The organism is Desulforamulus hydrothermalis Lam5 = DSM 18033, from assembly GCF_000315365.1.
Taxonomy (GTDB): Bacteria; Bacillota; Desulfotomaculia; order Desulfotomaculales; family Desulfotomaculaceae; genus Desulfotomaculum; species Desulfotomaculum hydrothermale.
The window spans coordinates 115344-229385 of the sequence record NZ_CAOS01000011.1; the positions used below are offsets into that span (position 1 = coordinate 115344).

Sequence of the window (114042 nt, forward strand, 5' to 3'; positions counted from 1 at the left end):
CAGCAGGCCCGGCGGAGAATCCAGGCCAATGCCAATACACGTTTAACCTTGGAGGTTTTAATGTTGAAAATACACTCCTATGGAGGAAATCTCAATGGCAGTAACAGTAGTTGGAGTTCGCTTTAAAAAAGCGGGCAAGGTGTATTATTTTGACCCGGCTGACCTTGCGTTGGACAAGGGTGACCATGTGGTGGTGGAAACCACCCGGGGTATTGAGTACGGCGAAGTGGTGGTGGCGCCGCGGCAGGTGCCGGATGACGAGGTGGTGGCTCCCTTAAAGCAGGTGCTGCGCAAGGCCACCGAGGAAGATAACAGGCAGGTGGAGGCTAACCGGGAAAAAGAAAAAAAAGCCTTTCTGGTGGCCCTGGAAAAAATTGCCCACCATCAATTGCCCATGAAATTAATCAACGTGGAGCAAACCTTTGACGGCAGCAAAATTATCTTTTATTTTACCGCCGACGGCCGCATCGACTTCCGGGAGCTGGTGAAAGATTTGGCGGCGGTTTTCCGCACCCGCATTGAATTGCGCCAAATCGGGGTGCGGGATGAGGCTAAAATGGTAGGGGGGTTGGGTTGCTGCGGCCGTGAGTTATGTTGTGCTTCCTGGCTGGCGGACTTTGCGCCGGTTTCCATCCGGATGGCCAAAGAACAAAATTTATCCCTTAACCCCACCAAGATATCCGGCATTTGCGGCCGGTTGATGTGCTGCCTCAAATATGAGAACGATGTTTATGAAGAAGCCAAAGCAGGTTACCCGGAGGTAGGCACCCAGGTTGTGGCGCCCGAGGGAGATGGGAAGATTATCGCCATCAACATTTTCCGGCAAACCGTAAGTGTGGAGCTGCAGGAGAGCAAAGCAGTCCGGGAGTATTCTTTAAAAGAATTAAAAATCAAGAAAGGCCGAGGTGAATGCAACTGTGGCTGCCCTGCCCGGCAGGATTAACCGTTTGGAACAGGCCCTGCGTCAGATTTGTGACGAAGTGGATCGACTAAAGCAAGAAGTAAAAGCATTGGAAGACGAAAATGCCCGGCTGCGGCAGGAGGTGGCGGGTCTTTATTTGGCTGAGGGGGAAGACAGCGGGGCAAACCGGCCCGGTGCCAGAAACTTGTGGAACTTGTACGATAAAGGGTTTCATATTTGCAACCTGTACTTTGGCAAAGGGCGAGACGGTGAGTGCATCTTTTGCTATGCCCTGATGAACCGGGGAGAACCGTCAGATGGAGCGTAAATTGCCGGGGGTTTTATACCTTTGCGCCACCCCCATCGGCAACCTGGAAGACATTACCCTGCGGGCCCTGCGGGTATTAAAAGAAGCGGATTGCATTGCTGCCGAAGATACCCGCCATACCAGAAAATTATTAAGTCATTACGAAATCCATACCCCCCTGGTCAGTTACCACTCCCACAGCAGCCAAAGCAAAGCGGATCACCTGATACAACGGCTGTTGCAGGGAGAAAACATTGCTCTGGTGGCGGATGCCGGCACGCCGGGCATTTCAGACCCCGGCGCCGAATTGGTGTGCCAGGCTCTGCAGCATGATATTGCAGTGGTGCCGGTACCCGGGCCGGTGGCTGCTATCGCTGCCCTGACGGCAGCCGGTTTGCCTACCCATAAATTTGTGTTTGAGGGTTTTCTTTCTAACCAACCGAAAACCCGCCGAAAACAGCTGCAGGCCCTGCAGGGAGAACAGCGCACCATGGTGTTTTACGAATCTCCCCACCGGCTGGCCGACACCCTGCGGGACATGCTGGCCATCTGGGGCGACCGGCCCTGTGCAGTGGCCCGGGAACTGACCAAACTGCACGAAGAATTCAAACGTGGTACCCTTGCCCGGCTGGCAGATTACTACCGGCAAAACCCGCCCCGGGGTGAAATCACCCTGATAGTGGGGGGGCTGCCCCCGGCAGAGGCTGCCGCCCGGCAGCAGGAGACCTGGGCGGAGCTTTCTTTGGCCGAGCATGTGGCATCCCTGGTAGACCAGGGGATTGCGCAGAAGGAAGCCATTAAGCAGGTGGCCCGGCTGCGGGGCCTGGCCAAAAGAGAGGTTTACGCCGCTGTCCATGGTGATGAAGGCCGTAAAGGATGAGCAAAGTAAAAGCGAGAGACACAGCCGGTCTCTCGCTTGCTACCTTTCTAACTCTAACCAACTTCTTTAGCGATGTTTTCTGCCATAGCGGCGGCGCATTCGCGGCAAACCATTTTGCCTCTGTAATGTTGTACGTCCGAAGCGTTACCGCAGAAAACACAAGCCGGTTCATACTTGCGCAAAATAATTTTCTCATTGTCCACATAAATTTCCAGGGCGTCTTTCTCGTCTATGCCCAGTGTGCGGCGCAGCTCAATGGGAATCACTACCCGACCCAGCTCGTCCACCTTGCGAACAATACCTGTGGATTTCATTCCGCTTCCCTCCCCATATTAGGCTTCGACAATATACCAAAATTTACTACAACTAATCATACCAGTGATACCCGTTACAGTCAATATTTTACTTTTAATTTTTGTAATAAAATGGTATAAATTACACTAAAACGGGAAAACTTGACATGGCAGTTTTTGTTGGTTACAATCGAAGTGATTAAAGCGATGATGGGGATGAGTAAACCGGGGTCGCCTTACAGAGAGCGGGGAAAGGTGGAAGCCCGCAGGAAAAGCCGGTTGAACATGGCCCCGGAGTTGCCGGTTCGAAGGATGTCAGTAGGGCCGGCCGGTGAAGCACCGTTAACTGCTGTGCCGTGCTGTTTAAGCACGCTGAGACTGCCGCCGCAAGGCGGTAGTGAATCAGGGTGGTACCGCGGGTTATCTGGCCTCGCCCCTGCCAGGGGGCGGGGTTTATTTTTGGCCAGGGGGAATTTTAAACTTAATTTGCCAGGCCCATTCATTTATTAATTAAATTAATTCAGGAAGGACGGATATACTTTGACAAAAGCCGGTTTTTATATTACCACACCCATTTATTACCCCAGCGACAACCTGCATATCGGACATGCTTATACTACGGTGGCGGCGGATGCCATAGCCCGCTACAAGCGGCTTACCGGCCATGAAGTCTGGTTCCTCACCGGTTCGGACGAACACGGACAAAAAATTGAACGGGCGGCCAAGGCCAAAAACCAAACCCCCAAGGAATATGTGGATCATATTGTTGAGGGATTTAAAAGGCTGTGGCAGCGCCTGGATGTCAGTTACAATGATTTTATCCGTACCACTGATGAACGGCACCGCAAAGTAGTACAGCAGTTTTTCCGGCAGCTATATGACCAGGGCGACATTTACAAATCGGCATACGAAGGGTGGTACTGCACACCCTGTGAGACCTTTTTCACCGAATACCAGCTGGCGGAGGGCAAATGCCTTGATTGCGGGCGGGAGGTAGAAAAAGTGCGGGAGGAAAGCTATTTCTTCCGGATGTCTAAATACGCCGACCGCTGGCTCAAGTTTATAGAAGAAAACCCGGACTTTATTCAGCCGGTTTCCCGCCGCAACGAGATGGTCAGCTTTGTTAAACAGGGTTTGGAAGACCTGTGTGTATCCAGAACTACCTTTGATTGGGGCATACCGGTACCCTTTGACCATAAACACGTAGTGTATGTGTGGGTAGATGCTTTAACCAACTATATTTCGGCCCTGGGCTATGGTACGCAGGATGACAGCCTTTACCGCAAATTCTGGCCGGCGGATATTCACCTGGTAGGAAAAGATATCGTACGTTTTCATACCGTTATTTGGCCCATTATGCTGATGGCTCTGGGTTTGCCCCTGCCTAAAAAGGTAATCGGCCATGGCTGGCTGCTGCTGGACAGCGGCAAGATGTCAAAATCCAAAGGCAATGTGGTGGATCCCCATGTGCTGGTGGATAAATACGGGGTGGATGCGGTGCGCTATTTCCTGCTGCGGGAACTGCCCTTTGGCTCGGACGGCCTGTATTCCGAGGAGGCTCTGGTGAAGCGTATTAATATGGATTTGGCCAACGACTACGGCAACTTGCTGTCCCGTACGGCCACCATGGTGGAAAAATACCTGCAGGGCGTTCTGCAGCCGCCTGCTGCTCCGGCAGGGCCGGATGCCGAACTGATTGAACTGGCCACCGCAACTCCCCGACTGGTGGCAGAATACATGGATAAATTTGAGCTGGCCAACGCCCTGGCCGCCATCTGGCAAATGATCGGCCGGGCCAACAAGTATTTGGAAGAAACCGCCCCCTGGACACTGGCTAAAAACGGTGAGACCGAACGGCTGCAGACGGTATTATACAACGTGGCGGAAGTTATTCGTTTTGCCACTGTTATGGCGTCACCCTTTATGCCCCACCTGCCCGCCCGCGTGTGGAACCAACTGGGCATAGCCGATCAACCGGCGCTGCACACCTTGGAAAGCCTGCGCTGGGGCAAACTGCCCGCCGGCACCGCGGTAAAACGAGGGGAGGTTTTGTTCCCCCGCATCGACCTAAAAACGCTGGAGCAGCAGGCCTGATCAGGCGGGCCGGGACGAGGCTGCAAAATTACTTGATACGTGAGGGAAATGGGGAGAACAGGAGGGTTTATTATGTTGATTGACTCCCATGCCCACCTGGATAACGAACGTTTTAACCAGGATCGCCCGGAGGTGATGACCCGCTGCAGCCGGGAGCTGACTGCGCTCATCAATGTGGGCTATGACCTGGCGTCGTCTCGCCGGTCTATTGCCCTGGCGGAAAAATATCCCTTTATTTATGCGGCTGTAGGCGTGCATCCCCATGATGCCAAGGACGCACCGGCGGATTACCGGCAGCAGTTAACGGAGCTGGCGGCTCATCCCAAGGTGGTGGCGGTGGGTGAAATCGGTCTGGATTATTATTATGACTTATCCCCCCGGGAAGTTCAGCAAAAAATATTTCGTGAACAATTGCAGTTGGCCAAGGAACTGCAGCTGCCCTTTATTATTCACGACCGGGACGCCCACGGCGATATTTTGCAAATCCTGCAGCAAGCCGCCCCGTACCCGGCCGGCGGGGTTATGCATTGTTTTTCGGGCAGCTGGGAGGTGGCCCAGGCCTGCCTGAAACTGGGTCTGTATATTTCCCTGGCCGGGCCGGTTACTTTTGCCAATGCCGGCAAGCTGCAGGAGATTGCCCGGCGGGTTCCCCTGGAGCGGCTGCTGGTGGAAACCGATTGCCCTTATCTAACCCCTGTACCGCACCGGGGCAAGCGTAACGAACCGGCCTATGTACGCCATGTGGTGGAGTACATTGCCCGGCTGCGGCAGATGCCGCCGGAGGAGCTGGCATGCATTACTGCCGGTAATACGGTTAATTTATTTAAATTACCCGTCAGCCAAGGCGGCCGGCCGGCGAATTTTCAAGGCCGGTAGAAACCTTGCAGGGGGGATTGGGTGTGTCGGAAAAGGGTTTGGTTTTGGTATTTACCGGGGACGGCAAGGGTAAAACCACCGCTGCCCTGGGGTTGGCCCTGCGGGCCTGGGGGCATAACCGGCAGGTTTTAATGCTGCAGTTTATTAAGGGGCGGATTTGTGGCGAGCACCTGGCGGCCCGGCGCCTGCAGCCGGGTTTGCAAATTAAGCCCCTGGGGCAGGGGTTTGTTAACTTAAAAGACCCGCTTGCAACAGCCCGGCAGCGCCAGGCAGCCACACAGGCGCTGCAGCAGGCCGCCGAGGCAATCCGGTCCGGCCGCTATCAACTGGTAATTCTGGACGAAATTCTGTATGCCCTTAAATACGGGCTGGTTGCTGCGGATGATGTGCTGGAACTGCTGGATAACAGGCCGGACAGCCTGCACTTGGTGCTTACAGGCCGGGATGCGCCGCCGGAGATTATCCAAAGGGCTCACCTGGTGACTGAGATGAAGGAAATTAAACACCCCTACCGGCAGGGCATACCGGCCCAGGAGGGGATAGAATATTAAGGGGAGGAACCTTTTTGGGTTTCTCGGTGCGTAGGCCGGAGCTAAAGGGGATCATAAACCACCGCAGTTTTTGTCATAACTTTGAGAGGAGGAACTTTAAAAAGGTTCCTCCTCTCGTAGTTTCTTCCGTTAACTGCCTCCTGCCTGGCCGAAGGACAGATCGTCAATCAGGACAGCGCAAGTATTCCAGGGCTGCGGCGTAAAGGTAAAGCTCACTGTGGCGGCGGCGGTACCTGCCGGTGCGGTGCCGTTAACCCTGAACTGCCGGTAGGTATCATTAAGCTGCTCGGATGTAATGGTTTGCTGGGCAGTACCGGTAGGGTTGCCGGCGGCATCCAGAAACTGGATTTGGGCGGTTAAAGTAAAGTGGCAGGGATCCCGGGGCACTTCTACAGAACGGGCCCAGAAGGTTAATTCATAGGCGGCCCCGGGCAGCACATCCGGTATCGTACGGGACATGGCGGCCGGCAGGGTAGGACAGCAGCCCGGCTGAGCAGCCTGGCCGGTGCGTCCGTAGGGGCTGGGGCAAACGTTGACGCATTGCCACAAGACCGGGCAGTTGCCGAGCCACTCCTCAAAGGCTTCGTCCTGAATGCCAAGGGTGGCGGCAGGTGCACAGCCGTTGGGGAAAACAGAGACATACAACTGGGTTTGTTCAACTATTTTTAAGGTGAAGGATACATCCACCACCTGCTGGATGCGGGAGGGTCGGGGTAAATCGAAGCTGACGTTAACATCCACGTTGCGGAAAGATATTTCTACGTTCTGTGGTTCCAGCACAATAAGGGGCGGCGACAGGGTGACGGATTTGGTAAAATCAATATCCTCACTCAGATGACGGACATCATCATGTTTATCTACATAAAAAATTTGTTTATGAACGGTACCGTGAATGTTTATTTTGCGGATTTCCCGGGGTTGATTGCCGCATTGGGGATCACCAAAGTGCACCGTAGCCTTCGGGCTGTTGCACACCCCGTCTTTGGTGGGGGCAGTAAATACCGGGTCAGCTGCCAGATCCCGCACCACCACATCAATATGATCTACTTTTTTAACTGTTTCCGGAGGGCAGGTTACGTTATCAACCGATACCGACCCCACCGTTTCTCCCACTACCACCGGCAGTTTCACCAGCTGGCAGACAGTGCCGTTGGGCATATGCCAATACCTCCTCATCATTGTTTATCCTTGTGGTCAAGCTCGGCGGGCAAGCATGACCGGCTGCTATATTATATTCACTGACCGGCCAAACAAGGCGTGTCCCCTTAATAAACAGAGCCGCTTTTTGTGAAAAGAGGTATGGCTGCCGGCGGCCGGCATATACATGATGGTAAGAAGTTGAAAGCGGAGGGGGGAACTACCATCGCCAGGAAATTTTGCGTAATTTGGCAGGACAAGGGATGTCGGCTTCTCCTGGGGTTATTGTTTGGTTTTGCGGCAATGCTTTTAATTTGCCTGACCTGGGGCAAACACCTGGTAATTGTAGTTGACGGGCGAGCCATGCCGCTGCTGCAGTTCCGGGGCACGGTGGCAGATGCTCTGGTCAGGGCAGGAGTAACCTTGGGAGAAGCCGATATAGCAGAACCCGGGCCGGCCTGCCGGGTGTTCAACCAGCAGGTTATCAGAGTCTACCGGGTAACCGGCGAAGAACTGGTTGAACCGCAGCTGGTGCCTTTCCGGGTGGAGCGAAAAATTGACCGGTCACTGGCACCCGGCCGGCAAAAAGTTTTGCACTACGGCAGTTACGGGTTAGCGCATCATTATATCCGGGTTACTTACCGGGACGGCCGGGAGGTAAAACGGCAAACGGTGAGCAAAAGGGTGATCAGGCAGCCGCAACCCATGGTGGTGGCCTATGGGCCTAATTACACCGTTTCCCGGGGCAGTTTGCCCGGCGGGGCGGTGCGCGCCAAGTTTAACCCGGAAAAAGGCAGCCGGGTGCTGACTGCCGTGTCCACCGCTTACACCCACACCGGTCACCGCACCGCCACCGGCATTTATCCCTACGAAGGGGTAGTTTCAGTGGATCCCCGGGTGATACCTCTGGGCACCAGGTTGTATGTCGAAAATTACGGTTATGCGGTGGCGGCGGATACAGGGGGCAGCATTAAAGGCAACCGTGTCGACGTATTTTTTAACACTTACCAACAGGCTATCAACTGGGGCAGGCGGACAGTTAAGATTCATATCCTGGATTGACCGGCCGCCGGCACCGAAAATTCTGCCGTATTCTGCCAGGCCTGCATGGAATTTGTATGAATTTTTGGGAAGGTTTACCATACAAAAGGGACGAATATGATTGGCATAAGCAATTTGTCCCCGAGAGGAGGTAAACCTAATGAATTGGTGTCCGGTGGAATGGCCTACCCGCAGCCCCGGCCGCACGGCACCCAAAATACAGGCCGGACAGGCCGGCCGCCAAGCGGCCAGAGCAGGTCTTTTAGGAATCCTGGTGTTAATTTTATTGGCGGCAGCGGTGGTGGGTTATGCCCGGTGGTCGGGCCGACTTGCCTGGCCGGCTCCCTTACGGCAGGCCGGAAACTTTTTAAAAGAAACAGTAACCGGTGAAGTCCCGGTTACCTTAACTGTGGACGGCCACACCAAAGCGGTGCGAACCACGGCCCGCAGTGTGCAGGAAGTGCTGGCCCGGCAGGGTGTTGTACTGCAGCCGGATGATCTGGTGACGCCCGCCCAGACCGTATTGTTAAAAAAAGATATGGCCATTAAGGTGACCCGGGTGACAGTGAAAACCATCACCCAGGAAACGGCCGTGCCGTATATAACAGAACGGATTGCCAATCCTGAATTGCCCGGCGGGTTTACCCGGCTGGTAAAAAAGGGTCAGCCGGGCAGGCAGAGAGAAACCTGGCGTATTCGCTATGAAGACGGCCGGGAGGTATCCCGTACCTGTGTGGACAAAGAAATTATCCAGGAACCTGTCAACGGCCTGCTGCAATACGGTACCGGCAGCAACGTCAGCCGGGGCGGCCAGTGGTTGCGGGTCAGCCGATCGCTGGACATGCTGGCTACCGGCTATACCTATACCGGCAACCACACTGCCACCGGCAGTATACCGGGGCCGGGCGTAGCAGCGGTAGATCCCAACGTTATCCCCCTGGGCAGCAGTTTATATGTGGAAGGGTATGGCAGGGCCACTGCTCTGGATACCGGGGGCGATATTAAAGGAAACCGTATTGATTTATTTTATGATACTAAAGAAGCGGCTCTCCGTTGGGGTGTCAGAAAAACCCGGGTATATGTACTGGAATAACAGGGGGAAAAGCCTCCTTTTTGTTTGTGTAATTTTATGGAAAGAAAAACATGTTGCATTTTGGGAAAAATAATGTATGATAGGAATAACTTCATAACACGCCACAGGGGAGCGAAAGCTGAGAAAGGTTAAGACCTGACCCTCAATACCTGATCTGGGTAATACCAGCGAAGGGAGTGATGCAAGACAGAGTTGTAAAGGTGTGCTTTCCTATGGTTGTGAAAGCGCGCCTTTTTTGTTTGTGCAGCCACCCCGGCAGGCAGTTGTCAAAGCGCCCGGGGAGGTGGTGGCTGCTTAAAAATCATTTTCCAGGAGAGAAGCCATGAAACATGTGTTAACTGTTGCCGGTTCTGATTCCTGCGGCGGCGCGGGGATCCAGGCCGACCTGAAAACCTTCAGTGCCCTGGGTACTTACGGCATGAGCGCCGTTACGGCAGTTACGGCCCAAAATACCACCGGGGTTTTGATGGTGCAGGAAATGCCGGCAGATCTGGTGGCGGCCCAAATCAACTGTTTGTTTGACGATATAACGGTAGATGCGGTAAAAATCGGCATGGTATCCAGCAGCGAAATCATTGCCACCGTGGCCGGCTGCTTAGCGGCTAAAGGGGCACGCCATATTGTAGCAGACCCGGTGATGGTATCAAAAAGCGGCCATCAATTGCTGCAGCCCGCCGCCTGTGCAACATTGATTGAGTTGCTGCTGCCCCTGGCGGATGTGGTTACCCCTAACATACCGGAGGCAGAGGTGCTTATTAACGGAAGCATTAACACCCTGGCCGATATGAAACAGGCGGCGCGGGAAATTTACCGGCTGGGGCCCAAGCATGTGGTGATTAAAGGGGGGCACCTGGCAGGGGAGGCGGTGGATGTGCTGTATGACGGCCGGCAGGTGGAATTGTTTGCCGGGCCGCGCTTAGCCACCCGCCATACCCACGGTACAGGTTGTACTTTTGCAGCCGCCATAGCGGCCTATTTGGCCCGTGGCTTTACGGTTAAGGAGGCGGTGAGGGCGGCCAAGGCATACGTTACCACAGCCATTGCCCACGGGCTGCCCCTGGGCCGGGGCCACGGACCGACGCACCATTTTTATGCCTTATATAAACAGGCCGGTGTTTTGCCCGAGTGACCCGGCCGGGCGGGTTAAATAACTGTACGGGGGTGAAGCAAATGAAGATTTTTTTAAACGGAAAGGAACTGGCGGTAGAACCGGGCAGCACCGTTGCCTGCTTGCTAAACCGGCGGGGGCTGCGGCCGGACAGCATCATTGTGGAATACAATTACCGGCTGGTTAAGCAGGATGAGTGGGCAACCATCATCTTGCAGGAAGGCGACAATATCGAAGTCTTGCGCTTTGTGGGAGGAGGATAAGCATGGATCTTTTTCGCATTGGCGGTCGGGAGTTAAGCAGCCGCTTGTTCTTAGGCACCGGCAAGTATGCGTCCCGGCTGATTCCCGAGATTATGGAAGCGGCAGCGGCCCAGGTGCTGACGGTGGCCATGCGGCGGGTGGATACAGCAGGAGAGGAGGAAAATATTTTACGCTATGTACCCGACGGTTGTATTATCATGCCCAATACTTCAGGGGCCAGAAACGCCCGGGAAGCGGTGCGCATAGCCCGGCTGGCCAAGGCGGCAGGCTGTGGCAACTGGGTCAAGGTTGAAGTAATTGCCGACAACCGGTACCTGCTGCCGGACAACTACGAAACCATTAAGGCCACAGAAATCCTGGCTGCCGAGGGGTTTCAGGTATTCCCTTATATGAGCCCGGATTTGATGGTGGCCAAAGAATTGGCCCGGGCCGGGGCGGCGGCTGTCATGCCGCTGGGAGCCCCCATTGGCAGTAACCGGGGGCTGAAAACCAAAGAGCTGATCCGTATTCTCATCGAGGAAATTCCTTTGCCTATCATTGTGGATGCAGGCATCGGCAAACCGTCGGAAGCTGCCGCAGCCATGGAGATGGGCGCAGCGGCGGTACTTGTTAATACTGCGGTGGCCACCGCCGGGGATCCCGTTATGATGGCACGGGCTTTCGGCCTGGCTGTGCAGGGGGGACGGGCCGCATACCTGGCGGGCCCGGGGGAAAGCCGCCGGTTGGCCAGTCCTTCTTCGCCGTTGACAGGGTTTTTAAGAGAAAATTAAGGGGTTGGGGGCAGTGAGTTTTTACCGGACCTATTTGTCTTACAGCAAACTTGATTTTGAGGCTTTTTTTCGCCGCGTAACACCTGACCGGGTTGCCGGCATTCTTCATAAACAGCGGCTGTCACCGTTGGATTACCTGACTCTGCTGTCACCGGCGGCCGAGGATTTTTTAGAAGACATGGCGCAGCGGGCATACCGGCTGACAGTTCAGCATTTTGGCCGGACGGTTCTTTTATATACCCCCATGTACCTGGCTAATTACTGCACCAACCGCTGTGTCTACTGCGGCTTTGCCGCCCATAACCAAATTAAGCGGGAAAAAATGACCCTGGCAGAAGTGGCGGCGGAAGCCCGGCTAATTGCTGCCGGCGGCCTCAGGCACATCTTAATCCTCACCGGGGAGTCCCGGCAACATACGCCGGTATCGTATATCCGGGATTGTGTGCAGCTGCTCAAAAAATTCTTTACCTCCATCAGTATTGAAATATATCCTCTGGCACAAGAAGAATACCGGGAGCTAATTGCGGCCGGGGTGGATGGCTTAACTATCTACCAGGAAGTTTACAACCCGGAGGTATACCGGCAACTGCACCTGGCCGGCCCCAAGCGGGATTATCTTTGGCGCCTGGATGCCCCGGAGCGGGCCTGCCGGGCCGGCATGCGCAGTGTTAACGTGGGGGCCCTGCTGGGACTGCATGACTGGCGTTCGGAAGCCTTTTTCAGCGGCCTGCATGCCAATTACCTGCAGAGCTGTTTCCCGGCGGCGGAGGTCAGCATATCGCCGCCCCGCCTGCGTCCCCATGTGGGGGGAATGCTGCCCCGGGTGGAGGTCAGCGACCGCAATCTGGTGCAATATATCCTGGCCTTTCGTTTGTTCATGCCCCGGGGCGGCATTACCCTGTCTACCCGGGAACCGGCCCTGCTGCGGGATCGCTTGTTGCCCCTGGGGATAACCAGGATGTCTGCCGGCTCCTGCACAGCGGTGGGGGGACGGGTAAAAGAAACCGTTTCAGAAGGGCAGTTTGCCATTGCAGACCACCGGGATGTTCAATCCATTGTCAGCATGTTGTACCGGCAGGGCTACCAGCCGGTTTTTAAAGACTGGCAGTGGTTGGAATGAGGGGTGTGCCGTGAACAGGTTCGTTAAAGCGCTGGGCAACTTCTGGTCGCCGGCTCAGCTGGCCAGGCTTCAACAAATCAAGATAGGTATTGCCGGGGCCGGGGGATTGGGCTCTAACGTTGCCCAGTTCCTGGCCCGCAGCGGCTGCCGGCACTTGAAAATAGTTGATTTTGACCGGGTGAGTTATAGCAACCTGAACCGGCAGTTTTTCTTTTACAGGCAGGTTGGCGAGGCTAAAGTAACGGCTCTGCAAAACAACCTGCGGCAAATTAACCCGGATATTAAAACAGAAGTACTGCAGCTGGCCGTTAGCCAGGATAATGTGAAGACGCTGTTTGCAGATTGCCATGCGGTGGTGGAGGCACTGGATCAGCCGGCCTTTAAAAAGCTGGTGGTGGAAGCATATTTAGACACCGGTAAGCTGCTGGTGGCGGCTTCCGGGTTGGCCGGCTGGGGCAACACAGATGGCATCCGGGTGCACCGTATTAAAGATAACTTTTTCCTGGTGGGCGATTTGGTTTCCGAAGTGCAGCCCCACCGGCCGGCGCTGGCCCCGGGGGTGGTTATCACCGCTGCTAAACAGGCGGATGTGGTCATAAGCTACTTTTTAGGGGAAGGCGGGGGCAAGCAAGATGATTAAACGTGGGTTAGCCGAGTTTCTAAAACCGGGTCTTTATGGCATTACCGCCGAGGCCCATGCCCGGGGCAGGGATAATATCCGGGTGGTGCAGGATATGCTGGCGGCCGGCATTAAAATTATCCAGTACCGGGAAAAAGAAAAAAGTGCCCGGGAAAAATACCTGCAGTGCCTTCGCATCAGAGAACTGACCCGCCAGGCCGGGGCGGTTTTTATTGTCAATGATCACGTGGACCTGGCTTTACTGGTGGATGCTGACGGAGTGCACATCGGGCAGGATGATCTGCCGCCCGACCAAGTGCGTAAATTGGTGGGGCAAGAGCGGCTGATCGGCTTGTCCACCCACTCGCCCGCCCAGGCCAGAGCCGCCCGGGGGGCCGGGGTGGATTATATCGGGGTAGGCCCTCTGTTTGCCACCCGCACCAAAAAAGATGTTTGTGACCCGGTGGGCCTCTCCTACCTGGATTATGTGGTGAAAAATATAGATTTGCCCTTTGTGGCCATCGGCGGTATTAAGGAGCATAATATCGGACAGGTAACCGCCCGGGGTGCCCGCTGCGTTGCCCTGGTTACAGAAATTGTGGCCGCACCGGACATTCCGGCTAAGGTGGCTGCCTTGCGCCAGGCCATGGCAATTAACAATGATCTAACGACAATTTAATTAGTAACGGGATTGACATACAGGATATAATAAAAATATAGAATAAACTATCAGGAAGGATCGGAACCTACATTGCGGGAATTAACTTCGCCCTCCGCCGTCAGGGAAATCATCCGGGCCCACGGTTTTAAGGTGCGCAAGGCCCTGGGGCAGAATTTTTTACTGGATGCCAACATTATTGAAAAAATTGTGCAGGCTGCAGAACTTTCCCGGGAAGACTTGGTGTTTGAAATCGGTCCCGGCCTGGGTACTTTAACCCGCCGGTTGGCCCGGTCAGCCGGACAGGTTATTGCAGTGGAATTGGATACCAACCTGTTGCCCATTTTGGCAGAAACACTGGCCGATTTTCCCAACACCCGGGTGGTGCACGGGGATGCCTTGCAGGCGGATTTTGACAAACTGGCCGGTGAATATGCGGGCGGCATTTTCGGGCAACCGGGCCGGGGTTACAAGCTGGTGGCCAATCTGCCCTATTATATTACCACGCCCCTGCTGATGCACCTGTTGACGGGCGGTTTTAACCTGCAGTGCCTGGTGGTAATGATGCAAAAGGAGGTAGCGGACCGCTTGCTGGCTCCCCCGGGTGGTAAGGACTATGGCAGCCTTAGCGTGGCAGTGCAGTATTATACTGTGCCGGAGGTAGTGGCCAGAGTGCCCAAAACCGTCTTTTTTCCGGCACCCGAGGTAGACTCAGCGGTGGTTCGTTTAACCCGCCGGGCGGTGCCGCCGGTGCAGGTGACCAGCGAAGCGTTGTTTTTTAAAGTGGTGAGGGCCGCCTTTGGCCAACGGCGCAAGACCCTGCTTAACTCTTTAACGGGTTCCGGCCTGGCTGCCCGGGAGAACTGGCTGCAAGTGCTGGCAGCGGCGGGTATTGACCCGGCCCGGCGGGGCGAAACTTTGACCATGCAGGAATTTGCCGCATTGGCCAATGCCTTTCAGCAGCACCTAGGGGCTTAAGTTAGTGCCGGTTGGACGGGTAATACATATTTAACCTTTATACCCAATAGCTTATATGCCGGAGGCAGTTATGATGTTTATCAGCCCTTCCAAAGGTAAATTAAGTTTTGAAGAGATGATGGAGGATATTTTAACCTATATTAAGGGCCTCCCGTGCTCTTCGTATAAAATTATTGTGGGCACCGATTCGCAGGTACGAGGTGAAACCTGTTTTGTCACGGCTGTAATTGTGCATCGCAAAGGGAAGGGCGCCCGGTTTTATTACCGGAAAAACATCCAGCGCAAAATTAAAAGTCTCAGGCAAAAAATTTTTTACGAAACCAGCATGAGCCTGGAAATGGGCGCGAAAATTACTTCTTTTCTGGCCCGGGGCGGTGCGGCGGGCATCCATGTGGAAATTCATATTGATGTAGGCCATCATGGCGAAACTAAGGATTTAATCCGGGAAGTGGTGGGTATGGTAACCGGCAGCGGCTTTGAAGCTAAAATAAAGCCGGATTCCTTTGCCGCTTCCAGTGTAGCAGACCGGTACACCAAATAAAGCGATGCTAAAACCCCTCAAAGCAAACCCCGTCCGACGGGGTTTGCAGAGTGGCGACAAATCTTATCGGTGGTTTATGATCCCCTTTGGCTCCGGTCTACACCGACAGCACTATGATTCGCTTCGGTGGCCCTTGGGGTCGCCTCAAACGGGCCCTCCTGGCCCGGTTCGACTGGCGCCCACGTCCTGTGGGCGCCACCCCAAGGGCTCCTTCGCTCATCAAGTGCTGTTGCCGGTGCTTCGACAAGCCGCCGGCAGGGGATCATAAAACCACCTTGACATTGTTTTGCAGCCTTTGTCTACAGTCTGAAACCCCGTCCGACGGGGTTTTTCTTTTTCTGCCCGGTTTTGCCCGGATGCACAAACCTTCCAGTGGTTACATAAGATGGAGCAAAAGAAAGGGGGGAACACAGTGTCCAAAATACAGGAGGGTGACATTGTAGCCCGTAAATCTTACGGCAATGATGTATTTTTTAAAGTCACCGGCATTTTCCGGGGGGATGACGGCAAGGACTATGCTGTTCTCAAAGGACTTGATATCAGGTTATTTGCCAGCTCGTTAGTTGATGATCTGATCAAGATAGATCCTAAAGATGTAGCCCAATATTGGACGAAAACCTTGAAAAATAATGCCGAAGTAATGGATCGGGTAATGAAAAGGCGCCTGGCCGAAAGAAAACATCGGCTGCAAAGATGTACCGACGGTTTATGCCTGGCGGGCCGGTCAAAGGACAGCGACCGGACCGGGGGGAGTGAAATCGAGGGTTTTGATGTGCCCGGTTCAGTACTGCACCTGGACGGAGATAAAGATTACCTGGATTTATGCATGACCACTTACCGCAACCTGTCCATCCCGGCCTTTGGCTATGCGGTGGAAGAAAAGGAGCAGCCCAAAAAAGTACTGGCGCTGCTGGAGAAACACTACCCGGATATCCTGGTACTGACCGGGCACGACGGTATAAAAAAGGGAGCCAAAGATTATAAGGATGTTAATAACTACCATAACAGCAAGTATTTTATTGAGGCAGTAAAAATTGCCCGCTCCTTTGAAAAAAGCAGGGATGACCTGGTGATTTTTGCCGGTGCCTGCCAATCATGCTATGAGGCCATTTTGAGCGCCGGGGCCAATTTTGCCAGTTCGCCCAAAAGAGTTTTAATTCATGCTTTTGACCCGGTATTTGTGGTAGAAAAAATTTCTTACACCTCCATCCACGACCCCATTGCCATCCGGGACATTATCAAAAGCACCATTACCGGCTTTGACGGCATTGGCGGCATTGAAACCCGGGGCAAGCACCGCCTGGGTGTGCCCCGAACAGAATTTTAAACGGCAGTACCCCTTCCTAAGAACCCGCATATGATGATTTAGGACATTTTAGGGAGGGGTTTCCTTTATGGATAAGTTTTTTAAAACACTGGAAAAGGCCCGGTGGCGTTTGCTGGGTATGAAAAACGTGGTAGGGGTAGGTGTGGGCCATAAATATGTAGATATGCAGCGCACCGAACAGCCGGCCATCATTATTTTTGTCAAAAAGAAAGAAGAGCCGCAAAACCTGAGCCGGGAACATCTGGTACCCTATCAGATTAACGGTTTGACCACTGATGTAATCGAGGTGGGCGAGGTACGCCTGCTGGATGAAGAAAGAACCAAACACGTCAGGCCGGCCCAGCCGGGTCTCAGCATTGGCCATTACCGCGTAACAGCGGGAACCTTTGGGGCGGTGGTGCGGGATCGCCAAACCGGTGAGCGGCTCATTTTATCCAATAATCATATCCTGGCCAACGCTACCAACGGTAAGGACGGCCGTGCCGCCATCGGCGACCCCATTCTGCAGCCGGGAGAGTATGACGGCGGTACCCGGGAAGACCGGATTGCGACCCTGTTACGCTACATTCCGCTACAAAAGGGAGAAGCCCCCGCCACCTGCCCGGTGGCCAACGGTGCAGCCCGGTTTTTAAATATTTTTGTGCATACCGTCCGGCCCAATTACGACCTGAGATTTATCAAACGGGGCGGCACGCCTAACATAGTGGATTGCGCGGTGGCGCGCCCCGTCCGGCCCGAGTTGATAACGGATGATATTTTGGGCATTGGCAAAGTGCAGGGAGTGGAGCGGGCCAAACCAGGCATGCAGGTGGTTAAAAGCGGCCGCACCACCGGGATTACCCGGGGAACCGTGACGGCGGTGGGAGCAACCATGGAAGTAAAGCTGGATGATGAGAACACCGCTTATTTTGCCGACCAGGTGGTTACAGATATGAAATCCCAGGGGGGCGACAGCGGTTCCCTGGTGCTTAATCAAGAAAACCGGGCGGTGGGGTTGCTGTTTGCCGGTTCGGATAAGGTGACGGTGTGCAACCATATTCAAAACGTGCTGGATCAATTAAATGTCGAGTTTTAAGGCAGTGCGGTTGATAATCCTGGGGTAATTGATGCACCCCCGCCAAGTGACCGGCAGGGGTGCATCAATTACCGTTGGGCAACCACAACAAATTTCTGGCAATAGCTGGTATCCATAAAAAAATGTAAGACATTAGCCGGCAAAACCATTCTTCACTTAATCAGTTATTTTATTCAATAAATGTCAGGTATTACGGCTTTTGTAATAACAGACATTTTTTTGTATATTTAGGACAGGCATAGCCGGTTATGCCAGAAAACACAAAAAATGCCGAATCCATACGGTACGGAGGAACCAATTTGGGGGTGAATCCTGCTTGCCAGGTAGGGATTTCCTTGCCCGAACCCGTCAGCTAACTCCGGAGGCAACAAGGAAAGGAGACAACCAATGCAGTACCGACTTAAAAAGATGTCCGTATTTTTAGTTTCTATGTTGTTATTGACCCTGTTGTTACCTTTTGCTGCTCCGCAGGCAGCTTTAGCAGCTGCCGGCGATGACCAGGATATGGTGGAACTGGTTAACCAGGCAAGGATTAAGGCCGGACTGGCGCCCCTTGTATATGATTACCAATTATCTGTGCAAGCTGCCAATAACCTGGATTATTACCAGCAAACAGGGAAAATTCCCGGTTCCTCTATGTTGCTGCAGCAAGCTAAAAAAGGCGGCTACACCCTGCTGGGACAGACCGTTGTACGGGGCAGCAATGTTAAAGAAATGGTTGATAAGCAGTTAAAATACTATGGCAGCCGCTCTGTTTTAAATAACAAATATAACCGCATCGGTTTGGTAATTGCCGACACCGAGGCCGGCCAGCTATGTGTGCAGCTGCTGGCCAAAGCACCGGAGGAGCAAAACCGGCAGCCGTCTATGCCTTCACCCACTCCGGCAGAAACACCGCAACAGCCTCAACAGCCGCAAGAGCAGCCCCGGCAGCAGCCTGCCGAACAGCCCCAAGCAAATGCCTCCTTTATGAATGAACTGCAGCAGCAGGTGGTGGAACTGGTAAACAGCGAACGGGCTAAGTACGGCTTGCAGCCCCTGCAGGCTAAACAGGACCTTACCGAAGTGGCTATGTTAAAGGCCCAGGATATGTATAAAAACAAATACTTCTCCCATACATCTCCCACTTACGGATCTCCCTTTGACATGATGAAGAAGTACGGCATTCATTATACCGCTGCCGGCGAAAACATTGCCATGGGCCAGAGAACGGCCGCCCAGGTGATGCAGGATTGGATGAACAGCCCCGGCCACCGGGCCAACATTCTGAACAGCAACTACAATGAGATTGGCGTAGGTGTCTACCAGAGTTATACCGGTTACGGTTATATCTGGGTGCAGGAATTTGCCCGGCGTTGATTACAGCCGGGACAAACCTGCAGCCTGTACAAACAAACAGCCATAAAAAGGAAACAGGAGGAAAAATTTCCTCCTGTTTTTTTGCTTTTTCTTAAGGATTGACCACATTTTCAGCACATTTCTCCAGACAATCCAATATATATATATAAGGAGATATCTTGAAAGGAGGCTCGATTAATGGCCACGAAGAAAGGGCCCAAGCCAAAATTCCGCCGTTCCCTTGATAACGATAACAATAATAACAACAATAACAACAACGCCGCACTGGAAACAGAAAGATTTAGTTTGGAAGAGGTAGTGGGTGAAAATACAGAGCAGACCATCGTTCGTGGCACAATTTCTGTGCCCCAGGCAAAGCCGGAAGTGGAAGAAATACTGTCCACAGACACCTCCACCAAGCTGCGCAAGGTAGAAATCATTCCCAACAAGGTCATTGTAGAAGGAACCCTGAAGCTGGAAGTTATGTATACTGCCTTTAAAGTGGATCAGGCGGTGCACACCTTCCATGCAGAGTTGGATTTTACCGACTTTATCGAAGTTGAAGGAGCCCGGCCGGGCATGAATGTGGAAGTTGACATCGTGGTAGAGGATGTGAGCCTGACCAGAGATGCAAAGTGCGCCGAAGACTGGGATGTGGCGGCAGTTTTAAAAGTAACCGCCAGGGTTACGGAAACCCGGGATGTCAATGTTCTCACCGAGTGTCCCCAGGGATATAATTGCGAAACCGAACGGATGAACCTGCAGCACACCGTTGGCACCGGTACCAAGCAAGTACTTATTGATGACGAGTTTGAGGTGCCCGACGGCAAACCGGATGTAGAAAAATTTATCAAATGCATGTGTGATGTGGAGATTACCGACACCAAAATTATTAAAAACAAGGTGCTGATCGAGGGCGAAGTTGATCTGGAATGCATTTACACAGCCATGAAGGAAGATCAATCGGTTCACACACTGCATGAAACTTTTAAGTTTAACACCTTTATTGAAGTGGTAGGCGCTGAGCAGGGAATGAATGTTCAGGTGGATGCCATGGTGGAATCCTGCGATGTGGAAGTGGCGGAAACCAATGCCTGCAAGCTGTCTCCCACCATCGTATTGCGCCTGCGGGCCAGGGTGACCGAAGACCGGGAAGTAGATGTGATTACTGATATTGAGGATGCTGATGTGGATACCGTCACCCTGGATATGAAGAGCCTGGTGGGCGAAGGCTGCAAGCAGGTGGTGGTGCGGGATGCCCAGGAGCCGCCGTCAGAAAAGCCTGCCATTGACAAAATAAAAGAAGTTACTGCCGGCGATGTAGTTATTAAAGATACCGATGTAATCCGGGATAAGGTACTGGTAAAAGGGACCGTCGAGTTTCAGGTGCTGTATACGGCCATGAAAGCTGACCAGTCAGTTCATATGATCCATCGAAAAGTGGCCTTTAAGACCTTTATCGATGTGCCCGGCGCCCGCCCGGACAACGATGTGGACATTGACGTGGAAGTGGAATGGGCCAATGCCAAGACGGATGGCTGCGACCTGGTGCTGGAAGCCGTGCTTAATGTGTGCGCCCGGGTTACCGAAACGGTGGAACGGGAAGTAGTTACCGGCTTTCGCCCCAGACCTACCCCCACACCCACACCGACACCCACTGCGGCGCCTGAAGTATGCGTACCCGGCACCACCTTCAACTATGTGGTGCAAAGGGGCGATACCTTAAGCAAACTGGCCCAGCGCTACGGCACCACTGTGCAGGCCATCCTGGCAGTGAACCCGCAGATTACCAATCCCAACTTGATTACCGTCGGCCAGACCATCAAGATTCCTTGTGTTGCCAAGGGTTAAGAATAATTAATTTTAAGGAGGTAAAACAATGCCTAACGGTAACAACCAAAACGCCATCTTGCCAACCGCCAGGTGCGTACTGGTAAAACTGCCCATTGTACTGGCGGATGTCCGGGACTCGGTAACCGTAGACAATGTCAGCTGCCCCCCGGAGCCGGCCAAAAAAATTGACCACATTGACGTGGTGGTGCGGGATCTGGAAGCCGACCCGGTATTCAGCGGCCCGGTCATGAGCGGCCATGCTCCTTGCAACAGCCCCAAGGCCACCGTACATTTTGGTGACCCGGTTTGCGGCCCCCGGGAACTCCGCAGCATAACGGTGCACGGTACCCTGCACAAACAGGTGTACTATGTTAATAAAGAGGACGATGTCAGGCATTTTGGCGAGGATGTGCCTTTTACCAAAAGCATTAAATTAAGTCCCCCCCTGCCGGTCAGCAATCCCGGCAACATCGATATTGAATTCCGGGATGTAGACGTGGATGTAGACTTTGAACTGCCCCGTCCCACCCGGGTACAGCAAGTGGCAAACATTACCTTTACATTAAAAATAACCGAGGATCAGCAAATCTTTATCCAAACCTGCATACCGGATCAGGATTTGGTCGGAAGCCAGGTGCTGGCCAATACCGGATTTGAAGCCTTCGCAGGATGTGTGCTGGCAGTCTGGCAGCAGTCCAACGCAGCCCCGGGGCAGCAGGGGCGCAACGGCGGCTTTGCCGTTGGCCTGGGCGGACCTCCCGCCGGTTTCCTGCCGCCCGGCAGCTGCACGGCCAACCCGTCCCAACCGGCTTCCATAAGTCAAACCATACCTGCCGATGTAATCCGCCCCGGTCTCAGGTATGAATTCTGCTTCTATATCTCTGAAGCAGTTCCGCCGGGATCAGTGGCAGACTATACCGTTGAAGCCCGGGTAGCCTTCTTTGACGCAGCAGGCAATACCATTAATTCTGCCGCTGTACAGACCTTCACCGAAGAACAGATTAACGGCACCTGGGTGCAAAAGTGTGTCACCGCCACCGCACCGGCCGGAGCGGTTTCCGGCCTGGTATCCCTGGTCTTTACGCCGGAAGCAGGCAACGGGGCTTATGTGCTGGTGGATGACGCAACCTTAACCATTCGCGCTTAGCAAATACGGCAAAGCCGCCTGCCTTGGGGCGGCTTTCCTTTTTATACCAGGCTACAGAGATTGTCTGATAAACACGAAGCAGGACTGCGCCACATATATTATAGTGTTAGTTTTTTTTGACATAAGGAGGGGAAAGAATGGCTAACGATAGGGAAGAAAAACAGTTGCAGCAGGGCAGAGAACTGCCAACCCAGCCGTCCGACACCATTAGCCAGGGCCTGGACGAAGCCATGTTTAAGCTGCTGCATTTGCAAGCCCAGCATGGGGCAGACCACCATACTACAATGATTATGCTGGCCTTAATGAATCTGCTGGGTATTGTCAACTGCCTGAACCGTATTTTGCCGGAAAAACAACAGGTATCAGGAACCCGGGAGATGGCCGCCCAGCTGGCCGGGCTGCTGGGCGGGGCCATGCCGCCTCAGGGGGCTGCGGCGGCCGCCGGCAGCCCGGGGGGAATTGACCCGTCGCTGTTGGCTTCTCTGGCCGGACTGCTGGGCCCGCCCAGGGGGGCAGAAGCAACCGGCGAGATGGGCGGCAAACCAGGCCTTGATCCGGCCATGCTGGCCGCGCTGGCCGGCATGCTGGGCGGCCCCGCTGCCGGCGCCGCTAACCCGGCTGCCTTAATGGCGCTGCTGGCCAACTTGTTGGGGCCTAAGCGGCCGCCGGAGGGCCAGCGGGTAAAGGAACGGGAAGAGAAAAAAGAGCAGCCAAAGGATACGCCGGCCGAAAAGCCCTCCCAAGGCCAGGATAATACCAGGAAGGAGCAGGCTTTACCTCACCGGGGTATTTTGAAGTGGGATCCTCGGCTGGGCGCTCCCACATCATCGTTTTAAGGAGGTTGGTTAGGTTTGTTTGGTAATCTGGGCGGCATGTTGTCGCAGGTACAAAATATGCAGGAGTCCTTAAAGGAAATACAGGTGGAAATAACCGTAGGTGACGGGGATGTTACGGTTTTAATGAACGGTGTGCAAAATTTATTAAAGGTACAAATTGCGCCCCGGCTTATGCAACAGGATGTCCAGGAGTTAGAAGATAAAGTGGCGGAAGCTATTAACCTGGCCCAGCAGGCAAGCAGAAGCAAGGTGCAGGAACAGGTAGCCAAAATGACAGGCATTAACCTGTCCAATTTTATGAATATGTTTAAAGTTTAAGGAGGATGAGTTTGTGTTCGGCAACATGTCGAAAATACTTGGCCAGTTGCAGGGGTTGCAACAACAATTAAAGGAGCTGACGGTGGAGGCAACAGCGGGAGACGGGCTGGTAAGGGTTATCATGAACGGTCAGCAGCAGGTTTTAGCTGTCCGTTTTGATCCTGACCGCATTAATGCCACGGCTCCGGAAGAATTGGGCCAAATGCTGGCGGAAGCTTACCGGCAGGCCCAACAGGCCAGCAAAACCAAAGCCCGGGACGAGTTCAGCAAAGCCACGGGGCTTAATATAGCTAATTTGCCAGGCATTTTTTAAAAAACCATGATGTAAAAAAGGGCAGCCCGGGGGCAGTCCTTTTCAGAGTGTCGACAAACATTATCGGTGGTTTATGATCCCCTTTGGCTCCGGTCTACGCACCGACAGCACTATGATTCGCTACGGTCGCCATTGGGGTCGCCTCAAACGGGCCATCCTGGCCCGGTTCGGCTGGCGCCCACGTCCTGTGGGCGCCACCCCAATGGCTCCTTCGCTCATCAAGTGCTGTTACCGGTGCTTCGACAAGTCGCCGACAGGGGATCATAAAACCACCTCACTTTGTTTCACAGCCTTTGTCTATAGTCCGAAAAGGGCAGCCTGATGGCTGCCCTTTTTTACTTTGTCATGCAAAATTTGTCTGATTGGAATGTAACACAAAGTCCCCTTTTCTCATAATTTAATGTAAGAACGGTCCCGGGATATCGTTCACAGATTTAAACATAAGGAGGAATTTAGATGTCTAACGTACTGGAAGGCATTAAGGAAAAAGTTTCCGGAGGTTACGGCGGAAATCTTGGCCTTTGCTGCTGCTTGCTGCTGGCACTCTTTATCATCGGCATCGCTCTGGTATTCTGTGGTATTCTGCCTGTCCACCTGCTGGGTCTTTACCTGTTCCTGGCTTTGGCTATCTTCTGCTGCTGCTTTTGCTGGTGCTAATGGCTTAAATCAAAAGTTTGCTATCCTTTATGAGGGAAGGGGCTACACCCTCGTGTAGCCCCTTCCAGCCAGGAGATGTGTCCTTAGAGGTCTTGTTAGAAGGGAGTGATCACAGTGGGTGAAAGATCCAGCAACCGGCTCGCCAGTAACTTAGAGCAGCTGGTCACCAGATTGGAGAGCATCCACTCCCAAAAGAGCAGTGAACTGGATCAAGTTTCCGGTGTGCTGGCAAACATGGATAAACTGGTTGACATTGTTTCACGGGTTGAGCTGCAGCGCCAGGCAGAATACCAACTGAATGAACAACTGGATAAATTGAACGAGATCATAGAAAACCTTTCCGGCCAGCACAAAACTTCAAGCAAACGGGAGGTTTCGGTGGAGGAAACCTTACGCAAGGTCATTAAAGGGGTCAAGGTTACCGGCAAAGTGATGGATATTGTGGCGGGCAGCCTGGGTGTTATGTTTGACTCTATTGTAGCTACGGTAAAAGCCCAGGAGCGGCAGGGTGCTGCCCGGCACAATAAGGAAAAAGAGGTTGACTTAGCCAGTATTTTAACTCCCCTGGGCAATATCCTGCAGGGATTGTTGAGCAGCGACCAGGTGGATAACAACAGTGCCGGCAAACCGGTGAAGACGGAGGAAAACAAAGATGAGTAGAGGACGTGCCGGCTAAAGGGGTTGAAGCTATGGTCGGTAGAAAAAAACGGCAAAGAATAATCCTGTTCAAACATCGTCTTTATCGTGGTGAACTGACCCCGTCTCAAACAGAGTTCCTTTACCGAACAGGAGCACAGGAGATCAGTGTTCTGCCGCTTGTTAACGGCATTGCTTGCCTGTTGCCGGAGGAGGTAACGGATGAACAGCTGAGATCTGCCGGCATGGTGGCAGCGGTGGAAGAAAACTGTCAAATTCGTTTGGTGCCCTGGGCGCCGGCCAAGTTTAAACCTTTTCATTATGAGCAAGACCAGTTAATTCCCTGGGGTGTACATTATATCGGGGCCCCTGCCTGTTGGCCGGAAACCCGGGGTCAGGGAGTAAAAGTGGCAGTGATTGACAGCGGCATTGATGGCAGCCATCCAAACCTGGGGGGCAATCTCAAGGGGGGGATAAACTTGGTTGTCCCCGGTGCTTCTTATCATGACGACAACGGTCACGGCACCCATGTGGCGGGGATCATTGCCGCAGCCGACACTGGCAAAGGCATTGTAGGTGTAGCACCCGAGGCAAACCTGTATGCTGTCAAGGTGCTGGATCAAAAAGGCGAAGGGACTGTTTTGCATGCTATCCGGGCCATCCACTGGTGTTTAAACAACCGCATACAGGTGGCCAATATGAGTTTTGGCACCGATAAGTACAGCCAGGCTCTCGAAGAAGCGGTCCGGTCAGCCCGCCGGCAGGGCCTGCTGCTTGTGGCGGCAGCCGGTAATGACGGGGCCCCGTATACGGTGGATTATCCGTCGGTGTTTGATGAAACCCTCAGTGTTGCCGCGGCGGACAGCCGGGGCAAGTTAGCGAGCTTTAGCAGCAGCGGTCCGGAGGTGGATCTGCTGGCACCCGGCAGCAATATTGTATCAACCTACCTCTGGGGCAGTTATGTGCGGCTGAACGGCAGTTCCATGGCTACCGCCCACATTACCGGCGCAGCAGCTTTATTAAAGGCCAAATACCCGGAGGAAGATATTGATTCCCTGCGCCGTCGTTTGTTAGCCGGGGCCCAAAAGGTAAAGGGGATGTACAAAAACTTTACCGGCGCAGGAATGGTAAGGGTGGATGTGTCTTTGAAAATAGCCGGGGGTATTTAAAAGTGCAAACCATCGCAGTTACGGCCCCGGTCGGACGGCAGCAACCCGGCAGGGGTTGATTGTTGGTGTATAACGGCTCGGTTTACGGTAAAAAATAAGACATATCTCAGGAGGTGAACGTTTTGACCGAGCCTATGTCAGGGCATCAGCAAACTGTGACTGAAACATTCAAAATTGGCGGGTTGCAGGGTGGCAGGCATGATAAGCAGGAAATTGAAACTTATCTTTCGCAAATTGACGGAGTTGATAAGGTGATTGTGAATTTGCAGGATGCCACTGTGACGGTAGATTTTGACCCGGGGGTTATTCACACCGATTACCTGCGGGGGACATTGCGGTCCCTGGGCCATGACATTTTGGTTTAACGCCCGGCATCGGTAAAGCAGGCGGCAGGAATGCTTCAGAGTGTCGACAAACATTATGGGTGGTTTATGATCCCCTTTGGCTCCGGTTTGCGCACCGACAGCCACGATGATTCGCTACGGTGGCCATTGGGGTCGCCTCAAACGGCCGCTCCTGGCCGGTTCGGCTGGCGCCCACGTCCTGTGGGCGCCACCCCAATGGGCTCCTTTCGCTCATCAAGTGCTGTTACCGGTGCTTCGACAAGTCGCCGACAGGGGATCATAAAACCACCTCACTTTGTTTTACACCTTTGTCTACAGTCTGAAGCAGGCTGCAGGCCTGCTTTTTCCTTGGAGGATGGCATGGACAACAAGTTGTTAGCTCTTATTATCGCTGCTGCGTCCGGCTTAACCATGGCCCTGCAGGGGACCTTAAATGCCGCCTTGGGCAGGATTGCCGGTTTGTGGGAAGCGACCCTGATAGTGCATGTGGTGGGTACGATGGCGGTTGGCATACTGGTTTTCATTTGCCGCTTGGGCACCTGCGAGTTGGCAAAGTGGGCGGCTGCCCCCTGGTATACTTATTTGGGGGGCATCTTAAGCGTCTTAATTGTTTATATGGTGGCCCGCAGTATTCCTGCGGTGGGTGTTGCACCGGCCACCACCGCCATTATTGTGGGACAAGTGTTAACCGCTGCGGCCATCGATCACCTGGGTCTCTTTGGGGTAGCCCGCATGCCCTTTAATTGGTATCACCTGGCCGGCACTTTTCTTATGGCTGCCGGGGCATTTTTATTACTGAAGAAATAATCTTAAATTAATCTGCCGGCTGCCGGCTGCCATCCCTAATAATCACACTGCCGGGGGACAGCCCGTCGATAATGGCTATCTGATCATTGTCCTGGGGGCCGGTTTGCACGGTCCGGTAGGTTGTTCGGCCGTTTACCACCTCCATAACCTGCTTACTGCCGTCCGGTCCGGTGCGTATCGCTGTTAAAGGGATCAACGGCAAACCGACAAATTTCCCGAACGGCCAAATCAAGATTTTCCGTGATTGCCAGGGTTTGCCCTTGGCTAACTGACTGGCCGTTTTTTACCGGCACCTGCACCACCCGGGCAGGTTGGCTGGCATACAGATCATGTTTAACCGCCGGCCGTACAATGCCAAATTCCTCCACGGTTTGCACAATCGTACCGGTTTTAACTGTTACAGTTTCCGGTGCCGGACTGTTGCCGGTAAGTTTAACCAGGCTAAATACCGCCAGCATCAACAGCCCGCCGGCCAGGTAAATATTTTTTTGGCGCATCCGGAACCCCCCTAATCTTTATTTTTCAGCACCTCTGCGAAATCCAGTTGCCGCAGTTGCCGTACCGCAAGCAAATGCGCAGCAGCAATAAACAAAATACCTCCCAGTGCAGCGTAAAGATAAGTAGCCGGGTAAATAACCGCAGGCAGGCTAAAGAGATCGCTGCTGACAGCCTGCGCATAACCCCGGGCCATGAAATAACCCAAGGGCAGCCCTAACAATACGCCCGGCAAGGCTTGCAATATGGTGACCCGGTGCAGCAGCCCGGCAACCTCCCTGGCGGTGAAGCCCAGCATCAGCAGGCTGGCCAGTTCCCGCTTGCGTTCATTAAAATTAATCACCGCGGTATTATAAACAATGGCAAACCCCAGCAGGGCAGCAAACAACACCATGAGGGAAACTGTGTAAAGCAAACTGTCCAGGTTTTGTTTAAAATAATCCAGCTCTTTTTGCTTACTTAGGATAAAGGACACGCCTGTCAGCCGGTTAAGTTGGTTTTCCGGCTCAACGCTTAGCCCAGGGTCAACCAACAGCATAGCACCCGATACCAGGTGACTTTCTCCCAGCAATTGGTTAGCCTGGGGCAGGCGGATATAGGATGCCTGGCCGATAATCTGGTGGTGGATACCGGCTACTTTTAAGGCAGCCTTGCGTGATAACCCTTTTTCTCCCATGATTTCCGCTACCACCCAGTGGCCGGGCCGCAAGCCCAGTTTTTGGGCCGTTCTGGCATGAACCAAAAGCCCTGCCGGAGGTAGATGCATGGGTTGGCCGGCCGCTTCAGTCAATTTTTTCAAGGTAACTCCGGCGGGAAGCCCGACCAGGAGATTTTCTTCAGATTTTCCTTGGTGGTGCAGCCTGACAGGTAGTTCCAGCAACGGCTCCACCTTTTGCACACCCGCCAGACGGCGGATAGCCAGCAGTTCGCTTTCTTTCACCGGGTGGGAAAAACGCAACAAATAGTTATAACGCTGCTGCTGTTGGAAATGTTCTCTCAGCATGTAGTCAACGGCATCCCGGGTAAAGAGAGCTGCCACCAGCATGCCCACTGCCAGCATGACGCCTGCCAGGGTAAAGGCAAAACGGCCCCGGTGGCGCAGGGTGGTGCGCCAGCTCATTTTCCGGCCGGCATCCAGTCGGCGCCAGAACCATTGCCACTTTTCCGGCAGGATGGGGCCGCCTTTCAGAGGCGGTGCCGGCCGCATAGCTGTGGCCGGCTGTATTTTGCTGATGTCTTGGGAAGCAGTAACGCCGGCCAAGCCACCGGTCGCCAGGCTGAGCCAAAAGCCGTACAAGATGGCCTGCTGGTTAACCCCGCCAAGGGCGGCAGGCAGGTTAAAGTATTTGGCAAAGGTTTGAGAAATTACCGAGGCCAGCAGTACACCCAGCAGGCAGCCCAGCAGCGCACCTGCCAGGGCCACTGCTAAGGCATATGCCGTATAGTGGGCAATAATTTGACCGTTGCGGCAGCCCAGGGCTTTCATAACCCCGATTTGCGTGCGCTGAGATTTGATCAGCCTTCTCAATACAATAAATTGAATGGCTGCTGCAATGCCCAGGAAGATGACCGGCAGAAAACGTGAGGAAGCCCGCAGGCCATCCAGTTTAGATTGCAAAACCGCGTGGCTTAACTGCTGTTGCCGGGGATAAGCGGCTAAATTGCCGTAAGGCTGCAAAATGTGTTCAACCTGCTGTCTAACCTTCTTTTCATCTGCGCCGGGCGCCAGTTTAATTACTACCTGGTTAATCTGGCCCGGCAGGTTTAAAATTTGCTGGGCCGAATGGTGAGACATCATGATTATGCCGAAGTTTTGCGGATCGGTAACCAGACTGGCGGCGTCTTGCATCGGATATATTAGTTCCGGGCCGGTGGCGGTGCCCACTACGGTCAGGGGAACCACCCGGCCAGCCGCAATAATTTTAACAGTATCGTTAACAGACAGATGATTAACCCGGGCAAACCTGGGATCGGTTTAAAATTTCCATGCTGCCGCCTTGGGAGTATTTATTAAAAAGGCGACCGGTCAGCACTTGCACTTGGTTAACCTCACCCGTCATGGGGATGGGGTAGCTGATTAAACGCACAGTAGCCCGCCGGTTATTTTCTCTTAAAAGAGGCAGGTCTTTTTGCAAGCGGCCGGTGGCTTTAGCCACGCCGGGGAGAGCGGCAATTTGCTTAACCACTTGTTCAGGGGCTTGAACCACATGAAAGTAATAGTCGGCAAAAAGGTATGTCCGGTAAAAATCAGCCTGGGAACGGCTAAGATTGTAATATGAAGTGGCCATGGCAATGTAAAGGGAAATGCCGGCCATGACCACTGCCACCACCGCCAGAAAGGGCCCTCGGGTATGCCGGATGGTACGCAGCAGCTTTTTGGTTAGTACACTCACTACCAATCAATCCTTTCCGGCGGGAGGGGTGAGGGGTTAACGGCAATTTCCAGGATGCTGCCGCTGCCCATGCGCACAGTGCGTTGGGCCAACCGGCCGATGACGGTGTTGTGAGTAACAATAACAACCGTGCTGCCATACCGGCGGTTAATCCGGGACAGCAAATCCAGAATGCGCCGGCCGGTTTGTTGGTCCAGAGCACCGGTGGGTTCATCACATAGCAATAATTGAGGCTTTTTTACTGCTGCCCGGGCAATGGCCACCCGCTGCTGTTCGCCACCGCTCAATTGAGAAGGAAAATGATGCTGCCGGTTGATTAAACCTACCTCTCTTAATACTTCATCCACCGGCAGCGGGTCAGTCACCAGGTGGGCGGCCAGTTCCACGTTTTCCCGGGCGGTTAAATCAGAAATTAAATTATAAAACTGAAAGACAAAACCTACTTGCTCCCGTCGGTAGCGGGTCAGCCTTGCTTCATTGGCCCGGCTCAGGTTTTCACCGGCAAAAAACAAATCTCCCGTAGAAGGTGCATCCATGCCGCCGATGATATTTAATAAAGTACTTTTGCCTGAGCCGCTGGGGCCTAAAATTACCAGCAACTCACCGGGATAAATTTCCAGGGAGGTTTCTTTTAAAGCTTGAACGGTTACTTCCCCCATGACAAACCGGCGGCTTACTTGCTGCAATCTTAACAGCGGCATCTTTGACATCATTATGTCCCCCTTCGGACGGGTTATGTAGTACGAAACTCGCCCTTTTGCCAGCGCTCGTAATATTCATTGATGTCTGACAAATACCAGTTAATAAAATCAAAATAATCCTTCATGGCCAGCAGGTTTTGGGCTGCTTGCTGATTTTCCGTCGACAAAATACCAAGGCCCCGGGCAATGATAGCCTCCCACTCATGAAGTGCTTTCAGTTTAGCAGACATGGCCCTCACCCAGGCGGTGGTATTGACGCGGAAATAAGTTTTTCTCTCGCCCGGCAGGCTTACCTTTTCAATAAATTGAATCAGCAAACCCTGGCGGATGGTGAGGGAGGCGGTGGCTTTGCTAAACAACAGATCTTCGGCAATTTCATCCAACGTTTTTGGTTGTTCAGCCAGCAACAGATAGGCAAAAACCCGGCCCAAAGTCTTAGAGGCACCGGATTTTTCAAACAGCAGGCCCATATCTTCAATAAATGAATACATGGCATGTTCTAGTGTTCCCATAGTTTGTAATCCCCTTGCATAATAATGTTGCGGTTATTATACAATATAGTTTGTTTAATTGCAATTAAACAAACTAAAAAAGCCAAACCCCCTGCAATAAGGCAGGGGGGTTTGGCTTTTAATAAACTTTGCCAAGATAAATTAAAGTTATGCTCCTATGGAAGTACCGGAGCGTTCCGCTTGTTTCTCACGCTTTCTGATTTCCATGAAAGACTTGGTTTCCGAAACAATAACACCCGACAGTCCCAGCAGGCCGATCAAGTTGGGGATAGCCATGGCGCCGTTTAAGGTGTCGGCAATATCCCAAACCAGATCCAGTTCCAGGGTGCAGCCAATAAAAGTGGCAATTACAAAGGCGTAACGGTAGTAAACAACCGCCTTGCGGCTAAAGATGTACTGGAAGCACTTTTCACCGTAATAGGACCAGCCCAGTACAGTGGAATAAGCAAAAAAGATAAGACCGATTGTGACAATGTATTTACCCATGCCGGGCAGGAAAGCTTCAAAGGAAGCAATGGTCAGTTGAGCACCCGAAGCTTCACCGGTATAGAGACCGGCCATAGCTAAGACAATGCCGGTAATGGAACAAACCACAATGGTGTCCAAAAAGGTACCGGTCATGGAAACCAGGGCCTGGCGACCGGGGTGGTCGGTTTTGGCAGCGGCTGCCGCAATGGGGGCAGAACCCAAACCGGCTTCGTTGGAGAAAACCCCGCGGGCTACGCCGTAGCGAATAACCGTACCCAGGGCGCCGCCGGCAACCGCCTGGCCGGTAAAAGCATCGCTAAGAATAAGGGCGAGGGCGGGACCTAATTTATCCAGGTTCAGGACAATAATAGCCAGGCCGCCCAATACATAAAAGATAGCCATAAAAGGCACCACAAAGCCGGTAACCCGGCCGATGCTTTGAATGCCGCCCAGGATGACGGCACCGGTTAAAATAGCAAGAATGATACCGGTAATGATGGGGCTGATGCCAAAGGTGCCGTTCATGGCCATGGCCACCGAGTTGGTCTGAGTCATATTGCCGATACCAAAGGAAGCAAAGGCGCCAAAAAAGGCAAAGGCCCAGGCCAGCCATTTCAGTTTCAAGCCCCGGTCAATGTAATACATGGGGCCGCCGGCCATTTCCCCCTTTTCGTCCACAATACGGTATTTAACAGCCAGGATGGCCTCACCGTATTTGGTGGCCATACCGAAAAAGGCGGTTACCCACATCCAAAAAACAGCCCCCGGCCCGCCGGTAAATACCGCCGTAGCCACGCCGGCAATATTACCGGTGCCAATGGTAGCTGCCAGGGCGGTCATTAAGGCGTGGAAGTGAGAAATGTCACCCTCGGATTTTTTGTCTTGCTGGCGGGGTGAAAAAGCCAGCTTCAGGGCATAGGGCAGGGTTCTTACCTGCAGGAACCCCAGCCGCAGGGTGAGGAAGATGCCGGTGCCCACCAAAAACACCAGCATGTAAGGGCCCCACACAAATGAATTCAACTTGCTGACAAAAGCTGCAAAAGCATCCAAAATAAAACCACCTACCTTAGTTAAAAATAATTATTTTAAAATTTATATTCAATGGCGACAATCTTTTTCCTGCAAAATTCAAAAAATAATGTATGTATACAATGGACAAATGAATTATTGACAAAGACTCAAATCTTTGGTTAAGGCTTGTCCGCCGGTTAATCACGCACAGCGGCTTTGCCGGGTGCATGACCGGCTGATCATCCCGGTTTGTTTAGCCGGGAATATAAATAATTTGCCCCACCTGCAACAGATGCGGGTTTGCCAGGTGGCTGTTGGCGGCCAGGAGTACATCCAAAGCCACATTATATTGCCGGGCAATTTTCCACAGGGTATCGCCGGGACGCACCACATGCCTGCGGTGATCCAGCGGCAGGCCGCTGCCGGGGTCAGGGGCGACGGCGGGGTTCTCCCGCCGGTTATAACCGGGTACGGCGGCAATGCGAACCGGTGTCCCCAGCGGTACCTGGGGGAAAAGTTCTTCTACATGGTGATTATGCATACGAATACAACCAAGAGAAACCAGGTTGCCGATGGAGGCGGGGTTGTTGGTGCCATGGATGCCGTAATTGCCGCCGGGAATATTTAACCCCAGCCAGCGGCTGCCCAGGACACCGCCCGGGTTGGTTACTTTGTTAATCACCCTGAAATCGCCGGCAGGCGTCGGAGTGGCCGGTTTTCCCACCCCCACCGGGTAACTTTTGGTCAAGCGGTCACCGGTATAAACACTCAAGCGCCTGGTTTGGGGATCTATGAACAGGGTAAGTCCTGCCCGGTACATTTTGCTTTCATTCATAAAAGCCCCTCCTTTCGTATGTTTTATATTATGATGGACGGTGGTTGCGGCTGCTCGTATTTTTTTGGCAGTGATAGTAAATAATAGAAATTAAAGCGCTGCAATTTGGATGGGAGAATTGCCTGTGGCAAAAGAAGGTTTTTGCTTCCTGTGTGGGGAATAGCAGTTTTATTACTGCATAGGAGGGGAAACATGGGACTGCGACTGAATGCCCATGGCAAAATAAACTTAACGTTGGACGTACTGGGACGCCGACCGGACGGCTATCACCAGGTAGAAATGATCATGCAGAGCATCGGGCTGCATGATACCCTGGAGTTTGCCTACCGGCCGGGGGAAATAGTGCTTGATGTATCCGGTGTCCCCGTAACGGCAGGCGAAGACAACCTGGTCTTTAAGGCGGCCCGCTTACTGCGGCAGTACGCAGGCGAGCAGGCGGGAGCCCTGATCCGCCTGCATAAAGAAATACCGGTGGCCGCCGGTCTGGCCGGCGGTTCCAGCAACGCGGCCGCCGCCCTGCGGGGACTGAACAGGCTATGGCAGCTGGGATTGACGGATGAACAACTGAGCCGGCTGGCGGTGCGGCTGGGGGCGGATGTGCCCTTTTGTCTGTTGGGGGGCACCGCCATTGCCAGGGGAGTGGGCGAATTGCTGACACCGTTGCCGCCCGCCCCGCGTTTTGGTGTGGTATTGGTAAAGCCGCCCTTTGGAGTCAGCACAGCGGAGGTTTACAGAAATTTAAACCTGGCCGCCCTGGGTAGCCGGCCGGACACAGCAGCTATGGCAGAGAGCCTGCGCCAAGGAGACTTGAGCCGGGTGGCTGCTAACCTGTGCAACGTGCTGGAGAGTGTTACCATAAAATGGCATCCCCAATTGCAGCAGGTGAAAGAAGCGTTGCTGGCTGCGGGGTGCCTTGGTGTGTTAATGTCGGGCAGCGGCCCCACTGTTTTTGGGCTTACGGAAGATGAAGCTGCCGCTGCCTCTGTTGCCCGCCGGCTTGTGTTACCTGACTGTCAGATTTTGGCCTCGGTTATGATATAATAATTTGATTGTAAAGGCAAAAAAATATTTTGAGGGGGCGGAGCAAGTGAGCGAACCGAGATTAGTGCCGATTAAATTAGATGCCTATAAACCTTTGCGGGAAATAGTTTTTGAAACCCTGCGGGAGGCTATTATATCCGGCAAACTGGAACCCGGCGAACGGTTAATGGAAATTCAATTGGCGGAGGAGATGGGTGTCAGCCGCACCCCTGTCAGGGAAGCCATCCGTAAGCTGGAGTTGGAAGGTTTTGTGGTGATGATTCCCCGCAAGGGGGCCTATGTGGCCGGCATTTCCTTAAAAGATATCACGGATGTGTTTGAAGTGCGGGCGGCTCTGGAAGCCCTGGCAGCCGGCCTGGCTGCCGAACGGGCTACCGAGGAAGAGATTGAGCAGTTGGAAAGGTCCTTGCTGGCTTACTCTGAGCAAACCAATAAGCAGGATATCAACGGCATTGTGGAATCAGACACGGATTTTCACGATTTGCTGTACAAGGCCAGCCGCAATGAACGGTTACAGCAGATTATCACCCACCTGCGTGAAATAATTCAGCGGGTAAGAACGGTATCCCTTTCTCAACCGGGCCGCAGCAAGGATGCGGTGGAGGAGCACCGGCAGATTGTGGATGCCATTGCCGACCGCAACATTGAACTGGCCCAGAACCTGGCCCGGGAGCATATTTACAATGCCGAAAACAGCATGTTGAATTCCCTTAAGGGGGCACAAAAAAAGGATGATTGATGCCCTGGTGCTGGCCGGCAGTCCTAACACCGGTGCTTTGCACGGTGTCAGCCGGGAACCCTATGAAGCCCTGATCAAGATCGGGCCGCGCAGGATGATTAATTATGTGCTTAACGCCCTGCAACAATCCGGCCAGGTGGGTCGCATTATGGTGGTGGGGCCTGCGGCGGTAAAAGAAGTTTTGCCGCCGCAGGTCCAATGGACGGCCGCCGGGCAAAGTTTGACAGAAAATATTCAGCGGGGCTGCAGCCAAATGAACCGGCCCTTTTTGCTGGTTACTTCGGATATCCCGCTGCTTACCGGTGAAGCGGTAACGGGTTTTGTATCCCTTTGCGGGGATCGCAGCCTGGATTTTTATTTTCCGCTGGTACCCAAGGAGATGATTACGGCCAGGTTTCCGGGTGCCAAGCGCACCTATATCCGGTTTCGGGAGGGTATTTTTACCGGCGGCAACCTGTTTTGGGTTAATCCCCGGGTGGTGGACGGGTGCCTGGGTCTGGCCCGGGAATTGGTGCAACTGCGCAAGCAGCCCCTGGCACTGGCCAGGCGGGTGGGCTTCAGCCTGCTTTGCAAGTTATTGCTGCGGCGGCTTACCCTGGCGGAAGCGGAGGCGAGAGCCGGCCGCTTGCTGGGGATTAAGGGCCGGGCCGTAATTTGCCCTTACCCGGAAGTAGGCATGGATGTAGATAAACCCTCCGATCTGCAGTTGGTTTGTCGGGTGTTAGGATACCGGCAGGCCGGGCCGGCAGGAACTTTGCCGGCGCCCTGAGGTTTGACAAAACTAAATCAAGTTGAGCACCGTCCCCCCGACTTAAATGCAAGGAGCAGGTGTTATGGGTTATCAGGATGTCACTTTACAGGATATTATGGCAGCCAGGGAAAGGTTGCAGGGAATCTGCCGGCATACGCCGTTGGAACCGGCTGAATACTTTGATCAAATGACCGGCACGCAGGTTTTTTTAAAACTGGAGAACTTGCAAAAGACCGGTTCCTTTAAACTGAGGGGTGCCTGCAATAAGATTGCTGTGCTGGGCAAGGCGGCGGGCCGGGGCGTGGTGGCAGCCTCCGCCGGCAATCATGCCCAGGGAGTGGCCTTTGCCGCCAGGCAGGCATCAATACCTGCCACTATAGTTATGCCCGAGGGGGCACCCATTACCAAGGTGGAGCGCACCCGCTCTTTCGGGGCTCATGTGGTATTGCAGGGTCAGGGATACGACGATGCTTTTTGCCGGGCCCAAGAGATCCGACAGGAAACCGGGGCCGCCTTTGTGCATGCCTTTGATGACCCCTGGGTAATTGCCGGGCAAGGCACGGTTGGCTTAGAGCTGCTGGCAGACCTGCCGGAGGTGGAAACCGTTTTGGTGCCGGTGGGCGGCGGCGGGCTGATTTCAGGTGTTGCCTGCGCCATTAAAGAATTGCGGCCCGGCGTACAGATCATCGGGGTGGAGGCGGCAGACGCCCCTTGTATGCTGGAAGCCTGCCGCAAGGGCAAGGTAACCGAATTGGCTGCCGCCCACACCATTGCCGACGGTATAGCGGTACGCCGGGCCGGCGATCTTACCTTTAAAATGGTGCAGCATTATGTGGATCAAATAGTTACGGTAACAGATGAAGAAATAGCCCGGGCCATTTTGCTGCTGCTGGAAAATGCCAAACTGGTGGTTGAGGGAGCCGGGGCGGTGGGAATTGCCGCCCTGCTGCATGGAAAATGCCGGACGGCGGGTAAAAAGGCGGCGGTTATCCTGAGCGGCGGCAACATCGATGTTAACGTCGTCTCCATCATTATTGAACGGGGTCTGGTGAAGGCGGGGCGGTACTTAAGACTGCGTACCGTTATTACAGACAAACCCGGTTCGTTGCAAAAACTGTTATCTGCTTTAGCCGCCGGCGGGGCTAATGTAATTTCTGTTGCCCATGACCGGATTAAGCCCAGTGTGCCGCTGACCCAGGCCGAAGTGGAGCTTGCTTTGGAAACCAGGAATGCAGCACACCTGCAGGAAATTGTACAATCCTTGACCAATATGGGTTATGCTTTGGAGGTGTTAAAATAGTCTATAAAAAAAGACAGAAAAATTATAAGAAAGTTTTGAAATAAGCAGGAATTTCCTTTTCGCTGCAGAATTAACTAGCCCAACAGAAGTTGATGCAGCGGAAGGTGGTGAAAAATCTTGCATGTAACCGATGTGCGGGTACGGAAGGTACTCATGGAAGGCAAAATGAAAGCCATTGTGTCCGTCACACTGGATGATGCCTTTGTAATTCACGACGTTAAAGTGGTTGAGGGGCAAAACGGTTTGTTTGTAGCCATGCCAAGCAGAAAAACTCCGGACGGGGAATTCCGGGATATTGCTCATCCTATTAATTCTTCGGCCAGAGAAATTATCCAAAACGCTGTCCTGCAAGCATATAAAGAGGCCATCTAAATCAAAAACACAAAGGGAGCACAGGGCTCCCTTTTTATTTTCTAAATATTCTATTTTTTATCGTTTTTTGTCAATTTAAAAAGGATATTGTGTTTTTTTGTGGAAACGTTACGGTTGGTAGTAAAACTTGGGCTTAATAAGGATATGATATATTTTAGAAAGAAAAAGGGGGGCACCGAATGGAACTTGCTGCGGTGATCCTGGCAGCCGGCAAAGGAACCAGAATGAAGTCTGATTTGCCCAAAGTATTGCACAGGGTTGGCGGCCGACCTATGTTGGGACATGTGTTAAGGGCGGTGGTTGGCGCCGGTGCAACCAATACAGTGGTGGTGGCCGGCTTTGGTGTCCAACAGGTAAGGGAATTCCTGGGGGATCAGGCCCGGGTGGTGCTGCAAGAGGAACAATTGGGAACGGCCCATGCTTTACTGCAGGCAGAACAGGCCTTGGCCGATTTTGCGGGTGACCTGCTGGTGGTTTGTGGTGATACGCCTCTGCTGCGGGCATCAACCCTGACCGGGCTGGTGCAGGCCCACCGGCAAACCGGTGCGGCAGCAACACTGTTAACGGCGGAAATGCCTGACCCCGGCGGTTACGGACGGGTGATCAGGTCAGCTGACGGCGGTGTGTGCCGGATTGTGGAACAAAAGGACGCTTCGCCTGAGGAACTGCTGGTGCGGGAAATTAATACCGGTGTCTATTGTTTTAAAGGAGCCGGGTTGTTTGAGGCGCTGCGGGAAATTTCCCCGGCCAATGCTCAGGGGGAATATTACCTGACGGATATTATCCAAATATTGGTGCAAAGAGGTTTGCCGGTGCAGGCAGTAAGCCTGGCAGACCCCCAGGAAGTACAGGGAATTAACGACCGCCTGCAGTTGTCCCGGGCTGAGCAAGTGCTGCGGCAGCGGGTGCTGGCGGATTTAATGCTGCAGGGTGTAACGGTAATGGACCCGGCCACCACCTATATTGAGCAGGATGTAAAAATCGGCCGGGATACGGTGATTTTGCCTTTTACTTTTTTGCAGGGCCAAACCGAGGTCGGCAACTGTTGTGTCATCGGCCCGGGCAGCCGAATTACCGATTGCCTGATCGGTGACGGGGTAGAGATTCAATATGCGGTGCTGGCCGGCAGCCGGATCGGCAGCCATACGGTGATCGGCCCTTATGCTTATATACGTCCGGGTACAGTAATCGGTGAACACGCCAAGGTGGGGGATTTTGTAGAAATTAAAAAATCCACCATCGGTAATGGCAGCAAAATTCCTCACTTAAGTTATGTAGGCGATGCCGTCATCGGGGAAAAGGTTAATGTAGGGGCGGGTACCATTACCTGTAATTATGACGGCAAAAACAAATACCAAACCGTCCTGGAGGACGGTGCTTTTATCGGCAGCAACACCAATTTGGTGGCACCGGTAAAGGTGGGCCGGGATGCCGTTGTGGCTGCCGGCTCCACCATTACCAAAGATGTACCCGCCGAAGCCCTGGCGGTGGCCAGAGAGCGGCAAACCAATCTGGCGGATTGGGTTAAGAAAAAAAGAAAGTAAGTATGCAGGCACCCGCTTACAGGCATGCTTAACGCACAATTATTTATATGTTGGGGGTAAATAAATGACTTCCGGAAGTAAACGCTTAAAGATATTCGCCGGTAACGCTAATCCGGAATTGGCCAAGGAAATTTGTCAGTATCTAGGGGTGGCCATGGGGAAATCCCAGGTAACCCGTTTTAGCGACGGGGAAATACGGGTCAAGGTGGAGGAAAGCGTCAGAGGTTCGGATGCCTTTATTATTCAGCCAACCTCCACACCGGTCAATGAACACCTGATGGAGCTGTTGATTATGGCAGATGCCTTGCGCCGGGCTTCTGCCCGCCGCATCACAGCAGTAATACCCTATTACGGGTATGCCAGGCAGGACCGGAAAACCCGGGCCAGGGATCCCATTACCGCCAAGCTGGTGGCCAATATCCTGACGGCCAGCGGTTGCCGCCGGATTATTACTATGGATTTACATGCCGGACAGATCCAGGGTTTTTTTGACATTCCGGTGGATCACCTGCCGGCGGTGCCTATCTTGGCTGAATATTTCCAGCAAAACTTGCAGGAAGATGTGGTGGTGGTGTCGCCGGACATCGGTGGGGTTACCCGGGCCAGGGATCTGGCCGAACGCATCGGCTCGCCGTTAGCCATTATTGATAAACGGCGTCCGGAGCCCAACGTCGCTGAGGTTACTAATATTATCGGCAATATTAAAGGTAAAACGGTAATCATGATTGACGATATTATTGATACTGCCGGCACCATTACGAAAGGTGCCGCCGCCCTGATGGAGCGGGGAGCCAAAGAGATATATGTTTGCTGCACTCACGCCGTATTGTCCGGTCCGGCCATACAACGGTTGGAAGAATCGGTGATTAAAGAAGTGGTAATTACCAACACCATACCGCTGCCGCCGGAAAAAATGATTGATAAAATCAAGGTCTTATCTGTAGCGCCCTTGCTGGGCGAAGCTATTATTCGTATTCATGAGGATCTTTCGGTCAGTAAATTGTTTTCATAACCTTTCGCTGCCGTATAAAATACCCGGCGGCCAACAGTAGTATTGGCTGTTGGCCGCCGGGTTTGTGATTTGGGCAAATGCGGCAGCGGACAAACGGGACTTTAGTCCTAACGACATGCGACTAAAATACTAAAACCTTTTTCCTGCCTTGCCATGGGGCGCTAATTCGAGTATAAACATTTTAGGGTCGGTGCTAACTGTGAGTGTACCGGTCGTACATATAATCGGCATTTATATCCTCGGCAGGTTCCTCCGGCCGGTACGGCCAACTGCTGACTCCGGTTGCCAGCAGGTCCGGTCTGGTTTCGTTTTGCAAGGTCATAATATCACCTCCTTGTCATGATTAGATTTTGAGAAAAAGTTTCCGGTTATACAGTAAGGTGGTGCAAAACACCGCCTTAATTATAGACAAAGGCCTTATTTAAGATTATATTTTCGGAGGTGCAGCAGCTTGTTAGTGCAGCAGCATGTGCAGTATTTGCAAAGCAACGGCCTGGAAGTAACCGATATGAAAAATCAAGAGGTTTTCTGGGTCAAATTTCCTACCGGCTACCGCATTATTATGGATCAGCAGGAGCTGGCAAAGCTGGCACAGTTTTTTAAACTTCACGAAGATAAAGGCCCCGGTGTTATTGAAATGTTATACCGGGTAGAAAAAAATTAGGTTGACAAATTTAAGGGTGGGTTGTTAAACTTAATAATCAAAAAATAAAATAATTTTTGTGCTCTTATCCCGAGAGGTGGAGGGACTGGCCCAATGAAACCCGGCAACCATCCGGCATTCCGGACAGGTGCTAATTCCTGCAGAAGATTTTCTTCTGGCAGATAAGAGGTGTGCTGCGATTAAGCAAGTATCAAAACCTCTTCTGTTAAGAAGGGGTTTTGTTTATGTCGGGGCAAAAGAGCACGGAAGGAGGACCTCATGGGCGTTGAACGCACCTACAAAGAAATTAACGAACGCATCAAAGCCGGTAAAGCAGTGGTACTGACGGCGGAAGAAGTTATTGGCCGCGTGCGGGAACAGGGTTTGGCCAAAACAGCCGCTCAAGTTGACGTGGTGACTACGGGAACCTTTGGTCCCATGTGTTCCTCGGGGGCTTTTTTAAACTTCGGGCATTCGTCGCCCCGTATTCGCATGAGCAAAGTTTGGCTGAACGGTGTGCCTGCCTATACCGGTATTGCGGCGGTGGATGCTTACATTGGGGCCACCGAGCTGCCTGAAGATGATCCGGCCAACAACAACTATCCCGGTACATTCCGTTATGGCGGGGGGCATGTGATTGAAGATCTGGTGGCCGGCAAGCCGATTAAACTGGAGGCTTTATCTTACGGCACAGATTGTTATCCCCGCCGGGAGATAGAAACCAGCATCACCATTAACGACATCAATGAAGCTATTTTATTTAATCCCCGTAATGCCTATCAAAATTACAACTGTGCCGTCAATTTAAGCGATAAGACCATTTATACCTACATGGGGACCTTGAAGCCCCGGCTGGGCAATGCCAACTACTCTACCTCGGGGCAGTTGAGTCCGTTGATGAAGGATCCCAACTTTGCCACCATTGGTATCGGCACTCGGATTTTCCTGGGCGGCGGCATTGGTTATGTGGTTTGGAACGGAACCCAGCACTTCCCCGGCTGGCTTAAAGACGACAGCGGCAACATTGTCGGTTCTGCCGGCGGCACCCTGGCAGTGCTGGGAGATCTTAAGCAAATGAAACCCCAGTGGCTCAGGGGTACCAGCTTCCAGGGTTATGGTGCCACTCTGACGGTGGGATTGGGTGTGCCGATTCCTATTCTCAATGAAGAAATTTTACGGTTTGCAGCCCTGTCGGACGAAGAACTGCATGCTCCGGTGGTGGATTACAGCGAGGGTTATCCTAACCGGTTGGCGGGCAACCTGGGTCTGGTCAGCTATGCCCGGTTAAAATCGGGCAAAATTACCGTGCAGGGCAAAGAAGTGCCTACGGCGCCCCTTTCCAGTTATGCTAAAGCCCGGGAAATTGCCCATATTTTAAAACAGTGGATAGAAAAGGGTGACTTCTTGTTGGGTGAACCGGTGCAGTTGCTGCCCGGACCGGCTGCCGGATTAACGGGCAAAGTTTTGGCAAGTAAGTAAGTAATCAGGAAAGGAGCGGCTTGTATGGCACCGCATAAAATTGTTTTAAGGTTTACTTCCACCACCTCTGACCAGCCGATAATTTATCATTTGGTTAAGGATTACGATTTGGTGGTTAATATTGTCAAGGCCCAGATTAACCCTCACCTGGAGGGAACCATGGTGTTAGATTTGGATGGGCCGAGGTACGAAGAAGGCATCCGGTATTTAAGGGATCAGGGCATCACGGTGCATCCTTTAACCCAGGAAGTGGTGCGTATCCATGACCGCTGTACCGCTTGCGGCGCCTGCACGGTACACTGCCCGGCGGGTGCCCTGTATCTGGAGCGCCCGGCCATGGAGGTTCATTTTAACGGTGACAAATGTGTGGTTTGTCTGCAGTGTTTAAAGGTTTGCCCGGTACGGGCCATGGAGGTAAGGATTTAACTTGACCTACACCGAACGTACTTACCGTTCCCTGCACCGCCAGCATGACCTGGTGCATTTTCAAGTGATGGTGCGAGAAACCGATTTGGATATCGGCGTACGGCGGGAACGCTTTTCACCTGAGCTGGTGCGCCGGACGGAGGAATTAATTTATCAAGAGCGCCGGCTGCTGGAGTTGTATATCCGCCAGGACCCGGTTTTTCAAACCAGCTTGCAGCCTCACCCAACCGTCGCCGGGGCACCGTCCCTGGCGGTGGAGATGGCTGAGGCGGCCCGCCTGGCCGGGGTTGGACCAATGGCGGCGGTGGCCGGCGCCTTTGCCCAACTGGCAGGGAAAGCTTTGACCCGGTATTCCCGGGATGTTATTGTGGAAAACGGCGGCGATATTTTTATAAAGACGACCCGGCCCAGAAAAGTAGGTATTTTTGCCGGGCAGTCACCGTTCAGTCACCGCATTGCTCTGGCTATCCAGCCGGGGCAAACCCCGCTTGGCATTTGCACCTCCTCCGGCACCGTAGGTCATTCATTAAGTTTCGGCAGGTCGGACGCCGTGGTTATTCTGGCACCCTCCGCCCCGCTGGCGGATGCTGTGGCCACGGCAGCCGGCAATCTGGTGCAAGAAGAGGCAGATGTACAAAAGGCGGTGGACTTTGCGGCGTCAGTGCCAGGGGTGACCGGGGCGGTGGCGATCAAAGGGGAAAAACTGGCAGCTTGGGGACAGGTAAAACTAGTACCCATGTAGTGGCATGATCTGTTTTAAAATAACAGGCAATATTCTGACATGGCGAATTTTTCGTAGTATAATGAATAAAAAACAGGTGGTGTAGTTATGAAAAAACCAATCTGTCCCCTCTGCAATACAGAGATGGTAATGATTATGTCGGACGACAGCCAAAACAAAGAGCCGCAAATCTTTGCCCTTAATGAACTGGTGCGCCAGGCCGACGGCACTTACGGCATCAACCGGGAACGAGGTTTGCCGGTGGTCATGGCATTGTGTGAAACCTGTGGTTATCTGATGCCTTTTTCTGCACACAAATTAAATCTGGAATAGAATAGCAAAGCAAGGCATTAGTAAGACTTTTGTCATGGTCAACCCGGCGCCCGGCATCTTATAATAACCTTAAACATTCAGCAGGGGGGAAAAAGATGCGCTTAACCATCAATGATATTTTAGACGTAGCCATAAAATCAGAAGAAAGCAGCTGCCAATTTTATAAAGAAATGGCAGGTCGGGCTAAAAACCCGGCTTCAGCCAACATCCTGGCGAAACTGGCCCAGGATGAGCAGGAACACCTGGATTATCTGCTCTGGTTAAAGTCCGGTGAGCCAATTAACGAGGAAGTTTACTTCGACGGGTTAGAGGAGGCCGGCAGCTTGGATCCGGCCATGACACCCAAAGAAGTCCTGGCGGTGGCGATCCAACGGGAAAATGCCGCTGCTCAAATGTACCGTCAAATGGCAGAAATATTTAAGGCGCAAGCCGATAAACATTTTATTTTTGAGCGGATGGCCCGGGATGAAGAACATCACGCAGAAGCCATTGCCAAAATAGAAATACCCGGCGAATAGGAAAAATCAAGGCGGTTTGATGACCCCGCCCGTTTGAAACGAGCCCCATGGCCACCGGAGCGAATCATAGTGCTGTCGGTGCGTAGACCGGAGCTATAAGGGGATCACAAACCACCGTTAATGTTTGACACTCTGACTCCTTCCGGTTGGAAGGAGTTTTTATTTTAGCCCAGTATTTCCGCCATAACTTGCAACGTATAGTCAATGTCCGCGGCGGACACATCCTTGTGGGTCACCAAGCGAATGGTGCCGGGCCCGAAAGCAGCACATTTTATACCCCGGCGGTGCAACTCGCTGACCAAGTGAGCAGCTGTTCCGGGTGCCGGCACTTCTGCCACCACAATATTGGTTTGTACCCGGGCAAGATCAACCTTTAAGCCCGGCAGGCGGGCCATTCCTTCTGCCAGCCGGCGGGCATGGGAGTGATCCTCCGCCAGGCGATCTACCATTTTAAGGGCCACTAAACCGGCGGCGGCCAGCACACCGGCCTGCCGCATACCGCCGCCCAGGGCTTTGCGGTACTTGCGGGCCCGCTGGATGAAATCACGGCTGCCCGCCAGCAATGACCCCACCGGTGCCGCTAAACCCTTGGAAAGACAAAACATGAGGGAGTCACAGCAACAAGTAAATACTTTAACATCCACGTTCAGAGCCACTGCCGCGTTGAAAATGCGGGCCCCGTCCAGGTGCACCCGCAGTCCCTGCTGCCGGGCCAGGTCATAAATCTCAGCCATTACCCGGGGCGACAAAACGGTGCCGCCGCCACGGTTAAAAGTATTTTCCAGGCAAACCAGGGAGGTGCGAGGGAAATGAAGATCAGCGGGGCGCAGGGCTTGTCTGAGGACTGACGGCCCTTGCTCGGATAACAGACGGCTGACGGGCCGCAGCTGTACTCCCGCCAGCAGGGCCGGGGCACCCACTTCGTAGCAGTAAATGTGAGCCTCGCTGTCCAAAATTACTTCATCGCCCCGTTCGGTGTGGGTAAGCACCGCCAGTTGGTTACCCATGGTGCCGGAGGGTACAAACAATGCTGCTTCTTTGCCCACCAAGGAAGCGGCTGTCGCTTCTAATTCCTTTACGGTGGGATCCTCGCCGTACACATCATCCCCCACTTTTGCTCCGGCCATGGCGGTTCGCATTTCCTCGGTAGGTAAAGTTACAGTGTCACTGCGCAAATCGACAATTTTAATTTTCATCAGCTCCTATCCGCTTCAGCAGGTGTTACTTAATTATCATAGCACTTGCTCAGGGTGATTATCTGCCGCCCGGCAGTTTTTTATATTGCAACTCTTTTCAATATATTATTAATTTGTTGCAAAGCACCAGACAATAAAAAGTCGGAATTATCATGCGCCGTCTTTTTGCTATAATCGACTAATGTAAGCATATTTTAAACACATGGAGGATAAAGGCAATGGCGCATGCAGACAATGTTGTAACTGTCAAAAATGTTACCGCAGACCCATCCGCCCTGGGCTTATTTGGCCTGGCCATAGTAACTCTGGTAGCTTCTTCCCAGAAATTAGGGTGGACCGAGGGGGTCGCTTTTGTTTTACCCTGGGCAATTTTTCTTGGTGCTTTTGCCCAATTGTTGGCCTGTATTTTAGACTTTAAAAAGAATAATGTGTTTGGTGCCACCGCCTTTGGCGGGTACGCTTTTTTCTGGTTTGCTGTGGGTATGTCCTGGATGATTAAACTGGGCATATTCGGTGAGACTGCCGCCGGCTCAGCAGACGTTCGCCAACTGGGTGTGGCCTTTATCGGTTACCTAATCTTTACCCTGTTTATGACCGTAGGCTCCATGGAAACTCATAAAGTATTATTTATTATTTTTATTTTAATTGATGTATTATTCCTTGGTTTGGCCTTAAGTGCTTTTGGGATTGCGGAACATTTTACACACCGGCTGGCTGCCTGGGCAGAACTGTTGATTGCCGTAATGGCTTTTTACGGTTCCGCCGCTTCCGTATTAAACCTTCACTTTGGCCAAGTGCTGCTGCCGGTGGGCAAACCCTTTGGCATCTTTAAAAAACAGTTTTAAATAACAGTTTTAAATAACCTGCAGAGCAGGTTGTTTTTCAAAAGGACACCCCTAAATGAAAGAACATCCCGTTTCACTGTAAAAGTGGAACGGGATGCTTGTTTTATTTTATGTCGCCATAAAAGCGTGGTTGCCAAGGGGCAGGTGATTTTTAAAGAAAATCCTTAACGTTAGCTTATGATCACCGTCGCCGGAAGAGCCGCCGGCTACCGGGGGTTTCGCTGATGCTCTAAAAATGTTCACCGTTTTCATAGTACCTGTGTTTCTCAAAAACGGTAAACATAACATCCACACCGGCATAGCCGGTACGCCGGATTAAGTTGGTAATGGTTTCGGCCACCCGATCCTGGGTTTCCTGGCCCCGATCAAACCAGGCCACTTCCACAAAGGGATATCCTGCCGCCGGTTTCCCGTCTGAAATAAAGGTAGTGGGAATGTACTCCAAGGTCAGGTCTTCTTTGGGACAATTAATAACCTGCTGCAGCCGGTCGATTAATTCCTCACTGAGGGAACAAATTTTTTCGAGGGAGATACCTCTTATTTTGATTTGTGGCACCAGACACACCTCCGCCTATAAAGTTCCTTGTCCGGTATTATTTTATACCGGCGGGAAGGTGAGGTGCAGCTGTAATTTGGGTTGCCCGGTTATATTTCTAAATGTTTCTTAATTCGGTTAATCTCTTTTTTGTTTTGCAGGTTATCATGTTCCAATAACTCTACGTCAGCCATTAGGTGAGTGAGTTTGCCGCTAACCTCATCAATGCCGGTTTTTATGAGGGTTCTTTCATTTTTGGCATTTTTCATTTCGGACTTGATGCCGGCTATTTCAGCCTTCATATCAGCCATTTCCGACTTGATGCCGGCTATTTCAGCCTTCATATCAGCCATTTCCGACTTGATGCCGGCTATTTCAGCCTTCATATCAGCCATTTCGGACTTGATGCCGGCTATTTCGGCCTTCATATCAGCCATTTCCGACTTGATGTCAGCTATTTCAGCCTTCATATCAGCTATTTCAGCCTTCACATCAGCTATTTCAGCCTTCACGCCAGTCATTTCAATCCTTAATTCAGCCTGACCTTCCAATACTTTGCCGACCATTGTTATTAGCTGAGCTACCATTTGCTCAAGGCTTTCAGACATATCCCCACCCCCTTGGCAGCAATTATATCAGACTGCCGGGGCAATTTAAACCAAATATTACTAAAATATCAGTTTGGGCGGCGGCATAAAAGAGGGTGAACGTTGTCATTGTTGATGCAAAGCTGCTAATATTATTTATTATTAAATAAGATTTAATAATTCAGAGTATAAAATTTAATACTTACAAGAAAGAGGGTAGCCTGTGCACGCGCAAATTTTATTTATTACGGATGGCTCAGCTTCTGCGGATGCGGCAGGAGAAACGGCTATCCGGTTAGCTGTGAATATGAAAATGCCGCTCAAAGCTGTCTTCATTTTAGATGAGGGATGGAAATTCCTGCTGGGCGATGAGTGGTTAAGCACATCTGCCACCCGTATGAATTTTTTCCGCTGGTTTGAGGGTGGCTTACAAACCCATGCTAAAAACCTTCTTGATCAATTTGCCGTAAAAGCAAGGGGGCGGGGAGTGGCAACGGAGGTTGACATCCGCATTGGCCAAACAGAAAAAGTAATAACAGAATTAACCATGGAGCAACCAACGGCCTTTTTGGTGTTGCCCAACCCGCATGCCACTGCTCCTGCGGCTGCTGCGGGACTTAGAATTAACTTAAACAGTTTGACTAAAAAGGTTACCCCTCAGATAATTATTGGGCCAAGATAAGCTGCCACCGGCAAGTGCTGTTGCCGGTGGCAGAAAAAGTTTGTATTACTTGTTTGTATCTTCTGCCGCAGGCGGATCTTCTTTTGCGGCAGCGGCGGCCGGAGGAACTTCGGCCGGCTCTGCAGGTTCGTCAGCCGGTGGTTCTTCCCGTACCAGGGCTTCCGGCGGCAAATCTACCACTGTCACCTGGTCTGCCACCGGGGCGGCGGAGCGGCAAATATCTTCCGGCGGTGCAGCTGCCGGGGGTGGTTGAGCCGCTTCGACCGTTTGATCGGTTGTGACCGGCACAGTTTCCTTTTGTTCAGCATCCTCTGTGTGTTTTCTCTTTACTTTTTCCAGTAAACTTTCTCCCAGGTCTTTTGTCAGGCCGGTAAATTCCTTAGTTTTGCTTTCCAGTTCATCCTTTGTCTTGCTGCCCAATTCCTTGGTTTTTTGCAGGGTACTTTCCCAAAGATAGCTGGTGCTGTCTTTAATATGCTTGACGGTTTCTGACAGTCCCCCGTCAATTTTTACCATGTTTTCTAAAGCATGGTTAGATGTTACCACTAAATGCTTGCCAATGGTTTTAACAAAACTAATATCCAAGAACGACTTGCCCTTAATAATGCTGTTAAGCAAATTAGCGCTGATTTCTAAGCCAACGATACTGCCGCCGGTTTCTTCGACATAATATTCATCCACTTCGCCCAGTTGGCAGCCATTTTCTGCCACAACTTTACAACCAATAACAGCAACTTTATCCTTGTATAGTTTTAAAATTTCCGGCAGGCTGGTACCTTTTTCTATTGCTGCGCTCTGGTCGATGGTAATGGCATCAGCGCCCACGCTACGTACTTTTCCGTAAGGAGCAAATTTCTGCTCACTAAACCAACCTTTTTGCTCTATGATCAGGGCGGCAACCTTTTGTTGCTGCGGGTCTACCACCAAGCCTTTGACAGTTCCCATTTGCTGGCCTTCGGCAAGGCTGATCACGGGCATACCGATAAACTTTTTGCTCTTGCGCATACGAAAAGGCCCCCTTTAAACATACTTTTATCATCATGTTTATGCTTGGATACTGTTTGATATGACCATAAATAGGGAATAATAGAAACGGCAAAAGTGCTGTTAGACCGTAGACAAAGGTTGAAAACAAACTGAGGTGGTTTATGATTCCCTGTCGGTGCGTAGGCCGGAGCCAAAGGGGATCATAAACCGCAGTTAACATTTGTCGACACTAAACAGCCAAAAAATGTGTTAGGTTACAGGGGGTAAAAATTGTGGCAGAGCATGCTTTACATGCTAATATCAGGACAGAACGCACCAAGTCCAGCTTAAAGCGCATCAGGGACAAGGGCGAGATTCCGGGTGTGGTATACGGCAAGCATTTGGGAACCATGGCGGTTGCTGTAGATGCCGGGGCATTAAAAAAGATTCTTGGTTCGGTGAACGGACGTAATACCTTGATAAAGATGGATTTAAACGGCGGCAAGCAGACCGTAATGGTTAAAAGCCTGCAAATGGACCCTTTGCACCAGCGGATTCAACATGTAGATTTTCAGCAGGTAAGCGAGGATACCAAAATTCGTACCGTAGTGCCGGTGCAGTTGGTGGGTACCCCCAGGGGAGTGGCTCTGGGCGGGGTGGTACAGCATGATTTGCGCAGCGCAGAAATTGAATGTTTGCCCAGCCAAATTCCGGATGCCATCAAAGTGGATATCAGCCACCTGGAAATCGGAGATGCTTTATCAGTAAGCGATTTACAGGTGCCGCCAGGGGTTAAACTGCTTGATCACCCGCACACTACCGTGGTGGGTGTGGCAGTGATGAAGGCGCCCGAACCGGCCGGGCAACCGGAAGTGCCGCCGGAACCAATGGCGGAGGCCAAGGCGAAGAGCTCTGAAAAAGAGTAACCGGCTGCAATGGCGGCCGACGGGAAGCAAGCAAGTTTTGCTGCGCCAAAGCCGGGGTGGTTTATTGATAAATAACAAGAGCCATTTGGGGTGGTGCCCCCTATGGCAACCGGAGCGGGAATTACAGTGCTGTCGGTGCAAAGACCGGGGCTAAGGGGAATCTTAAATCACCGTCAAAGTTTGACGACACGCCGGGTCGGCCTGATGAGGCAGGCCGGTTAAGTTTTTTGTATTGCCTCCGACTGTTTACTGGGGTACAATACCTTCGGTAAAGGAGGTATTTTTAATGAAGTTAATCGTGGGTCTGGGCAATCCCGGACCGGCTTATGCGCATACCCGACATAATGTGGGGTTTATGGTGATTGACAGCCTGGCCCGGCAACTGGGGGCGGAGGTTAGCAAAGAGCAGCACAAGGCCCTGGTAGGCCAAGCGGTCATAGGGGGAACCAGGGTAATTTTAGCCAAGCCCCAAACCTATATGAATTTGAGCGGCCAGGCAGTGGTTGCCCTGATGAACTGGTACAAGCTGACGCCCGAGGATCTCCTGGTGATTGCAGATGATTTGGATCTGCCTCCGGGGCGTTTACGCATGCGCAAAAAGGGCAGTGACGGCGGGCAAAAGGGCTTGCGAAACATTATTGAACTTCTGGGCACCCAAGAATTTACCCGGCTCAGACTGGGGATCGGCCGTCCTGTTCATGGGGCGGTAGAATATGTATTGGGAAAAATTGCCGGACCCGAGGCAGAGTTGCTGCAAGAGGCTGTTGCCCGGGCGGCGGAGGCTGCAAAAACCTGGGTGCTTGAAGGTACTGATAAAGCTATGAACCGGTTTAATCAAAAGCCGGACAACAGGAAAGCAGAGCCGGCCCAAGGTTTGTCTCAGACGGCCAGGGACTGACGGTTGCTGCCGCCCGGGGCAGGTCAGCCGGTACCTGCCGGTTTATTTTCGGCCGGCGGGCCAATAGTTGCCGCCGGTCGGCTGGCGAGGATTTTTTATGACAGATTTTAACATGTACCGAAACCTTCTGCCGGATGTTGCAACAGCCGCTGCGCTGGCCGCCGGCACAGCCTGGCTGTTTAACGGCCGGATACTGTACCATTTGGGCCATCGGGGGCTGGGTTGGGTAACCCCTCTGGTTGAAGAAGCGGCCAAAACGCTGTGGGCGGTTATACTGGAGGCGCCGATCCTGTGGACCCATATCGGGTTTGGTGTAATTGAGGCGCTGGTGGAAGTGCGGCGCCGCGGGGCCGGGGGGCTGTCGGCAGGCGGTGCGGCACTAACGGCTCACGGCCTGTTTGGTCTGGTGACTGTTCTGATCAGCAGCATTACCGGGCTGTGGCCGGCAGTGGCCCTGGCCTACCTGGCTCATGCCGCCTGGAATCTGGCAATCATTTATGCCGCCAGACGCTTGACGGAACGGTAATTACCGGATATAATTTGCCTGCCAATGGGCATATATAACGTATATAATAATGGCATGCCGCCCGGTAGGAAGAAGAGGGTCAATCTCCCGCCCCGTCCTCAACCGGGCTGACGTCATTTGCACTGCTGTTTATCTGACTTACAGTTAATCCGATATTTTCAGTACGGGTACAGACAGGAGAACACATGAAAGGATTATTGCGGCCGTTAGAGACAACAATTGAATATCAAAATCTGCTGCAGGGTTTACAAAAGGGTTTTACCCAGCAAATGGTGTTTGGTTTGGCCGGTTCCCAGCGCAGTTATTTGTTTGCCGGTTTAGCAGAGCAGCGCCGGACGGTTTTGATTGTGATGCCGGGGGAAGCCGAAGCAAATGCCCTGGTGGACGACTTAACCTCTCTGCTGCCGGACAAACCGGTGCTGTTCTTTCCGGTATGGCAGCTGTTGCCCTATCAGATATATGCCCATAGCAATGATGTGCTGGCCCAGCGGTTGCGGGTATTAAACAAACTGGCGGCCGGTCAACCGGCAGTGGTTGTTACCTCGGTGGAAGCGTTGTTAAGGCGGCTGGCACCGCCGGCTGTGCTGCGTCAAAGCAGCCTGCAGCTTGTCCTGGGACAAAGAGTGGACCCGGAGAGTTTGCATCGTCAACTGGTTGACCTGGGCTACGAGAGAGTGGATCTGGTGGAAAGCAGGGGGCAATTTTCCAGCCGGGGCGGCATAACAGATATTTTTCCCATGATTGCAGCGCATCCCGTTCGTATTGAATTCTTTGACGATGAGGTGGACTCTGTCCGCCATTTTGATGTGGCTACCCAGCGTTCGCTGGATAAATTAAAAGCCATAGACATAACCCCCTGCCGGGAACTGGTGGTAACTGCGGAAGGGTGGCAGCGTTGCCTGGATAATTATGAGCAGGAATACAAAAACCAGCTTAAAAAATTACAACGTTCCGGCTCGGTGGATGCAGTTCACCAGCTGGCGTCCCAGGGAGCCGTGCTGCTGGAGCAAATCCGCCGCCGGGTGCCCTTTGCGGGAATGGAACAACTTCTTTCTTATTTTTACCCGCAGCCGGTTACCTTGCTGGACTATTTTGTGGACACGCCGCTGGTGCTGGTGGACGATCCCCTGCGTTGCAAAGAAGTGGCAGATACCATTCTTAAAGAAAGAAACGAAACCTATATTGACCTGCTGAATAAAGGCAAGGTACTGCCCGGCCACCTTCACAGTTATTTGGAATGGCGCCAGCTGCTGGCACCGCTGGAACGGCTGCCTGGCATATACTGTTCGTTTTTGCCCCGGCACCCGCAATTTTTACGGCCGCAAAACGTCGTCAACTTCCCCGCCAAAGCCATGCACAGTTTTTTGGGGCATACAGAAGTGTTGGCGGATGAAGTGCGTCACTGGCGACGCCGCAATTATGCGGTGGTTTTGCTGGTGTCGTCCGAAGAAAGGGCGGCCAACCTGCTGAACCTGCTAAGAGATGCTAAAATCGATGCCTTCTGGGTAAAACAACTAAATAACGAAGTAAAGGAAGGCAATGTGGTCATTACAGTAGGGCAGTTGGCCGGCGGGTTTGAGTTGATATCCGCCCGCCTGGTGGTAATAACTGATGCAGAGATTTTCGGGCAGCGCAAGAAGAGCCGGAAACACCGGGCCAGACGGGACAGGCCGGAGCCCCTGGCAGACTTGAAGCCGGGCGATTATGTGGTGCATGTCAACCACGGCATCGGACGCTATCTGGGTATCATAACACTGGACATCGGAGGGCTGCAAAAAGATTACCTGCAGGTGCAGTATGCGGGTGAAGATAAGTTATATGTGCCTACCGATCAAGTGGGGATGCTGCAAAAATACCTGGGAGCGGAAGCAGACCACCCCAAACTGTCCCGCCTGGGCGGCAGCGAATGGGCAAAAGCCAAGGCCCGGGTTAAGGAAGCAGTGCGTGATATGGCCCGGGAGCTGTTGGAGCTTTATGCGGCTCGCCAAACCGTGCAGGGCTATGCTTTTTCTCCGGACACACCCTGGCAGGCGGAGTTTGAGGCACAGTTTCCCTATGAAGAAACACCTGATCAGTTAAGGGCTATCCAGGAAGTAAAAAGAGATATGGAAAAACCCCGGCCCATGGACCGCCTGCTTTGCGGTGATGTGGGCTACGGCAAAACCGAAGTGGCACTGCGGGCAGCCTTTAAGGCAGTGATGGATAATAAACAGGTGGCTGTACTGGTGCCTACCACCATCCTGGCGCAGCAGCACTACAACACTTTCCGGGAACGGTTTGCCAATTACCCGGTGCGCATTGAAATGTTGTCCCGCTTCCGGACGCCCAAAGAACAGCGGCAGGTACTGGCGGGGCTGGCCACCGGTGAAGTGGACATTGTAATTGGCACCCATCGCTTGGTACAGGATGATATATATTTTAAAGACCTTGGTTTGCTGGTGGTGGATGAAGAGCAGCGCTTCGGTGTTATGCACAAGGAAAAACTTAAACAGCTGCGCCAAAATGTAGACGTCTTAACCCTGACAGCCACTCCCATACCCCGTACGCTGCACATGTCGCTGGTGGGGGTACGGGATACCAGTGTGCTGGAGACCCCGCCGGAGGAACGCTTCCCGGTGCAAACCTATGTGCTGGAAGAAGACCCGGTGTTAATCAGGGAGGCGATCCGGCGGGAGCTTAACCGGGGCGGCCAGGTATATTTTGTACACAACCGGGTGGTTGACCTGGACCGGCTGGCCGGCTGGCTGCAGGGGCTGGTGCCCGAGGCGCGCCTGGGTGTGGCTCACGGCCAGATGAAGGAAGATGAATTGGAACAAATCATGCTGGAGTTTATGGACGGGGCTTATGATGTTCTGGTGTGCACCACCATTGTCGAAACCGGCCTGGATATTGCCAATGTCAATACCTTAATTGTTAAAGATGCCGATCATTTCGGTTTGGCTCAATTGTACCAGTTGCGGGGGCGGGTGGGACGAACCAACCGGCTGGCATATGCCTATTTTTTATTCCGGCGGGACAAGGTATTAACCGAAGTCAGTGAGCGAAGACTGTCTGCCATTCGGGAGTTTACCGAGTTTGGTTCCGGTTACAAAATAGCCATGCGGGATTTGGAAATCCGGGGTGCCGGCAATATTCTGGGAGCCCAACAGCATGGCCACATTGCTGAAGTGGGTTTTGAAATGTATTGCCGGCTGTTGGAGGAAGCCATCCAGGAGGCCCGGGGCCATAAAACGGAGCAGGTGGTGGATACCGCTGTTGAACTGCCGGTGGAAGCCTACATCCCGGATACCTATGTGCCGGACGGCAACCAGAAGGTAGAGCTTTACCGCCGCCTGGCGGCCATGCAGGAAGTATCTGAGCTGGCTGACCTGGAGGACGAACTGGTGGATCGCTACGGCGATCTGCCCGACAGCGTTCGCTGCCTGTTGCTGGTGGCTCAATTAAAGATGGCCGGCAGGCAGTTGCACATTAAGAGCATCAGCCGCCCCCAGGGTTACTACCGGCTGTTGTTTGCGCCCGATGCGCCCCTGGACGGTGAAAAGCTGGTGGCCATCAGTGAAAAGTATAAAAACAATGTAAAGTTTCATAACTCGCCGGAAGGCTTTGAAATTAAGCTGATCAGCCGTGAAAAGGGTGACCTCAGCCTTAGAAAACTGGAGCAATTATACTCTTTCCTGGGCCGCCTGAAATAACTTGCCGGCCTGTGCCGATCGTTGTATAATGGCGGTATCATGCAGAAGGGGGACATTGTGGTGAAAAACAAATTATTTTACGGGGGACTGATGCTGCTGTTCAGCCTGGTTTTGTTTGTTGCCGGCTGTGCCAACAACAAAGCCAATGTGGTAGCGGTGGTCAACGGGCAGGAAATTACCCGTCAGGAGCTGGACAAGCAGGTTAACGCAGCTGCCAAACAATTCGGCATAGACTTGCAGAACCAGGAATTCAAGGATATGAAGGAGCAAATAGAGCAAAACATATTGGAAGAAATGATTCAGCAAAAGTTAATCATACAGGAGGCCGAAAAGCAGAAGCTGCTGCCCGCCAAAGAAGAAGTTGACCAAGAATTAAAAAAGATAAAAGACAGCCTGGGTAAAGAGGAAGACTTTAAAAAAGCCCTGGCGGAAGCAAACATGACAGAGCAGAATGTAAGGGATAATATTGTGTTAAGGCAGGCCTATAGCAAGTTGTTTGAAAAAGTAACGGCGGATGTAAAAAAGCCCACCGAGGAAGATATAATTAATTTTTATAACCAGCATAAAGATCAGGAGCCCATCGGTACCCCGGAGCGTCTGGAAGTAAAGCACATACTGTTTGCGGTTGACAGCCGGTTGCCCAATGTACCCAAGCGCACCGATCAGGAAGCCCTGGCGGCGGCCAAGCTGGCGTTGGCCGAAGTAACCCAGAAGGGCCGCGACTTTGCGGCGGTGGCCAGGGAGGTTTCAGATGACCCGGGCACCAAGGAAAGCGGTGGCAGCTATACCATTGACAGGGGGGCCGGCACCACCGACCCGGCTTTTGAGAAGGCTGCGGCAGCCCTGAAACCCGGCGAAATTACCAAAGAACCGGTAAAGAGCGCCTATGGTTATCACCTTATTAAGCTGGAAAAAATACTGCCCGCCAGTCAAAAGCCCTTGGCTGAAGTTAAGGATGATATTGCCTACCAACTGGAAAGCAAGGCCAAACAAGACAAATTTTCTCAATTCATGGATGATTTAAGAAAAAATGCTGCCATTGAGAATAAATTAGCGCCAAAAACCGGCGATTCGGCAAAAAAATAGATGATTAACCAAAAGCCGAAAATAAAGTTCTAACGATGGAAAAATATGAATAACACCTTCCCTCCCGTTATATACTATCAATGAAAGTTAATCCGCGTAAATTATGCAGAAAAAGGAGGGAAGGAAACTCATATGAAAGCAACGGGCATTGTTCGTCGTATTGACGATTTAGGTCGAGTAGTAATACCGAAAGAAATCAGGAGAACCTTAAGGATTCGTGAAGGAGACCCCCTGGAGATTTTTGTGGATAGGGAAGGTGAAGTGATTCTTAAAAAGTATTCCCCTATCGGCGAATTAGGTGACTTTGCCAAGGAATATGCCGATTCGTTATACGAAGCCCTTGGCCATATTGCTTGTATTGCTGACCGGGATACCATCATCGCCGTGGCCGGGGCTCCCAAAAAAGAATTTATCAACAAACCCATAGGCCCCAATATTGAAAAAGTTATGGAAGAACGGAAGGCTGTAATTATTAATAATCCGGGCAATGATCCTCATTGTAAGGAGTGCGGCATCACTGAGGACGGCGAATGCAAATATTCTTCAGAAGTTATCGCACCGATTATTTCTGAAGGAGACCCAATCGGTGCAGTTATCCTGGCCTCCAAGGATCCGGACGTTAAAATGGGGGAAATGGAGCTGAAATTAGCTGAAACTGCCGCCGGTTTCCTGGCCAAACAAATGGAACAGTGACCTTAAGATAACGGGCCGAACAGGCCCCTTTTTTTGTTGTTGCATCAAATGCTAAATTTTTCCAACCAGAATAAAGCCTGAACATGTCTGCCCATACCGGTTATCTTTTACAGAAAGGCAGGAAATAAATATGGACAAGTCTATCATAATTGTTGGGCTGGGGCCGGGCGATCCGGGCATGATACCTTTGCAGGTATGGCAGCTTCTGAACAGCGGCCTGCCGGTCTACCTGCGCACCGCCATACATCCCACCGTAACCTGGTTGAAACAACAGGGATTGGCCTACCGGGCCCTGGATGAGTGTTACGCCCGGGGCGAAACCTTTGAGCAGGTTTATGCCGACATTGCCCGGGAAATATTGGCGCAGGCCCGTAAAGGGCCGCTGGTCTATGCGGTACCCGGGCATCCGATGGTGGCAGAAGAAACGGTTCGCTTGATATTAGAGGAGGCTGACCGGCAGGGTACGCCTGCCAGGGTAGTTCCTGCCATGAGTTTTCTGGATGCATTGGCAGCCACGCTGGGTTTGGACCCCTGCCGGGGTTTGCATATTGTTGATGCCCTGCGGTTGGACGAACAGCAGCCGGATCCCCGGGTGGGGAATGTAGTAACCCAGGTTTACGACCGTATTACTGCCGGAGAAACTAAATTGAACCTGATGGAATTTTACCCGGACGAGCATGAGATAACCGTAGTGCGGGCGGCGGGTATACCGGGTGAAGAAAAAGTGGTCCGGCTGCCTCTTTATGAACTGGATCGCCTGGACTGGATTGATCACCTGACCAGCCTGTATATACCGCCCTTACAAGCCGGCAGGCCGGCTGCCGGTACACCGGCGGAAGATGAAGATGCTGTTGCTGGTTGCCGCTTTCCGCTGGACCCCCTGGTAGAAGTGATGGCTGCCCTGCGGGCTCCGGACGGCTGCCCCTGGGATAAAGAACAAACCCATCAAAGTTTAAAGCCGTACTTAATTGAAGAAACCTATGAGGTAATTGACGCTTTAGACCAAGGGCAAATGTATAAAATATGTGAAGAATTGGGAGACTTATTATTGCAAATTGTTTTTCATGCCCAAATTGCCAGTGAAAATAAGCAATTTGACATGAATGACGTAGTAAATGCCATCACGGAAAAAATGTTGCGCCGCCACCCGCACGTTTTTGGTACCGCTCAGGTCAACAGCAGCCAGGAGGTATTGCTTAACTGGGATAAGATAAAGGCCCGGGAGCAGGCCGGACAAGCCAGCCGGCAGTCTTATCTGGGGCATGTGCCGCGGGCTTTACCAGCCTTGCTGCGGGCAAACAAGGTACAGGCCAAAGCGGCCCGGGTGGGCTTTGACTGGCCGGATTACACCGGAGCGGCAGCCAAGGTTAGCGAGGAATTAGAGGAAGTACGGCAAGCCCTGGCAGCCGGGCAGGAGCGGGCCGTCGCAGAGGAACTGGGGGATCTGCTGTTTGCTGTGGTGAACCTGGCCAGATTGCTGAATATCAACCCGGAGGAGGCGCTGGGAAAAACCACCGACAAGTTTATCAAGAGGTTTCAATATATTGAGCAGCAGGCCAGGCAGCGGGGACTGGAACTGGAACGGTTGACCCTGGAACAAATGGATCAATGGTGGGAGGAAGCAAAAAATAGTATTATGTGTTAAAAAAACAGGAAAAAAATGTTTTCAGGGCAGGAAAACCCAATCAAATAGAGAATAAGCAAATAGTTATTCTGATATCGAGGAGGGTCCTTATTTGAACAAGGCCGAATTAATTTCTGCTGTAGCAGAAAAAACCGAACTTAGCAAAAAAGATGCTGAAAAGGCTGTCTCCGCTGTACTGAGTGCCATTGAAGAAGCCCTGGCTAAAGGAGACAAAATCCAGCTGGTAGGCTTTGGTACTTTTGAATCCAAGCCCCGCAAAGCCCGTGAAGGCCGCAACCCTCAAACCGGGGAAACTATCCAAATTCCCGCTACCAGAGTGCCTGTATTTAAGGCCGGTAAAGTATTAAAGGATGCTGTAAGCAACCTGCCTGTTGAATAGGCGAATTGTGGAGGGGCGGAATTTTGCGACTGGATAAGTTTCTTAAGGTTTCCAGAATTATTAAACGACGCACCCTAGCCAAAGAAGTTTGCGACAGCGGACAGGTACTGGTAAACAACCGGGTGGCCAAGGCCGGCCTGGAGGTTAAGCCGGGCGATCAGGTGGCCGTTAATTTTGGCACAAGGCGGCTGGTGGTGGAAATACTGGAAATTAAAGAAACTGTTCCTGCCAAAGAAGCGGCCGGTCTTTATAAAATAATTGAACAATAGCTATGCAGCCAAGGACACTTCCGGTTGGAGGTGTCTTTGTTATTTTTACATATTTTTGTTAAGGGTTGAAGAAACTAAGACAAACCATCAAAACGGGGGGATTATCTTGAGAAAATATGGTTTGTTTGTGCCGGTGCTGATTTTGCTTCTGGCAACTGTTTGGCTGTCCTGGGGCTGCCAGCCCGCCAAGAAACCTGAAGGCGACAGGAAATATAAATCAGAGCCCACCATTAGCCTGTATGACAACCAGACGGGCCAGAAAAAACAAATTAAATTGGAGGAATATGTTGCCGGTGTGGTGGCGGCAGAAATGGAGCCCAGCTGGCCGGTTAACGCCCTGGCAGCCCAGGCCATTTTAGCCCGTACCTTTACCATGGAGAACATGGCCACCGGCCGGGTGAAAAAACTGCACGGGACAGATGTTTCCACCAGCGTCGAAGAATCCCAGGCTTACGACCCTTCGCGCATTACCGAACGGGTTCGGCAGGCGGTACAAAAAACCAGAGGGGAAGTTATCACTTACCAAGGCAAGTACATTAAAGCCTGGTTTTCCGCCAGCAACGGAGGCAAAACCGCCGGTGCCGCCGAAGGACTGGCCTATTATAAGACTCCTACACCATATATTAAAGCCAATCTGGACGATCCGGATTCCCTGCAAAACACTTTGCCTGAAATACAGCGCTGGACTGCCACTATCCCGGGTGATCAAGTACGGCAGGCGGTTAAAAGCATAGCCGGGCAAGACCCGGGCCCTCTGACCTCGGCGGCCATTGCCCAGCGGGGCCCTTCCGGACGCACAGTAAAATTGAAAATAAATAATACCACCGTAGGTGGGCCTGCTTTCCGCCTGGCAGCGGGGAGCACAGAAATTCGTTCCATGTTTTTAACAGAAGTGGCGGTACAGGGAGGCAACCTGATTCTCGCCGGTAAAGGTTACGGTCACGGTGTAGGCATGTCTCAGTGGGGTGCTAAGAACAAAGCTGAAAAAGGAGTTTCACCGGAAGATATTATAAGATTTTACTTTCAAGATATAGAAATTGAAAAACTATATCCATAGGAACGGTTGTATAGATTCACAGGGGGCAAAAGCCGGGCTTTTGCCCCCTTGGCTGTACTGCCGTGCAGGGCCGGCCAACCAGGCATATCCCGGTGTTGGCCGGCATATATTTTACCGTAGAATTTTACTGTAATCGTAGTCCGCTGGGAACGGAGGGGTACTGTGGAAGAATACGGCAAGCATGTTTTAAGCATTGAAGGACGCAAAATATTAAAATTGGAAGGCGTCCAACATGTGGGCAGTTTTGACGAACATGAGATTACTTTAGATACCAATATGGGTTTTTTGCAGTTAAAGGGAGAAGGTATGCATATTACTCATCTGAATCTGGATCAAGGCAGCCTGGTGGTGGAAGGCTTTATTCACGGTTTAGAGTATCTGGAAGGTCGTACGGCCAAGGGCAGCAAAGCCAGGAGCAAAGGGTTTATTCACCGGTTGCTTAAATAGTTAGGGTGAATAGCATTCTTATTCAAAAGGCGGTGCAGCAATGGTTCCCTTAATGGAGCAATTTTATTATTTTGCATTAACCATTGCAATTGGGATGGTGGCAGGCTTTTGTTACGACCTTTACAGGGTAACCAGGGGGACTTTAAAGCTGCGTAGGTTTGGTACGGCTTTGGGGGACCTGCTTTTTTGGCTTGTGCTGACAGGCGTGGTTTTTGTGCTGCTGCTGCTGGGCAACTGGGGCGAGGTTCGCTTGTATGTATTGTTAGGCCTGGCTCTGGGTGCATCTGTTTATTTAAACTTATTCAGTCGTCGGACAGTTTCCGTTATCCGGTGGACTTTCAGGCAGATACTGCAAATTTGGCATGGCCTTATAAAGGGTTTTTGCTTTGTCCGGCGGCTGCTGTGCCTGCCCTTCAGGGGAATTTATTTGCTGATTGCCGTACCTCTCGGGTTGGCTGCGGGGTTAACAGGAAAAACAATACAGAAAAGCGGCCAAATACTTAACAAGTTATTGGGAGTGCCGTACAGACATTTTAAAAACGCCTGCCAAAGGCGGCTTTCTGCCATATTTACAATTTTTGAGTATAAAGACCCGGAATAACAAAGGGAGCAGGACAAATGTCCTGCCAGGCTGTAGAAAAAGGTTGTAAAACAAAGGGAGGTGGTTTTATGATCCCCTGTCGGCGACTTGTCGAAGCACCGGAAACAGCACTTGATGAGCGAAAGGAGCCCTTGGGGTGGCGCCCACAGGACGTGGGCGCCAGCCGAACCGGGCCAGGATGGCCCGTTTGAGGCGACCCCAAGGGCGACCGGAGCGAATCATAGTGCTGTCGGTGCGTAGACCGGAGCCAAAGGGGATCATAAACCACCGATAATGTTTGGCGACACTCTGGCAGGACAAATGTCCTGTTTTCTCATTTTTTGGGGAAAACTAATTTCCTGTTTTTTGGCCGGGCGGCAGGAAAAAAAACCTGCCTGTAGTAATTTTGTACTATAAATGTAATAAATTTGTCCACAACCTGGGTATAAGCCGGGGATAACCTGTGGACAGTTTGTGGATGGGGGACGGGGGTAGGATAAGTGCAGGTGGAAATAAGGGGGGCAGAAAAACTCAGCTTTCGCGAGCGCCAGGTGGTGACCCTGAAGGAAATGGGCTATTCCACCGAAAAGATTGCCGCCAGGCTAAAGCTGAGTCCCAGTTCCGTAGCTACCTTGTATAACCGAGCCCGGGCCAAAGGATATCAGGTTGTAATAGTGATACCGGGACAAAACCTGGGTCTGTTTGACCCTGAGGAGGAGGAAACGGTTGAATGATTTCCACCGGTAAAGGAAAAATAACCGAACTTAAACTGTACCGGGAACAACCGGCAACAAACGAGCCCATGCGGCGCCGCAGCAAAAGAGGCGGAGCAGCCCTGATGGTTTCGATATTGTTTGTGGCTTATATGATATTTTCCCTGGGCAGCCAGTTTAAAAAACTGCATGATATGCAAAACAGCATGGAGCTGTTGCAAAACCAAGTACAAGAACTGAAGACCCGGAATGCGGCCCTGCGGGAGGAAATTAAATTAATTAAATCAGATTCTTATGTAGAGCAAGTGGCCAGAGAACAGTTGGGGTTGGTGAAGCCGGGGGAAACGCTGGTGGTTCAGGTTCAGTCGCCCCAGCCAGCCGACGCTAAAACATCCTCCCGGTCAACCGGTGAAAAACAGCAGGGCGAAGGGTTTAACATAAAATACAAGAACATCTATGACTGATTGAATCATTCGTATTGACACCTGTTGCGCCGTTGCCATATACTTTAAGATAAGAATGTTTGGCTTGCCAATTAAGGAGGCACTTGCAAGTACATGTCGTTGGAACAAGGGAATATCGTAGAAGGTGTTGTAACCGGCATTACCAGCTTTGGGGCCTTTGTTGAACTGCCGGGAGGCCGTACCGGGTTGGTGCATATTTCTGAGGTTGCAGAGGTATATGTAAAGGATATTAATGATTTTCTGAAAGTAAACGATAAGGTTAAAGTCAAGATTATTTCTGTGGACCCCAAAGGAAAGATCGGTTTGTCTCTTAAGCAAGCCAATCCTTCAACCAACAACCGGGCACCGCGTAAAGCCAGATTTGAACCGTCCTTTGAAGACAAGCTGGCTAAGTTTATGAAAGAAAGTGACGAGCGTTTGTCTGATTTGAAAAGGCAAACTGAATCCAAACGGGGTGGCCGTGGCGGTTTCCGCTATTAAATCTCATCACTGTAATTATAAGCATTCTCGCTCAGGGGAATGCTTATTTGTATTTATAGACAAAAGTTGGGGGGAAATTTATGCTTGTAGCCAGCATTGATATCGGTACTAATTCAACCAGGTTTTTACTGGCCAGGGTCAGCGACCAACAGGTAGATCATGTAAAAAGCGGCTTGCTTACCACCCGCCTGGGACAGGGGATCAACCGGGGCCGCCTGCTGCCGGAGGCGATGGAACGAACGGTGGCAGCCATCCAGGAGTTTCTTAAAGAATTGGCACCTTATCAACCCGGCGGCATTATTGCTGCCGCCACCAGTGCTGTCAGGGATGCCGCCAACCGGGAGGAATTTATTCATCTGGTGCGACAAACAACCGGCTTGGAAGTGGTTGTTCTAAGCGGTGAGGAGGAAGCGGCCGCCGCTTACCGGGGGGTACTGGCCGGCTTGCCGGTGACGGCAGCCAATACCCTGGTGTTGGATGTGGGGGGTGGCAGCACCGAAATAATTTGGCCCGGTCATTCTGCACTGCGGTATGCCAGCCTGCCTGTCGGGGCGGTACGCATGACCGAAGGGGGGCACAGCGAAAAACAAATCAAAGAAATAATGCAGCCCGTTCTGACAGAAATTAAAAACAGCCAACCGGATGATCCGGTCCTGGTGGCGGTAGGGGGAACGGCCACTACTCTGGCGGCCGTATCACTGCAATTGAAAGACTACCGACCAGAATTGGTGCATGGCTGCCGGTTGTCTGCCGCTGAGATTAACCGGCTGTTTTCCCTGCTGGAGACGGCAGGGCCCGCCGGCAGGCTGAAAATGATTGGTTTGCAGCCGGAACGGGCCGACATTATTCTGGCAGGTGTCACCATTATCAAAATTGTCCTGGATACCCTGGCACTGCCTGGTTTAACCGTATCCGAAAGTGATATACTGTACGGTTTGGCCTGGGAATTAGGGCAACAGTTGTCGAAACAAAAACTGGAATAACCTACCAATAATGACAGATATTTTCCAATCCTTATACTATAATGAGGCTAAAGCGACAAAGTAAGGGGTTGGAATGATTGTTTGAACGCACGGACGTCTATACATATCAACGGGCGAAACAGGGATGGCAGGCCGGTAAGGAGCCGTACGCCCGTCAAACTGCGCCGAGGCATACCGGTAGGGCCGGCCGGGCGGCTTTAGCCTGGCTGGGACGAGCGCTGGCCCGCGAGCAGCTGCTGCTTTGTTTGGCGGGATTTTTTCTGGGGCGGGTGGTGCTGCTGGGTGAGTTAAGCCCCTGCGGTATTAGTTTTCTGTGTGCCGTTACCTGGACCTGGGGAGCCATGCTGTTGCCGCTGCTGTCGGTGCTGCTTGGTTTATTAACGGTTGCCGGCGGGGCCGCTTTGTGGAGTACCGGTACTGCTGTATCGGTGGCATTTTTCATCCTGCTGTCAATACAAAGCCGTATCCGAAGACCGTGGCTGGCGGTGCCGGGTTTGGCGGCAGTTACTTTACTGACGGTAAAAAGCATTTTTATCTGTGTTCAGGGCCCGGCGCTGTACCCTTATATCACAGCCGGCTTGGAAGCAGTGATGGCCGGCGTATTAACGTTTTTATATTTGCAAGGGCTGGCGCCTTTTATGCGAGGCGGTTTTACCAGAACCCTGAGCGGGGAAACCCTTTTTTGCCTTTTGGTTCTGCTGGCGGGCATTATTGCCGGTACCGGCGGGCTGGCCTATGCAACCGTGAGTTTGCGGGGCGTGTTGAGCCGCTTTGTTATTTTGCTGGCTGCTTGCAGCGGCGGTGCGGGGGTGGGGGCGGCCGCCGGGGCGCTGACCGGGGTTATCCCCGGCCTGGCCTTTGCGGTGGCGCCGCTGATAGTGGGTGCTTACTCTTTTGCCGGCACGCTGGCGGGTGCCGTGCGGGGTTTTGGCAAGCCGGCAGTGGCCGGCGGATTTTTGCTGGGGAATATCCTGCTGACCATTTATGCAGCTGAGTACAGTGACTTAAAGAGTATACTGGCAGAAACAGCCGTGGCTACTTTGCTGTTTTTGTTGTTTCCTGCTGCCTGGCAGGCAAAATTGCAGGAATACTTGCCCGGGTTTAAGAAAGAGGCGGCGGCACCCCGGCCGGTACAGGGCAACCGGCTGAGGGAGCTGACAGTGGAACGCATCCGCAGTTGGGCTTCCGTATTTAATGAGTTAGCCAGGAGTTTTGCCCAGGTTTCCAGTACCGTACAGCAGAGCCAGGAGGATCACGGTTTGCAACAACTGTTTGGGGAGCTGAGCAAAAAAGTTTGTGATGGATGCGCCCTTTACCGCACATGCTGGGAGAGAGATCTTTATCGTACCTGCCAGAACATGCTGGACATGCTGTCGGTTGTAGAACTGCAGGGTAAAATTACCATTGACGACTTGTCCGATGACCTGAAAAAAAGGTGTGCCCGGCTGAAAGAAATGTCCATAACCCTTACTTGCCTGTACGACACCTATAAAGTAAACAATTATTGGCACCGGCGACTGTTGGAAAGCAGGGAATTAGTTTCAGAACAATTAAAAGGGATTGCGCAAATTATGGAAAACATGTCCGGGGAATTGGAGTTTGATGCGGAGTTGAACGGGGAAATTGACGAAGCCCTGCGCAGCCGCTTTCATAAACTGGGCATACCGGTGGAAGATGTGTATACACTGCATAAAGAGGACGGCTTGATGGAGGTGGGCGTGGTAAAACAAGCTTGCCATGGTGAAATGGCATGCCGTTTTACGGTTGCCCCGGTGGTGTCAAAGGTGGTAGGCAGAAACTTTAATGTAGCCAGCACCAACTGCCAATTAAAGGAAGGGGAGGATAAATGCAGCTTTAAGCTATATCCCGCCCTGAAGTATATTTTGTCGGTCGGTGTGGCCAAAGTGGCTAAAGACGGCCAGGCTGTGTGCGGCGACAGTCATGCCGTCTTGCAACTGAAGGAGGGACGAATGGCCCTGTTGCTATCGGACGGGATGGGAACAGGCGTTAAGGCAGCCAAAGAAAGCGGTACCATTATTTCTTTGTTGGAGCATTTGTTGGAATCGGGTTTTGGCCAGGACCTGGCTGTTAAAACCGTCAACTCCATTATGATGCTGCGCTCGGCGGAAGAAACCTTTTCTACGGTTGACCTGACGGTGGTGGATCTGTATACCGGACATGCTTCTTTCCTTAAAATTGGTGCAGTACCCAGTTATATTTTACGGGGACGCCGGGTAACCGTTGTCAAAGCCAATTCACTGCCGGTGGGCGTTGTAGAGAATTTGCAGTTTGCAGCCATTAACCGGACGCTGGCTGCAGGGGATCTGCTGGTGATGGTCAGTGACGGTGTGTTGGATGCTTACCGGGGCAGTGATGCGGATCAAGACCGGTGGATGAGCGGGATAGTGCAGGGGCTTGGCCAGGTTGGGGCACAAGAAGCTGCCGAGAGGATTTTGCAGGCAGCCTGCAGTGCTGCCGGGGGCGGCATACCGGACGACATGGCAGTTATCACCGCCCGCCTACAAGAGGGGGATAATTTTTAGCCGGCATGGCAGAGATAATAAACGAAAATATTGTTGATACCGGGGTGACTTTTAGTCATCCCAGACTGTAGACAAAGGTTGTGAAACAAAGTGAGGTGGTTTTATGATCCCCTGCCGGCGACTTGTCGAAGCACCGGTAACAGCACTTGATGAGCGAAAGGAGCCATTGGGGGGGGCGCCCACAGGATGTGGGCGCCAGCCGAACCGGGCCAGGATGGCCCGTTTGAGGCGACCCCAAGGGCGACCGGAGCGAATCATAGTGCTGTCGGTGCGTAGACCGGAGCCAAAGGGGATCATAAACCACCGATAATGTTTGGCGACACTCCGGGGGGTGACTTTCAGTCACCCTTCACAGCTTTGTACCTCCCTTAACCGGACGGTTGCAGACTAAACTTAGCGGCGGTTTATGTTGCGGGGAAGGAAATTGTTGCACTGTGTTGAACTTACTAAACATACAGAAATGAGGTAGGAGATCGCCCATGGAGGTGTTGGATAAGGTTCGCCAAGAAATTGCCCGGCATAACATGATTGAGCCGGGACAATTGATTGTTGTGGGAGTTTCCGGCGGGCCGGATTCAGTGGCGCTGTTGCATATCCTGCATACTTTGGCGGGGGAGTTGGGCATAAAACTGCACGCAGCTCACTTGAATCACCGGTTCCGGGGGGAAGAAGCCCGGCAGGATGCCCTGTTTGTCAGGCAATTATGCTCCAACTGGGGTATACCGTGCACCATCGAGGAACGCGATGTCCCGGGCTATGCCAGGCAAAAGCATTTATCTGCCCAGGTAGCAGCCAGAGAAGTACGCTACCGGTTTTTTTACGAAGTTCTGCAGGCCGCCGGGGGGCAAAAGATTGCCCTGGCTCACCAGGCTGACGACCAAGCAGAGTCGGTTTTGCTGAATCTGTTGCGCGGTGCGGGTGCCGGGGGGTTAGCAGGTATCCCGCCGGTACGGGACAATCTTATCATACGCCCCCTGCTAAGCCTGCGGCGGCAAGAGATTGAGCAGTATTGCCACAGGCAGCGAATCGGTTTCCGGACGGATAGTTCTAATTTAAAAACGGCCTACCGGAGAAATAAAATCAGGCATGTTTTGATACCTCTGCTGGAACGGGAGTATTCACCCGGGCTGGTAAATATTTTGGTGCGTACGGCTGAACAGCTGCGCACCGAGGATGAATTCATGGAACATTTGGCTGAACAGGCCTACAGACAGGTTTTGCTTACCCGGAACAGCCGCCGTTTAGAACTGGCCCGGGGAGAACTGGCCCGGCAACCGGTTGCCCTGGCCCGGCGGATTATCAGGCTGGCCTGGCAGGAGATCCGGGGCTCTAAACAGGATCTAACCTATGACCATGTTGAACGGTTGTTGGCACAGTTGCCGGGAGGGGGGCCGCAGCGGCACTGGGAACTGCCCGCCGGCATTACTGTTCGCTTGACCTATGACAGGCTAACCTTGTTGAAGGAGTACGGCCGTAATTCCCTTAACCTGCCTGTTTATCCCCTGCCGGTTCCCGGCAGCGTGGCGACCGCATCCGGCAGCACCATAACCAGCCTGTTGCTCAGGCGGCAGGATTTTACAGGCAACCCCCGGGAGCTGCCCGCCCACCAGGCGGTGCTGGACTATGCCCAAGTAACCCTGCCTCTGGCCGTCAGATTCAGGCAGGAGGGTGATGTGCTGGTGCCCTTTGGACTAGGCAAGCCGGTTAAACTAAAAAAAATACTTATTGACCTTAAGATACCCAGACACCGGCGGGACAGCATTCCGCTGGTGGTGGAGCAAAAAACGGGCAGGATTTTATGGGTGGCCGGTATTCGCCTGGCCGACGGCGTAGGAATCAGTGAGACAACTGAAAAAATAATTCTATTGCGATTGGAAAATGGGCATCATAGTAATACATAAATTGATAACAACTAGCTCTTGTGGTAAAATATTGATTATGTTGGGACTGGGCTTGACAGGGAGGAGTGACATTTTTTGAATAAGGTTCTGAAAAACCTTAGCATCTATCTTTTAATTGTGCTGGTTATTATTTTTTTAATCCAGTTTACAGGGGAAAAGAAAAACGCGGTTGTGCCACTGCGGTATGACGAATTTATTACCGCATTAGGACAAAATAAAATTCAATATGTTGAAATGACCACCGATAAATCAACCAACATGATTATCGGCAAGTTTAAAGACGGCCGGGATTTTCAAACCAACGGGCCTATTTTGGATCAGTCCTTAATTCCTTTGCTGATGGAAAAAAATGTCCAGTTTAAACAAGTTCCCCCGCCGGAGCCTTCCTGGTGGACCGGTCTGTTAACAACTATGCTGCCCATTCTTATTTTTGTGGCGCTGTTCTTCTTTATGATGCAGCAGAGCCAGGGCGGCGGCAACCGGGTAATGTCCTTCGGCAAAAGCAAAGCCAAGCTGCATACGGACGAAAAGAGAAAAGTAACTTTTGAAGATGTGGCGGGAGCGGACGAAGTAAAGGAAGAACTGGCTGAAATTGTAGATTATTTGAAAAATCCTAAAAAATTTAACGAAATCGGTGCCAAAATACCTAAAGGAGTGCTGTTATTCGGGCCTCCCGGCACCGGTAAAACTCTGCTGGCCAGGGCGGTGGCAGGTGAAGCGGGAGTGCCTTTCTTTTCCATTTCCGGTTCTGATTTTGTGGAAATGTTCGTGGGTGTAGGTGCTTCCCGGGTGCGTGATTTGTTTGAACAAGCCAAAAAAAATGCTCCCTGTATTGTATTTATAGATGAAATCGACGCCGTTGGCCGTCAGCGGGGCGCCGGTCTGGGCGGCGGCCATGACGAGCGGGAACAAACCCTTAACCAACTGCTGGTAGAAATGGATGGGTTTAATCCTAACGAGGGCATTATTATTGTGGCGGCTACCAACCGTCCGGATATTCTGGATCCGGCCTTGCTGCGACCCGGTCGCTTTGACCGGCAAGTTGTGGTGGACCAGCCGGATGTTAAGGGCAGAGAAGAAATTCTTAAGGTGCATGCCCGCGGCAAACCATTGGAGGAAGATGTAAATTTAGAAGTGCTGGCCCGCCGGACACCGGGTTTTACCGGTGCAGATCTGGCCAATTTAATGAACGAGGCGGCCCTGCTGGCTGCCCGTTCCGGCAAGAACAAAATTGGCATGCGGGAACTGGAAGACTCGATTGAAAGAGTTATTGCCGGTCCGGAGAAAAAATCTAAAGTAATTTCCGAAAAGGAAAAACGCTTGGTTTCATATCATGAAGCAGGCCATGCCCTGGTGGGCTACCTGTTGCCCAATACAGACCCGGTGCATAAGGTTTCTATTATTCCCCGGGGTCGGGCGGGCGGCTATACATTGTTGCTGCCCAAAGAAGACCGTTATTACATGACCAAATCCATGTTGCTGGATCAGGTAGTCATGCTGCTGGGCGGTCGGGTTGCGGAAGATGTGGTGCTGAAAGAAATCAGCACCGGCGCCCAAAATGACCTGGAGCGGGCCACCGGCATTGTCCGCCGCATGATTATGGAATACGGCATGAGCGAGGAGCTGGGGCCCCTCACCCTGGGGCATAAGCAAGATACCCCGTTCCTGGGCCGGGATATTGCCCGTGACCGCAATTACTCCGAAGAAGTGGCCTACGCCATTGACCGGGAAGTGCGCAAGATGATTGACCAGGCCTACGGTAAAGCGAAAGATTTGTTGACGAAACACAGGGATACCTTGGACAAAATTGCCGGGGTATTGATGGAAAAAGAAACCATTGAAGCGGAAGAATTTGCTCAATTAATGCGGGAATCCGGTTTGGAAAAACCGGTTATGGCATAACAGGCATGTATTATGCCAAACGTTGACAGCCGGGGATTGACAGAATAATTTATCGACTAAAGAGTGTGCCGCATAGCCGGCACACCTCTTTTGTATCAGGAGGAGGATAATATGGAACGCACTTATTTAATGGTCAAACCCGACGGAGTTCAACGGGGACTGGTTGGTCAAATTATCAGCCGCTTTGAGCAAAGGGGCTACAAAATTGTCGGTTTGAAGATGATGCAAATTACCCGTGAGCTGGCAGAAAAGCATTACGGGGAACACGCAGGCAAGCCCTTTTTCCAGGGACTGGTTGACTTTATTACGTCCGGCCCGGTGGTGGCGATGGCAGTGGAAGGCAAGGATGTGGTGGCAACCGCCCGTGAAATGATGGGAGCAACCAACCCTCTAAAAGCCGCACCCGGCACCATTCGTGCAACCTACGGAGTGGATGTGGGGCGCAATGTTATTCACGGCTCAGATTCGCCGGCCAGTGCCGAGAGGGAAATTGCCTTGTTCTTCCGGCCGGAGGAACTGGTGGATTACGGGCGGGCCATTGATGCCTGGATTTACGAATAAGCTATAGAGATTATTTCTCCGGTAAAAGCCGGCTGGCCAAAGTGGTTTTATGATCCCCTGTCAGCACTTGTCGAAGCACCGGCAGCCCCCCTGGCAAACGGGGCGAACCTCAGTGCTGTCGGTGCACAGACCGGAGCTAAAGGGGATGATAAACCACAGGCAATGTCCAAACCCTGGCCGGTTTAAATGTTGCCGGCTGTTTGTGTTTCAAAGACAACCGGAGATTTTTGTTTTGGATATAATAGTAAGGATGTATAGGCTTGCAAAAATACCACAGGAGGATGGATAGGTGGAACTGACAGTAGGCATGTGCCATGAAACAAGCACCACAGTAACAGAAAATCAGACCGCCATAGCCTATGGCAGCGGCGGGGTACGCGTGTTTGCCACCCCGGCCATGATTGGCTTGATGGAGAAGGCGGCGCTGGAACTGGCCGACCAATGCCTGCCGGCGGGACAAACCACCGTAGGTACCCTGGTAAACGTTAAACATACTGCTGCCACGCCGGTGGGTATGCGGGTGGTAGCTAGGGCAACCCTCACGGAAATTGACGGCAAACGGCTGGTTTTCAGGGTGGAGGCAACGGATGAAACCGGTCCGGTTGGTGAAGGTACCCATGAACGTTTTATAATTAACCTGGAAAAATTCCTGCAAAAGGTAGAAAGCAAGCTCTCCCGATAAGCCGTCAGCATAAAGACTGGCTCAATAGGCAGCCGGGCGGCCTTTCTTTTATTTTATAAGCAATCAAGGATGACGTGAGGGGGTTGGACAAGTTGAAGCATGTTCCCAGCGATTTAGAGATAGCTCAGGCCCATCAAATGCTGCCCATCAGCGAGGTGGCAGCCGGCATCGGTCTGGGGGAAGATGATATTGACCTGTACGGCAAGTATAAGGCCAAGATTAAACTGGATGTCTTGCACAAGTTTCAAGACAGGCCCCAGGGCAAATTAATTGATGTTACCGCCATCACGCCGACGCCCCTGGGAGAAGGCAAAACGGTAACCACCATAGGCTTAACTCAGGGCTTGGGTAAAATAGGCAAAAGAGTTATTACTACCCTGCGTCAGCCTTCCATGGGCCCGGTTTTTGGCATTAAGGGCGGGGCGGCCGGCGGCGGCTATGCCCAGGTGGTGCCGATGGAAGATATTAATATACACTTTACCGGCGATATTCATGCGGTACAGGCTGCCAACAACCTGCTGGCGGCCATGATTGACACTTCCATCCTGCTGGGCAATCCCCTTAATATCGACCCGATGACAGTTATGTGGAACCGGGTATTGGATACCAACGACCGGGCTCTGCGGGATATTGTCATCGGTCTGGGCGGCAAAGAGAACGGCTACCCCCGCCAGACCGGCTTTGACATGGCGGTGGCCTCAGAGGTAATGGCTATTTTGGCGCTGGCTGAAAACCTGCATGACTTGCGCCGGCGCCTGGGCCGCATTGTAGTTGCCTATACTTATGAGGGCAAACCGGTCACCGCCGAAGACCTCAAGGCGGCCGGGGCCATGACGGTCATCATGAAGGAAGCCCTGAAACCCAACCTGGTGCAAACCCTGGAGGGACAAGCCTGCATCATGCATGCAGGGCCTTTTGCCAATATCGCCCATGGCAACAACTCGGTACTGGCGGACAAAATTGCCCTTCGGCTGGCCGATTATGTAGTAACTGAAAGCGGTTTCGGTTCTGACCTGGGCATGGAAAAATTTATGAATATCAAATGCCGCCAATCCGGCCTGCGGCCCAGCTGCGTGGTGATTACCTGCACTATCCGGGCTTTAAAGATGCATGGCGGACTTGGCCATGTGGTGGCCGGCAAACCCCTGCCGGCAGAACTGACCCGGGAGAACCTGCCGGCGCTGGCCCAGGGTTGTGCCAACCTGGCGCACCATATTAAAGTGGCCGGTTACTTCGGGGTACCGGTAGTGGTGTCCATTAACCGCTTTTCCACTGACACGGATGCGGAGGTGGCGTTGGTGCGGCAAAAGGCTTTGGAGGCAGGGGCTCTGGGCGCTTATCCCATTACCGTTTGGGCGGATGGCGGGGAAGGAGCTGTGGAGCTGGCCGAAGCAGTGGTTGCTGCCTGCGAAAAACCCGCTGATTTCCAACTGCTTTATCCGGATCACCTTAGTATTAAAGAAAAAATTGAGATTCTTGCCACCAAGGTTTATAATGCGGACGGCGTGATCTATGAACCTTTGGCGGAAAGAAAAATTAAGCAATTTGAGGAACTTGGCCTGGGACGGTTGCCTATTTGCATGGCCAAAACCCACCTTTCTGTCAGCCACGACCCAGCCCGCAAGGGGTTGCCGCACAACTATCTGTTCCCCATCCGGGACATCCGGGCTTCGGTTGGGGCCGGTTTCCTGTATCCGCTGGCCGGTGCCATGCGGACCATGCCCGGGTTGGGCTCAAAACCGGCGGCCCACCAGGTGGACATAGACGAACAGGGCCGTACGGTAGGGTTGTTTTAGAGTAATTAAAAATAACAAACCGGCGCCGTTTCTTGCGGTGCCGGTCTACTTACTGATTATGCATGTAATAATGGAATGAGTCTTGGCGTATAAGATATTCACCGTCCGCGAGTCCCGTCAATTGAGCAAACAGTAAGCATTATCGAACGTGGCTTACAAGAGATCAACCCGGAACCAGGACTGTGGCTAAAGACTCGGGCATTTGACCGAACAGTGGCTTCGCTGTGGGCAACAGGAGGCAATAAGCATGGAATCATTAATCAAGATATTATTAAATAAGCCTGTGGCAGCAGCAGTCAGGCGGCTGGATGACATGGAAGAAGTATTAAGGCATCCCAATATAAACGCAATCTTTCTTTTAGGTGGCGATATAAACTCTTTGCCACCGGTAGTCAAAAGGGTGCGGACGACAAGCAAGCTGTTATTTATTCATATAGATTTATTAGAAGGAATTGGCAAAGACCGGGCAGGAATTCATTTGCTCAAACGTATGGGCGTTCATGGCATTGTGACAACAAAAGGCAACCTGGTAAAATACGCCAGAGAAGAAGGCCTTTATGTAATACAGCGTGTATTTATTGTAGATTCAGAATCGGTTAAAACTGCCATTAAGGTTGCCGAAAACATCAAACCTCATGCAGTGGAAATATTGCCGGCTACTATCCCTTCATATGTTATTAGCGATATGAAGAAAGCTCTGGGCCTGCCTGTTTTAGGCGGCGGGCTTTTAAAAACGGAGGAGGATTTGCGCGAGGCGCTGGACAAAGGGTTTGACGCTATCAGCACCAGCTTGCGGTTTCTCTGGAACGTAAATGTTTAATGAGTGCTTATTGATTGAAAAATAAATAATTTTAAAAAATTTATAATTTACCAAGAGGAAAATAAAAAAAGTCACGAATAGTATTAATGTAAGCTAAAAATAATTTGATAGTGCGGTCAGAGTAAACGGAGAAAACCGTACGGCAGTTTCCTTTGGGGAAGTTATTTTGCTGCGATGTTTTCCGTGCTCTGATAGTTAAATTTGTCGAAGGGAAACGGCCATTTGGTGCGTGTTATATGTACGCTGGCCGTTTTTTTGTTTGTTTTGTTATTTTGTTTAATGGTTTATTGCTGGGGGGATTTTATGTTTAAATTAAAAACAAAGGCTGATGCTTTGCCTGATCAAAGCAATGAACTGTTATTGCTGGCAGAGAAATTAGGATTTGATGCCTACCAAGTTAAATGGACGGTGCAAGAAAACTATGAAGCTGTTAAAAGCATTGTAAAAACAGTTAATGATAACAACCAGGAAATAATCTCCGGCGTATCAGGTTTGCAAGAAATATCAGGTGTTGCGAAGGCTGTGGAAGAACTGGCCCAAAAAGTTGCAGGAAATTGTACGGCAGCTCTTACAAAAGCCCAGACCAATAACTTGTACATTCATGAAATAGAAAAAGAGTTGTTGGCAATAGTTTACGAGATGAAAATTTTCGCTAACTCAGCTGAAAAATTGCAAAATCTTTCTGAACATATTGCCCGTTTTGTTGGTGAGGTCAGAGATATTGCGCGACAGACTAATTTATTGGCTCTCAATGCAGCCATTGAAGCCGCCCGGGTTGGTTTGGCCGGCAAAGGTTTTGCAGTTGTGGCGGATGAAATAAAAAAACTGGCAGATGTAAGCGCGATGTCTGCCAGGAGCATCCAACAAACATCTGAACAAGTTACGGCAGGGATTTATGAAGTGGCTACCGGTGCGCAAGACAGTGCAAACAAATTAAATCAGGTTGGTTCAAAGATAAAACAGTGCGGCAAAACATTTGCTGAGTTAGTGGGCGTGTTCGAAGAAATAACCACTTTAAATTCTGAATTATTTGAAGGGGCAACCAAACAAGCCCTTGCCACAGAAGATATTGCGCAAGTGTTTACCAATATTTCTGCATCTACCAAGCAGGTACAGCAAGTTGTAGCGAATCAACAAAGACATCATGAATATCTCCATCAATTAATTGATAAAATAAGCAACAATATATACTTAGTACAAAAGGAAGCAGTCTGCTATAAAGGAAGAAAAGAACTGTTATTTGGCATTAATCCAGCCATGAGCCCGGATACGATCAGAGAACTTTATCTGCCGGTTATAAATGCTCTTTGCAACAACCTGGGTTATCAACCGAGAATCATTATAGCTGCTGACTATAATGCTTTAGCGGATAGTTTGCATGACCGAATTATTGATGTGGGCTGGTTTTCTCCGTTAGCATATGTAAATGCTTCGGCTAAGCAGAAAATTATTCCTCTGGCCACGCCGATTGTTAATGGAGCATCTTCTTATAAGGGATATATTGTAACCACTAAAGAAACAGGAATTACTTCCCTGGCTGAACTAAAAGGAAAAAGAATTGCTTTTGTTGATCCAAAGTCTGCTTCGGGTTATGCTTATCCACGGTTGCTGTTGCGTCAACAGGGAGTTGATCCGGATCAACAATTGGGGGAATGCATCTTCCTTGGTACTCATAGCCGGGTGATTGATGCAGTCCTTTCCGGAGCGGTAACAGCCGGTGCAACCTACACAGAGGCAATTGATGAAGCAAAAAAACGGGGTTTGCCGGTGGAAAGAATGGTTTACTTAGCTGAAACGCCGCCTATACCAAAGGATTGTCTGGCAGTTCACACTTCTTTTGATAAAAATTTATTGAAAAAAGTTCAACATATTTTACTTACCTTGGCAGATAGCAGTGAGGGACAAAGAGTTTTGCTGAACACTTCGATTCAAGGGTTTATTAAAGCAAGGGATGAGGATTATAATATTGTGCGTGAAATAGCTAATATTAACAAGACCTAAAATATTTTTTAACAAGGCAGCAGGAATTTTGTATTAGGTGCAGAAATATAAAAAAATATAAAATAGTCACGCAAAAACTTGATATGTGGTTAGGAGTTTTGGAGATAACCCCTGTCAGGCATTTAATGCAAAATGCCTTAAAGGGGTTTTTATTTTTGCTCCTTCTGGCCAGGAGAAAAGGAGAGGGCCCGGGGCGAATATTCTTTCAAGAATATTTGTTGCGGGTAGTTTTTTTGAAAGGAGGTAAGACGGGGTTTTATCTCAACTGCCTGCAGGCCGTAATATCCAGTGGAACAAGTTGCTTTTTGCGATTAAATTAAGTGTAGACAACTTGGTATGATGCTTAAAACCAACTAAATTAATTAATTTATAACGGGGGAGTATGATATGTCTGCTTTTTTGGCTGAAATTATAGGAACCATGCTGCTGATTATTTTCGGCGGCGGGGTGGTGGCCGGTTGTGTGCTGAAAAAATCCAAGTCCGAAAACGGCGGTTGGATAGTTATTACCTGTGGCTGGGGATTTGGGGTTGCGGTGGCTGTTTATGCGGTGGGTTCCATCAGCGGCGCCCATTTAAACCCGGCGGTAACCGTTGCCCTGGCCACCATCGGCAGCTTTCCCTGGGCGCAAGTGCCCACTTATATAGCCGGACAGATGATCGGTGCCTTTTTAGGGGCAGTGGTGGTCTGGCTGCATTATTTGCCCCACTGGGCGGCCAGTGATGACAAGGCGGCCAAGCTGGCTGTGTTCAGCACCGGCCCGGCTATTCGCAGCTACGGGGCTAACCTGCTCAGTGAAATTATTGGTACCTTTGTGCTGGTGCTGGGTATCCTGTCTATCGGCGCCAACAAGTTTGCCGAAGGTTTAAATCCCTTTATTGTAGGCATTCTCATTGTGGCCATCGGTCTTTCGCTGGGAGGTACCACCGGCTATGCCATTAACCCGGCCCGTGACCTGGGGCCTCGCATTGCTCACTTTGTGTTGCCGATTGCCGGCAAAGGTGATTCGGATTGGAGCTATGCCTGGGTGCCGGTGGTAGGCCCCATCATCGGCGGTGTGCTGGGAGCGCTGTTCTATAAAACTTTCTTCGGGGCATAAAGTCTGCCCGGTGGTTGCTGCTCTTAACTGCAATGGCGCAAAAAAATACAATTAACAGGGAGGTTGCATGATGGAAAAGAAATATGTCTTAGCCCTGGACCAGGGAACCACCAGCTGCCGTGCCATTTTGTTCGACCGTGACAGCAATATTAAAGGGGTGGCCCAGAAGGAATTTACACAAATTTATCCGAAAGCCGGCTGGGTGGAACATGATGCAGAAGAAATTTGGAGCACCCAGTACGGTGTGATTGCCGAAGTTATTGCCAAAACCGGTATTAACCCGGCGGAAATTGCCGCCATCGGCATTACCAACCAGCGGGAAACCACGGTGGTTTGGGATAAAACCACCGGCAAACCGGTGTATAACGCCATCGTCTGGCAGTGCCGCCGCACCGCCGGTATCTGCGACGAGTTGAAGGCTAAAGGGTTGGAACCGGTTTTCCGCAGCAAAACCGGCCTGGTGGTAGATGCTTACTTCTCCGGCACCAAAGTTAAGTGGATTTTAGACAACGTGGCAGGTGCCCGGCAAAAGGCCGAACAAGGGCAACTGCTCTTTGGCACCATGGATACCTGGTTGATCTGGAATCTGACCGGGGGCAAGGTGCATGTAACCGATTATTCCAACGCTTCCCGTACCCTGATGTATAATATTAGGGAACTGCGCTGGGATGAAGAACTGCTGCGGGAACTGGGCGTACCGGCCGGCATGTTGCCGGAAGTGCGGCCTTCCAGTGAGGTGTACGGCGAAACCGATCCGAAAAACTTCCTGGGTCATGCGGTGCCCATTGCCGGGGTGGCCGGGGACCAACAGGCAGCGCTGTTTGGCCAGGCTTGCTATCAACCGGGCGTGGCTAAAAACACCTACGGTACCGGTTGCTTTATGCTCATGAATACCGGCGACCAACTGTATGATTCCCAAAACGGCCTGTTGACCACCATCGCCTGGGGCCTGGACGGCAAGGTGGAATATGCCCTGGAGGGCAGTATCTTCATTGCCGGGGCAGCTATCCAATGGCTGCGGGATGGCTTGAAGATACTGGAAGCAGCGCCGGACTCCGAATACTTTGCCAGCAAAGTGCCTGATACCGACGGCGTTTACCTGGTGCCGGCCTTTGCCGGGCTGGGCGCACCTTACTGGGATATGCGGGCCAGAGGTGCCATTGTGGGCCTGACCCGGGGCACCACCAAAGAGCATATTATTCGGGCGGCCCTGGATTCCCTGGCTTACCAAACCAAAGATGTGCTGGGGGCCATGGAGGCGGATTCCAATATTAAGCTGCAGGCCCTGAAAGTAGACGGCGGTGCGGTAGCCAACAACCTGCTCATGCAGTTCCAGGCTGATATTCTTGGTGTGCCGGTGGAACGGCCAAAAGTAATTGAAACCACCGCCATGGGTGCGGCCTACCTGGCCGGGTTGGCAGTGGGCTTCTGGCAAAGCAAGGAAGAGCTGGCCGACCGCTGGCAGCTGGATCGCCGCTTTGAGTGCCGGATGGATGAGGTTGCCAGAAATAAACTTTACAACGGTTGGCAGCGGGCGGTTAAACGCAGTATGGATTGGGCTGTTGAAGACTAATTTGATAGCGGCTTGAGAGATGGAGAAAGCCACACAATAACAGGAACCCCGCCTGTATTGTGTGGCTTTTTTGCCATTTATTTGTTGTGTCAAGGGGGATTGAAGATGGCGACAGAACATGTGCGGGTCGTAGTAATTGGCGGCGGTGCCACCGGTACAGGTATCCTGCGGGACTTAGCCCAGAGGGGGATACCGGCGCTGCTGGTGGAACAGGGGGATTTAGCCCACGGTACCAGTTCCCGCTTTCACGGGTTGTTGCACAGCGGTGCCCGTTATGCCGTTAAGGATCAAGAGGCGGCCAGGGAATGTATCGAAGAAAATATGATTTTGCGCCGTATTGCGCCAAATTGTGTAGAAGAAACAGGTGGTTTGTTTGTCCAGCTGCCGGAGGATGACCCGCAGTACACAGAACGGTGGATTGCCGCCTGCGCGCAGGCGGGTATTGACTGCCAGGAAGTGGACGTAAAGGAACTGGTCAGGCAAAATCCGGTTTTATCCCGGGAAATTTGCAGGGCTTTTCGTGTGCCGGACTGTGCAGTGGACGGTTTTCGCATTCTCTGGAGCAATGTTCATGCCGCCCGGCGGGATGGTGCCAGGGTTTTAACCTATCACCGGGTAACGGCTATTCATCAAAAAAACGGCAGGGTTACCGGGGTAACCCTGGTTAACCAACTTAACGGTCAAACCACAAATGTTGAATGCGAAATGGTAATTAACGCTGCGGGTCCCTGGGGCGGCGAGGTTGCCGCCATGGCCGGCCTGACGGTACCGGTTATTAAGGATAAGGGTACCCTGGTGGCCTACAATCATCGACTGACCAATATGGTGGTAAACCGCCTGCGGCCGCCGGGGGACGGGGATATTTTTGTACCCCATGGCACCATTACGATCCTGGGGACCACTTCCGCCACGGTAGATGATCCCGGTTGCACAAAACCGGGTTACCAGGAAGTGCTGGAGCTTATTAAAATTGGCCAGGAAATGATGCCGGAATTGGCTGACTACCGGTTGATCAGGGCCTTTGCCGGCGTCAGGCCGCTGTACCAGGAAAACGGTGCTGCCGGCGGCCGGTCGGTAACTCGCAACTTTGCCCTGCTGGATCACCGGCAGCGGGACGGCTTAACCGGTATGGTCAGCATTGTGGGCGGCAAATTTACCACCTTCCGCCTGATGGCGGAAAAAACCGTTGATCTGGTGGCCGGCCAGCTGGGCGTTCAGGCTCCCTGCCGGACAGCCCGGGAACCCCTGACCGCGCCGGTGCCGCCGGAATTGCTGGAACGGGGCAAAAAAGTTTTTGGTGTTCCGGGGGCGAAAAAAGCAGCTGACAGATTGGGAGATAATTTTGCCCGGCTGGTGGAAGCGGTGGAAAAACAGCCTGATAAAGGCAAAATTCTTTGCGAGTGCGAAGTGGTCAGCCTGGCAGAAATTGAACTGGCGGCCCACAGCGGTGACAGCTTTACCCTGGGCGACATCCGCCGCAAGACCCGCATGGGCATGGGCACCTGCCAGGGCACCTTTTGCGGTTACCGGGCCCTGGGTGTATTAAGTGCTTATCCCCGGTTTGCCGGCGATCACCGGGAATACTTAAATAAGTTTCTGCAAAAACGCTGGCGAGGCATGCGGCCGGTGCTATGGGGCCAGCAACTGCGGGAAGCCCAGCTTTCCACCGGCATTTATTGCACATTATTGGCAATGGAGAGAATGAGGTAATGAACAAGTATGCAGATGTCTTAGTTATTGGAGCCGGCTTGTCCGGATTAATGGCCGCTGCCAAAGCGGTGGAAGACGGTAAAAAAGTAACGCTGGCGGCCAAAGGTATGGGAGCGCTGGGGCTGTCCTCCGGCTGCATTGATCTCTGGGGCTATAGCCTGGATGACCCGTACCGGGTAAGCCAGGATCCCTGGCAGGACATAGCCCGGTTATGTGCAGTCAGACCGCAGCATCCCTATGCCAGGTTGCAGGATGTACTAAAGGAAAGCCTGCTTTTTTTTCAACAGCTTTGCCAAAAGAACGGAAACCAGTACTTGGCCCCTCCGGCAGGCAACCGGTTGCTGCCTACTGCCCTAGGCACCTGGCGGCCCACTTATCTGGCGCCCGCCGGCATGGCTGCCGACAATTTGCAGCAGGCTGACCACATTCTGGTGGTGGGTTTTGAGGAACTGAAAGATTTTTACCCCCATGTATTGGCGGCTAATATAAGCAAGTCCGGCCTGTTAAAAACAAACTGCCGGGTCAACACTGCCATGGTTAGCGCCGGCGGCGGCGAACTCAGCCCCGGCACGCTGGCGCACCGTTTAGAAGACCCGGCGCGGCTGGCCGATGTGGCGGCGCAAATCAAACCCGGTTTGCAGCCGGAAGCCGTTTTGCTGCTGCCGCCCGTTTGCGGGGAACGCTGGGATACCCGGGTGCTTCAACGTTTAAGCCAATTACTGGGACACCGGGCTTATGAAGTAACCAACATTCCGCCGGCTTTGCCCGGCCAAAGGCTGCAGCAAATGCTGCTGCATCACCTGAAGCAGCGAGGTGTGGAAGTGCTGCTGGGCTGTACGGTGAGCGGGGCCCGGCTGACGGGCAAGCGCTGCAGCGAGGTATTGGCCGGCGGTGCCGGTAAAACCATCAACATAGCTGCCAAGACCGTAGTGCTGGCTACCGGATCGTTTCTCGGCGGCGGGCTTTGGGCTGAACCGGGGCAGGCTTGGGAAAGCATTTTTCGCCTGCCGGTGGCCGGCCGGTCAGGTAAATGGTCGGCCAGGGATTTCCTGTCACTGGAGGGTCACCTGTTTAATCAAATGGGCATCAACGTGAATGATAATTTGCAACCGGTGGACGACGCGGGCCGGGTGATTCTGGAAAATGTGCTGGTTACCGGCGCCAACCTGGCCGGCAGCAACCACTCTGTCGAAAAGTGCGGCAACGGAGTGGCGGTGGCTTCAGGATACAAGGCCGGCAAGCTGGCCGGGGAGGTGTTTTAGGTGAGTGAAAACCGTTATGCGCTGGATAACTGTATAAAATGCTCGATCTGTGTGTCTCATTGCCCGGTGGCCCGGGTAACAGATAAATTTGCCGGCCCCAAGCAAAACGGGCCGGATCTGGAGCGATTCCGGCTAGAGGACCCGGCGGCGGTGCATCCGTCCATTGGCTATTGCACCAATTGTAAAAACTGTGATGTGGTTTGTCCTTCGGGCGTGGCCATATCAGCCATGAATTGCCGGGCCAAGGGAGCCTATGTGTCCCTGCACGGTGCTCCCCTGCGGGATAAGCTGCTGGCCGGGGTAGACCGCATGGGCAGGGCGGCCCGGCTGGCTCCCTGGCTGGTCAACCGGCTAACCGGCTGGCAGCCGTTCCGCCTGCTGGCAGAAAAAACCCTGGGCATCAGCAGCCGGATGACCATGCCCCGCTATGCCGGCAAAACCTTTCGGCAATTATATAAGCCTGTTCATGTTCGTGGCAGCTCGAGAAAAGTCTTGTACTACCCGGGCTGCTATGTCAATTACAATAATCCCCGGGTGGGATTGGCCCTGGCGGCGGTTCTGGCCCACAACAATATCCGGCTGGAAGTGGCTGATTTTGACTGCTGCGGCTTGCCCCTGACAGCTAACGGCTTGCTTGCTGAAGCCAGGGCGAAAGCAGCAAAAAACCTGGCCAGGCTGCTGGAATATGTTGACCGGGGTTATCAGGTAATTACCACCTGCCCCAGCTGCTATCTTACTCTGGGCCAGGAATACAGTGAACTTTTTCAGTTAGACAGCCGCCCCCTGCAAGAAAAATTAACGGACGCCTTTGTCTTTTTAAGTCAGTTAAAGCAGCAAGGGGAGCTGGCTGTATCTTTTCAAGAACTGCCCCTGCGCTTTGGTTATCATCAGCCCTGCCACTTAAAAGCAGCCGGCTGCGGCGTGCCGTCCCAGGCCCTCCTGCAATTAATTCCCGGTTTGCAGGTGGTGGATCTGGATGCAGGCTGCTGCGGCCTGTCAGGTACCTATGGCTTTAAAAAAGAAAAATACCCCGTCAGCCAGGCTATTGGCGACAATGTTAAGCGTGCCGTGCAGGAATCGGGGGTTGAGCAGGTTATTACTGAGTGCGGCATGTGTCAATTGCAAATCCGCCATTTGACCGGTGCAATGGTCTACCACCCCCTGCAGGTGCTGGCCGAGGCCTGTGTGCCGGGGGCCTGGTTAACCCCCGAATTAAGTTAATTTTTAAAAAAATGTTTATAAAAACAAATATTACAGCAGGAATGTGATTATTTGCACAGAATATATTGTTCATATAAACAATTATAAGTTTATTTAAACATGCCAGTGGTAAGTAATTAACCGCGGGGAGGACACGGCGGATGAGAAAAACCAAAATTGTATGCACCATTGGCCCGGCCAGCGAAAACAGCGAGCAGGTAAAGCGGCTGCTGGCGGCGGGCATGGATGTAGCAAGGCTGAACTTTTCCCATGGCACCCACCAGGAGCACGGCAGGCGCATCGCCGTGCTGCGGCAAGAGGCTGCCCGGATGGGCAAGCATCTGGCCATTATTCTTGATACCAAAGGGCCGGAAATTCGTACCGGTATGGTTCCTGAACAGGGGGTTTACCTGAACAGCGGCGCTACTTTTGTGCTGGACAGCGACCCGGCGCCCGGCTCACCTGAGCGGGTCAGCATTACCTATGCAGAGTTATGGCGGGAAGTGGAGCCGGGCACCCGTATCTTGATTGATGACGGGCAAATGGAACTGGAAGTTACCGCTGTGGCGCCGGAACGCATTACCACTGTGGTGCTTAGCGGCGGGCTTTTAAAATCTCAGAAGGGCGTCAATGTACCCGGCGCTTCCATCCAACTGCCGGCAGTTACCGCCAAAGACGAAGCAGACATCCGCTTTGGGCTGGCGCAGGGTATTGATTTTATTGCTGCCTCCTTTGTCCGCAAAGCGGCGGATGTTCTGGCGGTACGACGTATTGTAGAAGAAGCGGGAGCCGATGTGCAAATTATTGCTAAAATTGAAAACCGGGAAGGCTTGGCCAACCTGGATGCCATCTTGCAAGTGGCGGACGGGCTGATGGTGGCCCGGGGGGATTTGGGCGTGGAAATTCCGGCAGAAGAAGTACCCATTGCGCAAAAGGAAATGATTAAAAAGTGCAACTTGTTAGGCAAACCGGTAATTGTGGCCACCCAAATGTTAGATTCAATGATTCGCCAGCCTCGCCCCACCCGGGCGGAAGCCAGTGACGTGGCCAACGCCATTTTAGACGGGGCGGACGCCATCATGCTGTCCGGCGAAACCGCGGCCGGCAAATACCCGGTGGAAGCGGTAATGATGATGGATAAAATTGCCCGACGGACAGAAACTATACTAGCCAACCAGAGCCGGGAAAGAAGTCCCCATATTAATGTGACAGAAGCAATCAGCCATGCCGGCTGTACCATCGCCGAAGATCTTCAGGCAGCGGCCATTTTAACCCCTACTCATTCCGGGTTGACTGCCCGCATGATTTCCAAGCAGCGACCCCGCTGTCCCATTGTGGCTGCTACACCCTTTGCAGCCACGGCCCGGCGGTTGGCCTTGCAGTGGGGGGTACAGCCGCTGCTGGTTCCGGCCGGCGACGGCACAGATCAGGTGATGGCGGTGGCGGTAACCACTGCCTTGCAGCACCGGCTGGTGCAAACCGGCGATCTGGTGGTAATTACCGCCGGTGTACCGGCCGGTCAAACAGGCACCACCAACATGATTAAGATACAAGTGGTGGGCAACATCTTAACCAGGGGGGCGGGCATTGGCCGCCAGTCCTATGCCGGCACCGCCCGCTTGATTACTTCAGCGGACCCGGCAACCTTTAACAAGGGAGATATTTTAGTGGCCGCCTCGCTCGATGCTGATTTTATGCCGCTGGCGGCCAGGGCCGGAGCGCTGGTGGTGGAAGAAGGCGGTTTAACCTCCCCCGCTGCCATTGCAGCCCTGCATTTTGGCATCCCGGCAGTGGTGGGAGCGGCCGAGGCCCTGACAAAAATTTCAGAGGGCGAGACCATAACGGTGGATGCTCTCTCGGGGGCTGTTTACCAGGGTTCGGTAGCCATTTTATAGCACACATGGTTCAACAGGAGGCAACGGCATGATTGGTGAGCGCCAGGAGAAGATTCGTTTATTACTGCAGGAACGCGGCCATTTGACGGTGGCCGAATTGGCCCAGCATTTTGAAGTATCCGAAATGACCATTCGGCGGGACTTAAAGGCTCTTGCCGCACTGGGCCTGGTGCAGCGCGAACACGGACGGGCGCTTTACCCGCCGACAACCGGCCTGGCCAGTTTTATTTCCCGTTTAGGAGAGGCTGAGCGGGAAAAAACCGCCATTGGCCGCCTGGCAGCAGACCTGGTGGCAGAGGGTGATACCGTTATTCTTGATGCCGGGACAACCACGCTGGCCGTAGCACAGTTTATTCACAAATCCTGTGTGGTTATCACCAATTGCCTGCCCGTTGCCTCTGAACTGGCCAACCGCAGGGAAGATATCACTGTGCTGGTGGCCGGAGGCGAGGTGCGGGGCACTACCAACGCCCTGGTAGGGCCGCTGGCCCGGGCCGGCTTTGCGGGCTTCAATGCCGATAAGCTGTTTCTGGCGGCAACCGGGGTCAGCTTGGAGCGGGGGTTATCCACCAATAATATGCTGGAGTCAGAGATTAAACAAGCCATGCTGGATGCTGCCAGAGAGGTTATCCTGGTGGCTCACAGCGGTAAGTTTAATCATGTCTATTACCATACTTTTGCCCGCTGGGATAAGATACATACAGTAGTTACCGATACCGGCCTGCCGGCGGAAACCCGCCGGGAGCTGGAAAACCTGGGGATTAAGGTGCTGCTGGCACAGCCTTAAGCCCGGCCGGTTGTTTTAAGCCTGGCTCCGGGGAAAATTACAAGCAATGTTAGGGCTTAGACCCTGGTTAGTTAAAAAATAACGGAGGGATGAATTATGACAGTAAAAATTGCTATTAACGGTTTTGGGCGAATTGGCCGCAATGTTTTGCGAGCCATGTGGCAAAGAAACCTGCTTGGTCAAGGGGCACCCCTTGCCGTTGTGGCCATCAATGACCTGACTGACCCGCAAACCCTGGCCCACCTGCTGAAGTACGATTCGGTGCACGGCCAATTGGCTGCCGAGGTAGCTTGCACCGAAGATACTCTGGTGGTGGACGGCACGGAAATAAAAGTATGTGCTGAAACTGACCCGGCTAAGCTGCCCTGGCGTGAACTGGGCGTGGACATTGTTATTGAATCCACCGGCCGCTTCACCAAGGGACCGGACGCTGCCAAGCACCTGCAGGCCGGCGCCAAAAAAGTTATTATTTCGGCTCCCGGCAAAGAAGTGGACGGCACCTTTGTTATGGGCGTCAACCACCACACCTACGACCCGGCCCGGCACCACATCATTTCCAATGCTTCCTGCACCACCAACTGCCTGGCGCCGGTGGCTAAAGTGCTGCATGATAAATTCGGCATTGTTAAAGGCTTGATGACCACCGTACACTCCTATACCAACGACCAACGCATTTTGGATTTACCCCATAAAGACTTGCGCCGGGCCCGGGCGGCAGGCATGTCGATCATTCCTACCACCACCGGCGCGGCCAAGGCAGTGGCCCTGGTGCTGCCTGAATTAAAGGGCAAGCTGAACGGTTTTGCCATGCGGGTGCCCACCCCCAACGTATCGGTGGTGGACCTGGTGGTGGAACTGCAAAAATCAACCGATGCCGAGGAAATTAACGCCACCTTAAAGGCGGCCGCCGAGGGCGAGCTGAAAGGCATCCTGGATTTCAACCCGCTGCCGCTGGTGTCTAAAGACTTCAACGGCAACCCCCACTCATCTGTTGTCGACGGCCTGTCCACCATGGTTATGGAAGGCAACATGGCCAAAGTGGTGGCCTGGTATGACAATGAATGGGGCTATTCCAACCGGGTGCTTGACTTAGCGCTGCTGGTGGCTGAAAAGGGGCTGTAAAACGTGCGCAAAAAAACTGTTAAAGACATTGAAGTGAAAGGCAAGCGGGTGCTGGTGCGGGTGGACTTCAACGTACCCCTGGCGGGTCAGGCCATTACCGATGATACCCGCATCCGCAAGGCGCTGCCCACCATCCAATACCTCATCGGGCAGGGGGCCAGAGTCATCCTGGCCTCTCACCTGGGCCGCCCCAAGGGCGAAGTGGTGGAAAAATACCGCTTAACCCCGGTGGCCCGGCGGCTGTCCGAACTGCTGGGGCGGCCGGTAAACAAGGTTGACGACTCGGTGGGTGAAGCAGTGAAACAGGCGGTGGCCGCCCTGCAAGACGGGGATGTGCTGCTGCTGGAAAACGTTCGCTTCCGGCCCGGAGAAACCAAAAACGATGCCGACTACGCCAGGCAGCTGGCAGAGCCGGCGGATATTTTCGTCAACGATGCCTTTGGGGCGGCCCACCGGGCCCATGCCTCCACGGCCGGCGTGGCCGCCTACCTGCCGGCGGTGGCAGGTTTGCTGATGGAACAAGAACTGCTGAACCTGGGCCAAGCGGTCAGCAACCCGGCCCGGCCCTTTGTGGCTGTTATTGGCGGCGCCAAAGTATCGGATAAAATCGGCGTTATAGAAAACCTGTTAAATAAAGTGGATACCTTAATTATCGGCGGCGGCATGGCCAACACCTTTTTGCGGGCCCAGGGCTGCCCAACCGGCAACTCCCTGGTGGAGGAAGATAAAGTGGAGGTGGCCAGGGAACTGATGGAGCGGGCTAAGGCCCGCCGGGTGTCACTGCTGCTGCCCGGCGACGTGGTGGTGGCGGAGGCCCTGGCAGCCACGGCGGCCCACCGGGTGGTGCCGGTGCACGAAGTGCCGGCGGGCTGGCTGATTCTGGACATCGGGCCGGCCAGTGCGGCGCAGTTTGCGGCGGTGATTAAACAGGCCGCCACCGTAGTGTGGAACGGCCCCATGGGCGTGTTTGAAATGGAACCCTTTGCCAAGGGTACCGAAGCGGTGGCCCGGGCCCTGGCCGATTCCCCTGCCCTGACGGTGATCGGCGGCGGCGATTCGGTGGCGGCGGTTAACAAGGTGGGCGTGGCGGACAAGATCAGCCATATCTCCACCGGCGGCGGCGCCTCCCTGGAGTTTTTGGAGGGCAAAGAATTGCCCGGCGTGGCTGTGCTGCAGGATAAATAGAGAGAACCTTTTCAGAGATTTGTTAACAGAAAGAAGTGAGAAGAAACAGCTTCTCGCTCAGACTGTGGACAAAGGAAAGTCAAAGTGGTTTTATGATCCCCTGCCGGCGACTTGTCGAAGCACCGGTCACAGCACTTGATGAGCGAAGGAGCCATTGGGGTGGCGCCCACAGGACGTGGGCGCCAGCCGAACCGGGCCAGGAGGGCCCGTTTGAGGCGACCCCAAGGGCGACCGGAGCGAATCACAGTGCTGTCGGTGCGTAGACCGGAGCCAAAGGGGATCATAAACCACAGTAAATGTTTGTCCACAGTCTGCTGAGAAGAAACTGCTTCTTACTTCTCCTGCGTAAGGGGGTAGCGTGATGCGGCAGAAGATTATTGCCGGCAACTGGAAGATGCATAAAACGACGGATGAAGCTCGGCAGTTTGTTCAAGCGTTGCAGGAAAAATTGACTGACTGCCGGGCCGCTGTAGTCATCTGCCCGCCCTTTACCGCCCTGGCGGCGGTGGCGGAAGTCCTGGCGGGCAGCAAATTGGCCCTGGGGGCGCAAAACATGCACTGGGCCGACCAGGGGGCGTATACCGGTGAAATATCTCCCCTGATGCTGCAAGACTGCGGCTGCCGGTACGTCATCCTGGGCCACTCCGAGCGGCGCCAATACTTTGGCGAAACCGACGGGCAGGTGAACCAAAAGGTGAAGGCGGCTTTGGCCCACGGCCTGCTGCCCGTGGTTTGCGTGGGTGAAACCCTGGCCCAGCGGCAGGGCGGCTTGACAGAAACGGTGGTGGGCAGCCAGACTGCCGCGGCCCTGGCGGGCCTGACCCCGGAACAGGTGGCGGGGCTGGTGATTGCCTATGAGCCGGTGTGGGCCATCGGCACCGGGCAAACCGCTTCGGAGCAAGATGCCCAGCAGGTTAATCAATATATCCGGGCTCTGCTTGCCGAGCAGTACGGCCAGGCGGCCGCCGCAGCGGTGCGCATCCTGTACGGCGGCAGCGTTAAGCCGGCTAATGCCGCCAGCCTGCTGGCCCAGCCGGATATCGACGGCGCCCTGGTGGGCGGCGCCAGCCTTAAGGCAGCAGATTTCCTGGGTATTATTCAGGCCGTTTAACTTGAATTGGCAGCAACCAAGGAGGTTTTGCAATGGATAAGAAAAAGGGCCCGCTGACCCTGATTATTTTGGATGGCTTTGGCTGGCGTGAAGAGGTTGCGGGCAACGCCGTTGCCCGGGCGGCCACCCCCAACATAAAACAATACCTGGCGCAGTACCCCTTTACCACCCTGGAGTGCTCCGGTCTGGCGGTGGGTCTGCCGCCGGGTCAGATGGGCAACTCAGAAGTGGGGCACCTGAACATAGGGGCAGGACGGGTGGTCTACCAGGAACTGACCCGCATCAGCAAAGCCATTCAGGAGGGCGAGTTTTTTGCCAACCCGGTGCTGGTGCAAGCGGTGCAACAGGCCAAAGCCAACGGGAGCGCCCTGCACATCATGGGGCTTTTGTCGGACGGCGGGGTGCACAGCCATATCAAACACCTTTTTGCCACCCTGCAGCTGGCAGCCCGGCAGGGGCTGGAGCGGGTTTACCTGCACACCTTTCTGGACGGCCGGGATGTGCCGCCTGCCAGCGCCAAGAACTACATGCGGGCCCTGCTGGCCAAAACCAAAGAACTGGGCGTGGGACAAGTAGCCACCGTCAGCGGGCGCTACTATGCCATGGACCGGGATCACCGCTGGGAACGCACCGCCCGGGCCTACCGGGCCATGGTTTATGCCGAAGGGCTGCGGGCCAACTCGCCGGTGGAAGCCATCGACGTAGCTTATGAACGGGGAGAAACAGACGAATTTGTGCAGCCCACCGTCATCACAGACGACCACAAACAACCGGTGGCCCAAATCAAAGAAGGCGATGCGGTCATCTTCATCAACTTCCGGCCGGACCGGGCCAGGCAAATCACCCGGGCCCTGACAGACGAAGACTTCAGCGGCTTTGAGCGGGGAGCGGGCCGGCCCCGGGTGCACTTTGTCTGCCTGACCCTGTACGACAAAACCATAGCGGCGCCGGTGGCCTTTCCGCCCCAGCAACCGGTCAACACCCTGGGCGAATGGCTGAGCAAACAGGGCCTGAAACAACTGCGGCTGGCCGAAACCGAAAAATACGCCCATGTCACCTTCTTCTTCAACGGCGGCGTGGAAGCGCCTAACCCCAACGAAGAAAGAATCCTGATACCGTCGCCCAAAGTGGCCACCTACGACCGGCAGCCGGCCATGGCCGCCCCGGAAATAACCGAAGCCTTTTTAAACAGCCTGGCACAAGAAAAATATGACGTCATCATTACCAACTTTGCCAACCCGGACATGGTGGGGCATACGGGCGACCTGGCGGCAGCCATAGCCGCCATTGAAACCGTAGACCGCTGCCTGGGGCAAATAGTACCGGCGGTACTGGCCAAACAAGGCATCGTCATCATCACCGCCGACCACGGCAACGCAGAAAAAATGCAGGACGAACAGGGGGGGCCTTATACCGCCCACACCACCAACCGGGTGCCCTTCATCCTGGTGAGCCAGGCCCACCAAAAGGCCCGGCTGCGGCCGGACGGCAGCCTGCCGGACATTGCCCCCACCGTACTGGAGCTTCTGGGCCTGCCCCAACCGCCGGAAATGACCGGCAAAAGCCTGCTGGCCGAGCCGCAATAACACAACCCAAACAAGGGAGGTAACCACCATGAGCATCATCAGCGAAATATTCGCCCGGGAAATATTGGACTCCCGGGGCAACCCCACCTTAGAAGCGGAAGTATGGCTGGAAGACGGCACCATGGGCCGGGCGGCGGTACCCTCCGGCGCCTCCACCGGGGCCTACGAAGCGGTAGAACTGCGGGACGGCGACCAGGGCCGCTACCTGGGCAAAGGCGTCAGCCAGGCCGTAGACAACGTCAACGAAATCATCGGGCCGGAACTGATCGGCCTGGACGTTACCGACCAGGCAGGCATTGACCGGCTAATGACAGAACTGGACGGCACCCCCAACAAAAGCAAACTGGGGGCCAACGCCATCCTGGGCGTCTCCCTGGCCGTAGCCCGGGCAGCCGCCAACTACAGCGGGCTGCCCCTCTACCAGTACATCGGAGGCGTTAACGCCCGGGAACTGCCGGTACCCATGATGAACATATTAAACGGCGGGGCCCATGCCGACAACAACGTCGACATCCAGGAATTCATGATCCTGCCGGTGGGCGCCGACAGCTTCTCGGAAGGGCTGCGCATGGGGGCGGAAATCTTCCACCACCTGAAAAGCGTACTGAAAGGCCGCGGCCTTAACACCGCCGTGGGCGACGAAGGCGGCTTTGCCCCCAACCTCAAGAGCAACGAAGAAGCCCTGGCAGTAATCATGGAAGCCATCGAAAAAGCGGGCTACCGGCCGGGGCAGGACATATTGCTGGGGCTGGACGTGGCCGCCAGCGAACTGTATAAAGAAGGCCGCTACACCCTGGCGGGCGAAGGAGTCAGCTACAGCGCGGAGGAAATGATTGAATTCTACCGGCGGCTGGCAGACCGGTACCCCATCATCAGCATAGAAGACGGCCTGGCGGAAGACGACTGGGAGGGCTGGGCCAAACTGACCGGCGCCCTGGGGCAGCAGATCCAACTGGTGGGGGACGACCTGTTTGTCACCAACACCGAGCGACTGGCCAAAGGCATTAAAGCCGGGGTAGCCAACTCTGTTTTAATTAAAGTCAACCAGATCGGCACCTTAAGCGAAACCCTGGATGCCATTGAGATGGCCAAGCGGGCCGGTTATACCGCAGTGGTTTCCCACCGTTCCGGCGAAACCGACGACACCACCATAGCCGACCTGGCGGTGGCGGTAAATGCCGGGCAGATCAAGACCGGCGCCCCTTCCCGCACCGACCGGGTGGCCAAATACAACCAGCTGCTGCGCATTGAGGGAGAGCTGGGCCAACTGGCCAGGTACCGGGGCCGGGAGGTATTTTATAACCTTAGATTAAGAGATAAGTAACACACCGGATATTCGCTCCTGCTTTTTCGGGGTAGCCGCACCGAACCTGGCGCACCTAAAACTACAGGCCGGTTTTAAGCTCCCTGGCAGAGCTTAGAAAAGCACCGTACAGTGCCCGATACCTGATAAGATTGAGATCCCTTCATAAAATTTGGAAGGGATCTGTCTTTTAGCAGAATATTATACCAATTTAGACAAATAGTCACAGCGAAATTAATAAGTTTTTTCTGACTTTTTGTTAGCATTAATATATTCGAAAACAGCGAAGGTTTTTTAAAATATTCTAAAATAATTGACACTAGTTGGAAGAAACTATATACTAGCCATAAGGATAAAAGTACCGAAAATACTGTAAAAATTGTACTTGCAAGTTTATTGTATACAGTTCCGCAGCAGTCAGATATTTATAAAATGCACTGCCGGATAGTCAGTTTGATTACACCTTAAATAGTATTTTCGTTACGCTGGCAGTTCGAAAAAATACCAGGTTGGGCTGCAACGGCCCCGCCGGTTGGATAATCGGTACTAAATCATATTTTATTTTGTTAAGTTTAGTACAAGCTGTCAGTTGATTGACTGACCAAGACCTGCCGGCTTGTATTATTTAGACTTTTTTGTTGATTTTAAAATTCCCCTTGCAGGGGTTAAGTGCATTTAACGGGGTTGACCCGGAAAAGCGTAATAGGAGGACGGTGTGATGCAGAGATGATAAAAAAGCCTGATAAAACAGGAGCCGTATTAGTGGTGGGCTCCGGCATAGCCGGCATCCAGGCATCCCTAGACCTGGCGGAATCCGGTTACTATGTGTACCTGGTGGAAAGAGAACCGGCCATTGGCGGCACCATGCCGATGCTGGACAAGACCTTTCCCACCAACGACTGCTCCATGTGCATTCTGTCACCCAAGCTGGTAGACTGCGGCAGACACCTTAACGTCAAGACCATGACCAACTCGGTAATAAGCAAAGTAGAGGGCGAGCCGGGTAACTTTAAAGTTACCGTAACAACCAAAGCCCGCTACATCGACGTTAATAAATGCACCGGCTGCGGCAGCTGCGCCGAAGCGTGCCCGGTAAAAGTAGACGACGCCTTCAACCAGGGGTTAAGCAAGCGGAAAGCCATTTACAAACTGTACGCCCAGGCTTACCCCAACGCCTACGCCATTGACAGCAGCAAATGCTTAAAGTTTAAGAACCTGAACAACGACAAACTGTGCGGCAAATGCATCAAAGCATGCCAGGCGGGCGCCATCAACCACCACATGCAGGACGAAGAAACCCAGCTGGAAGTGGGCTCCATCCTGCTGGTACCGGGCTTTGCGGCCTTTGACCCGAGCCAACTGAAACTGTACAAATACGGGGAACTGAAAAACGTGGTTACCTCCCTGGAATTTGAGCGCATTTTAAGCGCCTCGGGGCCCTTTGGCGGTCACCTGGTACGGCCCAGCGACCACAAAGAGCCGGCGAAAATAGCCTGGATCCAATGCGTAGGGTCCCGGAACTGCCGGATCAACCACGGCTATTGCTCCTCGGTATGCTGCATGTACGCCATCAAACAATCGGTGATAGCCAAAGAACACGCCGACTACGACCTGCAGACCGGCATTTTCTACATGGACATGCGGACCTACGGCAAAGAATTTGAAAAATACTACGAGCGCTCCAAAAAACAATACGGCGTTAACTTTATCCGGAGCCGGGTATACGGTTTAGACCCGGGCGACAACGACAACGTCAAAATACGCTACGCTTTGGAAGACGGCACCGTTATCAGCGAAGAATACGACATGGTGGTGCTGTCGGTGGGCTTAGAACCCAACCCCACAGCAGTGGAACTGGCCAAACAACTGGGCGTAGAACTGAACCAATACAACTTTGCGGCAGTACCGGCCTTGACCGGAGTAGCCACCAACCGGCCGGGCATTTACGTAGCCGGTGCCTTCAGCGGTCCGCGCGACATTCCCGAGACGGTCATGCAAGCCAGCGCAGCGGCCGGGGAAATCCAAAAACTGCTGGCGGAAGCCAAAGGCAGCCTGACCAAAGTCAAAGAATACCCGCCGGAGAAAGACGTAGCGGGAGAAATCGTGCGCACCGGCGTATTTGTGTGCCACTGCGGCATCAACATTGGCAGTGTGGTAGACGTACCGGCGGTGGCTGAATACGCCAAAACCCTGCCCGGGGTGGTATATGCCACCGACAAGCTATACGCCTGCTCCCAGGATGCCAGCGCCCAAATCAAAGAAGCCATTGAACAATACGGCCTAAACCGCATCGTAGTGGCCTCCTGCAGCCCGCGGACACACGAGCCCATGTTCCAGGAGACCTTGAAAGAAGCCGGATTAAACCCGCACCTGTTTGAAATGGCCAACATTCGGGACCACTGCTCCTGGGTACACCAAAACGAACCGGCCCAAGCCACCGAAAAAGCCAAAGACCTGGTAAAAATGGCGGTTAAAAAAGCCGCCTTGCTGGAACCCGTACAAGCCATCAGCCTGCCCATGAACCACGATGCACTGGTGATTGGCGGCGGCGTGGCGGGCATGACGGCAGCCCTCAACCTGGCTGATCAAGGCTACCGGGTCTACCTGACAGAAAAAAGCGAAGAACTGGGCGGCATAGCCAAACGCATCCGCTACGGCATGAACGGCGAAGAGTGCAGGCCTACCTGAACCAACTGATTGAACAAGTACAAAAGCACGACAAAATCAAGGTTTACACCGGAGTTACCGTAGCAGACGTGCACGGCTTCATGGGCAACTACGAAAGCGAACTGAGCAACGGCGAAAAAATCAAACACGGGGTAGCCATCATCGCCACCGGGCACGAGAATACAAACCGCAGGAATACCTGTACGGGCACAACAGCCGGGTGCACACCCTGCTGGAACTGGAAAACCTGCTGGCAGAAGGCAAACTGAAGAACTCCAACAACTTTGTATTCATCCAGTGCGTGGGCAGCCGTGACGACGAACGGCCCTACTGCAGCCGCATCTGCTGCACCAAAGCCATCAAACAAGCCCTGAAAATCAAAGAAATGAAACCGAGTGCCAACGTATACATCCTGTACCGTGACATTCGGACCTACGGCTACTTTGAAGACCTGTACACGGAAGCCCGCCGCCAGGGTGTCATCTTCGTACGGTACAGCACAGACAACAAACCGAAAGTAGAAGAAACCTCCACCGGCACCAAAGTAACCTTTGTGGATCATGTACTGAACCGGCCGGTAGAAATATACGCAGACATAATCGGATTGGCCAGCGCCATCGTAGCCAACGACAACAGCGGCCTGTCCAAACTGTTCAAAGTACCCGTCAACGCCGACAGTTCTTCCTGGAGGCCCACCTGAAACTGCGGCCGGTAGACTTCAGCACGGACGGCGTGTTCATGTGCGGGCTGGCCCACGGGCCCAAGAACCTGGAAGAAAACATTGCCCAGGCCAAAGCGGCAGAGGGCGAGCCGCCACTGCCCTGGCCAAGGCCAACATTGCAGCCGACGCAAAGCGGCCTACGTCAACAAACGCAAATGCATGGCCTGCGGCGTCTGCGTCGAAGTATGCCCGGCCAAAGCAGCCGGCCTGGTAACAGACGAACGGGGCAACACCGCCGCCGAAATCAACCCGGGCCTGTGCAAAGGCTGCGGCGCCTGCCGTTCCTCCTGCCGTTGCGCGCCATCAACGTCAAAGGCTGCAGCAACGAACAGATTGTAGCCATGGTACAAGCGGTAAGCTGGTAGCCTGACCGACACGGCAATGCCGCAGAGACAGGGTGTTATCCGCCGGCCAACGGGGATAACACCTGCCCCACAACTAAAAATGCCAAGCCTTTTTTAAAACAACAACAACAACCAAAGCATAAAACCCACAGCCGATGGCGGATGGAACCCACCAAAAGCCGGAGGCTGTGCCAGGAGGGAAGAAAATGGCCGAACAAGAGCCTAAAATTGTAGCATTTCTGTGCAACTGGTGCAGCTATGCGGGTGCCGACCTGGCCGGGGTAGGCCGGCTGCAATACCCGCCCAACGTGCGCGTAGTGCGGGTACCCTGCTCGGGACGCATCAACCCGCTGTTTATCATTACCGCCCTGAGATCCGGAGCGGATGCCATCCTGACCTCCGGTTGACACCCGGGCGACTGCCACTATGTTAGTGGCAACCTGGTAGCCCGCCGTAAATTTGCCCTGCTGAAGAACCTGCTGGACTACATGGGCATAGAAAAAGACAGAGTCAATTTCACCTGGGTATCCGCCTCAGAAGGGGCCAGATTTGCGGAACTGATTACCGAACTGACCGGCCGGGTCAAAGCCATGGGTCCCAACAAGGGGCTATTTCAAAAAGCGGAGTGAGGTGAGAGGGAATGAACCTAACGGAAAAAATCAGAGAAACAGCCAAACAACTGTTAGCAGACAAAAAAGTTGACCTGGTGGTGGGATTCGCCCAGGGAAGCCTGCCCCTCCGCAGCACCCCGTACTTTGCCAGAACCCCTGAAGAAGCGGACAACCTGATCTGGAGCGCCACCTGTGAAAACAACCTGGCCAACTTTTTAAGAAAGCGGCCGGAAAAAACCGCCGTTATCGCCAAAGGCTGCGACGTACGGGCCATTGTAGGGCTGATTAAAGAAGGCCAAATCAACAAAGACAACCTGACCATCATCGGCGTACCCTGCGAAGGCATGGTAGACCGCAAACAAATCAACCAACTGGTGGAAGGCAAAGAAATTCTGGAAGTTACCGACACCGGTGCGGAACTGATACTAAAAGGGCAAGACTTTGCCCAAACCGTAGCCAAAGCAGATGTTATGTTTGTTTCCTGCAAGACTTGCCAGTACAACACCCCGGTAGTCTACGACCAACTGATTGGCGAAGCAGTACCGGCCGGAGAAGCAAACTACGCCGACATAGAAGCCTTTGCGGCCATGAGTGATGCCGAGCGCAACGCCTACCTGGCCCAAGAAATGCAAAAATGCATCCGTTGCTACGCCTGCCGGCAGGCCTGCCCCATGTGCTACTGCAGCGAATGCTTCGTCGACTGCGGTTCCCCGGCCTGGATTGGCAAAAGCGCCAAAAACGTGGACGACAACGCCCTGTTCCAGGCTGTACGGGTATTCCACCTGGCAGGCCGCTGCGTAGACTGCGGCGCCTGTGAAAGAGCCTGCCCCATGGGCATTAAACTGTCCCTTTTAAACCGCAAAATGGTAAAAGACGTACAAGAACTGTACGGTGCCGAAGCGGGCGTCAGCCTGGAAGACCCGCCGGCCTTAAACACCTTCAAATTTGAAGATAAAGAAGACTTCATGCTATAGGAGTGAGGTGAAAAAGGATGATCATAAACAAAAGCGAACTGGCAAACCTGCTGACCAAACTGGCCGCTGACTACCGGGTAATGGCACCGGTAAAAAAGAACGGTCTGGTAGAATTCGCCGTTATTAAAAACGGTGAAGAAGCCTGCCTGGACTACACCAACAGCAAAAAACCCGGCAAAGAAATCCTTTTCCCTCAGTCCGAAGAACTCTTCAACTACACCGTAGATGCTGAAGGAGTAAGGATGCAGGACAAAGTTGACCCGACAGCCACCATAGTATTTGGCATGCGGCCCTGCGATGCCAAATCCCTGGTGCTGCTGGACAACGTATTCAAAAACGACCAGTACCAGGACGTTTACTACCTGACCCGGCGGGCCAACACCCTGATTGTGGGACTGGGCTGCAACCGGCCGGCGTCCACCTGCTTCTGCAGCAGCCTGGGCTGCGGGCCCTTTGCCAAAGAAGGCAGCGACATCTTCCTGACCGACCTGGGCGAAAGCTACCTGGCTGAAGGCATCAGCGACAAAGGCAAAGAACTGCTGGGCAAACTGGGCCTGGCAGCAGCGGATGCCGCTGCCAGAGAAGCGGCAGCCCAACTGCAGCAAGAAACCAGGGCAGATGGCAGCATCAACATAGAGGGCTTAAGCGACAAACTGGCCGGCATGTTTGAACACCCCTACTGGGAGCGGCTGCACGAAAAATGCCTGGGCTGTGCTGCCTGCACCTACCTGTGCCCCACCTGCCACTGCTTTGATATAGCAGACGAAGCCAAAGACTGCAACGGCTGCCGGGTCAGGAACTGGGATGCCTGCATGTTCCCGCTGTTTACCCTGCACGGCTCCGGCCACAACCCGCGGCCCAACAACAAAGCACGCTGGAGACAAAGACTCATGCACAAATTCAACTACTTTGTAGAAAGATACAACGCCACCGCCTGCGTTGGCTGCGGTAGGTGCATCAAAAACTGTCCTGTAAACCTGGATATTCGCCAGGCCCTGGCCGATATCCGGGCATTGGACTAGCGGAAGCGAGGTTGAGAAAAAATGAGAAACCCCTATCTACCGCTGCCGATGAAACTGGTGAAGAACTTCACCGAGACATCCGACAAGCTGATTCACACCTTCACCTTTGAATTTTTAAGCGAACAAGATGCTGCCGGCTTCCGATACCGGCCTGGGCAGTTTGCGGAAGTAATGGTTTACGGCAAAGGGGAAGCCCCCTTTGGCATCGCCTCATCCCCCACCGAGCCGGGCATATTAAAATTCTCCGTGGCCAAAGTGGGTGTGGTATCCACCGCCCTGCACATGCTGGAAGAAGGCACCATAGTGGGCGTGCGGGGGCCCTTGGGCAACAGCTACCCGCTGGAGCAGCTGAAGGGCAAAAGCCTGACCATTATCGGCGGCGGGTTTGCTTTTACCACCCTGCGGTCCACCATCCAATACATTCTGGACCCGGCCAACCGTGGAGACTACGGCGACCTGACAGTAATCTACGGCGCCCGCAACCCCGGACTTTTGCTGTACAAAGACGAACTGGCCGCCTGGGATGCCCGCAGTGACATCAACCTGATCACCACCATTGACCGGGCGGTAGAGGGCTGGAACGGCCGGGTAGGCTTTATCCCCACCGTCACCAAAGAAGTGGCGCCCAAGAGCGACTACGCCATTATCTGCGGGCCGCCGGTGATGATTAAATTCACCCTGCCGGTGCTGGAAGAATGCGGCTTCACGCCGGACCGGATTATTATGAGTCTGGAAAACCGGATGAAGTGCGGCATCGGCATGTGCGGCCGCTGCAACGTGGGCAGCAAGTATGTCTGCAAGGACGGCCCGGTATTTACCAAGGCCCAGCTGGATCAGCTGCCCAATGAATATTAAAAATCAGCGTAAAAATTAAGGTTGATTTAAAAAAGTCAATGCAAACGAGAAAACATCCCGGTTCACTGTAAAAGTGGGACGGGATGTTTTATTTTTGGTGTTTGGTCAATCCCTATACAAGGCTAATGATAAAACCGGGGATGTCTGCCAGGCCTATCCTTTAACCACGGCCAGGGTCCTTAACTTTTTAACCGGTTTAATAAGATCTCTTTGCTGGCTGATGACATATTCAATATCTTTATAGGCAAAACGGCTTTCCTCCGAAACATCACTTTTCTTATGTTTTCCCAGCACCACGCCCAGCTGTTGCAGGTCTTCCATAGTTTTTTGCACCGGAATGGTTGCTGTGGCTTTTTTCCGGCTCATGATGCGGCCGGCACCATGGGAGCAGCTATGGAAAGACGCCGCATTGCCCAGCCCTTCCACGATATAGCTGGCTGTACCCATGGCGCCCGGGACAATGCCCGGTTCACCCCGGCGAGCCCGGATGGCCCCTTTACGGTGCACCACCACTTGCCGGCCAAAGTGATGCTCAAGGGCGGCATAGTTATGATGAGCATTGATAAACCGGGAAAAAGTGACGGCGGGCCGGTGCTTTTGCAGGATATCCATGACTATATCCATCATGCGGTGGCGATTCTCCATGGCAAATTGCAATGCCAGATCCATCCAAACCATGTATGAGTTGCCCTCGGTACTGCTCAGGGGCAGAAAGGCCAGATCATATGTTACAGGATCCGGTTGCTGCCACCGGATATTAAGAGTTTTGGCTAGATGGTTAAAATGTTTGGCTATCTGCCAGCCGAAGTTACGACTGCCGCTGTGGAGCATAATACAAACCATGTCTCTTTCGTCGGCCTGGATTTCAATAAAATGATTGCCGCCGCCCAGAGTGCCCATTTGATAATAGCCACGCTCAATTTCCTTAACCAATTCGGGGGGACGGTAACAATCTGATTCTGCCAGTCGGTTGGCAAACCTATCCAAGACCTGGCTGGGCTGTTTTGTTTTGTGGTGATTGAAGCCGGTAGGAATCTGCCGCAAAATCTGACCTACCAAAAACTGCATATCTTCCTTGGAGACCTCGTTCAGGTGAATGTCTGTTTCAACAAAGCACATACCACAACCAATATCAACACCTACCGCATTAGGAACCACAACGTTTTCGGCAGCTAAGACACCACCGATGGGCATGCCAAAGCCGGCATGGGTGTCGGGCATTAAGGCGATATGGTGGAAAGCAAAGGGCAATTTGGCAAGGTTAACAGCTTGCTGCAAACATTCTTCTTCCAATTGTGAGATATCAGGCAGCCATACTTTAACAGGCACTAACTGGCCGGGTTGACGGTCAATGGTAAACATATATCCTGCTCCTTTGACGGGGATGTACTAATTTGATAAATAAAATTCGTCAGGTTAAAGGCAGTTCCTTTAAAGTGTGCCAAAGACAAAAAATTCCTGGCCTTTCTAGGAAATTAAGGGTAAATTAAGTATAATGTTCTGGGATTAACCAAAAATCTAACCGGCGGGGGGTAACATGGATCCACAGCAATTGCGTAAGTTATTGGAAGCGGTACGGGCGGGACAGGTGCCGGTTGAACAGGCAGTGGAACAATTAAAATGCCTACCTTACGAAGATCTGGGCTACGCCAAAATTGACCATCACCGGCACTTGCGCAAGGGGTTTCCTGAAGTAATTTTTTGTCAGGGCAAAACCGTTGAACAGGTAGCACAAATATTTTACCGGCTTTGTCAGGCCAGTGAAGTCAATGTGATGGGCACCCGGGCCACCGAGGTTATGTATGAGGCGGTTAAACAACTGGTTCCTGAAGCGGCCTATGATTCTACCGCCAGAATTATTATGCGCCGCCGGGCCCAAACGTACCTTCACGGTTTGATTTGTGTTTGCAGTGCGGGTACTGCTGATTTGCCGGTGGCGGAAGAAGCTGCCCTAACCTGTGAATTAATGGGCAACCGGGTGGAACGGGTTTATGATGTGGGTGTGGCGGGTCTGCACCGTCTCTTAGACCGGATAGCCATACTGCGGCGGGCCAATGTTATTATTGTGGTGGCGGGTATGGAAGGGGCGCTGCCCAGCGTGGTGGGAGGTTTATTGGATAAGCCGATTATTGCGGTGCCCACCAGTGTGGGCTACGGCGCCGGCTTTCACGGGCTGGCTGCTCTGCTGGCCATGCTCAACAGTTGTGCTGCCGGTGTTACCGTAGTGAATATTGATAATGGTTTTGGCGCTGCCTATGCAGCCGGCCTAATTAATAAACTGGCAGGTGATCAACATTGAAAATTGCATATTTAGATTGTTTTGCAGGCATCAGTGGGGATATGTTTTTAGGGGCCCTGCTGGATTTGGGGGTTGATCCGGAAGCACTGCGACAGGATTTAAGCCGGCTTGCTATTCAAGGCTTTACTGTCAATACCCGCAAAGTTACCCGCTGTGGCATCAGTGCCACCAAGGTAGAAATTAAGGTTACGGAGGAGCAGCCCCACCGCCACCTCAGTGATATTCTTAACTTGCTTGAGCACAGCCGGCTGGCGGAGGAGGTTAAGCAACAGGCCGGGCATATTTTTATTCAGCTGGCAGCCGCCGAAGGTAAGATTCACGGCTGTCCGCCGGAAAAGGTTCATTTTCATGAAGTGGGGGCGGTAGACTCCATTATTGATATAGTAGGCACTTTGATCTGCCTTAAGAAACTGGGCATTTCGGAAATATATTGTTCTCCCTTAAATGTAGGCAGCGGCACGGTGCATTGTGCGCATGGCATTATGCCGGTACCGGCGCCCGCCACGGCGGAAATTTTGCTGCATGTTCCTATTTATACAGCGGGTCCGGCGGTGGAACTGGTAACACCCACCGGTGCGGTGCTGGCCAAATGCCTGGCTAAGGGGTTTGGACCGATGCCGGCCATGATTTTAAAAGGTGTGGGCTACGGGGCCGGGGACAGGGAGACAGAAATACCCAACTTGTTGAGAATAATGGTTGGTGAACCGGAATCCAGGCAGTTTCTTTTTCCATGGCCCGGAGAAGAAGGCGTGCATGGCCACCGCCATCATCATTGCCACTGCCAAGGCGAGCAGAATTAAAAAAGCAGAATTGCAAATTGAGGCAAAGGGTGATTTGGCTGGAGAGAAAGTATAAAAAGTTAGCAGAAATTTTGCAGCAGTACCAACAGGTTTTAGTAGCCTATTCCGGGGGTGTTGACAGCACGCTGCTGCTGGCGGTGGCAGCCCGGGTGTTAGGGGAACGGGTTTTGGCAGTAACAGCGGTATCCGCCACATCCACCGCCGCAGAGGTGCAGGCAGCTAAAGATTTAGCCGGGTGTTTGGGTGTCAAACACTTGGTGGTTGCCACCGATGAAATGCAACACAGGGGGTTTACCGACAATACGCCCCGCAAATGCTATTATTGTAAACGGCTCAGGTTTTCCAGGCTGCTGGAAATAGCGCGCCAACATAATATAACCTGGGTAGCGGATGGTTCCAACCTGGATGATTTGCAGGACTATCGGCCCGGTTTACAGGCCTTGAAAGAGCTTGGTGTAGGCAGTCCCCTGCTGGAGGCGGGGCTGACCAAAACTGACATCCGCCGGTTATCCCGCCGGCTGGCCCTGCCCACCTGGAACAAACCGGCTGATCCCTGTTTAGCTTCCCGCATTCCCTACGGTGAGGAAATAACCGCAGAAAAACTGCGCCGGGTGGAGGAGGCAGAATTATTTTTAAAGAGTCTGGGCTTTTCCCCGGTCCGGGTAAGGCATCCAGAGGGAGAAGCAAGGGTGGAAATAGTCCGGCAACAATTTGCTCAATTAACCAGCCTGGCTGAAAGGGTCACAGAGCAATTTAAAAAACTCGGCTTTAACAAAATTACCTTGGATTTGTGCGGCTTTCGCAGTGGCAGCTTGAACGAGGATTTATCACAAGTGAAGGAGAGTTCTCAAGCATGAAGCAAGAAATGCAGGCAGTCAGGCAAATTATCAATACCAACCCTTTTATTAAATTACTTCAGGTTGAAGTGACAGAGATGCAGCCGGGTACAGGGCAAGCATGCTTAGCTGTTAATGTGTCGGCCAAACACCTGAATCCCCAGGGAACTTTGCATGGCGGGGTGGTGGCTTCGCTGTGCGATATTGCCATGGGAGCGGCGCTGCGCACGCTGGGTAAGGTGGGAGTAACCGTAAATTTGCAAACAAATTTTTTGGCCCCCGGTTACCTGGGTGACAGGGTAATGGCCCGGGGAACAGTAGTGCATGACGGTAATACCATGGTGGCCACCGAAGCTACGGTTTCCTGCGGTGAAACAATCCTTGCCAAGGCCACCGGTTTGTGGCTGTTATCCAATAAAACGGCGCTAAACTTGACCGGACAAAGATTAGTTCCTGAGATGGGAAACCGGTAGCCGTCAGACTTTCGTGCTAATACCATATCACTGGCATAGCGGCATGGTTCAGCTGAAACACCATGATCTTGCCGCCGGTATCATGCTGGTTGTTTGTGAAATGTATTTTTTGCCTGCGGCAGTTTCAGGTGCTATAAAAATAAAATAAATTTGACCGTAGCTTGATTATTTGCGGGTGTGCAGCAGGCATTTGCCTTGATCCACCGTCAGGCCCTGAATAGTGCCCCCGGACTTATCAGAAGAATTATTTTTCCAGCCGATACCAAATAAAGAAGCTCCCGAGTTGTAAACCACAGCCAGCGTGGTAAGCAGAGTCAGTCCTACGGCAGGAACCGCTTTAATCACGCCCAGGGCACCCAATACCTGGCCCAACAAATTCATGCACTGTACCAGGTAGACATTCTGTCTGACGGTATGCATGGTATGACGGCTTAAATGAAGCAACCGGTATACTTGACGGGGGTCGTTTTTATAGCAAAGAACTTGTGCTTTGCTAAGAAAACGTTCCTTACCCTTAAGAAACATTATATTAACATCCGCGTTAGCAACCAGAAGGGGATGTTCCGGACCGCTGACCCAGGCAACTTTTAATCCCTGCCGGTGTATTTTTTCCACCAAACTATGGGGCGAAAGGCTGTCCGAGACAATGGCGGGGGGAGTGGCAGCCTGTTCGTGCAAATGAGCCGGGTCAAAATCTTCAATGTAATAACCTTCTTCCACCAGAAGTTGCAGAGCTGGGTGGAGTTCCCCCTGGCGGTGGGATAACCCTTTATCATTAAAAATAACCACTTTGGTTTCACTTAATTTTTCAAGGACTGTAGTGTCTTGCAAAGCTATGCCAAGGCCGGCGGCTACTCCGGTAGATGCCGCATAAGCAGTGGGGGCAGCTAAACCTGCAGGGCCGGGGGCACCGGATAACAGTACCGGTATGGTTCTCTGCCAGTCCCGGGTCAGGATAAAAACCAGCGCAGTGCTGAGGAAAGTGAACGGCAGCAATTTTTCGGTATAAGAAACAGCAAGACCGGTGCCCAACTGAGGGTCTTCCATGGCATCCTCCAGAATGTCGGCCAGTCTGGCCAGGCTGGTATCCTCTACCAGGCGGTGTACTTTAACAACCACACGGCCTGCTGTCAGGACGGAACCGGCTTCCACGGGACTGCCCGGCAACAAAAACTCGCCGGCTATCATAACAGCTCGACCGGCAACCACTTCCCCCTCCACCGGGATACAATCACCGGCGGCAAAAACTCCAAGGTCGCCCGGCATAACATCCCCGGGTAATACCGGACGGATTTTCCCTTCTTTTAATAAAGAAATTTTATTGCCCCGCTTAATTAACAAGCTGCTGAACCGTCTGCTGGCCACCTTAAATACCAAATTTTGCAAATAATCGCTTACGCTGGCCAGCCAGAGGGTTAACAGACCCAGGTACCCCTTACCGGCAAGCGCAGTAAACAGGCTGAGGCAACTGACCAGAAATTCGTAATTAGGGCGCTTATGCTTGGAAAAATAGGAAAAACCGCTTTTAAAAACCGGCAAGCCGGCACTGATAACAGCAGCCGAAGAAACAGGCAGGGCAAGACTACCCAAACGCGACTGTTGCCCCGGCAGGCCCCAAAACAGGGTGAGAATAGCACCGCTGCCAATTACTTGCTGCAGCCGGACCGGCCTGTCAGCCGAGGCAGCAGCTTGTTTGCGGGCATGATTTGTTACCGGTTGTGCGGAGTTTTGTGACAGGTACCGGGTAACCTGTTGAATAATTTTCTCCGGGGAAATTGTTTGCTCAAAAAAAATTAAGCAACTGCCGGTTAAGGTATTAATTTGTACATGGTTAATACCCCCGGCTGCTTTAAGGAAAGCGGCAAGCTCTCGGGCCAGCTGCTGATTATTTTTTAATGCCTGGATCCTTAGGCGAACCCGTCCCGGTAAAATATGCATAGGCATCACCCGTGACCGTGTAATTTACAGACAGTTAAATGTGATTTTGCTGATACGCCTTTGTGTTTATATTTAGGTTGCCACAATTCGAGCTGAAAAAAGATTGTACTTTATTCCAGGTAATAGTGCCGGCTTATACTTAATCCGGCAGGATATGTTATACTTAAGAAATATTTTGCAATAACTTACCGAGGTGATTGCATGGCAATAGAGATAGGCATCAAATTTATCGACAACCTGCAGCAGGCCAGAACCGAGATTATGGCTGTAGGCAGTGACGCCGCCGGTTGGCAGCGCATGGCTCCCAAAGCGGTACACCGGGTTTTAAAACTAACCGGTGTAACCCCTGTTCAGGCCAACATTATTAAGCAGGAGATGCTGGCCCGGGGCGGCGAGGCGGCGGTGGCCCGCGGGGTGGTTAACTGCTCTGTAGAGGCTACTGATGTTTTACTTATGGCTACTTTAAAGCAATACCAAGAATTTATTGCTAAACTTAAAATGCAGCCATTTGGTTTGCCCAAATTGGCAGAACGCTTGCAGCAAGCTCTGGATAACCTGGAAGGACGGCCGCTGCGTCGTTTGAACTGCCGGGGCAGAGAATTGACGTTGGGCGGTCGGACACTGGTGATGGGCATACTAAATGCTACGCCTGATTCTTTTTCTGACGGCGGGCGCTATCAGGAACCGGCGGCCGCACTGGAACATGCACTGCACATGGTGGAAGCGGGAGCGGACATTATTGATCTGGGCGGCGTATCTACCCGGCCGGGACACAGCCAGGTCAGTGAGGAGGAAGAGCTGAAACGGGTACTGCCGGTTTTGCAGCGGCTGGTACAGGAGGTGCCGGTACCCATCAGTGTGGATACCTGGCGGGCCCGGGTGGCCAGAGAGGCACTTGCTGTGGGAGCGCATATTATCAATGACCAGTGGGCCCTGCGGGGTGACCCGGGCCTTGCAGCAGTGATTGCGCAATACCAGGTGCCTGTGATCTTGATGCATAACGGTCGGGACAACCAATACCGGGATATCATGAGTGAAATGATTGCTTTTTTGCGGCAGGGCATCGACCTGGCTTGTGCGGCGGGGCTGGCCAGGGAAAACATTATTATCGATCCAGGCATTGGTTTTGCCAAAACCTATCAGCAAAACCTGGAAGTTTTACGTCGGCTCAAGGAACTAAACGTTCTGGGCTGCCCCATCCTGCTGGGCACCTCCCGCAAGTCTGTGATTGCCAAAACCTTAGACCTGCCGGTGGATCAGCGGGTGGAAGGCACCGGTGCTACGGTGGCCCTGGGAATTGCCGGCGGGGCGGATATAATCCGAGTTCATGATGTTAAGGAAATGGTACGGGTAGCCAGAATGACTGATGCCATCGTCAGGGGGAACAGCCATGTCGGATAAAATAATTTTAAAGGGCATGAAATTTTACGGTTACCATGGTGTTTTGGCGGAAGAACAAAAGCTGGGTCAGCAGTTTGAGGTAGACCTTGAATTGCGGCTGGATCTCAAGGCAGCCGGCCGGCGGGACGACCTGACTTGCAGCGTCAGTTATGCCGAGGTATATGATGCCGTAGCACAAATTATGACCGGTCCGCCCTGCAGGTTGTTGGAAGCAGTGGCAGAAAAGATCAGCCGCTGTATCTTACGGCAATTTTTGGCGGTGCAAGAGGTAAAAGTAACCGTAAAAAAACCCGGCGCACCCATCCGGGGCAGCTTTTGCTATATGGCGGTGGAGATTTGCCGGGCAAGGAGCGAAGACCAATGACCGTTGCTTATATCGGCTTGGGCAGCAATTTGGGCAAGCGGGAGTCTTACATAAAGAATGCCCTGGCAGAGCTGGCGGCTGCCCCGGGCATTCAATTGCTAAGGGTGGCATCTTTGTATGAAACTGCCCCCTGGGGCAAGACTGATCAGGACCGGTTTCTTAATACAGTGGCAGAAGTGACCACCTGTCTGGAGGCTGAGCAGCTGCTGCGGGTACTGCTGGAGATTGAAACCCGACTGGGCAGAACCCGGGATGTTAAATGGGGTCCTCGTACCATAGATCTGGATTTGCTGTTATATGGCAACCGGCAGATTAACCTGCCCCACTTGCAAGTGCCGCACCCGCACCTGACCAGGCGGGCCTTTGTATTGGTGCCCCTGGCAGAATTATGCCCGGCCCTGGTTTTGCCGGCCGGCCGGGTTGAGGAACTGGCAGCCGCCATGGCTGCCGAACAGGATATCAAAAAAAGGGGGCCGTCACCGACCCTTTAATTATCCTTCTTCTTCTTTAAGATAAATTCTACCCCCACATCGGGATTGGACCAAAAGTCAGTCAGCCGGTACCCCTTATCGATAGATTTCCTGGCTTCGGAGATGGCGGTGGCAAACTGATCCAGCAAGGCCTGTCCGGTAACATCGCCCAGCTCCGGGGTGTTATCCATAACTACCTTTTCAATAAAATAGTCCGGATCGTCATGGATGCCTTCTACCTTGATATTTGGCATAACTTTCACCTCGCAGCAACCTTGATGCCGTTATTTTTCCCGCTGCCGGCAGGTTATAACCTTAAAATTAATCGATCGGTTCCCGGCAGGAGGACAAATTTCCTTTTACCCAGCTTTTGGCCTGGTCTACAGTTTTAATTTCACCGGCTACCTGGGCCTCAGTTAATTGCTGCAGCAACTTTCCTACCAGAGGGCCTTGTTTGACGCCCAGGGCCAACAAGTCGCGGCCTGACAGCAGGGGCTGCGGCTTGAATTTATTAGGTTGGGCAAAGTGCTGCTGCAGAAGATCAAAAATTAACTGACGGTAGGGTGTTAATTCGCTGAGCCTTTCCCCGGCCGTATAAGTGGCAGTAAGGTCAGCCAGAGAAAGGAGCAGCAGGTCCGGCGTGTAATCCCCCAAGGAAACAAACAGGCGGTAAAGAGACAGATCGGCATAATCACCCTTGGTATAAAAATGCAGCGGCTGCATATGCAGCAGCACCAGGGTGGACAGGTATTGCTGTTCCGCCCGGGACATCTTGCACTGCTCTGCCATGGCCCTGACATAGGGCAGGCCGGCCTGTGGATGACCACGAAAAGAAATGCGTCCGGAGGACAGCGTAACCGCCGTATCCGGTTTACCTACATCATGCAGCAAAGCGGCCAGTTTAAGAAGGGGCAGGCGGGTTCTGCCGCCGGCCAGACATTGTTGCAGGACAGCCAAGGCTTGCTGGCCTGCCAACAGGGACGCGGGCAGCTCCCGCAGGATTACTTCCAAACAGTAAAAAGTTCGCAAACTATGGCGCCAGACGTTTTCTGTATGATAATAATTCTGTTGGGTTGTTGCCATGCGTGCCCGCCCGGGTAACAGAGCCTGCCACAGATTCAATTCCCTGTCTGCATATTCCACCCAGGCATAAACGGCCGGCAGGCTGAAAAAGGCCGTAAGTTCCTGCCAGATTCGTTCACCTGCCACTGTACCCAGGTGACGGCAGCCTTGTTTCAGTAAAACTGCCGTTTCAGGGACAATCACAAAGCCCAGCTGGGCAGCCAACCGGATGCCGCGCAAAGCCCTTAAATAGTCAGCCTTGACGGCGTAAGGGCCGGTTGCCCGCAAAAGCCCCAGAGTAATATCCCGGTAACCGCCGGTAGGATCCAACAAGTGCTGAAATATGTTGTTTTCATGGGCAAGCTCAAGGTGCAAGGGCAGTGCCAAGGCATTAACGGTAAAATCCCGGGCTCTAAGATCTTCTTCAATGGTGAGACCCCGGAAACTGCTAAAATCGAGGTGGCGGCGGTCGGGCAGCACTACCCGCAGCATTTGTCGTTCTTGATCAAGGGTGAACAACCGGCCCTGCAGCTTTTCGGCTACCTGCCGGGCCAGCGGGTAGATATTGCCTGCCGCTGCAAGGTCCAGGTCAACCGGCGCCAAACCCAGCAAAAAATCCCGCACGGCGCCGCCTACCAAATAAACTTGGCGGCCGGATTGAGCGGCACACCGACCGATACATTTTAGCAACTCCCACATAATATTATTAACCTCCGTCCCAGGAATTCTTTTATTATAGCATATTGGTAGTATTTTCTGTCTTGCCGGGGACTTATGAAAATTCAAACTATGTGTAAAATAGTTGTTAGGGATTGAAAACAATGTTATTATTGACTTCGGGTAGTATCCCCCGGGGGAACTGCACCGCCTGTAGTTAATTTAAAACCGCAAAGATGTTTCCGCTTGGAACCATACGGACCGAGACGGGAGGTGTTTTGCTGTGTAAAACCTTTCGATTACTCGGGGGGTTTTTTGTATTTTTGGGCAAACGGGAGGATTTCTCATGGATCGTAAACCTTCCTTTAGTATTATCGGGGCGGGCAAAGTGGGCAGCGCCCTGGGCGTGTTGCTGCAAGAGCTGGGATACCTGCCGGCTGCGGTATACAGCCGCACTTTTTCCCACAGCAAACGGCTGGCTGACCAATTGCAGGTTGCGGCGGCACCCCATCCGGCCGCAGCTGCAGCTGCGGCAGAACTTGTTTTTATTACCACCACAGACAGGGAAATTGCTGCCATGGCTGCTGCAATTGCCCGTCAGGGAGGCTGCCGGCCGGGGCAAATTGTGTTCCATGCCAGCGGGGCTTTGGCCAGTGATGTTTTGGCACCGGTCAGGGCCCAAGGGGCCTGGGCGGTATCTATGCACCCGCTGCAATCCTTTACCAGTACAGCCGGTGCCAGGGCAAACCTGCCGGGATCATGTTTTGCCCTGGAGGGAGATGAGCCGGCCTTAGAGCGGGCCATAGAAATAGTAAAGGACCTGAAGGGCCGATATTTTGTTATTCAGCCGGAAGACAAGCCCCTTTACCATGCGGCGGCAGTGATAGCATCTAACTACTTGGTTTCGCTGGTGCATTTAAGCGCATCTATTTATCGGCAGTTGGGTTTGGATGAAGAACAGGCCATGGATGCGTTGTTTCCTTTAATTCAGGGCACAATAAACAATATTGCCCGGTCCGGGCCTGCCGGCGCCCTCACCGGTCCGGTGGCCCGGGCGGACGGAGCTACTCTGCGGGGGCACCTGCGGGCTTTGCAAAAGATGGATTGGCGTACGCAGCAGGCCTATCGAGCGATGGGTCTTTATACGGTGGGGGTGGCTATGGAAAACGGCAACCTGACACCCAACGAAGCTGTGGCCATCAGTAATATTTTTTTGGAGGTAGACAACCATGAGCAAAAGAGTAACTACAGCCGACTTCCGGCGTATGAAACAGGAAGGCACCCCCATTACCATGCTAACCGCTTACGACTATCCGATGGCCACCTTGGTCGATGCTTCCGGTATCGACGGCATCCTGGTGGGGGACTCCCTCGGTAATGTAGTGCTGGGTTATGATTCTACCGTGCCGGTAACCATGGAAGACATGATCCACCATGTGCGGGCGGTCAGCCGTGGTGCTAAAAGAGCTATGGTGGTGGCAGACATGCCCTTTCTTTCTTATCATATTTCCCGGGAAGAAAGCGTGCGCAACGCCGGTCGACTGATGCAGGAGGGTTTGGCCCAGGCAGTAAAACTGGAAGGTGGCAGCGAAGTTGTGGATACCATAAAAGCCATCACTTCTGCCGGCATTCCGGTAATGGGTCACTTAGGATTAACCCCCCAATCGGTTTATCAACTGGGCGGCTATAAAGTACAGGGCAAGGATGGAGAAGCTGCCCGCCGATTGCTGGAGGATGCTCAAAAACTGGAACAAGCAGGTGTGTTTGCCATTGTACTGGAATGCATTCCGCAGCAGCTGGCAAAAGTTATTACTCAATCCCTGAGCATCCCCACCATTGGGATTGGAGCAGGGACTGATTGTGACGGGCAAATACTGGTAACTTATGATTTGCTTGGCATGTTTTCTGATTTTGTGCCCAAGTTTGTTAAACGATATGCTAATCTGAAGGAGCAGATTATTCAAGCCTGCCGGGATTATCAAAAAGAGGTAAAAAACAAGTCTTTTCCCGGGCCTGAACATGTTTTTAACATGGCAGAAGAAGAATTGAAAAAAATATACTAGGTGAGAACCATGCGACTTTGTAAAACTGTAGAAGAGATGCGATCTTATGTTAATGCCGTTCGCGCGGAAGGGAAAACCGTTGGCCTGGTACCAACCATGGGTTACCTGCATCAGGGGCATTTAAGCCTGATGCAGGAGGCCAAACGGCGCTGCGATGTGGTGGTGGTCAGTATTTTTGTTAACCCCACCCAATTTGGGCCTAAGGAAGATTACCAGGCTTATCCCCGGGATTTGCAGCGGGATGCAGGGTTGGCTGCCGAAGTGGGAGTGGATGTTATATTTGCTCCCGAGGTGGCAGAGATGTATCCCCCGGATTTTAACACCTTTGTGGAAGTGGCAGAGGTAAGCGAACCCCTGTGCGGGGCATCCCGGCCGGGCCATTTTCGGGGCGTGGCCACCATTGTGACCAAACTTTTTAACATCGTGCGGCCGCATATGGCTTTCTTTGGCCGGAAAGATTTTCAACAGGTGCTGGTGATTAAACGCCTGGTGGAAGATTTAAACCTGGATGTCAACATTGTGGATCTGCCCATTGTCAGGGAGGAAGACGGTCTGGCCTTGAGTTCTCGCAATGTATATCTTACGGCAGAAGAGCGAAGGGCAGCCCGGGTGCTGTTCCGCAGTCTCAGCTTGGCCAGACGGCGGGTGGCAGCCGGCGAGAGGAATACTGCCGGCCTGAAAGAACTGGTGGAACAGGAAATCCGTTCGGAACCCCTGGCCGTTATTGATTATGTAGAGATTCTTTCCTTACCCCGCCTTAAACCGCTGGACACTTTACAGGACAAGGCGTTGCTGGCCCTGGCGGTACGCTTTGGCAAAACCCGTTTAATTGACAATACGGTTTTGGAGGTATAGGATCTTGTTGTTATTTATGTTTAAGTCCAAAATACATAGGGCTACGGTGACTGAGGCCAATCTAAATTACATGGGCAGTATTACCATCGACAAAGATTTAATGGAGGCGGCCGGCATCCTGCCCCACGAAAAAGTACAGGTGGTGAATAACAATAACGGAGCCCGCCTGGAAACCTATGTTATAGAAGGAGAGCCGGGATCGGGTGTCATCTGCCTGAACGGGGCAGCGGCCCGGCAGGCTCAACCCGGGGATACGGTCATTATCATTGCCTATACCATGCTGGATGAAAGGGAGGCCCGTACCTTTAAACCCCGGGTGGTGATGGTGGACGAAAACAATAAAATTACCCGGGTCATACAGGAAGAATGTCATGGTGTTTGCGGATAAAGGCTGTCGTATTGACATTTGCAGCGGTACTGGATAGAATTGCTACAAGAGTTAAGATATATGAACTTGCTCTGGCTTGTTTCAGACAAGGAGATGATTTAATGTCAATCATTGAGGAGCGAATGAGCCAGCTAACCGAAGAAGTTAAGAAATTAAAAAAAGAAAGAAATGCCATTATTCTGGCTCATGTTTATCAACGCCCGGAGGTGCAGGAGGTAGCTGATATCATAGGGGATTCTTTGGAGTTGTCCCGTCGTGCTGCCGCCACCGATGCGGACGTTATTGTTTTCTGCGGAGTTCATTTTATGGCCGAAAGTGCGGCCATTTTATCTCCCGACAAAGTTGTCCTGTTGCCCGAGGAAAATGCCGGTTGCCCTATGGCGGATATGGTTACCGCCGAACAACTGCGGGCCAAAAAACAGGAGATGCCGGATGCGGTAGTGGTGGCTTATGTTAATACTTCGGCGGAAGTAAAAGCCGAAAGTGATATTTGCTGCACGTCCGCCAACGCGGTTAAGATCGTACAATCAATACCTGAAGACAGGCCCATAATATTTATTCCGGATAAAAATCTGGGGGCTTATGTGGCGTCAAAAACCGGACGGCCCATGACATTATGGGAAGGCTGGTGCAATACCCACGACTGGGTTACCGTTGAGGAAGTGTTAAAGGCTAAGGAAGCACACCCGCAGGCTTTGGTGCTGATTCACCCCGAGTGTCGACCGGAGGTGGTGGCCCTGGCCGACTATGTTTCCAGCACCACCGGTTTAATTAAATATGCCAGAGAAAGCGAAGCCAAGGAATTTATCATTGGGACCGAATCGGGGATTTTACACCAGTTGTATAAACAATGCCCGGGCAAAGAGTTTTACCTGGCTACCCGAAGGTTGGTTTGTCCCAATATGAAGGCCACTACATTGGGCAAAGTTAAGGAAGCACTGATAACTATGCAGCCAAGGATTACAGTACCCCCGCAGATCAGGGAAAAGGCCTTGGCCTGCCTGGAGAAAATGCTGGCTGTTAAATAACAAATATTTATTTCATCACACTGTAGACAAAAGAAAGTCAAGGTGGCTTTATGATCCCCGGCCGGCCACTTATCGAAGCACCGTTCACAGCACTTGACTAAAGGGGATTATAAACCACAGTTTACGTTTGTCGGCTCTGATTCATGTTCTTATGTTATAATTTTTACTTTGAAACGGGGAGTTGTTTTCTTTGGTTCAAAAAT

122 protein-coding genes, 1 pseudogene, 3 riboswitches and 1 other annotated feature (2 of these 127 running past the window's edge) are annotated in these 114042 nt (G+C 52.7%); of the genes and pseudogenes, 101 read left to right on the forward strand and 22 right to left on the reverse strand.

What is annotated here, in order from left to right:
* The 4 genes in view from holB to rsmI are tightly spaced (each overlapping or abutting the next) and all read left to right on the forward strand, a layout consistent with a single transcriptional unit that may run on beyond the window.
* Positions 1-126, forward strand: partial view of a DNA polymerase III subunit delta' gene (gene holB / locus DESHY_RS08735; protein ID WP_420795115.1) — the final stretch only. The gene continues 915 nt to the left of window position 1, outside the view; 126 of the gene's 1041 nt are visible here — the last part of the coding sequence; the start codon falls outside the window, past its left edge; the stop codon is at positions 124-126.
* A complete protein-coding gene (locus DESHY_RS08740; protein WP_048818015.1) occupies positions 95-943 on the forward strand; it encodes a PSP1 domain-containing protein in 849 nt (282 codons plus the stop codon). Before holB ends, DESHY_RS08740 begins: the two co-directional genes overlap by 32 nt.
* On the forward strand, positions 918-1229 hold the full coding sequence (locus DESHY_RS08745; RefSeq protein WP_008412053.1) for an initiation-control protein YabA: 312 nt from the start codon (positions 918-920) through the stop codon (positions 1227-1229). Before DESHY_RS08740 ends, DESHY_RS08745 begins: the two co-directional genes overlap by 26 nt.
* Positions 1219-2088 carry a 16S rRNA (cytidine(1402)-2'-O)-methyltransferase gene (rsmI, locus tag DESHY_RS08750; protein WP_008412055.1) on the forward strand — a complete coding sequence of 290 codons (870 nt, stop codon included), beginning with the start codon at positions 1219-1221 and terminating at the stop codon, positions 2086-2088. The genes DESHY_RS08745 and rsmI overlap by 11 nt, the downstream gene beginning before the upstream one ends.
* Positions 2089-2141: 53 nt before the next feature.
* Here rsmI and DESHY_RS08755 read toward each other — a convergent pair whose 3' ends face one another.
* Positions 2142-2402: an AbrB/MazE/SpoVT family DNA-binding domain-containing protein gene (locus DESHY_RS08755; RefSeq protein WP_008412056.1), complete on the reverse strand. Its 261-nt coding sequence runs from the start codon at positions 2400-2402 to the stop codon at positions 2142-2144.
* A gap of 177 nt (positions 2403-2579) precedes the next feature.
* Positions 2580-2822: a binding site (T-box leader), on the forward strand.
* Between the two features lie 99 nt (positions 2823-2921).
* Between DESHY_RS08755 and metG the strand changes: the two genes are divergently transcribed.
* From metG to cobO, 3 genes are all read left to right on the forward strand, one after another.
* Positions 2922-4475 carry a methionine--tRNA ligase gene (metG, locus tag DESHY_RS08760; RefSeq protein ID WP_008412058.1) on the forward strand — a complete coding sequence of 518 codons (1554 nt, stop codon included), beginning with the start codon at positions 2922-2924 and terminating at the stop codon, positions 4473-4475.
* A 72-nt stretch (positions 4476-4547) separates the two neighbouring features.
* Positions 4548-5351 carry a TatD family hydrolase gene (locus DESHY_RS08765; protein WP_008412060.1) on the forward strand — a complete coding sequence of 268 codons (804 nt, stop codon included), beginning with the start codon at positions 4548-4550 and terminating at the stop codon, positions 5349-5351.
* Between the two features lie 23 nt (positions 5352-5374).
* Positions 5375-5902, forward strand: a complete 528-nt coding sequence (gene cobO, locus DESHY_RS08770; RefSeq protein WP_008412062.1) for a cob(I)yrinic acid a,c-diamide adenosyltransferase — start codon at positions 5375-5377, stop codon at positions 5900-5902.
* 129 nt (positions 5903-6031) lie between these two features.
* On the opposite strand, the gene DESHY_RS08775 is transcribed toward cobO, so the two are convergent.
* Entirely contained in the window at positions 6032-7060 is a 1029-nt protein-coding gene (locus DESHY_RS08775) for a DUF3794 domain-containing protein (protein ID WP_008412064.1), read from the reverse strand.
* A gap of 129 nt (positions 7061-7189) precedes the next feature.
* On the opposite strand from DESHY_RS08775, the gene DESHY_RS08780 reads away from it, so the two are divergent.
* The 25 genes from DESHY_RS08780 (at position 7190) to DESHY_RS08890 (ending at position 27030) form a co-directional block, all read left to right on the forward strand.
* Complete coding sequence (locus DESHY_RS08780; RefSeq protein ID WP_008412067.1) at positions 7190-8101, forward strand: 3D domain-containing protein; 912 nt, start codon at positions 7190-7192, stop codon at positions 8099-8101.
* Between the two features lie 139 nt (positions 8102-8240).
* Positions 8241-9173, forward strand: coding sequence for a 3D domain-containing protein (locus DESHY_RS08785; RefSeq protein WP_008412069.1), 933 nt, complete (start codon positions 8241-8243; stop codon positions 9171-9173).
* Between the two features lie 95 nt (positions 9174-9268).
* A riboswitch (TPP riboswitch) is annotated at positions 9269-9366 on the forward strand.
* A gap of 129 nt (positions 9367-9495) precedes the next feature.
* Positions 9496-10302: a bifunctional hydroxymethylpyrimidine kinase/phosphomethylpyrimidine kinase gene (gene thiD / locus DESHY_RS08790; RefSeq protein WP_008412070.1), complete on the forward strand. Its 807-nt coding sequence runs from the start codon at positions 9496-9498 to the stop codon at positions 10300-10302.
* Positions 10303-10343: 41 nt separating this feature from the next.
* Positions 10344-10544, forward strand: coding sequence for a sulfur carrier protein ThiS (thiS, locus tag DESHY_RS08795; protein ID WP_008412071.1), 201 nt, complete (start codon positions 10344-10346; stop codon positions 10542-10544).
* Between the two features lie 2 nt (positions 10545-10546).
* Positions 10547-11314 (forward strand): thiazole synthase, encoded by a 768-nt coding sequence (locus DESHY_RS08800; RefSeq protein ID WP_008412072.1) that lies wholly within the window; start codon positions 10547-10549, stop codon positions 11312-11314.
* Between the two features lie 13 nt (positions 11315-11327).
* Positions 11328-12434, forward strand: a complete 1107-nt coding sequence (gene thiH / locus DESHY_RS08805) for a 2-iminoacetate synthase ThiH (RefSeq protein WP_048818016.1) — start codon at positions 11328-11330, stop codon at positions 12432-12434.
* A 10-nt stretch (positions 12435-12444) separates the two neighbouring features.
* Positions 12445-13074 (forward strand): sulfur carrier protein ThiS adenylyltransferase ThiF, encoded by a 630-nt coding sequence (thiF, locus tag DESHY_RS08810; RefSeq protein ID WP_008412074.1) that lies wholly within the window; start codon positions 12445-12447, stop codon positions 13072-13074.
* Positions 13067-13732 (forward strand): thiamine phosphate synthase, encoded by a 666-nt coding sequence (gene thiE / locus DESHY_RS08815; protein ID WP_008412075.1) that lies wholly within the window; start codon positions 13067-13069, stop codon positions 13730-13732. Before thiF ends, thiE begins: the two co-directional genes overlap by 8 nt.
* A 72-nt stretch (positions 13733-13804) precedes the next feature.
* Positions 13805-14689, forward strand: a complete 885-nt coding sequence (rsmA, locus tag DESHY_RS08820) for a 16S rRNA (adenine(1518)-N(6)/adenine(1519)-N(6))-dimethyltransferase RsmA (RefSeq protein WP_008412076.1) — start codon at positions 13805-13807, stop codon at positions 14687-14689.
* A gap of 70 nt (positions 14690-14759) precedes the next feature.
* A complete protein-coding gene (locus DESHY_RS08825) occupies positions 14760-15230 on the forward strand; it encodes a ribonuclease H-like YkuK family protein (RefSeq protein ID WP_008412078.1) in 471 nt (156 codons plus the stop codon).
* Positions 15231-15316: 86 nt separating this feature from the next.
* Complete coding sequence (locus DESHY_RS14615; protein ID WP_235695548.1) at positions 15317-15673, forward strand: hypothetical protein; 357 nt, start codon at positions 15317-15319, stop codon at positions 15671-15673.
* On the forward strand, positions 15643-16557 hold the full coding sequence (yabG, locus tag DESHY_RS08830; protein ID WP_008412080.1) for a sporulation peptidase YabG: 915 nt from the start codon (positions 15643-15645) through the stop codon (positions 16555-16557). The genes DESHY_RS14615 and yabG overlap by 31 nt, the downstream gene beginning before the upstream one ends.
* A gap of 67 nt (positions 16558-16624) precedes the next feature.
* Positions 16625-17632: a Nal1-like putative serine protease gene (locus DESHY_RS08835; protein WP_008412081.1), complete on the forward strand. Its 1008-nt coding sequence runs from the start codon at positions 16625-16627 to the stop codon at positions 17630-17632.
* A 258-nt stretch (positions 17633-17890) separates the two neighbouring features.
* Positions 17891-18014: riboswitch (cyclic di-AMP (ydaO/yuaA leader) on the forward strand.
* A gap of 5 nt (positions 18015-18019) precedes the next feature.
* Positions 18020-18991, forward strand: a complete 972-nt coding sequence (locus tag DESHY_RS08840) for a CAP domain-containing protein (protein WP_008412083.1) — start codon at positions 18020-18022, stop codon at positions 18989-18991.
* Positions 18992-19168: 177 nt separating this feature from the next.
* Positions 19169-20821: a DUF3794 and LysM peptidoglycan-binding domain-containing protein gene (locus DESHY_RS08845; protein ID WP_008412085.1), complete on the forward strand. Its 1653-nt coding sequence runs from the start codon at positions 19169-19171 to the stop codon at positions 20819-20821.
* A 28-nt stretch (positions 20822-20849) separates the two neighbouring features.
* Entirely contained in the window at positions 20850-21950 is a 1101-nt protein-coding gene (locus DESHY_RS08850; RefSeq protein WP_008412086.1) for a DUF3794 domain-containing protein, read from the forward strand.
* 137 nt (positions 21951-22087) lie between these two features.
* Positions 22088-22786: a hypothetical protein gene (locus DESHY_RS08855; RefSeq protein ID WP_008412088.1), complete on the forward strand. Its 699-nt coding sequence runs from the start codon at positions 22088-22090 to the stop codon at positions 22784-22786.
* A gap of 15 nt (positions 22787-22801) precedes the next feature.
* Positions 22802-23104: a YbaB/EbfC family nucleoid-associated protein gene (locus tag DESHY_RS08860; protein WP_008412090.1), complete on the forward strand. Its 303-nt coding sequence runs from the start codon at positions 22802-22804 to the stop codon at positions 23102-23104.
* A 13-nt stretch (positions 23105-23117) separates the two neighbouring features.
* The gene (locus DESHY_RS08865; protein WP_008412091.1) at positions 23118-23417 is read left to right on the forward strand and encodes a YbaB/EbfC family nucleoid-associated protein; all 300 of its coding nucleotides are present in this window, start codon (positions 23118-23120) and stop codon (positions 23415-23417) included.
* 73 nt (positions 23418-23490) lie between these two features.
* Positions 23491-23739 (forward strand): hypothetical protein, encoded by a 249-nt coding sequence (locus DESHY_RS13670; protein ID WP_235695549.1) that lies wholly within the window; start codon positions 23491-23493, stop codon positions 23737-23739.
* Between the two features lie 134 nt (positions 23740-23873).
* A complete protein-coding gene (locus DESHY_RS08870) occupies positions 23874-24074 on the forward strand; it encodes a hypothetical protein (RefSeq protein WP_048818017.1) in 201 nt (66 codons plus the stop codon).
* A 114-nt stretch (positions 24075-24188) separates the two neighbouring features.
* Positions 24189-24734 (forward strand): hypothetical protein, encoded by a 546-nt coding sequence (locus DESHY_RS08875; RefSeq protein WP_008412092.1) that lies wholly within the window; start codon positions 24189-24191, stop codon positions 24732-24734.
* Between the two features lie 29 nt (positions 24735-24763).
* Positions 24764-25879 (forward strand): S8 family peptidase, encoded by a 1116-nt coding sequence (locus DESHY_RS08880; protein ID WP_048818043.1) that lies wholly within the window; start codon positions 24764-24766, stop codon positions 25877-25879.
* A 113-nt stretch (positions 25880-25992) separates the two neighbouring features.
* Positions 25993-26244, forward strand: a complete 252-nt coding sequence (locus DESHY_RS08885) for a heavy-metal-associated domain-containing protein (protein WP_420795116.1) — start codon at positions 25993-25995, stop codon at positions 26242-26244.
* 339 nt (positions 26245-26583) lie between these two features.
* Positions 26584-27030, forward strand: coding sequence for a DMT family transporter (locus DESHY_RS08890; protein WP_008412095.1), 447 nt, complete (start codon positions 26584-26586; stop codon positions 27028-27030).
* Positions 27031-27037: 7 nt separating this feature from the next.
* Here DESHY_RS08890 and DESHY_RS14735 read toward each other — a convergent pair whose 3' ends face one another.
* The 8 genes from DESHY_RS14735 to DESHY_RS08920 form a co-directional block, all read right to left on the reverse strand.
* Positions 27038-27169: a hypothetical protein gene (locus DESHY_RS14735; RefSeq protein ID WP_274377194.1), complete on the reverse strand. Its 132-nt coding sequence runs from the start codon at positions 27167-27169 to the stop codon at positions 27038-27040.
* A 13-nt stretch (positions 27170-27182) separates the two neighbouring features.
* Positions 27183-27527 carry a biotin/lipoyl-binding protein gene (locus DESHY_RS08895; RefSeq protein WP_008412097.1) on the reverse strand — a complete coding sequence of 115 codons (345 nt, stop codon included), beginning with the start codon at positions 27525-27527 and terminating at the stop codon, positions 27183-27185.
* 11 nt (positions 27528-27538) lie between these two features.
* Positions 27539-29428 (reverse strand): ABC transporter permease, encoded by a 1890-nt coding sequence (locus DESHY_RS08900; protein WP_008412098.1) that lies wholly within the window; start codon positions 29426-29428, stop codon positions 27539-27541.
* Positions 29429-29474: 46 nt separating this feature from the next.
* Entirely contained in the window at positions 29475-29918 is a 444-nt protein-coding gene (locus DESHY_RS14620) for a hypothetical protein (RefSeq protein WP_008412100.1), read from the reverse strand.
* The gene (locus tag DESHY_RS08905) at positions 29918-30628 is read right to left on the reverse strand and encodes an ABC transporter ATP-binding protein (RefSeq protein ID WP_048818018.1); all 711 of its coding nucleotides are present in this window, start codon (positions 30626-30628) and stop codon (positions 29918-29920) included. The genes DESHY_RS14620 and DESHY_RS08905 overlap by 1 nt, the downstream gene beginning before the upstream one ends.
* Positions 30629-30651: 23 nt before the next feature.
* On the reverse strand, positions 30652-31131 hold the full coding sequence (locus DESHY_RS08910) for a GbsR/MarR family transcriptional regulator (protein ID WP_008412104.1): 480 nt from the start codon (positions 31129-31131) through the stop codon (positions 30652-30654).
* A gap of 147 nt (positions 31132-31278) precedes the next feature.
* The gene (locus DESHY_RS08915; RefSeq protein WP_008412107.1) at positions 31279-32649 is read right to left on the reverse strand and encodes an alanine/glycine:cation symporter family protein; all 1371 of its coding nucleotides are present in this window, start codon (positions 32647-32649) and stop codon (positions 31279-31281) included.
* A 214-nt stretch (positions 32650-32863) separates the two neighbouring features.
* A complete protein-coding gene (locus DESHY_RS08920) occupies positions 32864-33445 on the reverse strand; it encodes a L,D-transpeptidase family protein (RefSeq protein WP_008412109.1) in 582 nt (193 codons plus the stop codon).
* A gap of 192 nt (positions 33446-33637) precedes the next feature.
* On the opposite strand from DESHY_RS08920, the gene ispE reads away from it, so the two are divergent.
* The 7 genes from ispE to DESHY_RS08955 all read left to right on the forward strand — a co-directional run bounded on the left by ispE (position 33638) and on the right by DESHY_RS08955 (position 40204).
* Positions 33638-34486 (forward strand): 4-(cytidine 5'-diphospho)-2-C-methyl-D-erythritol kinase, encoded by an 849-nt coding sequence (gene ispE, locus DESHY_RS08925; RefSeq protein WP_008412111.1) that lies wholly within the window; start codon positions 33638-33640, stop codon positions 34484-34486.
* Positions 34487-34532: 46 nt separating this feature from the next.
* Positions 34533-35225, forward strand: coding sequence for a GntR family transcriptional regulator (locus DESHY_RS08930; RefSeq protein WP_008412113.1), 693 nt, complete (start codon positions 34533-34535; stop codon positions 35223-35225).
* Positions 35218-35994 (forward strand): NTP transferase domain-containing protein, encoded by a 777-nt coding sequence (locus DESHY_RS08935; protein ID WP_008412115.1) that lies wholly within the window; start codon positions 35218-35220, stop codon positions 35992-35994. Before DESHY_RS08930 ends, DESHY_RS08935 begins: the two co-directional genes overlap by 8 nt.
* A 64-nt stretch (positions 35995-36058) precedes the next feature.
* A complete protein-coding gene (gene ilvA, locus DESHY_RS08940; protein ID WP_008412117.1) occupies positions 36059-37276 on the forward strand; it encodes a threonine ammonia-lyase in 1218 nt (405 codons plus the stop codon).
* Between the two features lie 117 nt (positions 37277-37393).
* Positions 37394-37648, forward strand: a complete 255-nt coding sequence (gene spoVG / locus DESHY_RS08945; RefSeq protein ID WP_008412118.1) for a septation regulator SpoVG — start codon at positions 37394-37396, stop codon at positions 37646-37648.
* A gap of 179 nt (positions 37649-37827) precedes the next feature.
* Positions 37828-39192, forward strand: coding sequence for a bifunctional UDP-N-acetylglucosamine diphosphorylase/glucosamine-1-phosphate N-acetyltransferase GlmU (glmU, locus tag DESHY_RS08950; RefSeq protein ID WP_008412120.1), 1365 nt, complete (start codon positions 37828-37830; stop codon positions 39190-39192).
* Between the two features lie 64 nt (positions 39193-39256).
* The gene (locus DESHY_RS08955; protein ID WP_008412122.1) at positions 39257-40204 is read left to right on the forward strand and encodes a ribose-phosphate diphosphokinase; all 948 of its coding nucleotides are present in this window, start codon (positions 39257-39259) and stop codon (positions 40202-40204) included.
* A 193-nt stretch (positions 40205-40397) separates the two neighbouring features.
* Here the strand turns inward: DESHY_RS08955 and DESHY_RS14740 are convergent, their stop codons facing one another.
* Complete coding sequence (locus DESHY_RS14740; protein ID WP_274377195.1) at positions 40398-40526, reverse strand: hypothetical protein; 129 nt, start codon at positions 40524-40526, stop codon at positions 40398-40400.
* Between the two features lie 135 nt (positions 40527-40661).
* On the opposite strand from DESHY_RS14740, the gene DESHY_RS08960 reads away from it, so the two are divergent.
* From DESHY_RS08960 to DESHY_RS08985, 6 genes are all read left to right on the forward strand, one after another.
* Positions 40662-40868: a hypothetical protein gene (locus DESHY_RS08960; protein WP_235695553.1), complete on the forward strand. Its 207-nt coding sequence runs from the start codon at positions 40662-40664 to the stop codon at positions 40866-40868.
* Between the two features lie 61 nt (positions 40869-40929).
* Positions 40930-41036: riboswitch (SAM riboswitch) on the forward strand.
* A gap of 90 nt (positions 41037-41126) precedes the next feature.
* Positions 41127-42326 carry a homocysteine biosynthesis protein gene (locus tag DESHY_RS08965; protein ID WP_008412126.1) on the forward strand — a complete coding sequence of 400 codons (1200 nt, stop codon included), beginning with the start codon at positions 41127-41129 and terminating at the stop codon, positions 42324-42326.
* Positions 42327-42350: 24 nt separating this feature from the next.
* Positions 42351-42752: an NIL domain-containing protein gene (locus DESHY_RS08970; protein ID WP_008412128.1), complete on the forward strand. Its 402-nt coding sequence runs from the start codon at positions 42351-42353 to the stop codon at positions 42750-42752.
* A gap of 1 nt (position 42753) precedes the next feature.
* Positions 42754-43494 carry a UPF0280 family protein gene (locus DESHY_RS08975; RefSeq protein ID WP_008412129.1) on the forward strand — a complete coding sequence of 247 codons (741 nt, stop codon included), beginning with the start codon at positions 42754-42756 and terminating at the stop codon, positions 43492-43494.
* An 87-nt stretch (positions 43495-43581) separates the two neighbouring features.
* The gene (locus DESHY_RS08980; protein ID WP_008412131.1) at positions 43582-43806 is read left to right on the forward strand and encodes a hypothetical protein; all 225 of its coding nucleotides are present in this window, start codon (positions 43582-43584) and stop codon (positions 43804-43806) included.
* A gap of 95 nt (positions 43807-43901) precedes the next feature.
* Positions 43902-44324, forward strand: coding sequence for a ferritin-like domain-containing protein (locus DESHY_RS08985; RefSeq protein WP_008412132.1), 423 nt, complete (start codon positions 43902-43904; stop codon positions 44322-44324).
* Positions 44325-44488: 164 nt separating this feature from the next.
* On the opposite strand, the gene ltaE is transcribed toward DESHY_RS08985, so the two are convergent.
* Positions 44489-45520 (reverse strand): low-specificity L-threonine aldolase, encoded by a 1032-nt coding sequence (gene ltaE / locus DESHY_RS08990; protein WP_008412134.1) that lies wholly within the window; start codon positions 45518-45520, stop codon positions 44489-44491.
* Between the two features lie 218 nt (positions 45521-45738).
* Between ltaE and DESHY_RS08995 the strand changes: the two genes are divergently transcribed.
* Positions 45739-46365 carry an acetate uptake transporter gene (locus tag DESHY_RS08995; protein WP_008412135.1) on the forward strand — a complete coding sequence of 209 codons (627 nt, stop codon included), beginning with the start codon at positions 45739-45741 and terminating at the stop codon, positions 46363-46365.
* 229 nt (positions 46366-46594) lie between these two features.
* Here DESHY_RS08995 and DESHY_RS09000 read toward each other — a convergent pair whose 3' ends face one another.
* Positions 46595-46921, reverse strand: a complete 327-nt coding sequence (locus DESHY_RS09000; protein WP_008412136.1) for a DUF1904 domain-containing protein — start codon at positions 46919-46921, stop codon at positions 46595-46597.
* Between the two features lie 89 nt (positions 46922-47010).
* A complete protein-coding gene (locus DESHY_RS09005; protein WP_008412137.1) occupies positions 47011-47508 on the reverse strand; it encodes a hypothetical protein in 498 nt (165 codons plus the stop codon).
* A gap of 202 nt (positions 47509-47710) precedes the next feature.
* On the opposite strand from DESHY_RS09005, the gene DESHY_RS09010 reads away from it, so the two are divergent.
* Positions 47711-48169 carry a universal stress protein gene (locus tag DESHY_RS09010; RefSeq protein WP_008412138.1) on the forward strand — a complete coding sequence of 153 codons (459 nt, stop codon included), beginning with the start codon at positions 47711-47713 and terminating at the stop codon, positions 48167-48169.
* Between the two features lie 45 nt (positions 48170-48214).
* Here the strand turns inward: DESHY_RS09010 and DESHY_RS13345 are convergent, their stop codons facing one another.
* Positions 48215-49174, reverse strand: a complete 960-nt coding sequence (locus DESHY_RS13345) for a PRC-barrel domain-containing protein (protein ID WP_008412139.1) — start codon at positions 49172-49174, stop codon at positions 48215-48217.
* A gap of 254 nt (positions 49175-49428) precedes the next feature.
* Here DESHY_RS13345 and DESHY_RS09020 point away from each other — a divergent pair, with 254 nt between their 5' ends.
* The 12 genes from DESHY_RS09020 to yabQ all read left to right on the forward strand — a co-directional run bounded on the left by DESHY_RS09020 (position 49429) and on the right by yabQ (position 61354).
* Entirely contained in the window at positions 49429-50061 is a 633-nt protein-coding gene (locus tag DESHY_RS09020) for a 50S ribosomal protein L25 (RefSeq protein WP_008412140.1), read from the forward strand.
* 286 nt (positions 50062-50347) lie between these two features.
* Entirely contained in the window at positions 50348-50959 is a 612-nt protein-coding gene (pth, locus tag DESHY_RS09025; RefSeq protein ID WP_008412141.1) for an aminoacyl-tRNA hydrolase, read from the forward strand.
* Positions 50960-51056: 97 nt separating this feature from the next.
* Positions 51057-51485, forward strand: a complete 429-nt coding sequence (locus DESHY_RS09030; RefSeq protein WP_008412142.1) for a hypothetical protein — start codon at positions 51057-51059, stop codon at positions 51483-51485.
* A gap of 185 nt (positions 51486-51670) precedes the next feature.
* A complete protein-coding gene (gene mfd, locus DESHY_RS09035) occupies positions 51671-55177 on the forward strand; it encodes a transcription-repair coupling factor (protein WP_008412143.1) in 3507 nt (1168 codons plus the stop codon).
* Positions 55178-55237: 60 nt separating this feature from the next.
* Positions 55238-56263, forward strand: coding sequence for a peptidylprolyl isomerase (locus DESHY_RS09040; RefSeq protein ID WP_235695550.1), 1026 nt, complete (start codon positions 55238-55240; stop codon positions 56261-56263).
* 132 nt (positions 56264-56395) lie between these two features.
* Positions 56396-56956, forward strand: a complete 561-nt coding sequence (gene spoVT, locus DESHY_RS09045) for a stage V sporulation protein T (RefSeq protein ID WP_008412147.1) — start codon at positions 56396-56398, stop codon at positions 56954-56956.
* 130 nt (positions 56957-57086) lie between these two features.
* Positions 57087-58601, forward strand: a complete 1515-nt coding sequence (yabN, locus tag DESHY_RS09050) for a bifunctional methyltransferase/pyrophosphohydrolase YabN (RefSeq protein ID WP_008412148.1) — start codon at positions 57087-57089, stop codon at positions 58599-58601.
* 73 nt (positions 58602-58674) lie between these two features.
* Entirely contained in the window at positions 58675-58980 is a 306-nt protein-coding gene (locus DESHY_RS09055; protein WP_337999093.1) for an HU family DNA-binding protein, read from the forward strand.
* Between the two features lie 23 nt (positions 58981-59003).
* Positions 59004-59249, forward strand: coding sequence for an RNA-binding S4 domain-containing protein (locus DESHY_RS09060; protein WP_008412150.1), 246 nt, complete (start codon positions 59004-59006; stop codon positions 59247-59249).
* 106 nt (positions 59250-59355) lie between these two features.
* Complete coding sequence (locus DESHY_RS09065) at positions 59356-60306, forward strand: SpoIID/LytB domain-containing protein (RefSeq protein ID WP_008412151.1); 951 nt, start codon at positions 59356-59358, stop codon at positions 60304-60306.
* Between the two features lie 162 nt (positions 60307-60468).
* Positions 60469-60753, forward strand: coding sequence for a sporulation protein YabP (gene yabP, locus DESHY_RS09070; RefSeq protein WP_008412152.1), 285 nt, complete (start codon positions 60469-60471; stop codon positions 60751-60753).
* A 40-nt stretch (positions 60754-60793) separates the two neighbouring features.
* On the forward strand, positions 60794-61354 hold the full coding sequence (gene yabQ, locus DESHY_RS09075; protein WP_048818021.1) for a spore cortex biosynthesis protein YabQ: 561 nt from the start codon (positions 60794-60796) through the stop codon (positions 61352-61354).
* Positions 61355-61420: 66 nt separating this feature from the next.
* Here yabQ and DESHY_RS13685 read toward each other — a convergent pair whose 3' ends face one another.
* Positions 61421-61615 (reverse strand): hypothetical protein, encoded by a 195-nt coding sequence (locus DESHY_RS13685; RefSeq protein WP_072866172.1) that lies wholly within the window; start codon positions 61613-61615, stop codon positions 61421-61423.
* 218 nt (positions 61616-61833) lie between these two features.
* Between DESHY_RS13685 and DESHY_RS09080 the strand changes: the two genes are divergently transcribed.
* The 5 genes from DESHY_RS09080 (at position 61834) to spoIIE (ending at position 66516) form a co-directional block, all read left to right on the forward strand.
* Positions 61834-62067 (forward strand): helix-turn-helix transcriptional regulator, encoded by a 234-nt coding sequence (locus DESHY_RS09080; RefSeq protein WP_008412153.1) that lies wholly within the window; start codon positions 61834-61836, stop codon positions 62065-62067.
* Positions 62064-62510, forward strand: a complete 447-nt coding sequence (locus tag DESHY_RS09085) for an FtsB family cell division protein (protein ID WP_008412155.1) — start codon at positions 62064-62066, stop codon at positions 62508-62510. The genes DESHY_RS09080 and DESHY_RS09085 overlap by 4 nt, the downstream gene beginning before the upstream one ends.
* 93 nt (positions 62511-62603) lie before the next feature.
* Complete coding sequence (locus tag DESHY_RS09090; protein WP_008412156.1) at positions 62604-62990, forward strand: S1 RNA-binding domain-containing protein; 387 nt, start codon at positions 62604-62606, stop codon at positions 62988-62990.
* Positions 62991-63070: 80 nt separating this feature from the next.
* Positions 63071-63973 (forward strand): Ppx/GppA phosphatase family protein, encoded by a 903-nt coding sequence (locus DESHY_RS09095; RefSeq protein ID WP_008412157.1) that lies wholly within the window; start codon positions 63071-63073, stop codon positions 63971-63973.
* 77 nt (positions 63974-64050) lie between these two features.
* A complete protein-coding gene (gene spoIIE, locus DESHY_RS09100) occupies positions 64051-66516 on the forward strand; it encodes a stage II sporulation protein E (RefSeq protein WP_008412158.1) in 2466 nt (821 codons plus the stop codon).
* Between the two features lie 51 nt (positions 66517-66567).
* On the opposite strand, the gene DESHY_RS13690 is transcribed toward spoIIE, so the two are convergent.
* Positions 66568-66813 carry a hypothetical protein gene (locus tag DESHY_RS13690; RefSeq protein WP_235695551.1) on the reverse strand — a complete coding sequence of 82 codons (246 nt, stop codon included), beginning with the start codon at positions 66811-66813 and terminating at the stop codon, positions 66568-66570.
* Positions 66814-66995: 182 nt separating this feature from the next.
* Between DESHY_RS13690 and tilS the strand changes: the two genes are divergently transcribed.
* The 16 genes from tilS to DESHY_RS09180 all read left to right on the forward strand — a co-directional run bounded on the left by tilS (position 66996) and on the right by DESHY_RS09180 (position 88011).
* Positions 66996-68417: a tRNA lysidine(34) synthetase TilS gene (gene tilS / locus DESHY_RS09105; protein WP_008412159.1), complete on the forward strand. Its 1422-nt coding sequence runs from the start codon at positions 66996-66998 to the stop codon at positions 68415-68417.
* Positions 68418-68492: 75 nt separating this feature from the next.
* The gene (gene ftsH / locus DESHY_RS09110; RefSeq protein WP_008412160.1) at positions 68493-70319 is read left to right on the forward strand and encodes an ATP-dependent zinc metalloprotease FtsH; all 1827 of its coding nucleotides are present in this window, start codon (positions 68493-68495) and stop codon (positions 70317-70319) included.
* 111 nt (positions 70320-70430) lie between these two features.
* Complete coding sequence (ndk, locus tag DESHY_RS09115) at positions 70431-70880, forward strand: nucleoside-diphosphate kinase (protein WP_008412161.1); 450 nt, start codon at positions 70431-70433, stop codon at positions 70878-70880.
* Positions 70881-71169: 289 nt separating this feature from the next.
* Complete coding sequence (locus DESHY_RS09120; protein ID WP_008412162.1) at positions 71170-71562, forward strand: thioesterase family protein; 393 nt, start codon at positions 71170-71172, stop codon at positions 71560-71562.
* A 92-nt stretch (positions 71563-71654) separates the two neighbouring features.
* Positions 71655-73358 carry a formate--tetrahydrofolate ligase gene (locus tag DESHY_RS09125; protein ID WP_008412163.1) on the forward strand — a complete coding sequence of 568 codons (1704 nt, stop codon included), beginning with the start codon at positions 71655-71657 and terminating at the stop codon, positions 73356-73358.
* Positions 73359-73605: 247 nt separating this feature from the next.
* Complete coding sequence (locus DESHY_RS09130) at positions 73606-74178, forward strand: glycerol-3-phosphate responsive antiterminator (RefSeq protein ID WP_008412164.1); 573 nt, start codon at positions 73606-73608, stop codon at positions 74176-74178.
* Positions 74179-74481: 303 nt separating this feature from the next.
* The gene (phnD, locus tag DESHY_RS09135) at positions 74482-76179 is read left to right on the forward strand and encodes a phosphate/phosphite/phosphonate ABC transporter substrate-binding protein (RefSeq protein ID WP_008412166.1); all 1698 of its coding nucleotides are present in this window, start codon (positions 74482-74484) and stop codon (positions 76177-76179) included.
* A 387-nt stretch (positions 76180-76566) separates the two neighbouring features.
* Entirely contained in the window at positions 76567-77277 is a 711-nt protein-coding gene (locus DESHY_RS09140; RefSeq protein WP_008412168.1) for an MIP/aquaporin family protein, read from the forward strand.
* 70 nt (positions 77278-77347) lie between these two features.
* Positions 77348-78850 carry a glycerol kinase GlpK gene (gene glpK / locus DESHY_RS09145; RefSeq protein WP_008412170.1) on the forward strand — a complete coding sequence of 501 codons (1503 nt, stop codon included), beginning with the start codon at positions 77348-77350 and terminating at the stop codon, positions 78848-78850.
* 105 nt (positions 78851-78955) lie between these two features.
* Positions 78956-80560 carry an anaerobic glycerol-3-phosphate dehydrogenase subunit GlpA gene (gene glpA, locus DESHY_RS09150; RefSeq protein WP_008412171.1) on the forward strand — a complete coding sequence of 535 codons (1605 nt, stop codon included), beginning with the start codon at positions 78956-78958 and terminating at the stop codon, positions 80558-80560.
* Positions 80560-81822 carry an anaerobic glycerol-3-phosphate dehydrogenase subunit GlpB gene (gene glpB / locus DESHY_RS09155; protein WP_008412173.1) on the forward strand — a complete coding sequence of 421 codons (1263 nt, stop codon included), beginning with the start codon at positions 80560-80562 and terminating at the stop codon, positions 81820-81822. The genes glpA and glpB overlap by 1 nt, the downstream gene beginning before the upstream one ends.
* Positions 81823-83043 (forward strand): anaerobic glycerol-3-phosphate dehydrogenase subunit C, encoded by a 1221-nt coding sequence (locus DESHY_RS09160; RefSeq protein ID WP_008412175.1) that lies wholly within the window; start codon positions 81823-81825, stop codon positions 83041-83043.
* 140 nt (positions 83044-83183) lie between these two features.
* Positions 83184-84917, forward strand: a complete 1734-nt coding sequence (pyk, locus tag DESHY_RS09165; RefSeq protein ID WP_008412176.1) for a pyruvate kinase — start codon at positions 83184-83186, stop codon at positions 84915-84917.
* Positions 84918-84945: 28 nt separating this feature from the next.
* Positions 84946-85704: a DeoR/GlpR family DNA-binding transcription regulator gene (locus DESHY_RS09170; protein ID WP_008412177.1), complete on the forward strand. Its 759-nt coding sequence runs from the start codon at positions 84946-84948 to the stop codon at positions 85702-85704.
* A 96-nt stretch (positions 85705-85800) separates the two neighbouring features.
* Positions 85801-86826, forward strand: coding sequence for a type I glyceraldehyde-3-phosphate dehydrogenase (gap, locus tag DESHY_RS09175; RefSeq protein WP_008412178.1), 1026 nt, complete (start codon positions 85801-85803; stop codon positions 86824-86826).
* A 3-nt stretch (positions 86827-86829) separates the two neighbouring features.
* Positions 86830-88011 (forward strand): phosphoglycerate kinase, encoded by a 1182-nt coding sequence (locus DESHY_RS09180; protein WP_008412180.1) that lies wholly within the window; start codon positions 86830-86832, stop codon positions 88009-88011.
* 11 nt (positions 88012-88022) lie between these two features.
* Here the strand turns inward: DESHY_RS09180 and DESHY_RS14155 are convergent, their stop codons facing one another.
* Positions 88023-88319 carry a hypothetical protein gene (locus DESHY_RS14155; protein ID WP_162470944.1) on the reverse strand — a complete coding sequence of 99 codons (297 nt, stop codon included), beginning with the start codon at positions 88317-88319 and terminating at the stop codon, positions 88023-88025.
* A gap of 53 nt (positions 88320-88372) precedes the next feature.
* Between DESHY_RS14155 and tpiA the strand changes: the two genes are divergently transcribed.
* From tpiA to DESHY_RS09220, 8 genes and pseudogenes are all read left to right on the forward strand, one after another.
* Positions 88373-89122: a triose-phosphate isomerase gene (gene tpiA, locus DESHY_RS09185; RefSeq protein ID WP_008412182.1), complete on the forward strand. Its 750-nt coding sequence runs from the start codon at positions 88373-88375 to the stop codon at positions 89120-89122.
* Positions 89123-89154: 32 nt separating this feature from the next.
* Complete coding sequence (gene gpmI / locus DESHY_RS09190; RefSeq protein WP_008412183.1) at positions 89155-90708, forward strand: 2,3-bisphosphoglycerate-independent phosphoglycerate mutase; 1554 nt, start codon at positions 89155-89157, stop codon at positions 90706-90708.
* A gap of 28 nt (positions 90709-90736) precedes the next feature.
* Positions 90737-92032: a phosphopyruvate hydratase gene (gene eno, locus DESHY_RS09195; protein WP_008412185.1), complete on the forward strand. Its 1296-nt coding sequence runs from the start codon at positions 90737-90739 to the stop codon at positions 92030-92032.
* Positions 92033-92737: 705 nt separating this feature from the next.
* A pseudogene (locus DESHY_RS09200) lies at positions 92738-95764 on the forward strand (FAD-dependent oxidoreductase).
* Positions 95765-95949: 185 nt separating this feature from the next.
* Positions 95950-96372 (forward strand): hydrogenase iron-sulfur subunit, encoded by a 423-nt coding sequence (locus tag DESHY_RS14625; RefSeq protein ID WP_235695552.1) that lies wholly within the window; start codon positions 95950-95952, stop codon positions 96370-96372.
* An 11-nt stretch (positions 96373-96383) separates the two neighbouring features.
* Complete coding sequence (locus tag DESHY_RS09210) at positions 96384-97328, forward strand: ferredoxin family protein (RefSeq protein WP_008412195.1); 945 nt, start codon at positions 96384-96386, stop codon at positions 97326-97328.
* A gap of 17 nt (positions 97329-97345) precedes the next feature.
* On the forward strand, positions 97346-98350 hold the full coding sequence (locus DESHY_RS09215) for a 4Fe-4S dicluster domain-containing protein (protein ID WP_008412196.1): 1005 nt from the start codon (positions 97346-97348) through the stop codon (positions 98348-98350).
* A 21-nt stretch (positions 98351-98371) separates the two neighbouring features.
* Positions 98372-99205 (forward strand): FAD/NAD(P)-binding protein, encoded by an 834-nt coding sequence (locus DESHY_RS09220; protein WP_008412197.1) that lies wholly within the window; start codon positions 98372-98374, stop codon positions 99203-99205.
* A gap of 153 nt (positions 99206-99358) precedes the next feature.
* Here the strand turns inward: DESHY_RS09220 and DESHY_RS09225 are convergent, their stop codons facing one another.
* A complete protein-coding gene (locus DESHY_RS09225; RefSeq protein ID WP_008412198.1) occupies positions 99359-100567 on the reverse strand; it encodes an RtcB family protein in 1209 nt (402 codons plus the stop codon).
* Between the two features lie 175 nt (positions 100568-100742).
* Between DESHY_RS09225 and larB the strand changes: the two genes are divergently transcribed.
* From larB to DESHY_RS09245, 4 genes are read left to right on the forward strand one after another with little or no spacing between them, the layout of a single operon-like run.
* On the forward strand, positions 100743-101504 hold the full coding sequence (larB, locus tag DESHY_RS09230) for a nickel pincer cofactor biosynthesis protein LarB (protein WP_008412199.1): 762 nt from the start codon (positions 100743-100745) through the stop codon (positions 101502-101504).
* Positions 101501-102304: a nickel pincer cofactor biosynthesis protein LarC gene (larC, locus tag DESHY_RS09235; RefSeq protein ID WP_008412200.1), complete on the forward strand. Its 804-nt coding sequence runs from the start codon at positions 101501-101503 to the stop codon at positions 102302-102304. Before larB ends, larC begins: the two co-directional genes overlap by 4 nt.
* A 29-nt stretch (positions 102305-102333) precedes the next feature.
* The gene (larE, locus tag DESHY_RS09240; RefSeq protein WP_008412201.1) at positions 102334-103161 is read left to right on the forward strand and encodes an ATP-dependent sacrificial sulfur transferase LarE; all 828 of its coding nucleotides are present in this window, start codon (positions 102334-102336) and stop codon (positions 103159-103161) included.
* Positions 103158-103613: a PaaI family thioesterase gene (locus DESHY_RS09245; protein ID WP_008412203.1), complete on the forward strand. Its 456-nt coding sequence runs from the start codon at positions 103158-103160 to the stop codon at positions 103611-103613. The genes larE and DESHY_RS09245 overlap by 4 nt, the downstream gene beginning before the upstream one ends.
* A gap of 165 nt (positions 103614-103778) precedes the next feature.
* Here the strand turns inward: DESHY_RS09245 and DESHY_RS09250 are convergent, their stop codons facing one another.
* Entirely contained in the window at positions 103779-105551 is a 1773-nt protein-coding gene (locus DESHY_RS09250; RefSeq protein WP_160162492.1) for an HMA2 domain-containing protein, read from the reverse strand.
* A gap of 201 nt (positions 105552-105752) precedes the next feature.
* Here DESHY_RS09250 and folP point away from each other — a divergent pair, with 201 nt between their 5' ends.
* Genes folP through folK form a run of 3 tightly spaced genes read left to right on the forward strand, consistent with a single transcriptional unit; the run spans position 105753 to position 107807 of the window.
* Entirely contained in the window at positions 105753-106952 is a 1200-nt protein-coding gene (gene folP, locus DESHY_RS09255) for a dihydropteroate synthase (protein WP_008412206.1), read from the forward strand.
* A complete protein-coding gene (folB, locus tag DESHY_RS09260) occupies positions 106942-107316 on the forward strand; it encodes a dihydroneopterin aldolase (RefSeq protein ID WP_048818022.1) in 375 nt (124 codons plus the stop codon). Before folP ends, folB begins: the two co-directional genes overlap by 11 nt.
* The gene (gene folK / locus DESHY_RS09265) at positions 107313-107807 is read left to right on the forward strand and encodes a 2-amino-4-hydroxy-6-hydroxymethyldihydropteridine diphosphokinase (protein WP_008412209.1); all 495 of its coding nucleotides are present in this window, start codon (positions 107313-107315) and stop codon (positions 107805-107807) included. The genes folB and folK overlap by 4 nt, the downstream gene beginning before the upstream one ends.
* Here folK and DESHY_RS09270 read toward each other — a convergent pair.
* Positions 107804-108040 (reverse strand): hypothetical protein, encoded by a 237-nt coding sequence (locus DESHY_RS09270; protein WP_008412211.1) that lies wholly within the window; start codon positions 108038-108040, stop codon positions 107804-107806. The two genes, folK and DESHY_RS09270, sit on opposite strands and share 4 nt — an antisense overlap.
* Before the next feature lie 67 nt (positions 108041-108107).
* Positions 108108-109547, reverse strand: a complete 1440-nt coding sequence (locus DESHY_RS09275) for an HD domain-containing protein (protein WP_008412213.1) — start codon at positions 109545-109547, stop codon at positions 108108-108110.
* A gap of 304 nt (positions 109548-109851) precedes the next feature.
* Here DESHY_RS09275 and DESHY_RS09280 point away from each other — a divergent pair, with 304 nt between their 5' ends.
* The 6 genes from DESHY_RS09280 to nadB form a co-directional block, all read left to right on the forward strand.
* On the forward strand, positions 109852-110883 hold the full coding sequence (locus DESHY_RS09280) for a Rossmann-like and DUF2520 domain-containing protein (RefSeq protein WP_008412215.1): 1032 nt from the start codon (positions 109852-109854) through the stop codon (positions 110881-110883).
* Complete coding sequence (gene panB / locus DESHY_RS09285) at positions 110771-111568, forward strand: 3-methyl-2-oxobutanoate hydroxymethyltransferase (protein ID WP_235695554.1); 798 nt, start codon at positions 110771-110773, stop codon at positions 111566-111568. The genes DESHY_RS09280 and panB overlap by 113 nt, the downstream gene beginning before the upstream one ends.
* A 9-nt stretch (positions 111569-111577) precedes the next feature.
* Positions 111578-112423 carry a pantoate--beta-alanine ligase gene (gene panC / locus DESHY_RS09290; RefSeq protein ID WP_008412217.1) on the forward strand — a complete coding sequence of 282 codons (846 nt, stop codon included), beginning with the start codon at positions 111578-111580 and terminating at the stop codon, positions 112421-112423.
* Between the two features lie 4 nt (positions 112424-112427).
* The gene (gene panD, locus DESHY_RS09295; RefSeq protein ID WP_008412218.1) at positions 112428-112811 is read left to right on the forward strand and encodes an aspartate 1-decarboxylase; all 384 of its coding nucleotides are present in this window, start codon (positions 112428-112430) and stop codon (positions 112809-112811) included.
* A 101-nt stretch (positions 112812-112912) separates the two neighbouring features.
* Positions 112913-113839, forward strand: a complete 927-nt coding sequence (gene nadA / locus DESHY_RS09300; RefSeq protein ID WP_008412219.1) for a quinolinate synthase NadA — start codon at positions 112913-112915, stop codon at positions 113837-113839.
* A 190-nt stretch (positions 113840-114029) separates the two neighbouring features.
* Positions 114030-114042, forward strand: the 5' end (the start) of a protein-coding gene (nadB, locus tag DESHY_RS09305) for an L-aspartate oxidase (RefSeq protein WP_008412220.1). The gene runs 1571 nt beyond the window's last position; the window shows 13 of its 1584 coding nt (coding positions 1-13); it begins with the start codon at positions 114030-114032; the stop codon falls past the right edge of the window.

Excerpts from the sequence above, each read along its gene's own strand:
- DESHY_RS08740 (WP_048818015.1), top strand. The coding sequence starts at position 95 with ATGGCAGTAACAGTAGTTGGAGTTCGCTTTAAAAAAGCGGGCAAGGTG.
- rsmI (WP_008412055.1), top strand. The coding sequence starts at position 1,219 with ATGGAGCGTAAATTGCCGGGGGTTTTATACCTTTGCGCCACCCCCATC.
- DESHY_RS08755 (WP_008412056.1), bottom strand. The coding sequence starts at position 2,402 with ATGAAATCCACAGGTATTGTTCGCAAGGTGGACGAGCTGGGTCGGGTA.
- DESHY_RS08765 (WP_008412060.1), top strand. The coding sequence starts at position 4,548 with ATGTTGATTGACTCCCATGCCCACCTGGATAACGAACGTTTTAACCAG.
- DESHY_RS08775 (WP_008412064.1), bottom strand. The coding sequence starts at position 7,060 with ATGCCCAACGGCACTGTCTGCCAGCTGGTGAAACTGCCGGTGGTAGTG.
- DESHY_RS08785 (WP_008412069.1), top strand. The coding sequence starts at position 8,241 with ATGAATTGGTGTCCGGTGGAATGGCCTACCCGCAGCCCCGGCCGCACG.
- thiD (WP_008412070.1), top strand. The coding sequence starts at position 9,496 with ATGAAACATGTGTTAACTGTTGCCGGTTCTGATTCCTGCGGCGGCGCG.
- thiS (WP_008412071.1), top strand. The coding sequence starts at position 10,344 with ATGAAGATTTTTTTAAACGGAAAGGAACTGGCGGTAGAACCGGGCAGC.
- DESHY_RS08800 (WP_008412072.1), top strand. The coding sequence starts at position 10,547 with ATGGATCTTTTTCGCATTGGCGGTCGGGAGTTAAGCAGCCGCTTGTTC.
- thiE (WP_008412075.1), top strand. The coding sequence starts at position 13,067 with ATGATTAAACGTGGGTTAGCCGAGTTTCTAAAACCGGGTCTTTATGGC.
- DESHY_RS08825 (WP_008412078.1), top strand. The coding sequence starts at position 14,760 with ATGATGTTTATCAGCCCTTCCAAAGGTAAATTAAGTTTTGAAGAGATG.
- DESHY_RS08835 (WP_008412081.1), top strand. The coding sequence starts at position 16,625 with ATGGATAAGTTTTTTAAAACACTGGAAAAGGCCCGGTGGCGTTTGCTG.
- DESHY_RS08840 (WP_008412083.1), top strand. The coding sequence starts at position 18,020 with ATGCAGTACCGACTTAAAAAGATGTCCGTATTTTTAGTTTCTATGTTG.
- DESHY_RS08845 (WP_008412085.1), top strand. The coding sequence starts at position 19,169 with ATGGCCACGAAGAAAGGGCCCAAGCCAAAATTCCGCCGTTCCCTTGAT.
- DESHY_RS08850 (WP_008412086.1), top strand. The coding sequence starts at position 20,850 with ATGCCTAACGGTAACAACCAAAACGCCATCTTGCCAACCGCCAGGTGC.
- DESHY_RS08855 (WP_008412088.1), top strand. The coding sequence starts at position 22,088 with ATGGCTAACGATAGGGAAGAAAAACAGTTGCAGCAGGGCAGAGAACTG.
- DESHY_RS13670 (WP_235695549.1), top strand. The coding sequence starts at position 23,491 with ATGATCCCCTTTGGCTCCGGTCTACGCACCGACAGCACTATGATTCGC.
- DESHY_RS08870 (WP_048818017.1), top strand. The coding sequence starts at position 23,874 with ATGTCTAACGTACTGGAAGGCATTAAGGAAAAAGTTTCCGGAGGTTAC.
- DESHY_RS08880 (WP_048818043.1), top strand. The coding sequence starts at position 24,764 with ATGGTCGGTAGAAAAAAACGGCAAAGAATAATCCTGTTCAAACATCGT.
- DESHY_RS08890 (WP_008412095.1), top strand. The coding sequence starts at position 26,584 with ATGGACAACAAGTTGTTAGCTCTTATTATCGCTGCTGCGTCCGGCTTA.
- DESHY_RS08895 (WP_008412097.1), bottom strand. The coding sequence starts at position 27,527 with ATGCGCCAAAAAAATATTTACCTGGCCGGCGGGCTGTTGATGCTGGCG.
- DESHY_RS08905 (WP_048818018.1), bottom strand. The coding sequence starts at position 30,628 with ATGTCAAAGATGCCGCTGTTAAGATTGCAGCAAGTAAGCCGCCGGTTT.
- DESHY_RS08910 (WP_008412104.1), bottom strand. The coding sequence starts at position 31,131 with ATGGGAACACTAGAACATGCCATGTATTCATTTATTGAAGATATGGGC.
- DESHY_RS08920 (WP_008412109.1), bottom strand. The coding sequence starts at position 33,445 with ATGAATGAAAGCAAAATGTACCGGGCAGGACTTACCCTGTTCATAGAT.
- ispE (WP_008412111.1), top strand. The coding sequence starts at position 33,638 with ATGGGACTGCGACTGAATGCCCATGGCAAAATAAACTTAACGTTGGAC.
- DESHY_RS08935 (WP_008412115.1), top strand. The coding sequence starts at position 35,218 with ATGATTGATGCCCTGGTGCTGGCCGGCAGTCCTAACACCGGTGCTTTG.
- ilvA (WP_008412117.1), top strand. The coding sequence starts at position 36,059 with ATGGGTTATCAGGATGTCACTTTACAGGATATTATGGCAGCCAGGGAA.
- glmU (WP_008412120.1), top strand. The coding sequence starts at position 37,828 with ATGGAACTTGCTGCGGTGATCCTGGCAGCCGGCAAAGGAACCAGAATG.
- DESHY_RS08955 (WP_008412122.1), top strand. The coding sequence starts at position 39,257 with ATGACTTCCGGAAGTAAACGCTTAAAGATATTCGCCGGTAACGCTAAT.
- DESHY_RS14740 (WP_274377195.1), bottom strand. The coding sequence starts at position 40,526 with ATGACCTTGCAAAACGAAACCAGACCGGACCTGCTGGCAACCGGAGTC.
- DESHY_RS08965 (WP_008412126.1), top strand. The coding sequence starts at position 41,127 with ATGGGCGTTGAACGCACCTACAAAGAAATTAACGAACGCATCAAAGCC.
- DESHY_RS08970 (WP_008412128.1), top strand. The coding sequence starts at position 42,351 with ATGGCACCGCATAAAATTGTTTTAAGGTTTACTTCCACCACCTCTGAC.
- DESHY_RS08980 (WP_008412131.1), top strand. The coding sequence starts at position 43,582 with ATGAAAAAACCAATCTGTCCCCTCTGCAATACAGAGATGGTAATGATT.
- DESHY_RS08985 (WP_008412132.1), top strand. The coding sequence starts at position 43,902 with ATGCGCTTAACCATCAATGATATTTTAGACGTAGCCATAAAATCAGAA.
- ltaE (WP_008412134.1), bottom strand. The coding sequence starts at position 45,520 with ATGAAAATTAAAATTGTCGATTTGCGCAGTGACACTGTAACTTTACCT.
- DESHY_RS08995 (WP_008412135.1), top strand. The coding sequence starts at position 45,739 with ATGGCGCATGCAGACAATGTTGTAACTGTCAAAAATGTTACCGCAGAC.
- DESHY_RS09005 (WP_008412137.1), bottom strand. The coding sequence starts at position 47,508 with ATGTCTGAAAGCCTTGAGCAAATGGTAGCTCAGCTAATAACAATGGTC.
- DESHY_RS13345 (WP_008412139.1), bottom strand. The coding sequence starts at position 49,174 with ATGCGCAAGAGCAAAAAGTTTATCGGTATGCCCGTGATCAGCCTTGCC.
- pth (WP_008412141.1), top strand. The coding sequence starts at position 50,348 with ATGAAGTTAATCGTGGGTCTGGGCAATCCCGGACCGGCTTATGCGCAT.
- DESHY_RS09030 (WP_008412142.1), top strand. The coding sequence starts at position 51,057 with ATGACAGATTTTAACATGTACCGAAACCTTCTGCCGGATGTTGCAACA.
- mfd (WP_008412143.1), top strand. The coding sequence starts at position 51,671 with ATGAAAGGATTATTGCGGCCGTTAGAGACAACAATTGAATATCAAAAT.
- spoVT (WP_008412147.1), top strand. The coding sequence starts at position 56,396 with ATGAAAGCAACGGGCATTGTTCGTCGTATTGACGATTTAGGTCGAGTA.
- yabN (WP_008412148.1), top strand. The coding sequence starts at position 57,087 with ATGGACAAGTCTATCATAATTGTTGGGCTGGGGCCGGGCGATCCGGGC.
- yabQ (WP_048818021.1), top strand. The coding sequence starts at position 60,794 with ATGGTTCCCTTAATGGAGCAATTTTATTATTTTGCATTAACCATTGCA.
- DESHY_RS13685 (WP_072866172.1), bottom strand. The coding sequence starts at position 61,615 with ATGATCCCCTTTGGCTCCGGTCTACGCACCGACAGCACTATGATTCGC.
- DESHY_RS09085 (WP_008412155.1), top strand. The coding sequence starts at position 62,064 with ATGATTTCCACCGGTAAAGGAAAAATAACCGAACTTAAACTGTACCGG.
- DESHY_RS09090 (WP_008412156.1), top strand. The coding sequence starts at position 62,604 with ATGTCGTTGGAACAAGGGAATATCGTAGAAGGTGTTGTAACCGGCATT.
- DESHY_RS09095 (WP_008412157.1), top strand. The coding sequence starts at position 63,071 with ATGCTTGTAGCCAGCATTGATATCGGTACTAATTCAACCAGGTTTTTA.
- DESHY_RS13690 (WP_235695551.1), bottom strand. The coding sequence starts at position 66,813 with ATGATCCCCTTTGGCTCCGGTCTACGCACCGACAGCACTATGATTCGC.
- tilS (WP_008412159.1), top strand. The coding sequence starts at position 66,996 with ATGGAGGTGTTGGATAAGGTTCGCCAAGAAATTGCCCGGCATAACATG.
- ndk (WP_008412161.1), top strand. The coding sequence starts at position 70,431 with ATGGAACGCACTTATTTAATGGTCAAACCCGACGGAGTTCAACGGGGA.
- DESHY_RS09130 (WP_008412164.1), top strand. The coding sequence starts at position 73,606 with ATGGAATCATTAATCAAGATATTATTAAATAAGCCTGTGGCAGCAGCA.
- phnD (WP_008412166.1), top strand. The coding sequence starts at position 74,482 with ATGTTTAAATTAAAAACAAAGGCTGATGCTTTGCCTGATCAAAGCAAT.
- DESHY_RS09140 (WP_008412168.1), top strand. The coding sequence starts at position 76,567 with ATGTCTGCTTTTTTGGCTGAAATTATAGGAACCATGCTGCTGATTATT.
- glpK (WP_008412170.1), top strand. The coding sequence starts at position 77,348 with ATGGAAAAGAAATATGTCTTAGCCCTGGACCAGGGAACCACCAGCTGC.
- glpA (WP_008412171.1), top strand. The coding sequence starts at position 78,956 with ATGGCGACAGAACATGTGCGGGTCGTAGTAATTGGCGGCGGTGCCACC.
- glpB (WP_008412173.1), top strand. The coding sequence starts at position 80,560 with ATGAACAAGTATGCAGATGTCTTAGTTATTGGAGCCGGCTTGTCCGGA.
- pyk (WP_008412176.1), top strand. The coding sequence starts at position 83,184 with ATGAGAAAAACCAAAATTGTATGCACCATTGGCCCGGCCAGCGAAAAC.
- DESHY_RS09170 (WP_008412177.1), top strand. The coding sequence starts at position 84,946 with ATGATTGGTGAGCGCCAGGAGAAGATTCGTTTATTACTGCAGGAACGC.
- gap (WP_008412178.1), top strand. The coding sequence starts at position 85,801 with ATGACAGTAAAAATTGCTATTAACGGTTTTGGGCGAATTGGCCGCAAT.
- tpiA (WP_008412182.1), top strand. The coding sequence starts at position 88,373 with ATGCGGCAGAAGATTATTGCCGGCAACTGGAAGATGCATAAAACGACG.
- gpmI (WP_008412183.1), top strand. The coding sequence starts at position 89,155 with ATGGATAAGAAAAAGGGCCCGCTGACCCTGATTATTTTGGATGGCTTT.
- eno (WP_008412185.1), top strand. The coding sequence starts at position 90,737 with ATGAGCATCATCAGCGAAATATTCGCCCGGGAAATATTGGACTCCCGG.
- DESHY_RS09210 (WP_008412195.1), top strand. The coding sequence starts at position 96,384 with ATGAACCTAACGGAAAAAATCAGAGAAACAGCCAAACAACTGTTAGCA.
- DESHY_RS09215 (WP_008412196.1), top strand. The coding sequence starts at position 97,346 with ATGATCATAAACAAAAGCGAACTGGCAAACCTGCTGACCAAACTGGCC.
- DESHY_RS09220 (WP_008412197.1), top strand. The coding sequence starts at position 98,372 with ATGAGAAACCCCTATCTACCGCTGCCGATGAAACTGGTGAAGAACTTC.
- DESHY_RS09225 (WP_008412198.1), bottom strand. The coding sequence starts at position 100,567 with ATGTTTACCATTGACCGTCAACCCGGCCAGTTAGTGCCTGTTAAAGTA.
- larB (WP_008412199.1), top strand. The coding sequence starts at position 100,743 with ATGGATCCACAGCAATTGCGTAAGTTATTGGAAGCGGTACGGGCGGGA.
- DESHY_RS09245 (WP_008412203.1), top strand. The coding sequence starts at position 103,158 with ATGAAGCAAGAAATGCAGGCAGTCAGGCAAATTATCAATACCAACCCT.
- DESHY_RS09250 (WP_160162492.1), bottom strand. The coding sequence starts at position 105,551 with ATGCATATTTTACCGGGACGGGTTCGCCTAAGGATCCAGGCATTAAAA.
- folP (WP_008412206.1), top strand. The coding sequence starts at position 105,753 with ATGGCAATAGAGATAGGCATCAAATTTATCGACAACCTGCAGCAGGCC.
- folB (WP_048818022.1), top strand. The coding sequence starts at position 106,942 with ATGTCGGATAAAATAATTTTAAAGGGCATGAAATTTTACGGTTACCAT.
- folK (WP_008412209.1), top strand. The coding sequence starts at position 107,313 with ATGACCGTTGCTTATATCGGCTTGGGCAGCAATTTGGGCAAGCGGGAG.
- DESHY_RS09270 (WP_008412211.1), bottom strand. The coding sequence starts at position 108,040 with ATGCCAAATATCAAGGTAGAAGGCATCCATGACGATCCGGACTATTTT.
- DESHY_RS09275 (WP_008412213.1), bottom strand. The coding sequence starts at position 109,547 with ATGTGGGAGTTGCTAAAATGTATCGGTCGGTGTGCCGCTCAATCCGGC.
- DESHY_RS09280 (WP_008412215.1), top strand. The coding sequence starts at position 109,852 with ATGGATCGTAAACCTTCCTTTAGTATTATCGGGGCGGGCAAAGTGGGC.
- panB (WP_235695554.1), top strand. The coding sequence starts at position 110,771 with ATGAAACAGGAAGGCACCCCCATTACCATGCTAACCGCTTACGACTAT.
- panC (WP_008412217.1), top strand. The coding sequence starts at position 111,578 with ATGCGACTTTGTAAAACTGTAGAAGAGATGCGATCTTATGTTAATGCC.
- nadA (WP_008412219.1), top strand. The coding sequence starts at position 112,913 with ATGTCAATCATTGAGGAGCGAATGAGCCAGCTAACCGAAGAAGTTAAG.